Here is a 115,343-nt window from a genome sequence, read left to right on the forward strand (position 1 = left end):
ATGAGCAAGGACAATATTCAGGAAGACCTGAATACCGTGATCCGCCAGCATTCGGAATGGCTGGCAAACCAGTTGCACGCGCAGCGCGAGAATCTGTTTCCGCCTGACGCGCATAAGGAAATGCGCAAGTTCACCTCGGGCGAGGCGGCGCAACTGCTGAATATCAACGACAGCTATCTGCGCAAACTGCATCTGGACGGCAAGGGCCCCTCTCCCGAAATGACCTCTGGAAACCGCAGGCTGTATTCCGCGCAGAATATTCAGGATCTGCGACAACTTCTTGAAAAGACAGCACGAAAGCCGGGGGATTATCTGCCCGGACGGCGCGGGGACGATCACCTTCAGATCATCGGCGTGATGAATTTCAAGGGCGGGTCGGGCAAGACCACGACGGCCGCGCATCTGGCGCAACGGCTGGCGCTGAAGGGGCATCGGGTGCTGGCGATCGACCTTGACCCGCAGGCCTCGCTGACCTCGCTGCATGGGGTGCAGCCGGAATATGACCTGCGCGATGGCGGCACGCTGTATGATGCGATCCGCTATGACAACCCTGCCCCGATCAGCGCGGTGATCCGCAAAACCTATATCCCGAATCTCGACCTGATTCCCGGCAACCTGGAACTGATGGAGTTCGAACATGAGACCCCGCGCGCCCTGGCGCAGGGCAATGCCGGGCTGTTCTTTTTCCGCGTGCGTGAAGCCTTGTCGCAGGTCGATGACGATTACGACGTGGTGGTGATCGACTGCCCGCCGCAACTGGGCTTTCTGACCATGTCGGCGCTGTCGGCGGCGACGGGCGTGCTGGTGACCATCCACCCCGAAATGCTGGACGTCATGTCGATGAGCCAGTTCCTGCGCATGACTGCCGATCTGATGGATGTCATCGCCGAAAGCGGCGCCGATATGTCACATGACTGGATGCGCTATCTTCTGACCCGGTATGAACCGACTGACGCGCCGCAGAACCGAATCGTGGCTTTTTTGCGCACCATGTATGGCGACAAGGTGCTGAATGCGCCGATGCTGAAATCGACCGCGATTTCCGATGCGGGCCTGACCAAGCAGACGCTTTACGAGGTCGAACGATCGGCCTTCGTCCGCTCGACCTATGACCGCGCGGTCGAAAGTCTGAACGCGGTGAATGACGAAATCGCGGCGCTGATCCAGAAGACGTGGGGGCGTGAATGAGCGACAACAAGAAAAGACGCATGTCGATGCTGGACAGCCTGACGCAGGCCAGCGCCGCCTCGGCGCCGTCGATGATGACGACCAATCGCGCATTGCGTTCCGCCCGCGATGCCGTGGACAGCCACCGCATCTGGGAGCTGGACCCCGGCCAGATCTCGGACGATCGCACCGCCGACCGGCTGGACCCGAAGGATGTCGAGGATCTGCGCAGTTCAATCGAATCGGTCGGCCAGACCGTTCCGATCCTCGTGCGTCGCGACCCGCATGATCCGGAACGCTATCTGCTGGTTTATGGGCGCAGGCGGCTGGAGGCGGTGCGCGGCTCTGAACGCGTGACCAAAGTCCGCGCGATGATTGCCGCGATGGACGACAAGACCGCATTGCGGGCACAGGCGTCGGAAAACACCGCCCGGCGCGATCTCAGCTTCATCGAGCGGGCGCTTTTTGCACAGGAACTGACCGAAACCGGCTTTGGCACGCAGGCAGAGGTGGCCGAGGTGCTGAATGTCACGAAATCGGCCATCTCGATGGCGCTGTCCGTCGCCCGGGCTGTCGGACGCGATCTGGTACAGGCCATCGGGCCGGCGCATGGCGTCGGCCGCCCGCGTTGGGAGGCCATGGTCCGCGATCTGGAAACCAGCGGCATTGCGCCGCAGGAACTAATCGATATCGCCGTGCAGACGCATCAGACGACAAGCCCGGATGTTGCCGATCCCTCTGTTGCAGCGTTCGATGCGGTAACCCGGCATTTACGAAAGGCGGCCACCCTGCCCGCTCAGAAGCCCCGCCCGGAATCGCGCCCGTTGTTTCTTGACGGCAAGCCCGCCGGTCGGATTTCACGCACCAAGGACGGGCTGCGGCTGGAGATCCGCACCGAAGATGAAGAATTTGCGGAATGGCTGCAAGAACAGGCCGAATCCGCATTGGAGGAACTTCACGACCGCTGGAAAAGAGGCGGCTGAGGTCAGAGCAGCAATCAACAGGCAAGGAGGCACGGGCAAGCCAAAGAAAAAGGTCCCGCAAAGCATAAACCTCACGAGACCCCTTTGATCGTAGCACATCCAAGGTAGTCCTCGCGAAACCAGACTGCAAGTCCTCAGTGATTCGCAGAGCGGGATTTCTTTGTCTTCGTGACAAAAAATCATGGAATATACCCCGATCACGTCATTCCGGCGTGCGATGGATGCTGCGCAGATGCAGCATCTGGAACGTCACGCGCAGTCCCGGTCGCGTAAGGCCGTCAATAAATGGGCTGCATTGCGCGAACTATCTGCCGCCCGGGCCGAGTTTGACCTGTCAGACCGCGATCTGACGGTCCTTCAGGCGCTTCTCAGCTTTCATCCCGGAGATGAGCTTGCTGACCCGGCCCGACTGGTGGTCTTTCCGTCGAACGCCACGATTTGCGAACGCTTGCATGACATGCCCTGTTCGACCATGCGGCGGCATCTGGCAAATCTGGTTCGTGCGGGCATCATCCTGCGCCGCGACAGCCCCAACGGCAAACGCTATGTCCGGCGCGGACCGAACGGGCCACGTGCCTTCGGTTTTGATCTGTCGCCGCTGCTGCATGGCTTTGACGACATCAGCGCCGCCGCCGAACGCGCCCGCACCGAGGCCGCGCATTGTGCCGCGCTGCGCGAGTCGATCAGCTTGATGCGTCGCGATCTGATCGGCCTGATCGACTATGCCGCCAGTCTTGACGCGGATCACCCGCTGAATGCATTCCGCGACATGATCGCCCTTGTCAGTCGTGCCATGCGGCGCAAGAACGACCGTGACGACCTGGAACAGATTGCCCGACGACTTCGGGATGCGGTTGCTGCGCTGCATGCCATTCTGGACACCCAGTCCATCGCCGCCGAAACAGCGCAAATGAGCACCAATGACGCCGTAAATGAGCAGCACCATCAGAGATCAAATAAAGAATCCTTTGAATCTGATCTGACTGAGAAAAGTCCGGAAGCCGATCCGACCGACAAGGTTCCGCTTGATCTGGTACTGAAGGCTTGTCCCGATATCCTGATTTACAGCGAAGATCCGATCCGACATTGGAACGATTTCACCCGGCTTGCCCACAAGGTTCGCCCCATGCTTGGCATCTGCGCCTCTGTTTGGAACGAGGCGCTGGCGGCAATGGGCATCAATGAAGCCTCGGTCACCGTTGCTGCAATATTGCAGCGGTTCACGGAAATCAGGTCTCCGGCCGCCTATCTGCGCAGCCTGGCAGCCAAGGCATCCGCAAATCGCTTCTCATCCAGTCCGATGATCATGTCCCTCATGCGCCAGGCAGCATGAAGTTCACAGCTGTGAACTCGGCGGCAGTAGGGCAGGGGGCGTGTCCACAGGATCAATCAAGGCGCAGTTCAATTTCTCTACGAGCCCCATTGACTCATGAAATGTAATAACATATCATTTACGTTGAATACCTAAAGAAAACCACATGATCCGACGATTCATATCCCATAAATCGCCGATCATAGGCCTGTTGCTGATCGGCGGGGCAGGGGTCGCACTTGCTCAGGACGCCCAGACGCCGTTCCTTCTGGAGCCGATTGTCATCACCGCCACGCAAGGAGAGCGCAGCCAGCGCGACGCACCTGCCAGCATCACGGTCATTGACGGTCAGGAATTGCGCCAACGGCCAATGAATGATCTGAGCGACGCGTTGGCCGCCGTGCCGGGCGTTGCCCTCGATGGCATAGGTCTGGGCAATCGCGGCATCAGGATCCGCGGCATGGATACGGATCATACGCTGGTTCTGGTGGACGGGGCACGCATCAGCACTTCGGCGTCAGCAGTGGCTCATTCGGATTACGAACATGGCTGGATTCCCGCCGCCGCCATTGATCGGGTCGAGGTGGTGCGGGGGCCGATGTCATCGCTCTATGGGTCCGAGGCTCTGGGGGGTGTGGTCAACGTCATCACCCGCCGTCCGGGCGACAGCTGGGAAGGGGCCGTTTCCGCCAATGCCACGACCCCGGATGACGAAGGCCGTCCGCGCCTATCTGCTGTGGCAAGAAAGTAATGCGCTGATCGTCAAGGGCTTTCGCGCCCCGACTCTGAGGGAGCTTTCGCTCGAATACCGGGCTACGACGACCCGATCCTGCCGGTGGTCAATCTGATCGACCTGTTTCTGGTGGTGATCGGCATCCTGATAATCGTGATCCTGCAAAATCCGCTGAGCCCCTTTGCGGCCGGCAGCGTGACCGTGATCGAAAACCCCGACACCGATGACATGCGGGTCACCATCAAGCAGGGCGAAACGCTGCAAAGCTATGAGGCCGGCGACAGCATCGGCGAAGGGCAGGGGGTCCGGGCGGGTGTCACCTATCGGCTGGACGATGGCCGGATGATCTATATCCCGGAAGGCTGGCCGCCAGGCGCGGCCAGCCCGTCAGGGTCAGCGGCCCGTGGCCGGGGTCAAAGCTTGCCGAGGTTCCAGAACAGCGTTTCGCCCGAGCTGTCATCCACGCCGTCATTGTCGGTCACGACCCAAGCATTGCCATCGGCGTCGAAGGCCAGCCCCTCGACCTTGTCGACGACATAGCCATTGGTCAACGCCCGCAGTTCGGAGATCAGGTCGCGGACCTCTTCCTTGGCCACCACCGGCAGGTCGCCGCCAAGCGGGGCGGGTTCCAGTTCGCTCAGCGCTACGCGGAAGATCTTCTTCACCTTGGCCAGATCGCCGATCAGGTTGTCGCGCTCGATCAGCCAGGCATGATCGCCCTGTACGGTCAGTTCGGACAGGCCCATCCAGCCATCGCCTTTGGCCTCCAGCGGATAGCGGACCGCACCCCATTCCCCGGTGCTCAGATCATGGGCCAGCAGCTTGACCTGCCCCTCGAGATCGTCGCCCCATTCCCGCTGCATCGCGATCCACAGCCTGTCGCCGATTTTGGCGATGCCCTCGGCGCCAAAGCGGGTCTGATGCGCCAGCAATTCGGCGGGCAGCGAAATCTCTTTCCTGAACTCGCCGTTTGCGTCCACGTTCAGGATGGCATGGGGCACCAGCTTGGCCGCGTCGCCCTCATTGGCCAGCCAGAAACCGCCTTCTCCGTCCGAGGTGATCCCCTCGATATCCAGCTTCTGCGCCGCCTCGCCATTGCGGGTCACGACGATCTGGTCAACGATCCGGGCCGGGGTCGAGGTGATGTCGATCTCATAGATCGAGGGCATGGCCGAATAGACGCTGTCCGATGCCGCGAACAGCCGGCCCTCGCGGCCCTCGACCGAGGCCAGCGCACCAAGCGCGCCCCAGCCGATCAGCCTGTCCGCACCCGCCGAGGTCAGCATCGGATAGGCGGGCGCCGCCTCCTGCAATTCAAAGACCATCACATGCGCGCGGGCGGCGCCGTCGCCACCCAGATCGGCCTCGTTCGCGGTGACCAGCAGGTTGCGCGACGGGATCGCGACCGCGCCTTCGGGACTGATGCCCGAGGGCAGGATCTGAACCAGTTCCGGCGCAGTCATGTCAGTCAGATCATAGACCGCGACGACCGACGCCCGTTCCGAGACGACGAACAGATAGGGGGTCTCGCCGAAACGGGCGAATTCGACGCTTTCGATCTCGACCCCCTTCGCGCGCGAGCGTTTTTCGGGGTAATGGCCGATTTCGGCAATGGCATGTTCCAGCGAGGCGCCCGATTCAAAGATGACGGTGCCGTCCTTGTGGAAGATGGTAAAGCCGCGGCTGCCACCCTTCCAGTCGCCCTCGTTCGCGGTGGCGAAGTGATCGGCGTCGATCCATTTCACGCCATCGGGTTCGCGGGCGATCGGGTCGGTGCTCTGGGTGAAGGACAGCCGGCCGTCGGTTTTTGTGTCCACATTCTCCAGCGCCACGGAACCGGCGTCGAAATGCGATGCAACCGTGCCATCGGCGCCGATGACCACGATGTGGTTGTTCTCTTGCAGAGTGACGACGATTTCGCCGTTCTGATTGATATCGACGAATTCTGGCTCGGGGTCCTCGCCGCCGATCGCGGCCAGTCCGGTCAGATAGATCTTTTGCAGATCGGCGCAATCGACATCGCCATCCGTGATCGGCAGTTTCACCACAAAGCCCGCAGGCATCTGCGGCAGACCGCCATCACCGGCCTCTTCGTCCCGCTCATTCTCGATCGCGACGGCAAGGAAGCTGCCATCGGGGGCAATGGCGACCGAATCCGGCTGCCCGCCCAGATCGCAGGATCCGGTCTCGATAGCCTGATCCAGATCCACCACGGCAAGCCTGCCCGAGGGATTGCTGTAGCTTTCCGACGTATTGACGCCGACGAAAGCCTTGTTGCCGATGATATGGGCCGTGGTCGGCTCGCCATTCATGGCGATATTGCCAAGCGGCTTCGGCGCAGCGGCATCGGTGATGTCGATCAGCCCGACCACCCCAAGCGGGCTGTCGGTATAGATCAGCGTATTGCCGTCATGGGAAACCGAGATGATCTCGGCCGAGCTTTCGCGGCTGGTATCCTCTCCATCGGCCATGTTCGCGATGACAGGAAAGCTGGCAATCCGGTTGAAGCTGTCGGACAGGGCAGGGCTGGAAAGCAGCGCAAGGACAGAGGCTGCGGAAAGAAGGCGGGCGGTCATAGCGACTCCTGAAGTGATGAGTGCGCGGACCCTATGCGCGGCGCAAGACAGCCGCGTAACAGAGGGATATCGGTTTTATGTCGCCCGCGCGTCTGCGGGTCAGTCGCCACAGGGCCGCGATGCTGCAACTGCAAAAGGGATAAATTTATTCGCTGCGGCGCAACATCGGGGACAGTATTGCTGCTTGGGCGGGACTCTTTGGAATGGAAGCGTGAACGATCAACTGGCAATAATGATCCCGTAAAGAGTCGCCCGGATGCTGCTGCACAGCAGCATGAGCGATTGGCATCCTTTTCGGATGCCTCGCCCGGGTCGGTTTCGGCAAACACATCCCCTTTCATCGGCCCGGTCCTGCCCAATGGCACGCGGCTGCCCGATCAGACATGGATTGATATGACGAACCGCGACATCGGCATGACCGCCCGACAATTTTCGGGATTCATGCCCGGCCTGACATTTTCCGCTCGCCGGTTTCTGACCAGCCTCGGCCTGCGCGCGCAGACCAGACGACCGGCCCGGGCAGAGCCCCCACCCCCACGCATCACCATTGTCAGCTTCTATACAAAGGGCGGATATTACGAGGAAAAGGCCCGCGAATTGCGCGCCCGCTGCGATCAGCTGGGGATGCGCCACGACATTCAGCCGATCACCTTCCCCGATAACATCAGCTGGAGCGGGATCTGCCGCGCCAAGGTCCGCTTCTATCGCAAGATGCTGCTCAAGCACCGCAGCACGATCATGTGGCTGGACGTGGACACGACGCTTTTGCGCAATCTGGACGGGCTGTGCAGCAGATCCTATGACATCGGCGTTTTCATGCGCGGCTTCCGGTTTCTGCCGCAAGAGAATTTCTCGCTTTATGCCCGGCGGTTTCATCCGGGTTATCTTATCCTCAACCATACCCGCCAGACGCTGGAACTGCTGTATGAATGCAAGCGCGTCGAGGCCGAGACCACGGGCGATTTCACCGACGATTACATTCTGGAAGAGGCGTTCCGGCGCACCAGCGCGCGTCCGCGCCTGATGATCCTGTCGCCCAACGACATCGCCCGTCCGCAGGATCCCGAACAGCCGGGCGCCTATTTCCTGCATGGCGACAGCGGCAATGTGAAGGAATATCGCGGCAAGGTGTTGCAGCACAGCCCCGACATCATGCGCCCCGAAAGCCAGAAGGCGGTGCTGCTGAACCTGATCTCGGACGCGGCGCGGGCCGGCAAGCGCGAGTTGGTCTGCGAATATTATCACGCCATCCTGACGCGCGACCCCGAGGATCACGGCAGCTATCACAAGCTGCTGGAAATCGCCGCCCGGATCCCCGGTGGGGGCGAGTTGCAGCGGGCGTTGGACCGGTATCGCGACAATGCGCATCTGTTCCCCTATGGGCTGCGCTTCCGGCTGCTTTCGGCGCTGACCGACAGGGACTGGCAGCAGGCCGGCCAGCTGATGGCCGAGATCGAGGCCACCGGCCTTGATGCCGTCATCAGCTTTGCGCAAAGCCGGATGTTCCGCGCCTCGCTGGACCGAAGGGCCAAGGAAATGGGCATCAGTGATGCCGCCCGCACCCGCCTGTTCTGGTGGGAACAGCCCTATCCGGGCAATCTGGGCGATATCGTCAACCCCTATATCGTCGAAAAGCTGACCGGCATCCCGCCGCAATGGGCCGGGCGGGGGCAGGGGCTGTGCGCCATCGGTTCGGTCATCAAATACGCGAAGGATGGCACCGGCGTCTGGGGCAGCGGCACGCCCAATTCCGACGACCGGCTTGCGGCGGGGGCGCATTACCACGCCGTCCGCGGCCCGCTGACCCGCGATCTGGTGCTGCGCAGCGGCGGCTCTTGCCCCGAGGTTTACGGCGATCCGGCATGGCTGCTGCCGATCCTTCATCCCCGCCGCCACGCCGCCACGCGCAAGACCGGACTGATCCTGCATTTCACGCATGAGGAACTGGCCACCGAGGTCGCGCCCGAGATCCGGCGCATCAATATCCGCAGGCTGGGCTATGACCAGATCGAGGCCTTTCTGGATGAGATGCTGGATTGCGAACGGATCGTCTCATCCTCGCTTCACGGCGTCATCATCGCGCAGGCCTATGGCATCCCGGCCTGCCTGGCCACGGTGCGGGGCAGCGCCACGCAGATCCACGGCGACGGCATCAAGTTCGACGATTACTACCGCTCGATCGGCTATGACCGCGCGCCAGAGGCGGCCGATCTGTCGGCGCTTGCGCGGCTGGACGAGGACGCGGCGGACCGGCTGGCATTCCTGCCTGCACGGCGGCGCATCGATATCGTCGGGTTGCTGGACGCGGCGCCCTTCACGCTGGCGCCGGATATCCGGCGACGGGCGGTGGACTGGCTGGCCTCCGGAACGGAACCGGCGCGGCCCACAAGCTGGCTGCGGGCCGTCTGACCGATGACGGGTGACAACATGACGGCGCCGTCGGGCAAGCCTATGCCCCTGAAAGTGACCTATCTGCGCGAAAACTCGGCCAACTGGGATCGCAGCCGGTTCCGCAAGCATCTGGACGCCGCGCCCAACAGCCCGGCTCTGGCCGAGATCGCGCATCGTCGCAATGCCCTGCGGTCGCTGGCGCCGCATCCGCTGCATCAGTCCTATCAGGCGCCCAACCGTTCGCCCGCGCGGGTGACCCCGGACCTGCTGGCGATCTCGCCCGCCTATGGTGCGGTGCTGTTCAACCTTGCGCGCAGCATCGAGGCACGACTGATCCTTGAGGACGGGGCGGGTTTCGGCATTTCCTCGATGTATCTGGCCGCCGCCGCGCGGCAGGCCGGGGGCGGGATGCTGCTGTCCTTCGAGATTTCGGATTACGCCACCCATGCGCAGGCCTCGGTCAATCTGGTCGATCCGGGGTCGCAGGTCATCAGGGGCAGCTTCGCGGGCTTTGCGGCGCATCTGTCGGGCGCGGCGCAGGTCGATTTCGCCTTCATCGACAGCATGCATGACAAGGACAGCATGCTGCGCAGCTTCAGGTCGCTGATCGGCTGGATGGCGCCGCAATCGATCATCGTGGTGGACGACCTGTCCTATTCCGATTCCGCGCGCGAAGGCTTTCGCTGCATGATGCGGATGGGGCACCATGATTTCGTCGCCATCGTGAACAACCGCTTTGGCGTGCTGATCAGGGGTTAATGGTACTATGAGGCGATCCGGATAAGATCATGGCGGACTGCGAGGTGAAGTCTGACCACGGACGCGCGACCCGAAAGTTGGGATGATCGCGGGCAATCCGGACTCGTACCAATAGGACGGTCCGGCATGGTTCGCAGCAGCGGTCGGGTACAAATCCTTGATCGCGATGCCCGGATCTGCCACTTTCTGCTAACTTGCTGAACCCTCCCGTCCGGGCGAGGCTTGGGTTCATCTGGTCATCGGAGGAGAGGACCATGGCAAATACCGAGAGGGTGCTTATTCACCCTGCCGTCGATAATGGCATAAGAAAAGGCAATCCGGATTTTTCCGGTGGCGTTCTGAGTTGTCATTGCGCCAGCAACCCTGTGAAGCTTCGTGTTGGCGCGCAAACCGCGCATAACCACGTTTGCGGCTGCACCAAATGCTGGAAACCCGATGGTGCGATCTTCAGTCAGGTCGCCGTCGTATCGCGAGACGCGGTCGAGGTGCTGGAGAACGGCGACAAGCTGGATATCGTGAACGCTCAAGCGCCCATTCAGCGTTATCGCTGCCGGGATTGCGGTGTGCATATGTATGGGCGGATCGAAAATCGGGACCATCCGTTCTATGGGCTTGATTTCGTGCATACCGAGTTGTCCGCTGAAGAAGGCTGGTCCGCGCCGGAATTCGCAGCTTTCGTCAGCTCGGTTATCGAATCCGGTGTCGATCCGTCCCGAATGGATGGGATCCGTGGCCGCCTGCGAGAGCTGGGGCTTCATCCCTATGACACATTGTCGCCGCCATTGATGGATGCGATTGCGACCCATGTCGCAAAGCAACAGGCGACACCCGCACCCGCCGGGGCACGGCAAAGCGCACCTCCTCCACCGCAGCAGGAACCGGCTTCGACGCCACCCGTTCGGGAAAGCGAATCGATGCTCACCCGGTTGCTGAACAAGCTGTTCGGCGGAGGTCGGCAATAGGGGGCTTTGATGACCTCACCCCGGCCTCTTGATTTTGAGGAACGTGATTCACCATCCGCATGCCAACGACGGGGGTGGTGCTTCGCGGGGCGCGCAGGTCGCCGTTCAGCGATGTCGATCCGATAGACGCATCCCCGCACGCCCTCTCGACAAGATCCGACAGGTGGCATGCCTCGTCGGTTCGGAACGGCACACGGATCCTGCGGTTGCAGGACGCGATGCGCCGATCAAGCCCGGCCAGTCCCTCTTGCATTTATCGCACGAGTTTGCGGATCAAGTCGGGCGGCCGTCACCAGCACGGGGCCCCTCTGCAATCTGGCCCATTACGGAAGCCGCTAGATGCATCGATATGGCAAGTAATTCGTTCGTCATTGTTGAATATTCGATGCGGCTGACGTGGCGGTCGCTTTGCCAGTCGGCGTAGAGGATGAAGTCGGCCTCGGCTTCGCCGTCAGGCAGGCGTCCTGCCCTTTCCAGAATATCGGACCAGCCAGCACCGAAGCGCAGACCACCCGGTAAAGGGCCGGGCCAGATTGCTGAACCAAAGCGTTGATCGCCCAGAAGCAGCACCCGCGACAGAATGGTGATCTCCTCTGATGGTTCAAACTCGAAATAGGCGCCAAAATCGTCGCGCAGATCCATGATCGCCAGGTCTTCGCCGCGTCGCTGGTATCTGTGGCGGTGGCCGAGCGGACGAAGCACCTCTTTCAACCGCTCGTCGTGGATCGACGCGCCAAGAATACCCAGGATCTGATCCGGTGTGGGGCATATGGCGGCAAGGCCGGGGTCCAATGGCGGCTTCGGTGGCGCAAAAAGCAGCACGATGAATGACAGCTTGCCGTTGTCGAGATAGCCGGCCGTGACCATGAAGCCCTCGAAACTCCAGCTGTCCAGATCGCGGGAACGACGCTCTTTTGCCTGCGGATCCAGCTTGGCGCGCACCCCCGCGCGGTCGTCGCCGTGATCGAGACCAAAGGGCAGCGCGCCCTCATAGGTCGCTGCCTCGGGGTGATCCGCATAGAGGTAGATCTGTGTCAGCAGCATTGGGCCAAGGCCCCAGACATCCGGAGGCTCGCCTGTAAATGCCGCCTCATCCTCGAACCCGAACTCGATGCCCCGGGCAAGGTTCGACACCCAGTCCTGCGGCGATGAAATTTCGGCATCCGCAGGTTCCTCGAAGGCGTCGCGTTCGACCGTGGGCGTCCGTGTGATCGCAAACCGACGCAGCAACCCCACGATGCCGGGATCGTCATGGGGCAGACCAAGGCAGGCGATCATCGGATCGGGGGTGGCCACGTCATTCCTCCTCGGGCAGGAAAACGGTTAGAGTCATGATATCCGCGAAGTCGTCCGAATACATGGCGGTGACCTCAAGGCCATCAATGATCCATTCGTCCCAGCATTCGTCGTCGTCGGAATCGTCCGGCCTGCCAAGCTTCTTGCGAAGCGATTTTCGCGTGTCCCCGCGATCGACCGAGAAGGGCAACGGCCCGGCATAGCCCAGGTCGCCATAATCCCCGAGATGGATGGCGATGCCCGCCAGTATTCCCACACCCTGCCCGAGCCGACCTTTGTTCCCGAAAAGCGAGGGGTCCATGACGTTTACCGTCAGCGCACCGATGTCTTCACTTTCGTGGACATCGTCGCGGCGGATGACCGGAACCTTTGTCAAACCGGCTGCGCGGAATTCAGCGACAAGTCCGGGATCCAGCGTCGATTTGCCGAAATGGCGTGCCCAATCGGCATAGCTGGCATTACCGGGGGTTTTCATCGATGCGATCCTTCCATGTCTCTATGGGTGCTTCTTCTTGCAATCGGCAATGGCCTTTTTGATCATCTTGTCCGGGTCCTGTCTGCGGACCTTGCGCGCGGCCTTCCTGTAGGCGGCGGCGCAGGCCTTGTCTTTCTTGGTCCCTTTTTTTGCTTTTTTGTCGAGATGCTTCTGCACCGCCCCGAGATCGCGATTGATGGCCTTTTTCATGTTGGCAGAGCTTCGGCTGTCGCCGCTGATGCGGGCAGGTGAATTGCGTTGGCCGCATGTCGCGCTGTAGCCGCGATGGGCGGATATGGGAATGACGATGGCAAGTCCCCGATATTCGAGGGTCGCTTTTACGCATGCCTGCCCGTTCTTGGACATGGCCCGGAAACTCTTGGTCTTCGCAGCCCGCGCTTTCAGCTGCGCCTTGGCGGGCACATGGTCGCGCTCGAACTTGCCATCGGTCCGCTTCTGATTGCACAATGTCCCATAGCTGCCCACCTCACCGCATTCATGGACGTATTTCTTACCGGTCTGCGGATCGATCCCACCCGCCAGATTCGCCGCGTTCTGGTTATTGTGGAACATCTTGTCGGTGTGGCGGCAGGCATTCTTGCCGTCGAATTTCACGTCGAAGGAATAGGTGATCCAGTCCGTCGCCTTCATGTTGACGCCGGATTTCACCCCGCCTGCCGTCCCGGCCTCGTCGCCGTTCGAGGATGCGTATTGCGACCCCTTGACCGCGATCATCTGGCCCTTGGCCTTGACGGTCGTGGTGCCGCCCTTCAGCGTCGATTGCGTCGCGATGTTGGGATAGGGGATCGGGACCGGGCCGCCGGGCGAGGGGGTTTTGCAGACATCCGGGATCGTCGCGGTCGAGATGCCGATCGTGCCCTTGTAGGTCAGTCCCAGGCCGTTCACGATGATATGGGTTGTCATCTGCGGTCCTCCGGTTGGCGCAGGATCGCGGCGGCGCGCTGGCCTGCCGCGGAACTGGCCCAGATCAAGCTGAGCGGGCCTTTGGAATAGCCGCGCGCCACAGCTTCGGCGACCAGCGCGACACAAAGCGGACCCGAGGCGGCCCCGACATCGCCCCAGCAATCGGCGGGTGCGATGAAATCTGCGGCATCACGGAACAGGCCCGCGCTTTTCAGCACGGCAAAGCCGTATTCATTGCCGCGATAGCGTTCGCCGTTCATGTCGCACAGGATCTGATCGACAGGCCGGTCCGGGTCCAGCCCGGCGCGTGCGCCCCGAAACGCCTCTGCCAGCCCGTCGCCCAGCACGATATCTTCGGTCCGGATAAGGTTCGTCTCGATCCCCGAACCGATGCCGGCAACTTGCAGAAGTGGCGACAGGCCCAGACGCCGCGCGGTTTCGGGGGCGGCCATCAGCACGAAGCCCGCCGCCTCGCCGGGGCAGAAGCCATAGATGTTGTCGTCGGAATGCAGCTGCTCGGTCTCGTCCAGCCATTCCAGCGTATCGGCGGCAAGATAGCTGTCCACGCCCCCCGCCAGCACCAGCCCGGCCCGCCCCGAGGCTATCAGCCGGCCCGCCGCCTCCATCGCCATGATGCCGCCGGCATGCCCGCCCATCCAGTGCAGGATCCGGTTCGGATCAAGACTGGCGTCCAGCCGCGACCGGATCGCGTCGGCGACGGCGGCACCCGTTTGCGGCCCCTGACCCGGACGCTGTTCGCCAAGGCTGAGGGCGATGGTGATCGGCGGCAGCGACGGGACGCCCGCCAGCGGTGCCAGCGCCTCGGCAGCGGCGGCAAGGGTCAGCGCCGCCAGGCGTTCGGGACCGGCAAGCGCGACATCCAGCGCCGCATCGCGCGTCACCTTCATGGGCATGCCGAAACGGTCGATCATGGAAGGATGTTCGGCAATGGCCGAGATACCGCAGCGGACGGCGGCGGCGCTGGCTGCACGGTCGAAGCCCAGGGGGGTGCGTGCGCCGATGCCAAGGATCAGGGGGGGGCCGGTCGTCATTGTATCCATACCCCCGTTGCCTGCGTGGAAGCCGGTGTGCCGACGCGGCGGCGCAGGCGGATGAGGGTGCCGACAAGCTTTTCCTCGCGTCCCGGCGGCACTTCCAGTGCGGACAGAAAGACCATCTCGAAACGGCGATATTCGGGCATCAGCCACAGGGTATGGATCATCGGTTGCTGACGGATATCGCCACGCCCCCGGAAGCTTGTGATCACATCGAAAACGATCCGTGGCAGGGTGAATGCCCAGAACCCGTCGGGGGTCATGCCGCCCAGCCGGACCTGTTCATATCCGACCAGCGGTTTCTGCGTCTGCTGATCGGCGGGCGCGCAGCGAAAATAGCGTCGGTCGAAATCGGCGGGCAGCAGCGGATCGCGGGTCTTCTGCCACGTCTCGTCATACGTCCCGGCATAGCGCGCACGCGGCTGCCAGTGATGCGCCACGGGGCTCAGACCGGCAGGACGGCCCGAATCCGGCCCGCGATAGGGCGCATCGGGATATTCCACATTCGGCGCCTGCGTTTCATAAAGGTGATCGGGGCTGGTGGCGAACCCCACCCCGGCGGGATTTTCGGGCAGCCAGTCCTCGGTCCGGCCCTGCCTGTCCCAGCCGCCATAGCTGCGTCGCCACAGCAGCGGCATGGTCAGGAATGGTTCGGCCGCGGTCATGCCCAGACCCGCACCGCCTTTGAACAGCCGCCGCTCGCCATGCACGATCAGCGTCTTGTCGATATCGGCCAGCTTCAGGCGCACCCGCGCGCAGGACGTGGGCTGACCGCCCGGCGCATGCGCCCGCCCCTGGATCAGCACATCGGTGCCATCCTTGTGCAGCGCGAAATCGCTGTCGGTCAGCATGTCCGAGGTCAGCGGATCACCGGCAAAGACCGGCGCGCGCTGCACCTCGGTCTGCTTTTCCGCCGGGGTCTGGCGGTTGTCGGGATCTATGGTGAAGGCCGCCCGGATCGCCACCAGCCAGAACTCGGCGCCGCGTTCGTCGCGGGTCCAGGTCCGCTCGGCCGCAAAGGGCGTTTCATTCGTCAGCAGCCACACGGCCTGAACACTCCCCGGATGGATTGCGCGCGGCGATCACCGGCCACCAGCCCGCAGGCGGTGAGGATGACGTCAGGTGGACAACAGCAGACATGGCATCAGTTCAGGTCGATCGAGCCGCCGCGGATGCGGTTCGACCGGGAGGCGTGGCTGATCAGGTTCTGGCCGCGAATGGTGATCCGGCCATCCTTGTCCATGATGATCGCGGATTTGCCGACCCGCAATTCGATCCGCTGACCGGCCGTTATCTTCACGGTCTCGCCATCGCGCAGGACCTGCGGCGTTTCGGGCGCATCGCGGTGGGCCAGCTCGACGATCCGGCCGATGATCAGGGGGCGGGACAAATCGCCATCTTCGAATAACAGCGCAACCTCGGCGCCCGCATCCCCGAAGGACAGCGGGGTCAGGCTGCGCGCCGGAATTGCATGATCTTCGGCGTTCGAGGGAAATACCACCAGTGGCGCTCCGTCGCGAAACCCCAACAGAAGCCCGATCACAACGCCATTCAAACGATCCTTGACATCCATAAGCTGCCTCTCGGTCGGCGAGACGTGAATTGATAATATTTCACGGCAACGAAGATTCACCAAGCCTGTTGTCGATTATCTTGTGAAAGGAGCGCGGAAACATATTCGGGACCCGTTTGCGCGCCTTTCATATGAACGGATCGGCCAGTAGTCGCCTTTCTTGAAAGAGTTGCAAGAATCGCCTTCATCTGCAACACTTCATTCAAGGTATTCATTCCGCCGCTATTCATTATCCCCTGGGAAGGTTTCGTGGTATGGACACGGATGGCCTCCTTTTTCCGCTGGCAGGAGATCAACCCTCGGGTGTGGACCTCAGGAATGATGCACGTTTTCATGCAATCGAACGTCTGCTTGAACCTGCCGCGCGCCAGCATCGCATAAAGGGTGACGGCTCGGTCAATGAGGCCGCGCCTCCGGTGGACTGGACGGCGATCCTGTCCGAGGGTCAGGCGCTGGCGGCGGATGGCCGCGATCTGAGACTGCTGGTGGTTCTGGTCCGCGGCCTCTTTGCCACTCAGGGGTTCGAAGGGCTGTCGCAGGGTCTGCAACTGCTGGTGCGCAGCATCGGCGATTACTGGGACAGCATTCATCCGGTCCGGCGCGAGCGTGACGACCCGCAGATGGCGGCGATGGCGCGAACCAATGCGCTGCGACAACTGGAAAACGACGACAACGGCCTGTTGTGCGACCTGCGTTTCGGGATCGCTTTCGCCCCGCGCGGCATCGGGCCGGTTCCGTTCAACGATCTTGCCGCGATTTCCCTTTCGGATTTCGAGGTGTTGGCCCGCGCGGCTTCGGGGCTTAGCCAGACGGAAAAGGACGCGATCCTTGCAAGGCACAATGACCGGGCCGGGCGCGCCAAACTGGCCAGCCGGGCGATGGCGGCCGAGCAAGCGGACGAGATCGCGGCGATGGTCGCAGGAATCGGGGCCTGTCTGGCGGGGATCGAAACGCTCTGCGCCACCTATGGTGAGATGGCCGGTTTCGGCGCCACGCCGGGTCTGTCGCTGCCCGCATTGACCGAGGTTCTGACCAATTGCCGCAAGGCGCTGGAAAAGGCCATTTCCGAAAGCGGCTCTGACGTGATCGACCCGCCTGCTGAATCCGCCGGGATCAGCGGCGCGAACGGTGCGGCGATTCCCGCACTGGCCGAGGCCTCGACCGCCAGCGTCCGCCCCGGCGAAATCAATTCACGCAGCGATGTCGAGGCGGCTCTGGACCGGATCGTGGCCTTTTACGAACGCACCGAACCATCCAGCCCGATTCCGCATGTCACCCGCCGCCTGCGCCGCATGGTGGCAATGGATTTTCTGCAATTGATGGAAGAGGTCGCGCCGTCGGGATTAAAGGAGTTCCGCAATATAGCGGGGATCGAAGAGACCAGAAAACAATGACTAACGGCAAATGTCAGGTAAATAAATAGGAACGGCAATGAGCGAGAGTAAACAGAAGACAATCGAAAGAAACAGGGCGCCCCGCGTCCAGATCGCTTATGATGTCGAACATTATGGCAGCCCGACCACGATCGAGCTTCCTTTCGTTATGGGCGTCATGGCGGACCTTGCTGGCGTATCCGAAACCCGCGAGGCAAAAAAACCGGTCGGAGAGCGAAGTTTTGTCGAAACCGATGCGGGCCGATTCAACAAGTTCATGGAATCGCTGGCCCCCCGGGTGAAAACACGGGTTCCCAACACCCTTCCCGCCCCGGGCGAGGCAGAGGCCGATGAGGAATTGTTTGTCGATCTCAGCTTCAAGAGCATGAGCGATTTCGCCCCCGACAAGATCGCCGAACAGGTGCCCGCACTGAACGAGTTGCTGAAGATGCGCCGGCAGCTGGAGGAGCTGCTGAGTTATATGGACGGCAAGGTCGATGCCGAAAAACGCATCGCCCAGTTGCTGAACAATGAACCGCTGCTGCAACAGGCTGCCGAACAGGCGATGGCGGCGGCGAAAACGGGTGAGGAGGGCTGAGAATGGCCGAAGAAAAGCAGGAAGCTGCCGCAGGTGCTGCCGAAGCCGAAGCCATTGATCTGGCCGAATTCAGCGATCTGCTGGAAAAGGACTTCCGGGTTCGGGACAGTGGCGGCGAAAAGTTGCAGGCGCTGGTGTCCAATCTTGCCCTTGCCGCGAAAGAGCGTTCCGGAACGGCGACCATTTCGGGAAATGCGGTCAAGTCCATCAAGTCGCTGATCAGCGGGATCGACCAGATCCTGACCCGGCAGATGAACGAAATCCTGCATGACGAGCAGGTGCGGCAGATCGAGGGCACATGGCGCGGTCTGCATTATCTGGTCAACAACACCGAGACCGACGCGAAACTGAAGATCCGGGTCCTCAACATCAAGAAGGACGAACTGGCCGATATCCTGGAAGATTACGAAGGCCAGATGTGGGATCAGTCGCCGGTCTTCAAGAAGGTCTATACCGACGAATATTCGATGTTCGGGGGCGAGCCGCTTGGCGCCATTGTCGGGGCCTATGAGTTCTCGCACAAACCGAAGGATGTCGGGATGCTGCGGAACCTGTCGGGGATCTGCGCCTCGGCCCATGCGCCCTTCATTGCTGCCGCAGCACCGCAACTGTTCCGCATGGAAAGCTGGCAGGAACTGCCCAACCCGCAGGACCTTCAGCAGATCGCCTCGGGGCCGGAATATGCCAGCTGGCAGTCGCTGCGCGAAAGCGAGGATGCCCGCTATATCGGGCTGACCATGCCACGGGTGCTGGGGCGGCTGCCTTATGGCGCCGATACGGTCCCGGTGAAGGGCTTCGATTTCGAGGAAGAGATCGACGGCAAGCACGACCATTATGTCTGGATGAACGCGGCCTTCGCGATGGGCGTGAACATCAACCGCAGCCACAAGCTCTATGGCTGGGGCACCCAGATCCGCGGCGTGGAATCGGGCGGTACGGTGCTGAACCTGCCCGTGCACAGTTTCCCGACCGACGATGGCAGCATGTCGATGAAATGCCCCACCGAAATCGCCATCGACGACCGGCGCGAGGCCGAACTGGCCAAGCTGGGGATGATGCCGATCCTGCATCGCAAGAATACCGATGTCGCCGCCTTCATCGGCGCGCACAGCCTGCAGGATGACGAGACCCGGGCCGGGCGGCTGGTCGATCCCGATGCGCAGGCCAACGAGCGGTTGTCGGCCAACCTGCCCTATCTGTTCCCGGTGTCGCGTTTCGCGCATTACCTCAAGGCCATCGCGCGCGACAAGGTGGGCACGTTCAAGGAACGCTCGGATATGCAGAAATGGCTGTCCGAATGGATCAACCGCTATGTGCTGGCCAATCCGGCCATGGCCGATGATCGCGCCAAGGCGAAGCGCCCGCTGGCCGCCGCCGAGGTTCAGGTCGACAGCGTCGAGGGGCGGCCGGGATATTACAATGCCCGTTTCTTCCTGCGCCCGCATTATCAGCTGGAGGGTATCAACGCCAGCCTGCGTCTGGTGTCCGAACTGCCCTCGGTCAAAAGCTGACGGCCCATCGCGGCGCAGGCCGCCATGCAACCGGGACTGGCCGCAGATCGGCCCGCCCTTCGGCCCGCGGCCACCGGCCGTCGGGATGACCGGGGCCACGCGCCCCTGAACACATGATGAAAGGACAATCCCATGGCATCCAACGGCTATCTGAAGATCCCGGACATCAACGGCGAAAGCAAGCGATCCGATCATGAGGACGAAATCATCATCCATAGCTTCAGCTGGGGCGTAAACCGCAATACCTTCCGCAACACGGGCGGTCAGCGCGAACCCGGCCTGGCCCAGGTGCAGTCGGTGGCGATCAGCAAGGATTTCGACGCCTCATCGCCTTATCTGGCGCTGGCCTGTCTCAAGGCCAAGAATCTGGGCGATGTCGTTCTGGCCCTGCGCAAGGATCAGGGCGATGCGCATTCCGATTTTCTGATCATCACGATGACCAATACCATCGTCGAGGACTACAACACTTCTGCCAGTGGTGATCGTCCGATGGACTCCTTCAACCTCAGCTTCGACTCGCTCAAGATGAAGTATCTCGAAGATACCGACGATCTGACTGCGGGCAATGAGCACGAGGTCGAATATGACATCCTGGCGGCCACGTGAGACCCGGCTGCGGGCGGAACTGACAGGTGGCAGAACGGATCGATACGCCACAGGCCATCCGCGAGGCGGTCCAGCCCTCTTTGTGGGACCGCCTGAAGGATGACCTGCACGGGTTGGGCGCCGAAGCCGCTGCCCTGCGGCGAGAGCTGGGCAAGGCGCTGGGGTCTGACCGGGCGGTCGAGGAATTGCTTGCCAGCGGCGTTCGCGCGATTCAGGCGAATACCGCGCTGGACGATCAGACACGGCGCCGGGCGCACCGGCTGATACACATCGTGCAACGCCAGCATCAGCTGGAGGAAGGCGGCGTCATCGTGACATCCGATGTCCTGCGCGAGGCCGTGCGCCGGGATATCGAGATGCTGTTCAACATCGAACGGCTGGAGGCGGATTACCTGCTGACCGAACAGCAGATGATGACCAGCGAAAGCCCTGCCGAACTGCTGAGGAACTATCCCGAGGTCCGGCGTTCGGTGCTGAATTACGGCGTGCCCGCCTTTTCGGGGCGGCGCGGATCGGATTTCGACCACGAGGCGCTGGCGCGCGAATTGAAGGAGGTGCTGACGATCTTCGAGCCACGGCTGAAACGCGAATCGATCCGTGTCACCGTGGCGACCGGCGAAAAGACCGGGCTGCGGATCCTGATCGACGCGCTTCTGATGCTGTCGCCGGTGCCCGAGCGGCTGCGCCTGTCCACGATGGTCGATCTGGACAGCGGGCGCGCGGAAACCCGCATGGAGGAGCGGTGATGGATCGGGCCTTTCTCGATTATTACGAGCAGGAGTTGCAGCATATCCGCTCGCTGGCGACCGAATTCGCCGAGCTTCATCCCAATGTGGCGCGCAACCTGTCGCTGGATTCGGTGCCCTGTCCGGACCCCTATGTCGAACGGCTGCTGGAAGGCGTGGCCTATCTGGCCGCGCGCACGCGGCTGAAGGTCGATGCGGAATCCAGCCGTTATGTGCGGGACATGATCGACACGCTGTATCCCGATCTGGCTGGTCCTGCGCCGGCCATGGCCATGGCCGAATTCACGCCCGGCCCGCAGGTCGGCCGGATGGCGGATGGATATGCCGTGCGTCGCGGCACGCGGCTGATTTCGGCGTTGCGCGAGGGGTTGCGCACCCGCTGCACCTATACCACGGCGCAGACGGTGCATCTGTGGCCGGTGCAGCTGGCTTCGGTGGACTATTTGCAGGACAAGGGCGCATTGGCACAGGCCGGGCTGTCCGAACGCGCCACCCGTGACGCATTGGCGGGGCTTCGGCTGAAAATCCGCCGTGAGGGCGCCGGCGCCCTGTCCGAACTGATGCTGGATTCGCTGCCGGTGTTCTTCGGCGCGGGCCAGCGCGGCGGAGCGATCTTCGATTCGGTTTTCGGATTCGGCATCGGTGCATTCGCCCGACCTGCGGACGCGAAAACTTCCTTCGTGCCGATCACCCCACCGGCAATGGTCGGAATTGACGATGATGAGGCGTTATTGCCGCGCGTGCGCCAGTCCTTCGAGGGCTATCGGTTGCTGCGCGAATATTTCCTGATGCCCGAGCGGTTCCACTTCTTCCGGCTTGGCGGCCTTGCCCGCGCCATCGGTGCCTGCACCGAGGAACAGATGGCGGCCGAGATCGTGATCCTGCTGTCGGATCAGCGGGCCGAACTGTCGGGGGTGACGCTTGAGGACTTCCGGCTGTTTTCCACGCCGCTGGTCAATCTGTTCGAACATGAATGCAACATTGTCGAACTGCGCGAGGGGCGGTCGGCACATCCGGTCCATGCCGACCGGACCCGGCCCCGGGACTTCGAGATCTATCGCCTGCTGCGTGTCGATGATGCTGCGGTCGAGGGTCCGCAGGCCCGGATCGCGCCGCTGATCTCGGTCGGGGCACGGTCCGAAAGCGGCCACGTCTATACGACCGAGCGTCGTCCGCGCCGCCCCGACACCGAAGAGGTCCGGCGCGGGCAGACCCGGTCCAGCTATTCCGGCGATGACCTCTATATCTCGGTGGCTCGTCCCGCCGATGGTCGCAGGGGGGCACCGGTCAGGCAGCTGGATATCCGCGCGCTCTGCACCAATCGCGATCTGCCGATACTGGACGACCGGCCAACCCTGACGTTGGAGACCGGCGACCCGGTGCAGCAGGTCAGGCTGCTGGGTCCGATGCGGCGTCCGCGCGCCTCGTTGCGGGCCAGCCTGCCGTCCGGCGCAACGGGTGAGGCGCGGATGGACGATCTGACCTGGCGCTGGATCGCGCAGCTCAGCCTCGATCACCTGTCGCTGGCGGTCGAGGACAAGGACGCCGAGCCGCTGAGGGCCCTGATCCGGCTTTACGCCGACCGGGGCGATCCGGCACTGGCCCGGCATGGCGATGCCCTTGGCCGGGTGCGGTCGCGTCCGGTGATCGAGCGGCTTCAGATCGCCGGGCCGCTGTGTTTCGCGCATGGCACGGAAATCACGCTGGACGTCAACGAGCCCGTATTGTCGGGGGGCAGCCAGTTGCTGCTGTCTGCGCTGCTGGCCCGGCTTTTCGCGCGCTATGCGGCGATCAATTCCTTTGTCCGGACCCGAACCCGGCTGACCCAGTCGCAAACGGAGGTGATATGGCCGATGACGACCGGCACACGCGCCCTGATCTGATCCCGGCGCCGTTGCCCGACATTGCCCGCTCGGATTTCTTCGAGCTGCTGCGGCGGCTGGAAACGGCGACCATGCGCTTTGGCAGGGCTGGCGGTGCGGGGGCCGAACCGGCACGGCTGGGGCAATCGGCACGGCAATCCTTTGCAGTCAGCGACGTGGCCGAACTAACCCCCGGCAGACCCGACCGGAATGGCGGCAAACCGACGATCGCGGTGAACGTGCTGGGCCTGATCGGACCGGAAGGCGCGATGCCCCTGCATCTGACCCGCTGGATCATCGCCCGCCAGTCCAGCCGCTGGTTTTCAGGCAACGACAGCGGCGCGACGGCGGACACGTCCTTTCTGGACTTCATCAACATGCTGCAACACCGGATGCTGGCGCTGTACTGGCGCGCTTGGGCCGATGCGCGTGCCGGTATCCATATCGCCCATGACGATGGCGGTCGGGTCGTCGCCATGATGCGGGCGATGGCCGGGATGGGCCTGCCCGGCAGCCGCAGCGACGACAGCCGCCTCGACGGCGCGAAACTGCGGCACGCCACCTCTCTGGCGCAAGAGACCCGCAGCCTCGAACGGCTGACCACCTTTCTGGAAAGCGTGCTTGGGGTGCCGGTGACGCTGGTGGAATTCGTCGGCACCTGGATCGACATTCCCGAACATCTGCAAACCCGGCTGGGGGTCCGGCATCACGGGCTGGGCACCGGCGCGGTGATCGGGGCGCGGCGCTTTGACCGGCAGTCGCGGGCCGAGATCCGGCTGGGGCCACTGTCACGCCCGCAGTTCGACCACTTCACCAATGATCCGCAAAGCCGGGCCAGATTGCGCCATGCGCTGGTTTTCGTCCAGGGCAGCGATGTCGATTTCAACCTGCGGCTGATCCTTGCCGCGCCCGAGGTGCCGCCGGCCCGTCTGGGCAACTGCCGCATTGGCCGCACCACCTGGGTCGATCCCGAAACCGGCGCGGATGCGGGCGATCTGTGCTTTCGCGACATCATCCGGTCGGCTGCGGCGGGCAGCCGGGAAAGGAGCGCGGCATGAAGGTCAGGCTGGTCGTCGAAACCGCGCCGCTTGCTCAGGCGGTAACCGAATACATCTTTACGGGCGGGCGGGTGGTCATCGGTCGTGGCGACGATGCCGACTGGACGCTGAACGATCCCGACATGTTCGTATCGCGCCAGCATTGCATCCTGACCGAGAAGGATGGGCAGATGCTGGCCACCGATGCGTCCAGCGGCGGGCTGTTCATCGACAATGCCGCCAATCCGGTTGGAACCGGAAATGCGGTGGTCATCGAGCCGGGGATGCGGTTGCGCATGGGCGATGTCGTGCTGCGGGTCGAGGATGCCGCCGCGCCGGTTTCCGAACCAGCGCCGTCCGGGCAGACCGGCCGGATGGTCTTTGACTTCGGCAGCAAACCGGACGAGCCGCCATCCGAACCGATCGAACGCCCCGCGTCCTTGCCCGATCCGTTCGGGCTGTCGGGCGGCGGGCGCAACTATGAACGGCGCCGCGATCCGAAACCCTCGAAGCCGCTGGATCAGGATGACGACTTCGCGCTGGATCTGCGCAAGCAGACCTTGGCCGCCGAGACGCCGCCGCATCGCAGTGGCGGCTATTTCGACAGTTCGTCCCCCGCCGCGGCGACCCCTGCCGATCCCACGCCTGCGGCCACGCCCGATCTTTTTGCCGATTGGGTCGCTTCGTCCGCCGAACCGCCTGCCGAAGCCGAACCCCAGCCGGAATCCCGCCAGCCGCAGCCCGACGCCGCGCCGGTTTCTGCCGCGCCGCGTCCCGCTGATGGTGATCTGCGCGATGCCCTGCTGCGCAGCATGGGTCTTGATCCGGCACAGTTCGCGGGCGATCCGCAGCGGCAGGCCGAGCGGATCGGCCAGTCCATGCGCCTGCTGGTCGAAGGGGTCATGCAATTGCTGCGCACCCGTGCCCAGGCCAAGCAAAAGGCCCGTGTCGCACAGACCATCATCGCCAGCGCGGACGTGAACCCGCTGAAGTTTCTCGCGTCGCCCGAAGAGGTGATGGCAAGCTTCATAGAGCCGCGCGGGCGCGGTTATCTTGGCCCCGACGACGCCCTGCGAGAGGCATTCCGGGATCTGACCGATCACGAGCTGCGCACCTGGAGCGCCCTTCAGACCGCCTTGCGGCGGATGATCGACCGGTTCGACCCCGAAGGGATCGAGGCTGCCATGGAAAATGTCGGCGTTCTGGAAAATCTGATCGCGGGCGGGCGCAGCGCCAAGCTGTGGCGGCTTTATCAGGAACGTTATCGCGACATCGCCCGCTCGGCCGAGGATCAGTTTCTGGGCGAGGTCGGGGCGGATTTCCGCGACGCATATGAAAATGATGGGAGGAGGCGAGATGACTAGCGATCTTCACAGAAGAACCTTTCTGGCAACCGGCGCTGCCGGGGCGGTGATGCTGGCAGGCTGCGGGGCCGAGGCGCCGACGCCGCCAACCGTGCTGGCGGTGACGGCGCAGGGATCGGCGGGCATGAATCCCGGCCCCGATGGCGCTGACCGGCCGGTGACGGTCAGCATCCTGCAACTTTCGGGAACCGCGGCATTCGACGGCGCCGACTATTTCGCGTTGCAGGATCCGGCTGCCGCCCTTGGCAGCGAATTGGTCAGGGCGGAACAGATCGTGCTGGCGCCCGGCGGCTCGGGGGCCAGATCCATCGCCGTGCAGCCGGGGGTCACGGCCATCGGCGTGACGGCAGGGTTTCGCGACCCGACGGGGCGGACGGTGCGCCAGCGGATTGCGGTGCCCCCCGCCTCGACCGGGCTGAGCATTTCGGTCGGACGGGGTGGCCTGACGGTCAGCACGGGCTAGGATTTGGTGGCGGGGATCACATGACGGACAGAAACAAGGTCGTCTGGTCCGAGGGGCAGTATCTTCGGACCCAGCATCTTCAGCAGCAGGACCGCCATTTCGCATGGCTGGTGCGGCAGGCGCTGCGGGCGACGCCGTTGCAGGGCTTCGGCTTTACGGCATTGCAGCTGGATGGTGCGGGGCTGGAGGCCGGGCAGATGGCGTTGACATCCGCCAAAGGCGTGATGCCCGACGGTACGATCTTTTCCGTCCCCGACGGCAGCCTGCCGGTCGCCCCCGTGCAGGTCAGCGCCAAGGCCGATGCGGGTCTGGTTCATCTGGCGATCCCTTCCGAAACCGCCGGCGGGGCCGAAATCGACGCGGCCGATGCGGAATCCTCGGGGATGCGTTATCGCGGCGCATATATCACCGTGCGTGATGCGATCCATGGCGGCGCCGATCCCGCTGAAATCGAGATCGCGCGGCTGGCGCCCCAGCTGCTGTTGCCCGGCGAAGAGACGCGCGGCTATACCGTCCTGCCCGTCGCCCGGCTGACCGGGGTGACCTCGGATGGCGCTGTGGTGCTGGATCCGGGTTTTCTGGCGCCCTCGCTGAATATCGGGGCGGTGCCGTGGTATGGGCAGCTTCTGAGGGAACTGGTCACAGGGGTCGATCGTATCGCGGCGGCACATGCGTCGATCGTGCTGAGCGGGGCCGGGGCCTCGATGGAGAACCTTCTGATCCTCGAACTTGCCAACAATGCCCGGCCACGACTGGATCATCTGATGGCGCAGAATGATTGCCACCCTTCCGAGCTGTTTGGCGAACTGGCCGGTCTGGCGGGACGGATGGCGACCTATGGCGCATCGGCCCGGCGGATGACGGAACTGCCGCCCTATGACCACGGTGATCCGCAGGCGGCATGGACGGCGCTGGTCGATACGCTGCGGTCGCTGGTGCTGTCGCTGCGCCATGTCGAGCCGAAATCCCATGCGTTGCAGGTGTCGCGGCATTCCGAAAACATCTGGACGGTCAGGATCGACAATCCCGAGACCATCAAGTCCAGCCGGATCGTGCTGCGCATCGGGGGCGAGCTGTCCGAGACGATCCTGCGCAGGATTTTCGTCGATCAGGCGACGGTCGGTGCGGCCGACGACTTCGACAAGCTGTGGAAGTCGAAGCTGCCGGGTATCGCGCTGAAGCCGCTGAACTCTCAGCCGCGCGAGATCCCCTATGACGGCGACCGGCTGTGTCTGGAACTGGACCGCAATTCCGAACATTACGCGGCGCTGAGCAATGCGCCGGGCTTCGTGTTGGGTGTGGCAGGCAAGCTGGAGCGCGAGCCGGAAGTCGATTGCTATGCGGTGAACCGATAGGGCCGATATGACCAACGAGGATCCCTTTGGGCTGGAAGACGACAGCGGACGCACCCGGATCCGTTCACGGCGCCCCGGCAATGGGCGGCAGGCAACCCCCGTTGCCGGCAACAACGCGCCCCTGAAGGATACGCGGGCCAGTGACAATCCGCTGATCCGCGCCTTTGCCGCATTGCTGGGCATCGCCCCGGAACTGGAACGCGCCATCGCCCCCGACAACCCGGAAGTGTTGCGCACGCAATTGCAGGAAAACCTGATCCGGGCGCGTGATGCGGCGGTGACGGCGGGGGTGCCGCTGACCCGTGCGGATCAGGCGGCATGGTTCGTCGGCGCGCTGCTGGACGACGTGGCGATCAACACGCCGTGGGGCGGTTCCAGCGGCTGGCCGCGACAACCGCTGGTCGCCTCGATCTATGGTAATGTCGATGCCGGTGAACGCTTCTATGATCTGGCCGAGGAACTGCTGCGCAATCCGGCCCGCGATCCGCAATTGCTGGAGCTGGTGTTTTTCTGCCTGTCGCTGGGTTTCCGGGGCAAGCATCGCATCAGTCAGGCCGCGGGCGAGGCCGAGATCGCCCGCCTGCGCGCCCAGATGGCCCGCGTGCTGCATGATCGCGATGCGGCGGACGAACCGCTTGCCCCGCATTGGCAGGGTGTCGTTGCCGAAGACGGGGACCGCCGCTTTGCGGTGCCGGTCTGGTCGGTCGCCCTGATCGCCGTGGCGCTGATTACCGCGATCTATGTCGGCCTTGGCATCCGGCTGTCCAGCCGGGGCGAACACCTGTTCACGCTGGCCGGCGTCCTGCCCCCGCCGCGGCGTGCCGAAATCTTCCGCCCGGCGATCGAAACCGCTGACCTGCCGGAAATGACCGCCGCCCCGCTGCTGTTCGAGATCCTGCCGCTGTTTGCCGAGGCCGCGCCTGCGGACCGGGCGGACGCATTGTCGGGTCGCGAGGATGTCTCTGTCGCCGTTGTGGTCGTTCAGGCCACCGATCCCGAGGTCTTCCGTTCCGCCAGGGCCGAGGTGAATGGCGATTATGATGCGTTGATCCAATCCATCGCGGGCGTCATCGTGGAAAATGCCGATCTGATCGGATCGGTGCGTGTTGTGGGGCATTCGGACAGCGTTCCCGTCCAGACCTCGAATCCGTTCAGGTCGAATCAGGGACTAAGCGAGGCGCGCGCCAGAACCATCGCCGATCTGCTGATCGCTGCCGGCGTGCCCGCCGCTCTGGTCAGTTCCGAGGGCAAGGCCGCGACCGAGCCCATCGCCGACAACGCCACGACAGAAGGGCGGGCGCGCAATCGCCGCGTCGAGATCGTCCTGCAGAAGAAGGTCTGACCGATGCGCGTGCTCAAGAAGGTTTTCGGATTTCTGATCTCGCGCTTCCTGTGGACGCTGGTCGGGATCGCGGTGCTGTGCGCGCTGATCTGGTTCTATGGGCCGCTGGTGTCTGTCGGTGACTTTCAGCCCCTGGCGCCGGATCTGACGCGAATCGTCGTGATCGGGGCGATCATCATCCTGTGGCTGGTGCTGATCCTGCTGCGCCAGATGCGCGCCGCCAAAGCCAACCGGGTTTTCGTCTCGGAACTGGCCGCCACGCCGCAACCCGGCCCCGGAGAGGAAGGTCTGGCCGAGGTCCAGTCAAAGTTCCAGACGGTTCTGGAACAGATGAAGCGGTCCAAGCTGGGCGGGCGGAAATTCCTGCGCGACATGCCGTGGTATGTCATCATCGGCCCGCCCGGCACCGGCAAGACCACCGCCCTGCGCCAGTCGGGCCTGCATTTCCCCATCGATCTGTCCGACGACCTGAAGGGGATCGGCGGCACCCGCAACTGCGACTGGTTCTTTACCGAAGATGCCGTGCTGATCGACACCGCCGGTCGTTACGTCCAGCAGCAATCGGACCCCGATGCCGATGCCGTCGAATGGAAGGGGTTCACCGGACTGCTGGTCAAACATCGCGGACGACGGGCGCTGAACGGCGTGATTCTGGCGCTGTCGGTGCAGGAACTGGCGGGCGACGATACCTCGATCCGCGAACATGGCCGCGAGATCCGCAAGCGTCTGGCCGAATTGCGCGAACAGACCGGGCTGAAGCTGCCGGTCTATCTGATGATCACCAAGACCGATCTGGTGCCGGGTTTCGAGGAATTCTTCGGCGATCTCAATTCGCGCGAACGCGAACAGGTCTGGGGGGCGACACTGGGCACGGCCGACCGGGTCGATGGGCTGACCGTCGAGCGCGAGATGAAGGTGCTGCAAGAGGCGCTGGAAAAACGGCTGGGCGCCCGCATCGCCGAGGACCTGCCCCTGCCGCAGCGGGCGGCCGTGTTCCGCTTTCCGTCGCAGCTGAACCAACTGACGGGGCCGCTGAAGGTGCTGACCGAGGCGGTCTTCGGCGAAAGCCGCTATGAGGAAAGCCCGTGGCTTCGCGGGGTCTATTTCACCTCGGCCACGCAAGAGGGATCGCCCATCGACCGGATGGTGGTCGGCATCGCCAGATCGCTGGGATTGTCCGCGCCGCCCCCTGAACAACGCCGCCACGGTGAAAGGCGCAGCTTCTTTCTGCGCAATCTGCTGACCGAGCTGATCTTCCCCGAGGCCGGTCTGGGCCGTTTCGACCCCCGCGCCGAGGAACGCCGCCGCTGGATCTGGCGCGGCGCGCTGGCCATCGCCTCGGCTGCGGTGGTTCTGTCGGGCACGTTGTTTCTGTTCTCATATCTGCGCTGGAACGGGGTGCTTGGCGATCAGGAACGTCAGCTGGCCGATCTGAACGCGCGGCTGGCCAATGTCGCGGCCCGGCAGGCGCCGACCGATCCGCTGGACCTGAACCTTGCGCTGGATGCGGTGAACGAGACCGCGCAGGCCGCGACCCCGGCCCCCGATGGCCCGCTGGTCGTGGCAGGCCCCGGCGCCCGACCCGAACTGGAACAGGTCAACACCATCGCCTATGACCGGACGCTGCGAAACATCCTCGAACCCCGGATGGTGGCCATGCTGGAGGCGACGATGTGGCGGCACAGCCGCGACCCGGAGTTCCTGCTGGACGCGTTGAAGGCCTATCAGATGCTGACCGGACAGGCCCCCTATGACGCCGAATTCCTGGGGATATGGTGGCAGACCGAATTGCCCCAATATGCGCCCATCGACCCGTTCCCGACCGATGAAAGCGTCGATCATCAACTGGCGGCGCTGGCCCGGATGCGGTCCGAGGAAACCAAGATCGCCCCCGATCCGCAGCTTGTGTCGGTCGCACTGGAAAGCATCTGCACCATTCCGCTGGCGGTCCGCGCCTATCGCAACCTGCGCTCGGACGGGGCGGTGGCGGGACTGGCGGAATGGGTGCCCGCCGATGTTGCCGGGCCGAACGGCGCCCGCGTGCTGACGCGCCTGTCGGAAAAGACGCTGCGCATCGGTCTGCCCGGCGCCTTTACCTATGACGGTTTTCACGATGCGGTGCTGCCGCTGGTGCCCGAGGTCGCGGCGCAGGCGCTGCTGGACCGTGCCGTCTTTGCCGGTGGCTGCAACGAAAGCGCCACGGCCTCGGCAGAGCAGCTGGAGGCCGATATCCTCAAGCTCTATTACGACGATTTCACTGCCCTGTGGGATGGCTTTCTGCGCGACATCCGGCTGGCCCCGATCTCTGATCTGGCCGAGGCGCAACACAATCTGCGGGATCTGTCGTCGGCCGACAGCGCATTGAAACGGCTGCTGGAGGCCGTCGTGGCTGAGACCGACCTGACCCGCCCGGTCCCCGAAGAGCAGGGCGTCGATACCGCAGCCGCGACACAGGTCGGGATGCGGGCCACCCGGAAACTGGGGATGGTGGGCAAGCTGATCCGAACCGGCGTGAAGGTCGCGGGGCCGGGCGGCGGCGATGGCCCGAGCCAAGAGCCGGTTCTGCCCGGCAAGCAGGTCTCGGACCATTTCGTGGCGATCCGCGCCACCGTCCAAGAGGTCGATGGCCAGCCTCCGCTGTTGGGTGATGCGGTGACGGCGCTGGCCGCATTGTCGAACGAATTGCAGACCGTCGCCGCCAGTCCCGATCCGCAATCGGCGCTGTTGGCCCGGGGCGGGCTGCCGCAACTGACCGGCAGCATCGCCAACGAGGCCGCGCGCCTGCCCGATCCCGTTGACAAATGGGTGGCGGGCCTTGCCGGCGATACGATCAGCGTCACGCGCGAGGCGGTGATCGCGCAATTGAATGCCCGGTGGCGGGCCGATGTGCTGCCCTTCTGCCAATCGGCGACCGCAGGGCGCTATCCCTTCGATCAATCCTCGGGCATCGACGTGAACACGCAGGACTTCCAGCGCCTGTTCGGACGCGACGGGCTGATCGACAGCTTTACCACCGAGAACCTTCAGGCCTATATCGACACCACGGTCCGGCCCTGGCAATGGCGGGCCGATCTGGGGCTGGACGCCACGCTGCTGGCCCAGTTCGAGCGGGCGCGTTCGATGCGCGATGCGCTGTTTCCGGGCGGTTCCGGGCCGGTCATGGCCTTCACGCTGAACCCTATGGACCTGTCGGCCAATGCCAGCCGGGTGACGCTGAATGTCGATGGTCAGGTGCTGAGCTATTTCAACGCCGCCACCCGGCCCGAGCCGATGACATGGCCCGGACGGGACGGCACCAACATGATCACGCTCAGCTTCGCGCCGGTGGATGGCAGCGGAGAGGTCATCACCTCGGAAAGCGGCAGTTGGGCGTTTCTGCGGCTGATCCGGCGCGGCCAGCTGTCGCCGACGGGGCAGCCCGACGCCTTCGCGCTGCGACTGTCGGCGCAGGGGTTCTCGGCCAGTTTCGAGCTGCGCGCCAATTCGGTCGAAAACCCGTTCGATCTGGCGATGTTCTCGGGCTTCAGCTGCCCGCGCGGGTTCTAGGGCGGTGGCAACGGGTTTCTTTGGCAAGCTGCCGGTCAGCGGGGATTTCGTGGCGCGTGGCCTGCCTGCGGGCGTTCAGCCGGTGGTGGATCGCTGGCTGACACGGGTTCTGGCCCCCTGCATGAACAACCCCGGGCTGTGGCCGCCGGACGGGTTGCGCGCGCTGATCGCCCATGCCGATGCGCCGCTGGCGCTGCTGGTCCTGCCCAGTCGCGACGCTGCCGGACGGGCCTTTCCGCTGGCCGCTGTCGCCCGCGCCCCGGCGGTCGGACAAGGCGGAATCGATCTGTGGGCCGGGCAGGTTCTGACGGTTCTGCAAGCTGCCGGTCTGGGGGGGATGGATGCCGACCGGCTGGCTGCGGCGCTGGGGCAGGTGCCGGACCCTTCGGGCGGCAAGCCACTGGTGCCGCCGCTGCTGTGGGCGCCCGCGATGCCGGCGCAGGACCCCGCGGCTTTCGTCAGGGCCATGACCGGCATCTGACGTGCAGGTCAGTTCTGGCTGATCTTGCTGCCCTTGATGATCACGTCGCCCGAGGCATTGAGGTTGATCTTGCCCGAGGCCTTGCCCGACAGATCCTTGCCGTCGATCAGGATGGTACCGTCCTTCTTCATCTGCAATCGGGCGCTTCCACAGATCAGCGTGATGCTGTCGGCGGCCTCGATGACGATGGTTTTTCCGGCATTGATGGCCAGATCCTCGCCGATGCTCTGGCTGCTGGATTTGGCGACCGACAGGCTGCTGCTTTCCCCGATATCGGTCACGCGGTTCTTGCCGATGCTGACCTTCTGATCCGACCCGATGCTCCAGATGTCGTCGCGGCCCACAGCATGCACCTGTTCGGCCCCGACCGTCACCGACCGCCCGGCCCCGACGATGCGTGTTTCCGCCGCGCCGACCCGATCGGTTCGCGCCACCGAGACAAGGACGGTCTGGTTCGATCCCACAGACTGATGGTGGTTCGCGCCGATGCTTTCCGTAGAGTTCGAACCGATCGCAATCGTCTCATCCACGCCCACCGTCAGGGAACGGTTCTTGCCCACCGTTTCGTCGTCATTGCTGCCGATACTGACGGTGCGATCGACGCCGACCGTCACCGACTTGTTGTTATCGACCGTCTCGGTCCGGTCATGGCCGACCCATTGGGTCGCATCGCGGACCACCTCTTCGGACCAGTCATTGCCGATGTGGCGGGATTCGTTGTTCTTGACCAGTTCGTTGTGGTCCTTCTCGGCCTGGAAATAGACCTCTTCGCTGCCCTTCTTGTCCTCGAACCGCAACTCGTTCCAGCCGCCGCCGCCGGGGGTAGAGTTCGATTTCCAGCCCGATTGCGTGGCGCTGCCGGGCAGGCCATAGGGGGGCATCTGCGCGGCGTTATAGACGCGGCCGGTGATGATCGGCTGATCGGGGTCGCCTTCCAGAAAATCGACGATCACCTCTTGCCCGATGCGCGGGATCTGGATGAAGCCCCAGCCCGCCCCGGCCCACACGCTGCTGACCCGGACGAAGCAGGTGCTGTGCTCGTCCGATTTGCCCAGCCGGTCCCAGTGGAACTGAACCTTCACCCGGCTGTATTCGTCGGTATAGATCTCTTCGCCCGCGGGACCGACCACGACGGCGGTCTGCGGCCCGGCCATGACCGGCCTGCGCGTCACCCGCGGCGGGCAATAGCCCGTTTCCTGCGGCACGAGGGTATAAAGTGCGGAAAATCCCGTGCCTTCGGCCTCGGGCTCCATCCCCTCGTCCATGGGCAGCGCCCGGCCTGCAAAGGCGCGGGCGTCAGGCTGCCGGGCGCGATAGCGGTTGCCGCGGATGCGATAGACCGCCTGCTCGATGGCATAGCCGATATTGTCGCGATCCCGCGGAAAATCGGCCAGCTTGAAGACATTGCCCGACGCCGGGGCGGGTGCCGTCGAGCGCGCCGTGATCACATGGGCGTGGACCTGATCCTCGTGATTGCGCAGACCGGCCAGATCGGCGCCCCGGGCGTGTTCGGTATAGGTCCCCGGATAGCTGTATCGCGCGCCATCGGCCTGGCTGTGGGTTTTGCTGTTTTCGACCATGGCCGTCAGATCGGCCGAGGGTTTCGTGAAATCGTAATCGGTCAGGCTGTGGCTGCCCGATACGATGCTGTCCACCCGGCGGAACTGTGTGATCACGCCCGCGACGGTGTGACGATCCGCCATGCTTTCGCGATAGCGCAGCGACGAACAGTCATCGGCGGGGACCAGCGTCTCCAGACTGTCGCTGAGGATCAATGTGTGTTTGCCGTCCCCGAACCGGAAGAAATAGAAGATGCCTTCGTGTTCCAGCAGTCGTTGAATGAAATCCAGATCGCTTTCGCCATACTGGACGCAATAGTCGCGCGAGGGCGGATTGCGCCGCAGATCCCATTCATAGTCGGAACATCCGTGCTGATCCAGAACCGCGCTGACGATGTCCTTGACCGTCATTTCCTGAAAGATGCGGTTGTCGGTGGTCTTGCTCAGCAGCCAAAGCCGGGGCCGCACGATCAGGTGGTAAAGCCAGTGCCCCTCGTCGTCGAGACCGTCAAAGCGGAAGGCATCGACGATGCCGTGAAAGAACCGCTTGCGGTCGGGGTTGCCGGGATCGGCTGATATCTTCAGCCCGATTTCCTGACCCAGCAATTTGTCCGCGTCGATATCGGCAGAGCCGCTGATGGCCGCGATATCAAATTCGAAGCACCGGCTGAGCGAATCCCGTCCCTGCATCCCGTGGAAGGCCAGCCCCGAGAATTCCGCCATCGGCGTGGATTCCAGTGCGTCTTCCCCGGGCAGAGGCGATTGGAGTTCGGCGAAACGTTCGGTCGGCATGGGGCTGCTCCTTGAAACAGCGGGGCGCATCGGACCTGCGGCAATCCATATGACTATACAGGCAAATCGGGCTTGCGGGAATTGTGTTGATCTGCTGGCGTTCTTTTACAGATGCGGTTTTTACAGATTGGGGGGGCAGGTGAATCCCGCCATCGCGCTGCGCACCGAAACCGGATTCAGACTGTCGGCAAAGGCCATCTCCAGAAACACCCGGCCGAAATCGCTGCGCAGGTCCAGCAGAACCCGCGCCCCCTGGTCGCGCAGCCGCAGGCGCAACGTGTCAAGCATATGGAAAAGCCCCCATTCGCCGGGATAGATCAGCCGTTCCGCGTCGGTGCCTTCGCGAAAGCTGATCTCTATTCCGGCCGCAGGCGACGCGCCGGGCCAGCCCATCTGCACCGGCTCTCCGGTGGCCCGCACTGGCCGGGCGTCCCCGCCGATCACGAACAGGGTCTGGCCGCGTTCGGCCAGCGCGCTCAGCGTCAGCAGATGCTCGATGGTGCCGGTATCCGCAAATAGCCCTTCGGTAACCTGCGCCGCACGTTCGAAGAACAGCGCACTGTCCGGGTCGAGACCCTCGAAACGCGCATCGGGCTTCCAGCGCCACGGCGATTCCCCGGTTTCCATAAGCGGCAGCGCGTTGTTGCGCAGAAACAGGCTCAGCGCGCCCTGCGGGCCAAGCAATGCCGCGACCTGATCCACGTCGGCATCGGGACCTTCGGCAAAGGGATAGCGGCCCTGCACGACCTGCTGGCACATCGGAAAGACCTCCTGCTGCCATTGCCGGACCAACGGATTGCCGCCATCCGTCATGGCCGACTGCCGCGAGGCCGATTGCGCCAGCACGTCCTCGGCGATCTGCACCACGATTCGCGGCGCGCTTTGCAGCGCGGCGATCGAGCGCGCCCTGTCATGGATGCTCATCAGCCGGTCCATGCCGCGGCGCTGATCCAGATCGAGGGCGCCAAGCGCGACATTCAGCGAGGCGAACAGGGCTGCGATCTCGGACATGCGGCCCTGTTCGACATATTGGATCATCGGGCCGAATTCCCGCGCCAGCCGCAATTGCTGTTCATGGCCGCGCTGCCGGTCGGGACCGCCCACCTGCACCCAGACCTCGCGCAGCAATTGGGTCAGCGGATTGTCGGGCTGGGCCAGCAGCCCGGAAACGACGATTGCGGTATCGCGCTGCGTGAAGGGCTGCACCCTGAGATCGGCCAGCCAGTTTTCCCAGGTCTCGACGGTCCGGTCCAGCAGCCGGTCCATCAGCAGATCGGGCGTGCTGTTTTCCGGCGGCGGGGTCCTTCCGGTCACGACCGGCGCGATGGCACGGGCCTTGCGCACGGCCACGCCGACCCCATAGTCGCGGGCATGATCCCATCCGACCTGGGTGAAGATGCCCGGCAGGGGCGCGTCGAGCGGCAGGCCAGAGCGGCGAAACAGCACGCGGGAAAGGTCCGGCACCCTTGTATCGGGTCGCCAGCCGGGCAATGCGCGCGTCTGTTCTGCCCGCAGCAGCTCCAGCCAGGCGCGATCGGGTTCGGCGGTTTCCGCGGCAAAAGCCTGCGCCTGCGCCCGCAATTCGGCATCCTGCGCCACGATGTCGGGATAAGGGCCGCCCAGCCAGCCGACATGCCGGTGCAGTCCGGCCAGCCCGGCGCGGGGGCCGTTATCTTCCAGCCATCCGGCCAGATAGCCGGGGCTCGAATCATCCCCGCCGGTCAGGACCGCCCAGGCCCGCAGGGCGTCATAGAGAACCAGCCCGTCGCCCTCGGTCGCCAGAACCGTTTCGATCCCGGCCGCAATCGCCGCGGGAACGTGGCTGCGGACGGCCCGCGCATAGATTACCTCGGCACGGGTCTGGCTGTCATAGGCTGGCAGCCGCAAAAGCCGCTTGAACGGTGCCCGCGCCGCCGCATCGGCCACCCGGTCCACGGCGGCGCGCATGTCATCCAGCCGGCGGACCAGATCATCCCCCTGATGCGGCTGGTCCAGACCGATGGCCAGTGCCTCGGCTTCGAAACCGGCAGCGATGCGCTGATGATAGCGCAGCTCCAGAAAACCGGCATAGCCGGTCAGCCCCAGCGTCAATGCCAGCACGAAGCCCGCAACCTTCCGGCCCCATCCGCCGCCGTTGCCGCCGCGTCGATGCGCATGACGGCCTGCCTCGGTCCGCGCGATCAGACCGGACAGGAAATGTTCCAGATCGGCAAAACCGTCGCCCTGCGCGGCCGCCGCCTTGCGGAATTCGCGGATCCGCGCCAGTGACATGTCGCGCCCATCAAACAACTGCCGACCCGCCAGCACCGACCATTTGCCAAGCTCGATCTGCGGCAGCGTGCGCGCCCGGTGGTCCAGCAGAACCGCAAGCCCATAGCGGGCGGGTCTGATCGCAGCCCTGGGCGCACCGGCCTGCAATGCCTCGGCCTCGAACCGGTCCAGCAGCGCCCGCGCCTCATCGATCAGCCGCGCCTCTCCCCGCTCGGTCCGCAGGTCCAGATCGTCGATCATCATCAGCATGGGTTCTGCCGCGTGATCAAAAGGCGAAGGTTGCGCGGCCCCGGCGAGCATGGCTTATAACCTGCCTTCCGCCTGCCATTGCCGCAGCGTTTCGACCCCGACCTCGAAATGCATCGAATCCTCGCGGCTGTAGGTGGCGCCCCAGAACCAGCCTTCCTCGTTGAACAGTTCCGCCAGCAACAGCAGGCCGAACTGTGTGCCGCCATCGGCAAAGGCGTCCAGCTGGTCTTCCAGCTTCAGGTCGATGGCAGTGCCCCATGAATGGTTCGATACGGCGGTGCGTGATCCGCGGATCAGCCGTGCGCATAACGCGCCCGCCGTTCCCAGCGCGTCATGGATTTCCGGCTCGGTCTGTTGCAGTCTGGTCATGATCCGTTCCAGACTGTCCAGCGCGGGCTTGATCATCGTCACCCTGACCGGCCCGACCTGCCGCGTCTCCAGCAGCGATTGCAGCTTCGGTTGCGTCACCGGCTGGCAGTCGTCGGAATAGCTGTCGCGGGGCTGACCCAGAATTTCCAGCATGACCCGGTTGCCGGGCTGGCTGATGCCGGTATTGAAACGGGCGCTGGCAAGGCGCATCACCTCGGTCATCTGGGTGACGCCGCCATGATCCTGGGCCGAAAGGTCGGGCGCAAGGACCGTCACGTCGGGCGCGGCGACCGGCGCGGCGAAACGCGGCTGCGCGGCCTGCATCGCAAGTTCCTCGGACAGCCGGTCGATCTCGATCCGGGCATCGCGCAATTCGGCCCGCAACGCCTCGATGTCGCTGCGCTGCCGGGCCAGTTCGGCCTCGTTGCGGTTCAGCCGCAATTCGGCGCTGCCATCGGCGGTTTCCAGCAGCGCGCCGACCACCGCAAACGCGACCGCTGCGATCACCAGACCGATCGCCACGATGACCGGCCCGATCAGCGCCCCCTGCCGCATCAGCCATCCCCCGAGGCGAAGACCCCAATCACCGAGACATTGTCGGGGGCGCCCAGTTCCAGCGCCCGCATGACCAAGGCCCGGCACAACCCTTCGGGATCGGCGGCGTCGGATATGATCGCGGCGATTTCCTGATCCGGCAGACAGGTCGTCAATCCGTCCGAGCAGAGCAGCATCCGGTCGCCTGCAATCACCGGCACCGAGACGGTATCGACCCTGACCTGCGCGTCAATTCCGACAGCGCGGGTGACGACATGACGTTCGGGATGCAGTTCGCGTTCCTCATCGCGCAACAGCCCCTGATCCACCATTTCCTGCACGACGGAATGATCCCGCGTCAGCAACCGCAGGATGCCACGTCGCCACAGATAGGCCCGGCAATCGCCAACCCATGCAATGGTCGCGATAGAGTTCTTGATCATCGCCGCCACGACCGCCGCGCCCATCCGGTTCATGCCCGCGTCGGCGGCGCGGGCAAGGATCGCCCGGTTGGCTTCCTCGATCCGCATCCGCAGGCCGGGTGCGGCCAGCGCATCATCGGACAGACCCGCAATATGCTCGATGACGATATCGGCGGCCACGTCGCCATGCCCATAGCCGCCCATCCCGTCGGCCACCGCCCAAAGCACCCCTTCGGGGTCGGTCAGGATGGCATCCTCGTTACGCTCGCGCACCCGCCCGGCATGGGTCAGACCGGTTCCCCGAAATACGGGCGGCGCGGTAATCGGCGGTATCGGCGGCTGACGGGTGATCGACGCAGACATCAGAGGCACCTTTCAATCCGAAAGAGTATCGACATGGTCGTCAGCCTCAAAAAAACAGCTGAATTATTATCTGAATAATGATACCCTAGCCTCAGACGATCACAAAACATTTCCTAGAGCATTGCCATGCGTTTCATGCTGACCCTTCCGGTCTCTGCCCTTTGGGGCATCGTGGCCGTCGTGCCTGCTGTTGCGCAGGACAATCTTTCGGTCGATGATGTGCTGGACGTGTGGCAAAAGCAGAAAGCGGCCTTTCACGAACTGCAATCAAGCGGGCTGGGCAAGACCCGCGGGCTTGAGCTTGTTACGATCGACGATCCCGCAGAAACGATTGCCGCTGACAGCGTATCGGTAACGTCCGGTGACGCGCCGGCCGACCCGAACCGTCCCCTGACAGCGACCGGTGAACAGGTGCAGCCTGTGGTTTTCGGCCAGCTTGCCCCGGAATTGCAGGTCAATCTTCAGATCAGGTTCGCCTTTGACAGCGCGGCGCTGTCGGACGACCAGAAGCCCCGGCTGGACAAGATCTGTCAGGCGATGGAGCAAAGCGACGTCCATCTGTTCCGGATCATCGGCCATACCGATGCGGCAGGCTCTGAGGAATATAACCAGCGGCTTTCGGTTCTGCGGGCCAGAGAAGTCGCGAGCTATCTGATCGAGGATTGCGGAATTACGGCGTCGAGACTGGAAGCAATGGGAATGGGCATGCGTTTTCCGTTCAACACCCAGAATCCCCGCGCGGATGAAAATCGCCGCGTGGAATTTCAGGCGCTCAGCTGACCACGGAAAGGCCGGTCGACGCGAATCGGAACAATGCCGGGCCGGGCAGCTTCCCGGCCTGTTGATTTTGGAATTTTCAGCGCCTTGCCACCCGTCGCGGTTGGCATTGGCTGTGCGTTTGTGTTTTCCAATAAATATCTATCAGGAATGGATATTCGACCGTAAATCACGCGTAATATAAAAATCTGGACAGATGGATTCAAAGGATTAATCTGAAGGAAATTGCAATCCTCTTGGTTAATCATGCAGGGAGGGATCGACATGCCCAAGACCGGCGGCATTGGAACGGGCGATCCTGCATGCTGGCGAAGGGTCCTGATGACCTCGGCGGCGCTGCTTTGTCTGCTGCCTTCCGCCGCCCTGTCGCAGACTGCAAGCGCCGTCACCCCGGAATCCTTCCAGCCGCCGTTGCAGAACCTGTCGGGCTCGGTCGTGTTTACCGGGCAGACCGGCACCCAGGCCCCCCCGGGGTCAGAGCAGATCGGAATCACCCTTTCGGGCGTCGCGCTGGATGGGGGGTTCCCGCAGATGGCGCGGGCACATGCCGCCCTGGAGGCCCGCCTGACCCGTGGCCGCATTCCGGTTTCCGAACTGTTCACGGCGACGGCCGATCTGGAGGCCGCCTATGCCGAGGCGGGGTTCGTGCTGACCCGGGTGGTGCTGCCCGAACAGACGCTGCGCGATGGCGGCACGCTGAGGATTGCCGTCGTCGATGGCTTCGTCGAAACCGTCGATACCACCAATGCACCGCCGGAAATCCGCCGCCGGATCGAAGCCCTGACCGCGCCGCTGGTCGGGCGCCCCGGCCTGTCCATGACTGAACTCGAGCGTCAGTTGCTGCTGGCGGGCGATGTGTCGGGCGTGGCGCTGGGGTCGGCGCTTGCCACTGGCAGCCGTCCGGGCGGCACGGTGATTGCGCTGGACCCGCAATATCGCAAGGTGACGGGCTTCGTCGGTTTCGACAATTTCGCCCCGACGGAACTGGGCAGTATCGGGCCAGACGACCTGAACGGCGTCGTTCTGAATTCGGGGATCGAGCTGAACAGCCCGTTCCGTTATGGCGAGACGATCTATGGTCGCTTGTCGGGATCGCCCAAGGCGTTCCTGTCGGGCGATCCGCGTTACCGGGTCATGGCGCTTGGCGCGCTGGTTCCGATCGGGACCTCGGGCCTTGCCGTCAATGTCGAGCTGACGAAAAGCGATACCACGCCCGACAATGACGAGGCGCCGACCCGTTCGGATTTCGACCGGCAGTCGTTCCGGATCGTCTATCCCTGGATCCGGTCGCGCCAGACGAACCTGACCAGCCAGTTCATGATCGACCGGCAGAAGGATGAACAGCGGCTGCGCGGCTTCGACGAACCCCTGTTCAGCGACCGGATGACCATCCTGCGCGCCGGGCTGAGCCTGTCCCATACCCATGCCGACGGCAACCTGTCCGAGGTCGGGCTGATCCTGTCGCGCGGCATCGACGCATGGGGCGCCCGTGGGCTTGACGATACCGGCAACGGCATCCCGCTGTCGCGGCAGGGGGCAGAGCCGGAATTCACCAAGTTCGGCGGGTCAGTCACCCATCAACGCGCCTTGGGAGAGCGGTTTGCCCTTGGGGTGATGGGCCGTTTCCAGACCTCGTTCGGCGACCCGCTGCTGACCTCGGAACAATTCACGATTGCCGGCGTCAGCGAGTTGTCGGCCTTCGACACCGGCGAATTGCGTGGCGACAGCGGCTGGGTGGTGCGGGCCGAGGTCTCCAGCCCGCGCAGCATCGAACTGGGCGGCAGACCGCTGATGATCAGCCCCTATGTCTTCGCCGGGGTCGGTCAGGTCAGCATCGAGCAGCCCACCAGTCTGGAATCGTCGCGAGAGAACGCACATGCCTACGGGATCGGCGTCGATCTTGTTTCACATTCGGGATCGCGTTTCCGGTCCAGTTCCTTGAGGGTCGAGTATGGCAAGGGAGAGCGGGATGACGGCCCGGACAATACACGCTTCAATATCTCGGGAAATTTCCGGTTCTGAGCGCGGAAGGCGGCTGAAGGCCGCGCTGTTGTGCAGCACCCTGATCGTCGCCTTTCCGGCGGCGGGTCTGGCCGATATGTTGCCTTCGGGGGGAACGGTCACCAGCGGCAATGCCAGCATCATCACGCCCGGCCCGCGGAACATGGTGATCCATCAGGGCTCGGACCGGGCGGTGGTCAACTGGAACGGTTTCTCCATCGGGCGCGGCGCGGGGGTCGATATCCGCCAGCCATCGCAAGGCAGCGCCATCCTCAACCGCGTGACCGGGGACACGACCAGCCGCATCCACGGGTCGCTGACGGCAAACGGGCAGGTCCATGTCGTCAATCCCAACGGCATCCTGATCGGGCGCGAGGGCAGGATCATCACCGGCGGCGGTTTCGTCGCCTCGACGCTGGACATCACGGACGAGGATTTTCAAGCGGGCCGCCTGAGCTATCGCGGGCAAGGGGCCTCGGCCGGGGTGGTGAACAGGGGCGCGATCACGGTCGGTCGCGGCGGCTATGCCGCGCTGATCGGCGGGCGGATCGACAATTCCGGCACGATCACCGCGCCTCTGGGCAGGATCGGGTTGGGCGCTGGTGAACGGGTGACGCTGGACCTGTCCGGCGACGGCTTTATGCAAGTTGCCCTGCCGTCGCAGGATGACGGCAACGAGGACGCGCTGATCCGCAATTCCGGCACGGTATCAGCCGATGGCGGTCGGATCGAGATGACGGCGGCGACGGCCCGGAACGCGGCGCGCAATGCGATCAACCTGTCCGGCGTGGCCGAGGCGCGCACGGTGTCGGTGCATAACGGGGCCATCGTTCTGGGCGGCGGAAACGGCGGTGCCGTTCGGGTCAGTGGCACGGTTTCAACCCGAGCGGCGCGGGCGCCCGCGCGCCTGACGCTGAACGGATCGGACCGTCCGCCACGGCCCACGGGCGGCCAGATCGACATTGCCGGCGCACATATCGCACTGACCGGCGCCACGCTGGACGCCAGCGGCGACGGCGGCGGCAGGATACGCATCGGCGGCGACTTCGCCGGAGCGGGCAATCTGCAACGTGCCGCGACCACAACCGCCGACGCCGGAACCGTGATTCTGGCTGACGCGCTGTCACGCGGGGATGGCGGGCGCGTGGTGCAGTGGTCGGACCAGCGCACCGGCTTCGCGGGGAATATCTCGGCCCGTGGCGGCAACGCGGGCGGGGACGGCGGCTTTGTCGAGGTCTCCAGTGCCGGTCGTCTCACCTATGCGGGGCGGACTGACCTGCGGGCACCGGCGGGCGATTGGGGCAGGCTGCTGCTGGACCCGACCGACATTTCCGTGCCCGGCACGATCAGCGTGGAGGATGTTCAGGCTCAGCTGGCGCTTGGCAGCCTTACGCTGGACACATCTGTCGAGACAACAGATGGGGATGCCGGCGATATCCTGATCACGCAGCCTATTGCTTGGACGACCGGCTCGACCTTTGAGCTTTTGGCCGACAGGGACATTTCCATCATCGGCGCCATCAACGGCGAAAACGGCGTGTTCGCCTTGGACGCGGGGCGAGACGTCGTTCTGGGACCGGTCAACGTCAATACCTTCATATTGAGCAGCGGCAACCTGACGCAACAAGGCCCAGCACTGCCATCCTTCACTGTGGTGGATTTCCGGCTGAACGGCGCTGAAGCAAACTTCCTGCGCGTCGCGGGCGGCAGCGGCACGACCGCCGATCCCTATCTTTTGCAGGATGTCTATGGCCTTCAGGGAATGGATTCCTATGCCTATCTCGACGCGGATTTCGCACTGGAAACCGATATCGACGCGACCGGCACCGCGGGCTGGAACGATTTCGGCGAAGGGATTGGCGGCTTCAATCCCATCGGCGATATCGAGGACGCGTTTACCGGGACCCTTGACGGACGCGGCTTTGCGATTGACGGTTTGTATATCGGCGGCGGCACGGCATCCGAGGCCGGGCTGTTTCACCTGACTGACGGGGCCCAGATCCGGGATCTGGATCTGCTGAATCTCGACATCACCGGAGAGAGCAGCGCGGCCGGCGTGGTCGCAATGGCCAATGACACCGTGCTGGAAAACGTATCGGCCACGGGTTTGATCGCAACCGAAGGTTTCAGCTTTGCGTCGGGCGGGTCTCTGGGCGGGTTGGTCGGCTATATGTCCGGCGGCAGCATCGCCAATTCCAGCTTCGACGGCCTGATCGAGGAACGCAGCTTTGCATTCGGGGGCCGCAGCTATCCCGCAATCGGCGGCATCGTCGGGTATAGCGACGGCGCCACGCTGGATACGGTCAGCAGCGCGGGTCAGATCAACGCCCTTGGCACCAGCGGCGCCTTTGCCGGCGGCATTGCCGGTGTCAGCGGGTTCGAGACGACGATCACCGATGCGGTATCTTCGGTCGATATCCGCGGCGATATGGCCCGCGATGACTCGCTTCTGGGGGATACCTTCATCGCAGGCGGGCTGGTCGGAGAGAATTACGGGCTGGTCTCATTCTCTCACGCGACGGGCGCTGTCGAAAGTGTCGGGGCCGAGGGGGGGCCTGTCGATGACAGCTCTGTCATCGGCGGTCTGGTGGGAAGCAATTTCGGAGAGATCGCCGATTCCTCGGCCACCGGCGATGTGACCGTGGACACCAGATCGGACCTGTCTCTGGCCACCGTGCAGGCAGGGGGGCTGATCGGTGCGAACTGGGGCGCAGTTTCGCGATCCTTCGCAAGCGGCGATATGACGGTCACCAGCAGCGATAGCGCCGGGGTCGGAGGCTTCGTCGGTCAGAACAGTGGCGACATCACCGACGCCTTCAGCAGCGGCGCGGTCAGCCATACCCAGGCTGGCGAGCGTTACAGTGAGGGCGGCGAGGTCGCGGTCGGCGGCTTTGCCGGATTGAACGCTCTGAGTGAAGGAGAAGGGGCCGCCACACTGACACGCACGGCGGCACGGGGCGCGGTCGTCGTCGCTGTGGATGACCTTCCCGTGCGGGCTGGCGGTCATACCGGGGCCAACTATGGGGGTGAAATCATCGACAGCTATGCCAATGGTGCTGTCAGTTCGTCATCTGATTCCGCGCAACAGGTCGGCGGGTTGATCGGCTATACCATCGATGGTGCGGTGACGAACAGCTATGCCAGCGGCGCAGTCAGTACAACCGGCGACGACGCAACCCAGACCGGCGGCCTGATCGGGTTCAATCTATCTGATGCCGACGCTCCAACGACCGAGGTGACGGGTTCTTACTGGGACATCACCACGGCGGGGCAGGAACCCGAGGGGCTGGCGGGCTATGGCAGCCCGATCACCACCGCAGAGTTTCAGGACACGGCGGGCTTCATGGCGCTGGCGGGGTGGGATTTCGACGAGACCTGGACACCGGGCGATACAGGGGCCTATCCGGCTATCTACACCATCGACCGGGTGATTTTTGCCCGCCCCGAGCCTTTCGAGCTGCAATACGGCCAGACCGAGGATGCCGCAACCACGGGGACGATCTCGGGCGGGCCGTCCGTCTTTGTGTTCGCGCCCTATGACGATACTCTGGACACCAGCCCGGTCTTCCAGAACCTGATCTTCCCCGACATCAATGTCGGCAGCGGGCAGTTCACGCTGGCAACATCCGCATTGACCAGCGGGGCGGGCTTTACCTATCGGGTCGTCGATCTGCCGGCGGCATATCAGATCACTCCCGCGCCCCTGACGATCACCGCGCTTGACCAGCGCAAGACCTATGGCCAGCAGTTCACCTTCGACGGCAGCGAGTTCACCTCGGCGGGGCTGATGGCGTGGGACAGCATTGATGGCGTCGCCCTGACCAGCGCCGGGGCGGCTGCAACTGCCGCTGTCGCGGGCAGTCCCTATGCGATCACGGCGGGCGATGCTGCCGGAGAGGGGCTGGCGAATTACGACATCAGCTATGTCGCCGGGCAGATGGAGGTCGATCCGGCATCGCTGACGATCACCGCGTTGGACCAGCGCAAGACCTATGGCCAGCAGTTCCTTTTCGATGGCAGCGAGTTCATCTCGGCGGGGCTGATGGCGTGGGACAGCATTGATGGCGTCGCCCTGACCAGCGCCGGGGCGGCTGCAACTGCCGCTGTCGCGGGCAGTCCCTATGCGATCACGGCGGGCGATGCGGCCGGGGACGGGCTGGCGAATTATGACATCAGCTATGCCGCCGGGCAGATGGAGGTCGATCCGGCATCGCTGACGATCACCGCGCTTGACCAGCGCAAGACCTATGGCCAGCAGTTCCTTTTCGATGGCAGCGAGTTCACCTCGGCGGGACTGATGGCGTGGGACAGCATCGACGGCGTCGCTCTGGCCAGTGCCGGTGCCGATCCGACCGCCGCTGTCGCGGGCGGCCCCTATGCGATCACGGCGGGCGATGCGGCCGGAGAAGGGCTGGCCAACTATGACATCAGCTATGCCGCCGGGCAGATGGAGATCGACCCGGCATCGCTGACGATCACCGCGCTTGACCAGCGCAAGACCTATGGCCAGCAGTTCACCTTTGACGGCAGCGAGTTCATCTCGGCGGGGCTGGTGGCGTGGGACAGCATCGACGGCGTCGCTCTGGCCAGTGCCGGGGCCGATCAGGCCGCCGTTGTCGCGGGCAGTCCCTATGCGATCACGGCGGGCGATGCGGCCGGAGAAGGGCTGGCCAACTATGACATCAGCTATGCCGCCGGGCAGATGGAGGTCGATCCGGCATCGCTGACGATCACCGCGTTGGACCAGCGCAAGACCTATGGTCAGCAGTTCACCTTTGACGGCAGTGAGTTCATCTCGGCGGGGCTGATGGCGTGGGACAGCATTGATGGCGTGGCTCTGGCCAGTGCCGGGGCCGATCAGGCCGCCGTTGTCGCGGGCAGTCCCTATGCGATCACGGCGGGCGATGCGGCCGGAGAAGGGCTGGCGAATTACGACATCAGCTATGTCGCCGGGCAGATGGAGGTGGTGCCCGCCATCGTGGACGAGACCCCGACGGCCGACAATGTGCCGCGCCCGCCAGTCACCATGATCCCCGCGCTTCCGAACCCTGCGGACACGATCCTGATCACCCTCGGCGGGCAAGGGGCAACCGTTGTGACCGGCTCTGGCCCGGCATCGGCTGCGGCGCTTGCGGCCGAAAACATTCTGGCTCAGGTGGACCGGTTCGCGGCCGTGCTGGAAATCGCCGCGGAAAACTGCTCGCAAAGCGATGCCGATGTCGGTCGCTATCTTGCCTGTCTGTCGGATGCGCTGGATGCGTTTGCCGACCGGCTGGACGAGATATCTGTCGATTTGCCACCGGGAATGGAGAACGTCGCCGAAATCGTCCGCGACGCGCGCCGCAATATCGACAGCGCCCGCAGCCGCGCCGAACAGCGTCTGGCCACCGCCACCACCGATGCCGAACGCGCCGCGATCCGCGCTGATGCCATCGGCGAGGCGCGTCAGGCCATCGCCGGCGCTTCGACCGAGATCCGCAAGGCCATCGCCCTTGTCCGCGCCGAGGACCCGGAGCTGGCCCGCGTGCAGGCCGCGACGATCACCCGCGTTGTCGAAGCGGTTGACAGTGTGGGGATCGAGTTGTCGCGTGCCGTGGGACTATGAGGGTCGTCCGCCTAGTCTGCTTGGGCCTACTGGCGATCTGGCTGGCGGCACCGGCTGGCTGGGCCGGGGAGCGCGTCGCCCTTGTCATCGGCAATTCCGAATATGAGGCGGTCGGATCGCTGGACAATCCGCGAAACGATGCGCTGGATATTTCCGTCGCGCTGGAGGGGCTGGGTTTCGATGTCCTTCTGGGCCGCGACCTTACGCAGGCGGCCATGCAGCAGATCACGCGCGACTTTGCCGATGCCGCGCAGGATGCCGATGTCGCCCTGTTCTATTATGCCGGTCACGGGTTTCAGGTCGATGGCCAGAACTATCTGATCCCAACCGATGCCGCGATTGCCCGACCTTCGGATGTCAGCGCGCAGACCATTGCCATGACCGGGATATTGCAGGCGATGGAGCAGGCGCCGGGGCTGAAGCTGATCTTTCTGGATGCCTGTCGGGACAATCCCTTCGGCGCCACGTTCCAGGATGATCCGGGGCTGGCGCGTATCGGGACCGAGGCGGATTTCATGTTCGCCTATGCGACGCAGCCGGGCAATGTGGCCTATGACGGCACCGGGCGGAACAGCTTTTTCACCAAGGCGCTGCTGCATCACCTTTATACGCCGGGCCAGCAACTGGCCGAGCTGATGATCGCGGTGCGCCGCGACGTGATCTCTGCCACCGGCGGGCAACAGATTCCGTGGGAAAACTCTTCGCTGACCCGGCAGTTCGTTTTCGACACCAATCCGCCCGACACATCCGGAGAGACGCTTTTCTATCAGGTCGCGGCCAGCATGCAGGACGATGAGGTGATGCGGCTCTATCTGGACAGCTATCCCGAGGGGGCGCATAGAAACGAGGTCCTGGCCTATCTGGAGACCGGCACAAGGACCCGCTCGCTGGATGCGCCCGAATCCGGCGTGGAATCGGGGGCGCAGGCCGAAAAGCTGTGGACGCTGGCGCAGCGCAGCCGGTTGCGCCCGTTGCTGGACCTGTATGTCGAGCGATATCCCGACGGCGATCATGTGGATGAGGCAGAGCGCCTGCTGAGCCTGATCCCGGACATGCAGGATGCAAGCCCCGGCGCCCTGTGCGAACGGCTGGTCACGCATCCGCGCGACGCCATCGCCGGAACGCCGGGCGTGCCGTTCGAGAGGTTGCAACAGAACGCGATCGCGGCCATCCGCGCCTGTTCGGCGGCGGTGACGCAAACGCCGAACCTGCCGCATTACATTGCGCTGCTGGCGCGTGCGACGGCGGCATCCGGCGATCTGGCCCGCGCCATCGACCTTTACCAGACGGCGGCGGACCGGGGTGATCTGCGCGCGATGGTCAGCCTTGCGCAGCTGAAGGAAAACGGCACCGGGATGCCACGCGACATCCCCGCCGCGATGGAGCTTTATCAGCAGGCTGCCCGTGGCGGCAGTGCCGATGCGATGATAAACCTTGCCATCACGCTGTTCGAGGGTGTGGACCTGCCGCAGGATACCGACCGCGCGATTGCGTTGCTGAAACAAGCGTCCGAGGGCGGATCGGCCAAGGCGACATTCAATCTGGGGGTTCTGGCGCAGGATGGCGTGATCGGTGATCCTGCCGACGCGCTGGACTATTTCCGCCGCGCGGCGCGGAACGGGGAATATGAGGGCTATCGCGCGGCCGCCATTCTTCTGGACGAAGGTCGCGGAGTGACGCAGGACCCGACCGAGGCCGCCAACATGCTGCTGCGCGGCGCGGCCGAGGATCAGGGCGCGATCCTTGCCGAACTGACCGAGCAGGCGGAGCAATGGTCAAAAGCCACCCTTGCGCAGGTTCAGCTGCGCCTTGCCGCAGCGGGTGTCTATACCAGCGACGTGGATGGGTTGCCCGGCCCGAATTTCACCGCCGCCCTGAGACAGTGGCGCAATGGCGGCTTTGACGCCAATGTATTGGTGAACTGAACCGTCATGCCTTCCAGACCGGAAAAGGTTTGAACGTCCCATTATCTGCGGCTTCGGCAATTTCATTCCGCCATTGGCGGCAGCACAGTTTGACCGCCTGTGGTTGATTTATGTGGACAGAATCTGATCCGGCGCTCATCATCATGGCACCACGCATTCCACGTGAAGACGCGGGAGGATAATCATCATGATCGTGATTGTTAAAAGCGACGGCACCGAAACCCTGCCCATGCACCAACCCCAGGTCCAGCTGTATCTGCAGAATGTCCTGAAATCCGTATTGAAAGTATCCGGTGGCAGCAAGATTACCAATCTTAGTCAGGCGTTGAATGATATCTCGAAAGGTGAAGGTAAAGCCAGCGGCAACTATCGCTTCCGAAATCAACCGGTGCTGCATGCCTCTGCCGGGGTGCCCGGCGTGAGCAGCGTCACCCTGCTGTTCTATCGTCAGGGCGCGAATGATTATATCTTCGCGATGGGCAGTCACAAGGGTTCCAGCAGCTATGTGCTGGACGCCTATGGTCAGACGGGCGATGCGACTTACAAGCACAAGGCGGGAATTAGCCTCTGAATCTCCGGGGGGACGAAATGGCTTCGATCCGGCCCGTGATCAGCGTGGTCATCAGGGAGCATACTGAAAACGCCGCCTTCTTCTGGGCGCAGCGCGATACGTTGGCGGCGGAGGAGGTTCCGGACACCGAAGCGATCGCCTTCGTGGATGACCGGTTGGAGGCCAATCTGGATGCGCTGCGTATCGCCGGTCCTGCCACATGGCCCTTCATCATCGAAGCCTTCGAGGATTTTCCCGAAAAGGGCGAGTTGTTCGTCATGGCGCATCGCGCGCTGGAAACCGGCGATGTCCGACGTCTGGATCAGGCCGCGGCCTTTGCCCGCGCTGCCGTGGATGGGTCGCGCGGGCTGTGCGGCGCCTTCGAATGGTTGCCCCCGAGGGTCACGGCGGGGGTGGTCCGCGACTGGATCGATGCCGCGGACCCGATCAGGATCGAGGCGGCCATCGCCGCGCTGGCCGCCCATGGCGGCAGCCTCGGGGATCGCCTGCCGGGGTTGCTGGAGCATCGTGACGAACGTATCCGCGTGGCGGCAAAGCGATTTCGGCAACGGCACTGACGCGCCATTCCGCATCGGCGGATCACGGGCGGGCGTCGATAATGCGGGAAGCGACGCTGATGATCTGATCGTCGCGCGCGGCCAGCGTTTCGGCCAGTGCTTCGGCGACCGAACCGACGCTTTCGTCGCGGGGGCGGCGCAGATCGAAAAGCGGGGTGGCGGACAGGATCGCGATGATCTCGGACTTGCCGTAATTGCCGTCGGTGACCCGGAAGGCCAGACGCTTCGGGTCCTCTTGCATCTGATCCAGCGACCACAATACGCGCACCCGGCGCACGCCGCTGTCCACATGGCCCAGATCGTCAACCACCGACAGGGGCTGGTTGATATTGGGCAGAACGTGAAAGACCTTGCCGGTATTGTCCACCACCATCACCCACAGCGACGCACCGGCCACGGTTGCGGGGAACAGGATATCGACAACCGGATTCTCGCCCCGGTGAAAGACCCCGTTCAGCACCGCATCGCCGGTTTCGCCGTGCCCCAGCCAGACCGACATGGCCCCCGGCGGCGCCACAGGCAGGACCGCACGGATCGCGCAGAGATCCTCGTTCAGCAATGTGGTCTCGACCCTCAGGCTGCGGTCGCCGATCACCGGGATCAAAGCTGCGCGGATGGCCTCGGCATCGCCGGGGTGGGCGACGTCGCCGGTCACGGTGATGGTCGCGAACAGCGGCAGCTCTGCGGGCTGATCCGCAGGCGCAGCCAGCGGGCCGCAAGTCGCCAGCCGGTCCAGATGTGGCTGAAGCGTGGCCCAGTCCAGCATTTCGGGACCGGCGATCAGTTCGGTCCGCACCGCCATCGCCGTCCGGGGCTGCCATGCCTGCAATGTGTCCTGCAACGCATCGCGGGTGGGGCCGTCGGGGGCCAGTCCGGCAAAGCTTGCATTGCGGTCGACAACATCGATTTCCCAATGCGACAGCGGCAAGGTCATGGTCAGCAGCTCGGCCACGTCATCGGGCCAGCCTTCGCCGGGCATGCCACGGGCAAGGGTCAGCGCATCCTCGGGCGGGGCGCTGCCCGAGGCATCGCGGAACGCCGTGCGCAGGGCGGCGGCGGTCTGGGTATCGGGGGCATTGCCCGACAGCGTGGCGCCGGAATCCGGGTCCAGCCGGGCGGTCAACCGATAGGGGCTGGCCTCGGGCAAGGGGGGCGTAAAAACATCGGCGAACCACAACCCGGCACCGATTGCGGCCAGCAAGGCCAGCGCCAGCACGGAAAGCAGCGGGCGGCGCTTCTTTCCCCGGCGGGCCTTATGGCGATGCGTATCGGGTTTCAGCCAGCCATCCAGCCGATCCAGCGCCTCGGTCGCGGTTTGCGGACGTCTGGCGGGATCGGGATCGGTCAGCCAGTCGATCAGATCCTTCAGCGGCGGGTTGATCCCGGATGTGTCCAGCCGGTCGCGCTTGAACCGAACGACCTCTCCGGGGCTGGTGCCGACCTGGGGCACCTGCTGGCGCACGGCTGCAAGCAGCGAGGCGCCAAGCGCATAGAGATCGGCGCGGCAATCCGCCTGACCGTCCAGCTGTTCGGGCGCGGCATATTCGTATTTGCCGGCGAAATCGTTGCCGACAATCGTGCGGGCACCCGCCGCGGTGTCCTTGGCGATGCCGAAATCGATGATGGTGCTTTTTTCCGGGCGGCCATTGCGCAGGATGATGTTGTCGGGCGACAGGTCGCGGTGGACGATGCCCCGATCATGGGTGGCCACCAGTCCCTCCAGAACCCGGTGCGCGACGATCATCAGCGCCCGGTCGTCAAGCCGGCGTTCCAGCATGACCTGATTCAGCGACGGACCCTCGATATAATCCATCACCAGAAAGACCTGCCCGGTATCCGAGCGCGAGCATTCCGAATAGCGGACCACAGCGTCATGGATGATGTTGCGCATCTGCTCTTCGCGCTTCATCAGCTCGACATAATCCGATTTCCCCGAAAACCGGGCATTCAGCGCCTTGATCGCGACATCCCTCTCGACCACCTGATTGCGCGCCAGATAGACCTCGCCGGTGCCGCCCCGTCCCAGAACCCGGATGATTTCATAGGTATTGTTCAGAATCTGGCCAAGACTGAATATATCGGATTGCAGCGGATCTTTCATGAAACGGGCTCCGTCGGCAGATCGCTCAAAAATGTCGCCTTATGACAGGATTCAATCTACCATAACGGAACGTGTTGCTCTCGATAAATCCCTTGCCGTTGTCTGAAATCAACTGTCGTTTTCGGAGGATCTTGTCATGGCCACCCGCGGATCGCAGCAAACGATCAAAAGAAAAGAGCTTGTCGGCAAGCTGAATCCCACCTGTTTGAAGGCCTTTTCCGAAGCCGCGCAGGCGGCCAAACGACGCGGAAACCCCTATGTCGAGCTGGTGCATTTCATCACCGCACTGGCCGATACCCAGCGGACGGATGTGGCGATCCTGCTGGAGGCCGCGGGGGTGGACCGGCATCGTTTCGATGGCGACGTGCTGCGCGCCACCGATGCGCTGCCGCATGGTGCCGGATCGGTCGAGGAATTTTCCGACCATATCTTCCGGGCGATTCAGGAGGCCTGGAACTATGGCTCGCTTGAATTCGGCGACGATACGGTCCGGTCGGCCTATGTGTTGCTGGGGGCGTTGCAGGTCCCCGTGCTGGAGGGGCTGCTGTTCAAGATCAGCCTTGAATTTGACAAGATCGATCCGGCCGCGATGGCGGGACAGCTGGACGATCTGCTGGCCGGCTCGCTGGAGCGCACGAGCACGCCCGACGCGACCGGGGACAAGCCCGCCCGGCCCCGGCCCGGCGGCAAATCGGCGCTGGATCAGTTCGCGACCAACCTGACGGCACGGGCGCGCGACGGCAAGATGGATCCTGTCGTCGGTCGCGATGCCGAAATCCGCCAGATCGTGGACATCCTGCTGCGCCGCAAGCAGAACAACCCGATCCTGACCGGCGAGGCCGGTGTCGGCAAGACCGCCGTTGTCGAAGGCTTTGCACAGCGTCTGGCCAAGGGCGATGTTCCGCCGCAATTGCGCAATGTCGAACTGCACATGCTGGATATCGGGCTGATGCAGGCCGGGGCCAGCGTGAAGGGCGAATTCGAGAAACGCCTGAAGTCGGTGATCGAAGAGGTGCAGTCCTCGGACGTGCCGATCATTCTGTTCATCGACGAGGCCCATACGCTGATCGGGGCCGGAGGGGCCGCAGGCACGGGCGATGCCGCCAATCTGCTGAAACCTGCGCTGGCCCGAGGCGAGATGCGCACCATAGCCGCCACGACATGGGCCGAATACAAGCAGCATATCGAACCCGATCCGGCGTTGACGCGGCGGTTCCAGACCGTGAAGATCGAGGAACCCGACGAGATCAGGGCGGTGCTGATGTGCCGCGGCATTGCCGGGGTGCTGGAAAAGCATCATCAGGTCGAATTGCTGGACGAAAGCATTGAGGCGGCGGTGAAGCTGTCGCATCGCTATATCCCGTCGCGCCAACTGCCCGACAAGGCGATCAGCCTGCTGGATACCGCCTGCGCGCGGGTGGCGGTATCGCAGCACGCCACGCCCGCCGAGGTCGAGGATCTGGAGCGCAGGCTGTCGGCGCTGGAAATCGAACAGGGGATCATCGAACGCGAGGAAGCGATCGGCATCGAAGTCGAGGAACGCAGGACCGTGGTCGAGACCGCGATCACGGCCGCAAAGGCGGCACTGGACGCTGCGAATGAACGCTGGGATGCGGAAAAGGCCATTGTCGCAGAGATCCTCGACCTTCGGGCGCAGCTGCGCGGGATCGGCGCTGGACTGGATGGCACCGGCGATCTGGGCGATGTCGAGCAGGCGCCGACCGAAGATGCGGAGGAACAACCCCGACCCGAAACCCAGTCACGCGCAGACGACGCGGCGACCGAAGCCCCGGTTTTCGACCGGCAGCAGGCTCTGGCAACGCTGAAAGGGAAAATGGCCGATCTGACGACGGCTCAGGGTGAATCACCGCTGATCCTGCCATCGGTGGACCGGGTGGCGGTTGCCGCCGTTGTGCAGGACTGGACCGGAATCCCGACGGGCCGGATGCTGGCCAGCCAGACGGAAAAGGCGCTGACATTGGCCCGCAGCCTTGCCGGGCGCGTCGTCGGGCAGGATCACGCGATGGAGATGATCGCCAACCGCATCCAGACCTCGGCCGCCGGGCTGAAGGCGCCCGAAAAGCCGGTCGGGGTGTTCCTGCTGTGCGGTCCGTCCGGCGTGGGCAAGACCGAAACCGCGCTGGCGCTGGCCGAACTGATGTATGGCGGCGAGGACAACCTGATCTCGATCAACATGAGCGAATTTCAGGAGGCCCATACCGTCAGCACGCTGAAGGGCGCGCCTCCAGGCTATGTCGGCTATGGCAAGGGCGGCATCCTGACCGAGGCGGTGCGGCGCAGGCCCTATTCCGTCATCCTGCTGGACGAGGTGGAAAAGGCCCATCCCGACGTACACGAGATTTTCTTTCAGGTCTTCGACAAGGGGATGATGGATGACAGCGAGGGCCGGCGCATTGATTTCAAGAACACGCTGATCCTGCTGACCTCGAATGTCGGGTCCGAGGACATCATGGCGATGACTGCCGATGGAACCGCCAAAACCGACCCCGAGGAACTGAGCAGCGCACTGCGGACCCCGCTGCTGCGTGTATTTCCCGCCGCCCTGCTGGGTCGCGTGGTGACGATCCCCTATTATCCGCTGTCCGACCCGATGATAGAGGCGATCGCCGGACACAAATTGCGCGGCATCGCGAAACGGCTTGGCGAAGGCTATGGTGCCCAACTGGTGATCGGCGACGGCGCGATGCAGGTCATCAAGGATCGTTGCACCGAGATCGAAAGCGGCGGTCGGATGATCGATGCGATCCTGACCAACACGCTAATGCCCGAACTGAGCCGGCGCATCCTGACCTGGCGGCTGGAGGGCCGGGATCTGACCCGGGTGGAAGTGTCCGGGGGAAAGGCCGGTTTCGATTACCATTTCGAATAGTCGCATGCATGGCGGCAGGGGGTGATCCTGAATCGATGGGTTATCGTGGTTGATGGCAGGGATGTCGGCCCGTGTGTCGGGGAAGCGCTCAAACTCCGGGCGCCGTCGCATCTGCCGTCAATTGCTGCGAATGCAGCGAGACAGGTTTCCGCGGCGATGCGGACCATCTCGATGGCGGCAAGCTGCCAATTGATCCCCTCGCACAGGGCGGAGAACCATGCCAACGACCGCCGGATCATTCATTGGCTTCAGCCTCCGGGCCGCGTCGCAAGATAGATCTCTGTCGCACCTGCGTTTGGAGTATGAGAGTTGGTGACCCGCCGCGGGGGGCGAGTATTTCCCCGGCGCAGCCGGTGACAAAAGAGGAATCCTCTGACCACCCCGTCAGCTTTGGTGAAATCGCCTGCCGCGCTGCCGCCATCTTTTATGGCAACAAGGAGGTGCGCGATGCTGGACGATCTGCCCCGCAACCTGAAAGACCGGCTGACCGATCCCGGCCTGCTGCCCGGACAGGGCGATTTCGCGGGCGAAGGACGTCTGGCCGTGCGCGACCCGGCCACGGGTGATCTGGTCGCGCAGGTGGCCATCAGCGACGCGACCGGGGCCCGCGCGGCGGTCGATACCGCACAGGCCGCGTTTCCCGGCTGGGCGGGCATGCTGCCGCAGGACCGCGCCGCGACCCTGCATCGTTGGCACGCGCTGATCCTTGGCGCGAAAGAGGATCTGGCCCGGATCATGGTGGCCGAACAGGGCAAGCCCATAGGCGAGGCGCGGGGCGAGATCGATTATGCCGCCAGCTTCGTGCAATTCTATGCCGAAGAGGCCCTGCGCCCGAATATCGAGGGCGTCACCAGCCATCTGCCCGATGCCGAGATGGAGCTGTGGCGCGAACCCGTGGGCGTGGCCGCGCTGGTCACGCCGTGGAACTTCCCCTGCGCGATGATTACCCGCAAGGCCGCCGCGGCGCTGGGGGCGGGTTGCACCGTGGTCATCCACCCCTCGGCCGAGACGCCGCTGTCGGCGCTGGCGCTGGCGGAACTGGCGCGGCGGGCGGGCTTTCCGGCTGGTGTCGTGAATACGGTGATCGGCGATGCGGCCACCATCGTCGGCGAATGGACCGGCGATCCGCGCGTGCGGGCGCTGTCCTTCACCGGCTCGACCGAGGTGGGGCGGCTGCTTTACCGGCAATCAGCCGGGACGGTGAAGCGGCTCGTGATGGAATTGGGCGGGCATGCCCCGTTCATCGTCTTCGGGGGCGCGGATATGGATCGCGCCGTTGCCGAGGCGATCAAGGCGAAATTCGCCACCTCGGGGCAGGACTGTCTGGGCGCCAACCGCTTTTATATCCAGCGCCCGGTCTATGACGAATTCTGCGCCCGCTTTACCAAGGCCGTCGAAAAGCTGACGCTTGGCCCCGGCATGGAGGACCCCGATATCGGCCCGCTGATCCATGATCGCGCCATCACCAAGCAGATCGCCCATATCGACGACGCGGTGGCCAAAGGCGCGCGCGTGCTGACCGGGGGCAGCGTGGCCGAAGAACTGGGGCCGCTGTTCTTTCGCCCGACCGTGCTGGCCGACGTGCCGGATCAGGCCGCGATCATGGCCGAGGAAACCTTTGGCCCCGTCGCCGCGCTGACGCCTTTCGATGACGAGGGCGAGGTGATCGCGCGGGCCAATGCGACCGAATACGGGCTGGTGGCCTATGTCCACAGCCTTGATCCGCGCCGGATCTATCGCATGACGCGGGCGCTGCAATACGGCATGGTCGCCGTGAACCGCACCAAGGTCACCGGCGCGCCGATCCCTTTCGGGGGAATGAAACAGTCCGGCATCGGCCGCGAGGGCGCGCGGCAGGGCCTCGAGGCGTTCACCGAGATCAAATATGTCTGCCGCGACTGGGCCTGAAAGACCGGGCCGGAAGAATTGGGATGAAAGGAAAACGATATGCTGACGAATGACCAACTGGCGAAATGGGACCGCGAAAGCTTTTTTCATCCCTCGACCCATCTGGGCCAGTTCGCCCGTGGCGAGGCCGCGCAACGCATCGTGACCGGGGGCGAGGGCGTCTTTATCACCGACCGCGACGGCAATCGTCTGCTGGACGGGTTCGCCGGGCTTTACTGCGTGAATGTCGGCTATGGCCGCGCCGAGATCGCCGAGGCCATCGCTACGCAGGCGCGCGAGCTGTCTTATTACCATTCCTATGCGGGTCATGGATCGGAAGCCTCGATCACGCTGTCGAAAATGGTCATGGACCGCGCGCCCGAAGGAATGGCGCGGGTCTATTTCGGGCTTGGTGGGTCAGACGCGAACGAGACGAACATCAAGCTGGTCTGGTATTACAACAACATTCTTGGCCGGCCCGAGAAGAAGAAGATCATCTCTCGCTGGCGGGGCTATCACGGCAGCGGGCTGATGACCGGCAGCCTGACCGGGCTGGACCTGTTTCACCGCAAGTTCGACCTGCCGCTGTCGCAGGTGATCCATACCGAGGCGCCCTATCATTTCCGCCACCCCGATCCGACGATGAGCGAAGCCGATTTCACCGCCCATTGCGTGGCCAAGCTGGAGGAACTGATCGCGGCCGAGGGTGCCGATACCATCGCCGCCTTCATCGGAGAGCCGGTTCTGGGCACGGGCGGGATCGTGCCGCCGCCTGCGGGTTACTGGCCGGCGATCAAGGCGGTGCTGGACCGTCACGACATCCTGCTGATTCTGGATGAGGTCGTGACCGGCTTTGGCCGACTGGGGTCGATGTTCGGCGCCGGTCATTATGGCGTGCAGCCCGACCTGATCACCTGCGCCAAGGGACTGACCTCGGCCTATGCGCCGCTTTCGGCCTCGATCGTCGGGCAGCGGATGTGGGATGTGCTGATGCAGGGCACGGATGAGAACGGCGTGTTGGGTCATGGCTGGACCTATTCCGCCCATCCCATCGGCGCGGCGGCGGGGATCGCCAACCTCAAGCTGATCGACGATCTGGGGCTGGTCGAGAATGCCGGAACCGTCGGCAGATATCTGAACGAGACGATGCGCGCGGCGGTGGGCGATCATGTCCATGTCGGCGAGGTGCGCGGCGAGGGGATGCTGTGCGCGGTCGAACTGGTCGCCGACCGCGACAAGCGCAGCTTCTTCGACGCCGCCGAGGGCAAGGGCGCCAAGGTCGTCGCGGCGATGCTGAAACGCGGGGTGATCGCGCGGGCGATGCCGCAGGGCGATATTCTGGGATTTGCGCCGCCGCTGTGCCTGACGCAGGCCGAGGCCGACCAGATCGTCGCGGTCACGAAGGATTCGATCGCAGAGGTGCTTGGCTGATCCGGATGTGCCTGACGAAACGGCGCGGCGGGGCAGGGCGCTCAGCCCCCGCCATCGCCCAGCAGCGCCGAGGCGGGTGGCAGGTTCTTGACCGGCTTGGTCACAATATAGCTGAAATAGCGCCTGACCCCCGCGCGGCTTTCCAGCAGGCCGTCCATCAGCGACTGAAAGGCGGCGACGTCGCGCGTGACCACCTGCATCAGGTAATCGTATCCGCCGCCGATGGCCCAGCAGCCGGTGATCTGGTCCATCCGGGCGATTGTGCGCTCGAAGATCTGGAAGCTTTCGGCGCGGTGGCTTTCCAGCTCGACCGTGACGAAGACCTGCACATGCGGACCCAGCCCGACAAGGTCGATCTCGGCGCGATAGCCCCGGATCAGCCCGGCCTTTTCCAGCCGCTTCATCCGTTCCCAGCAGGGCGTCGGCGACAGGTTCACCCGCCCGGCCAGATCGGTCTTGGCGATGCGCCCTTCGCGCGACAGCACCGCAAGAATGGCGATGTCGCGGTCATCGAGGCGAAGTTCGGGGCGCAGCGGGCTCATGCCTCGCTTGTTTCCGCAGGGCCGTGGAATGTCAATCTGGACAAACCCGGCGGGCTTGGCTCAACTGTCGTCATGTCGCATCGCCCCCTGACCACGGCTGATACCTTCCGCCCCGCCTGCCGCCTGTTGGCGCAGGGGGTCACTTTGCGCCTTCCGGTGCAGGCATGGTGACGCTGGACGATATCCACGCCGCCCGCGACCGCATCGCCGGAATGGTGCGGGAAACGCCGGTGAAGCCCTCGCCCGGCCTGTCGCGGCTGGCGGGCGGGCCGGTCTGGCTGAAATGCGAACATCGTCAGGAAACCGGCGCCTTCAAGCTGCGCGGCGCGGCCAATGCGGTGGCGCGACTGGGCGATGTGGCGGGGGTGACGACGGCCTCGACTGGCAATCACGGGCGCGCACTGGCCCATGCGGCGCGGGCGCAGGGGCTGGCGGCGGTGATCTGCGTGTCGAATCTTGTGCCGCAGAACAAGCTGGATGCGATCACCGCGCTGGGGGCCGAGGCCCGCGTGATCGGCGCCAGTCAGGACGAGGCATTCAATGAGGCCCGCCGTTTGCAGCGCGAGGAAGGCTTTGCGCTGATCCCGCCCTTCGACCATGCGGATGTGATCGCCGGGCAGGGGACGCTGGGGCTGGAGATCATGCGCCAGATCCCCGACGCCGCCGCCATTGCCGTGCCGCTGTCCGGGGGCGGGTTGCTGGCCGGGGTGGCGCGGGCGGCGAAGTCGCTGAACCCCGCCATCCACATCATCGGCATCAGCATGGAGCGCGGCGCGGCCATGGCCGCCAGCCTTGACGCGGGCCACCCGGTCGAGGTCGCGGAACTGGAAACCCTGGCCGACAGTCTGGGCGGCGGGATCGGGATGCAGAACCGGCTGACCTATCCGATGGTGCGCGATCTGATGGACGAACTGATCCTGCTGACCGAGGATGAGATCGCGGCCGGCATCCGCCATCTGGCACTTGAGGACGATGAGACGGTCGAGGGCGCCGCCGCCGTCGGTGCGGGCGCGATCCTTGCGGGCAAGCTGCGCGCCGATGGCCCGCTGGTGCTGATCCTGTCCGGGGCGAATATCGACCCCGCCCGCCACGCCGCGATCCTTCGGAGAGAGATATGAGCGAGATCCTGATCCTGCACGAAGACCAGTTGCGCCAGCACCTGTCCCTGGACCGCGCCGCCGTCGACGTGATCGAGGACGCCTTCGCCCGGCTGGCCGAGGGCGGGGTCGAGATGCCGCCGGTCCTGTCCATGCACCTGCCGCAAGTGAATGCCGAGGTCGATGTGAAGACCGCCTATGTGCCGGGGCTGGCGGGTTTCGCGGTCAAGATTTCGCCCGGCTTCTTCGACAATCCGGCCAGAGGGTTGCCCTCGACCTCGGGGCTGATGGTGGTGCTGTCTTCGGACACGGGCCGGGTTCGGGCAGTGCTGCTGGATAACGGCTATCTGACCGACCTGCGCACCGCCGCCGCGGGCGCGGTTGCCGCCCGCCATCTGTCGCGCCTTGATGCGACCCGCGCCACGATCTTCGGCGCCGGGCTTCAGGCGCGGATGCAATTACATGCGCTGCGGCTGGTCCGGCCGATTGCCGAGGCCGTGATCTGGGCCCGCGACGGGGCCAAGGCGCAGGCGCTGGCCGATGAGCTGACAGGCGACGGGCTGACCGTCCGTGCCGAATCGGACCCGGCAGCTGCCGCAGGCTTTGGCGACATCATCGTGACCACAACCCCCGCCACCCGCCCGATCCTGCGGGCCGAATGGCTGCGTCCGGGCCAGCATGTCACCGCCATGGGCAGCGACCAGCCGGGCAAGAACGAATTGCACCCCGATTGCCTTGCCCGCGCCGATCTCTATGTCGCGGACCGGCTGTCGCAGACCCGCCTGATGGGAGAGCTGCGCGCCGCCCTTGCCGCCCGCGCCATCCCCGAAGGCGATCATCCCGAACTGGGCCAGATCCTCATCGGTCGCCACCCCGGCCGCATTGATCCGCGCCAGATCACCATTGCCGATCTGACCGGAACCGGCGTGCAGGACACCGCCATTGCCACCCACGCGCTTGCCGCGTTTTCACATGAGGCCTGAATGCCTGAGCTGCAACGAACGCCCGAGCGGTTCTCGACCGAGGAATATGAGGAGCGCCTGCGCAAGACGCGCGGCAGCATGGCCAAACTGGGACTGGATCTGCTGATCATCAGCGACCCGTCGAACATGGCATGGCTGACCGGCTATGACGGGTGGTCCTTCTATGTCCATCAATGTGTGATCGTGGGCCCGGACGGTCCGCCGATCTGGTTCGGACGCGGGCAGGATGCCAATGGCGCGCTGCGCACGGTCTGGATGACGGACGACAACATCATCGGCTATCCCGACTATTACGTGCAGTCGGTGGAACGTCACCCGATGGATTACCTGTGGGCGCAGCTGGCCGACCGGGGCTGGCATCGCGGCTTCATCGGCGTCGAGATGGACAATTACTGGTATTCCGCCAAGGCGCATGAGCGGCTGGTTTACGGCCTGCCCGAGGCGCAGATCCTTGACGCGACGGGCCTTGTGAACTGGCAGCGCGCGGTCAAGACGCCCAAGGAACTGCAATACATGCGCAAGGCCGCCCGCATCGTCGAGCGGATGCACCGCCGCATCGCCGACAAGGTCGAGGTGGGCATGCGCAAATGCGATCTGGTGGCCGAGATCTATGACGCGGGTCTGCGCTATGACGAATGGTCCAGCCATGGCGGCGACTATCCCGCCATCGTGCCGCTGCTGCCCTCGGGCCCCGATGCCGCCGCGCCGCACCTGACCTGGGACGACCAGCCGATGAAGCCGGACGAGGGCACGTTTTTCGAGATCGCGGGCTGCTATCAGCGTTACCATGTGCCGCTGTCGCGCACGATCTTTCTGGGCACGCCCCCGCCCGAGATGCTGGAGGCCGAGAAGGCCGTGCTGGAAGGGATGGAGGCCGGGCTGCATGCCGCCCGCGCCGGCAATACATGCGAGGATGTCGCGGCGGCCTTCTTTACCATTCTGGACCGTTACGGCATCGTCAAGGACAACCGCACCGGCTATCCGATCGGCCTCAGCTATCCGCCCGACTGGGGCGAGCGCACCATGTCCCTGCGCCGCGGCGACCGCACGGAACTGAAGCCCGGCATGACTTTCCATTTCATGACCGGTTTGTGGATGGACGACTGGGGGTATGAGACCACCGAATCCATCGTCATCACCGAACGAGAGCCGGAACTGTTTTGCAACATCCCCCGCCGCATGCTGGTGAAGGCATGACGATCAACCCGATCCGCCCGACCATTGCGCTGGACCAGCCCGGCAAGGCGCATGGCTTCCTGCGTCTGCCCCATTCGCGCAATGACAGCGCCTGGGGCAGCGTGATGATTCCGCTGACCGTGATCGCCAATGGCGACGGCCCCACCGCGCTGCTGACCGGCGGCAATCACGGCGACGAATACGAAGGGCCCATCGCGCTGCAACAACTGGCATGGGATATCGACCCGGCCGAGGTCAGCGGGCGCATCATCATCGTGCCCTATCTGAACTATCCTGCCTTCCGGGCCGGTGCGCGCGTCAGCCCGATCGATCAGATCAATATGAACCGCTGCTTTCCGGGCCGGGCGGATGGCAGTCCGACCCGCAAGATCGCCAATTATTTCAACGATGTGATGGTACCGATGGCGGACATCGTGCTGGATTACCACTCGGGCGGCAAGACGCTGGATTTCCTGCCCTATGCGGCGGCGCATTATCTGGAGAACAAGGATCAGCAGGCGGCTTGCGTGGCGGCGGTCAGGGCCTTTGCCGCGCCCTACAGCATGATGATGCGCGAAATCGACGCTGTCGGCATGTTTGACACGGCGGTGGAATCGCAGGGCAAGGTCTTTGTCACGACCGAGCTGGGCGGCGGCGGCACAGCGACCGCGCGTTCGGCCGCTATCGCCATCCGGGGCGCGCGGAACGTGCTGCGCCATGCCGGGATTCTGGCGGGCGAGATCGAGACCGAGGGCCCCGGAGTGATGCTGGACATGCCGGGCGAGGACTGTTTCCACTTTGCCACCCGCGACGGGCTGATCCATCCGCTGGCCGATCTGGGCGACCGGGTCCATGCGGGCCAGCCCATCGCGCGGATCTGGCCGCCCGACCGCACCGGCACCGCCCCGGTCGAGGTTCCGGCCAATCGCGACGGCGTGATCGCGGCGCGCCATTTCCCCGGCCTTGTCCAATGCGGCGATTGCCTTGCCGTGATCGCCGACATCCTGACGGACTGAAAACCACCGTCGTTCGTCCTCTGGCGGGGCGTCGGCGGAACCTGACGCATCCCGCCGAACCAGCTTGCCGGATTTCGCGTCGATGGCATACTGTACGACGGGATTATCGCCGACAGCCCGGATTTTTGACAGGTTTTTGCCATGCCAACCTATTTCCTTTCGGCCAATCGCGACAGCGTTCAGCAAGACCCCTATCTGCTGCAACTGGAAAACGGCAGCATTCTGGGCCTGTGGACCGACCTGAAACCGGATCCGGGGGTCAGGGGGTCCTTCGGTGTCTATGGCCGCTCGTGGCAGGGCGATCTGGGCGGCGCGGCCGCCAGCGACGTGCGCATCAACAATCTGACCGACGACATCCAGCGCAGCCCGGCAGCCACCAGCTTTGCGAATGGCAATTTCGCGGTGATCTTCGAAAGTCGCGGTCCCTCGGCGATCAACGGGCATGACGACGCCTATTTCGACAGCTATATCAAGTTCTTCAACGCCGATGGCAGCCCGCGGGGACAGGCCCGGCAACTGACGCCGAACACAACCGACGATCATTACGTCGTCGATATCGTGACGCTGAGCAATGGTCAGGCGGTGACGCTGGTCGCGCGATACGAATCCGGCGGGTTCTACGACCTGCTGGCCTATCGCCATCGCCCCAACGGGCAGCAGGTCGCCGACCCGGTCCGGCTGGTCGATGATGCCGAGGTCTATGTGAATTCCTGGACGGGTGCGGGCTATATCTCGCCCTCGATCGCGGCATCGGGCAATGGCCAATATGCGGTCAGCTGGCATCAGCGCACGGTTCAGGGCGACCTGATCGGATATGCCGTCTGGGTGCAGACCTATCGTGCCGATGGAACGCCGATCTCGGATGCGCGTGTCATCGCGCCGCTGATCGCCAGCGAGGCCGACCGCTTCGGGCTGGAGCAAAGCCACAGCGAGATCGCGGGCCGCACCGCCGGCGGCTATGGGCTGGCATGGATGCGAGAAGAGGCCACGACCTCGGATTCCGATGTCTTTTTCCGGCTGCTGAACCCCAATGGCAGCGCCGCGACCGCCGCCGTCAGGGTCAACTCGGATCGCCGCGAAGGCACGCAGGTGTTGCAGGATGTCGTCGATCTGGGGGCCGGGCGGACGCTGGTCACATATTTCGACGACGGCAACCTTTATGGCCGCGCCTTCGGTCCCGGCGGCAAGGCGTTGCAGGGCTCTTTCAGGATCACGCAAGAAGAGCCCTATGACCTGATGGGCGGCGGCAACAGCATCATCAGCCAGCAGGGCCAGATCGTGTCGAGCTTTCGGGCCGAGATCAGCTATGCCTATGACGACGATGTGCTGATCGCCTCGCGCAACCTGACCCTGCCAAAGGTCACGGCGGGTCCGGGTGACAATCGCGTTCAGGGCACCTTCGTGAACGATCAGCTTTACGGACAGAAGGGTAACGACACCCTGTTCGGAGACCGCGGCAATGACCGCCTGTTCGGCGGCCCGGGCCATGACACGCTGAGCGGTCAGGCAGGCCATGATACGCTGGATGGCGGATCCGGCAATGACGTCCTGCGCGGCGGCGCGGGTAACGATCTGCTGCGCGGTGGTGCGGGTCGGGACACGCTGCAAGGCGACGCGGGCCGCGACACCCTCGAAGGTGGGTCGGGCAATGACGTCCTGCGTGGCGGTGCAGGCAACGACGTGCTGCGCGGCGACGGGGGTGCCGACAGCCTGTTCGGCGGAGGCGGTCAGGACCGGCTTGTCGGTGGCGCGGGCGCGGACCGGATGACCGGCGGTGCGGGCGCGGATATGTTCGTCTTTCGCGAGGTCCGGGACAGCCCGGCCGGGGCGGGTCGCGACCGTATTCTGGACTTCCAGCCCGGCACCGACCATCTGGACCTGCGTCAGATCGACGGCAATATCCGGCAGGCAGGCAATCAGGCGCTGGAGTTCAACGGAACGCAGCCGGGCGCGAACGCGGTCTGGTATTCGCGCGAGGGCGGGTCGGTTTTCGTGCGCGGCGATGTGGACGGCGATACCCGCCCCGATTTCGCGATCCAGCTGATCGGCATCAGCGCCCTGACGGCGGATGATTTCCTGTTATAGGGTGATGTGTTCGAGGTTCACTGGACAGGACCGGCTGACCCTCGGCGTGCGGATCAGCCCTTTCCCGAACCATTTCGTGCAAAGCACCGCAGCGACCGCCAGCCAGATCCAGCCCGGCCCCTTGATCCTCGGCCAGTCTTGCGGGGCGGGAATGTCGCGGGCGCCCTTCGCCCCGGTCAGCGTTTTACGTCAACGACCGTCCGGCCCCGTATTTTGCCCGAAAAGATGCTGCGCGCGACATCGGGTGCCTCTTCCAGACCCACGGCTGTCACCATGTCGTCCAGCTTGCCAAGGTCGAAGTCGTAGGCCAGCCGCGCCCATGCCTCGACCCGCTTCGCTTTCGGGGCGTTGACGGTGGTGATGCCCGCAGACAGCTTGCTCAGCCAGTCGGGCGGCTGCCGCGCCTTTTGCGCAAAACCGCCATCATGCGTCTGGCTAAGCCCCCGGCCGTTCAGCACCACCGCATCGCCAACGGCGAATTCCGCATTGTCCGACGCCTCGACAATGCCGGCCAGATCGATGCCGGAGATCAGCGGGTAACGCTGGATGATGGGCGACGTATTGGTGATCCCGTCCCGCCGGACGCTGGCGTCACTGGAATGCTCCGACGGGGTCAGTCCCAGATAAGCCATCAGTTGCCGCGGATTGACGAAGCGCTGGAAGTCCCCGACCTCCGCCACTACCGTCACCGCGACGATGAACCCGACCCCGCGCATCGCTTGAACCGCCGCGAGGCTCTACTGCGGCAGCAGATCCGCAATCTGTCCGGTCACCCGCATCGCCACGGCCCGTGCCCGCATCAGATCGCGCATCGCCTCATGGGCTCCATCCGGCACCCAGACCGTGGTCAACTCACCCGCCCGGTGAAGCTTGGCCAGCATCAGCGCAGCGCGGCGGTCTTCACCCTGTCGCTCGGCCTTCACCGGGACCAGCGCGGGCGCGACCACGATGCAGTCGTGCCCCATCTCGACCAGATGGCGGTGGAGGCCATAGCCGCAGGGGCCAGCCTCATAGCAAAACCGCAGCTGCGCCCCGCTCGCGGCCAGCTTTTCCACCAGCTAGCGGATATGATCGGGCCGGTTCGGCACGGAGCCCCAATACCGAACCTCACCACCCCGCTCACCACCCGCAACGGCGACAAAGATCGACGCCTTATGGACGTCCAGCCCGATGAACATGTTATTTTGCATCTGGTCTCTCCCCTATTCCTGAGGCGCGGCGCCAGCCAATCTGGTGCAACCCTCGAACGGAGAATGCCGCGGGAGAGGCCACCGGCCCAGTCAACTCACCCAGCGATCATGCGGTCTAGGCGGCGTCAGCCAGAGGTGTTCAGGCTGGCTCTGGCCTGAGTGACCACGGCGCCGGGCGGGACGGGTTCGGTCAGCCAGACGCCGCCGCCGATGGTCGCGCCCTTGCCGATCTCGATCCGGCCAAGGATGGTCGCCCCGGCATAGATCACCACGTCGTCGCCCACCAGCGGATGGCGCGGCTGGCCCTTGACCAGCCCGCCTTCGCCGTCGCTCTCGAAGCGTTTCGCCCCCAGCGTAACCTGCTGATAGATGCGGACATTGCGCCCCAGCACGGCGGTTTCCCCGATCACGACGCCGGTGCCGTGATCGATAAAGCAGGCCGGGCCGATCCGGGCCCCCGGATGGATGTCGATGCCCGAAAGCGAATGCGAATGCCCGGCCATGATCCGCGCCAGCATCGGCGCCCCGAAACCATAGAGGCTGTGCGCCAGCCGGTGTCGCAGGATCGCGGCAATGCCGGGGAAACACAGGATGATCTCGTCCAGGCTTTTGGCCGAGGGGTCGCCCTGAAAGGCGGCGTTGATATCGGTGTCATGCAGATCGCGGATCTGCGGCAGCCCGGCCAGAAACCTTGCGGCGGTCGCCTGCGCGCGCTGGCGGCATTCGGCAGGATCGGCATCGGGTTGCAGCAGCCATTCCAGCTCCAGCTGATCGGCCAGACGCTGGCGGACGGATTGCAGGGTCTGGGTAATGAACAGCTCGGCCGCCTGCGCGTCCATGCCTTCGGGGCCGTAATGGCGGGGATAGAGCGCGCCGATGGTGTCCGCCAGCAGCCGGATCACCGCCGGACGCGAGGGCAGACGCGGCGTCGCCCGCCCCGGATAGCGCCGCTGCTGCGAGGTCAGGCGGATCAGCCGCAGTTTCTCGGTGACGGCGCCAAGCGGATCGTCCCCGGCGGGATCGGCGGGTTTGGGTGAAGAGGTCGGGCTGGCCGGAACCACGGTCAATCGTCTTGTCCTGTCATTCAGATGTTGCGGACGGCCCGCCGGGCCAAGCGCGGGGCTCCAGTCGATGCGCTGATCCGCAGGCAGGCCGATGGCCGCATCATGGGGCAGGTGGTGGTCAAGGAACCGCGCCTCGGCCGCCTTGCCCAGCACATCGGCCACACCGTTCAGTTGCAGGATGCGCGCGGTATTGGCGGTCACACGTTCCAGCCCCAGACAAAGATGTGCCTGACAGTGACGATCCAGCATCATCATGCGCCAGATCAGTGGGGCTGCGACCGCATCGCGCACGTCCAGCCGCGAGGCCGGGCTGCGCTGGCGGAAACATTGCTCGATCAGCAATACGCCGTCGCGCAGCAGATGGATGGCGATGTCCAGATCGCGGGGGTTGCGGGCCGCGATCACCTCGGCCAGCCGCTGATCGGCCAGCAGCGCCAGCCCGGTCAGCTTGTGCTGTCCGGCGCGCTCAACCGGGTTGGCCGAGAACAGCGTTCCGGGACAAAGCTCGTCCAGCAGCGTCAGGATCGCCAGAGGTTCCTGAATGACCAGTTCCTTGCGGAACGGGCTGGCCAGCCGCAACCCGGTTTGCGGCCCCGCAACGGGGCGCACCGGCCTGCCGCACAGCGCCAGCGCGATCGCCGCGCGCTCTGCCGTCACGCAATCGGGCGCAGCGATCAACTGCATGTCGTTCTGCGGGGCCAAGGCCGTGATCCGGCTGTTCCCGACGCCATAGGGTTCCGGCATCGTCATGCGTCATGCCCCTGTCTGGTGAACAGATGGCTGCTGACCTTGGCCACGGTGGCGATCAGGTCCAGCAATTCATCCGCATCGACCCCGTTCGAGGCCAGCCGCCTGCGCTCGAACCGGCCAAGCCGGGGCTGGTCGCTGGCCAGAATACCCGCCGCCGTGGCCAGAGCGCCCAGCCTGCCGGTCAGCGGGCTGGGCAGGCCCTCTTCCAGCAGCAGCGCCACCGCGAATGGATCGCGCAAGGCGCTGGCGGCCCGTTCGGCGTGCAGGCGCGCCAGATCCATACGGCCGGCCTCGCGGGTGACGACCAGCGCGATCAGGGCCCGCTCTCCCTCGTCCAGCCCGCGCGGGCGGTTGAAAAAGCCCGGCTTCGGCACCGCGCCCGACAGACCGCTGCGGAAATAGCTGTGGAACATCATTGCCCCGCTCCTTTTCTGGCCAGCGGGACGACATTCGGGCTGTCCTCGCAGAACTGCCGCAAACCTACGATCATGCGCGTGCGAAAGATCACCAGCGTCACGATCCGCGACACGATTTCCAGCGCATCCGTGTCCCAGCCAGTGGTCTGCGCCTGACCCTTGCGGTCGCCGGTCAGCAGCGCCTGAAGATGCCGGAAGATCACCGCCAGCCTGTCGCCGATCAGCGCCCGGCTGGCGGCGGCGGGCAGATGCGGCGCGGGATGCAGCGCCCCCGCGCGGCGTGCCTCGGCGGCGATCACCTGCGCGAAGGCAGGTCCGGCGCCCTCGCTGTCAGCCAGCAGCGCCAGATAGCGGTCCACCAGCCCCTGTTCGCGATGCAGCGCCGCGACATAGACGGCGATGGCGCGCCGCTCGGCCACGGAAACCGGGCCGGGCTGGTCGGGCATCAGCAGGTCACGTTCATTGCAATCGACATCGCAGAGAACCGAGCGCCGTCTTTCGACGGCCTCGCGCATTCCCCGGTCAAGGGGCAGGTTGATCAGATCGTCACCCAATGCGGCGGATATCCGTGGCATGGCCATATCCTCTGCGTTCGCGGCCCGCCCGATGCGGACCTTCACCGAACCATCATGCCAGCCGCGCGGATAAAAGACGATAAGATAGGTCATGTTTTTTTCGACCCTCTGGGAGAATATCATTCGCGCCCCAGCAGGTCCGGCGTGATCGCCGGGCCCCACTCTGTTCGCCCCAGAGGTCATCTTTCCGGCAAATGGGCGATGTCGAATCGGCACGGGGTGATCTGCAACTGCTGGGGCTGACCTTGGGCAGAGCAAACCGTTCCCTTGTGTCGCGTAGATTTGGAAGCGGGTTCTCTGCGGCATCGCCGATATGGAAGCGTCTTTCATATCGCTGCGGACCCGTTGACCGGCCCTTGCCCGGGCGGCGCATCTATGACGACAATGTTAGTAGAGATTTAGAGGAGCCGCATGATGAAACGGTACCTGCGCCCCTTTGCGGCCCTTGTGGCCAGCACTGGAATTGTCGCCATATCCAGCCTTGCGGCCCATGCCGAAGAAGGCAGGCTTCGCATCGCCGAACAGTTCGGGGTTGTCTATCTGCTGCTGAACGTGGCCAAGGAACAGCAGCTGATCGAAAAGCACGGGCAAGAGGCCGGGATCGACATCGATGTCGAGTTCCTGCAACTGTCCGGCGGTGCGGCGGTGAACGACGCGCTTCTGTCGGGCAGTATCGATGTGGCGGGCGCGGGTGTCGGGCCGATGTTCACCATCTGGGACCGGACCAAAGGCGGGCAGAACGTCAGGGCGGTGGCCTCGCTGGGGAACTTTCCGAACTATCTGGTCTCGAACCGGCCCGAGGTTCAGACCATCGCCGATCTGACCGATCAGGACCGTATCGCGCTGCCTGCGGTCGGGGTTTCGGTGCAGGCGCGGATCCTGCAAATGGCCGCCGCGAAGGAATGGGGGGACGGGGAATTCGCCCGGCTTGACGAAATCTCGGTCGCGCTGCCCCATCCCGAGGCGGCGGCGGCGATCATTTCGGGCGGAACCGAGATCACCGCGCATTTCGCGAACCCGCCCTTTCAGGAGCAGGAACTGGCGGACAACCCCGATGCCCATGTGATCCTGAACTCTTATGACGTGCTGGGCGGGCCATCCACCTCGACCCTGCTTTACGCGACCGAGGGTTTTTACGAGGACAGCCCCAAGACCTATCAGGCCTTGCTGGCGGCGCTGGAAGAGGCGGCGGAATTCGTGACCGCCAACCCCGAAGAGGCCGCCGACATCTATCTGAAGGTCAGCGGTGCGCGGACCGACCGCGATCTGCTGCTGGATGTGATTACCAGCGACGAGGTGTCCTTCAAGATCCAGCCCGAGAACACGCTTGGCCTTGGCCAGTTCCTGCACAAGGTCGGCGCGATCCGCACGGAACCGGCACAGCTGTCGGATTACTTCTTCGACGATCCCCGCATCGCGACCGGAAGCTGAGGCGTCTCATGGTGATCATGTCCGGCCTGAACGCATATGGCGCGACCGCCGCCTTGCCCGATCCGCTGTTGCAGATCGACGGTGTGACGCTGGAATATACGACGCGCGACCGGGTGGTGCGGGCCACGCATCGGATCGATCTGGACGTGTATCAGGGGGATCGCTTCGTGCTGCTGGGCCCCTCGGGCTGCGGCAAGTCCACGCTGCTGAAATCCATCGCCGGGTTCATCCGGCCCATCGAAGGGCAGATCCGGCTGAACGGGCAGGTGATCGACCGCCCCGGCGCCGACCGGATCGTGGTGTTTCAGGAATTCGACCAGTTGCCGCCGTGGAAAACGGTGCTGGGCAACGTGATGTTCCCGCTGATCGCCACCCGTCATCTGCCCAAGGCAGAGGCGCGAGAGCGGGCGCGGGACTGCATCGCCAAGGTCGGTCTGACGGGGTTCGAGGACAGCTTTCCCCATCAACTGTCGGGCGGCATGAAACAGCGGGTGGCCATCGCCCGCGCCTTGGCGATGAAGCCGCGCGTGCTGCTGATGGACGAACCCTTCGCGGCGCTGGACGCGCTGACCCGCCGCAAGATGCAAGAGGAACTGCTGCAATTGTGGGACGAGGTGCGATTTACGCTGATCTTCGTGACCCATTCCATCGAAGAGGCGCTGGTCGTCGGCAACCGGGTGGCGCTGCTGTCGCCCCGGCCCGGGCGGGTGCGGGCGGAAATCAACTGCCATGACTGGGATCTGCACAGCCTTGGCGGCAAGGATTTCCAGACGGCCGCCAACCGCATCCACGACATGCTGTTCGCCGATCCGCAAGAGGCCGCGACATGACCGCCCTGACCCCGCCGATCCGCCCCGAATATGAACGTCACCTGCCGCAATTCGCGGAAAGCCCGGTTGAACGCGACATCCCGCTGACCACCCGGCTGTGGGGGCAGGACTGGCTGCGCAAGCTGGTCATCATCGCCGCCATCGCCGCGATCTGGGAAGCCGCCGCCCGCTGGCAGGGCAACCCGCTGTTGCTGCCGACCTTCACCGCCACCGCCCGCGTGTTCATCGACGGTGTCGGCAGCGGTGTGCTGCTGGAACGCGCGGCGATCTCGATCTCGGTGCTGCTCAAGGGCTATCTGGCCGGGATCGTGCTGGCCTTTCTGCTGACGACGCTGGCCGTGTCCACGCGCATCGGGCGCGACCTACTGTCCACGCTGACCTCGATGTTCAACCCGCTGCCGGCCATCGCGCTGCTGCCATTGGCGTTGCTGTGGTTCGGGCTGGGGCAGGCCAGCCTGATCTTCGTGCTGATTCATTCGGTGCTGTGGCCGATGGCGCTGAACATCTTTTCGGGCTTTCAGGGCGTGCCGGAAACGCTGCGCATGGCGGGGCGCAACTATGGCCTGACCGGCTGGCGCTTCGTCGCCCAGATCCTTGTGCCCGCGGCGCTGCCCTCGATCGTGTCGGGGCTGAAGATCGGCTGGGCCTTTGCCTGGCGCACGCTGATCGCGGCGGAACTGGTGTTCGGTGCGTCCTCGGGGCGCGGCGGGCTGGGCTGGTACATCTTTCAAAGCCGGAACGAGCTTTATACCGATCAGGTCTTTGCCGGTCTGGCCATGGTCATCATCATCGGCCTGCTGGTGGAAAACGTCGTCTTTGCCACGCTGGAGCGCGCGACGATCCACCGCTGGGGCCAGCAACGTTAACCCCGGATGAGTAAGGACCCCATGACGCAGAACCCCGAATTCCTGTGGTATATCCCCAATCAGGCCGTCGCGGGCCATCGCGGCGACGATGCGGTCGCCGATCACAACAGCCTTGCCACCCTGACCGCGCAGGCCCGCGCGATCGAGGCGAATGGCTGGGCCGGTGCGCTGATCGGCACCGGCTGGGGGCGCCCCGACACCTTCACGCTGGCCACGGCGCTGACCGCCGGGACGACCGGTTTCAATCCGCTGATCGCCATCCGTCCCGGCTATTGGCAGCCCGCCCAGTTCGCCAGTGCGGCGGCCACGCTGGATCATCTGTCCGGCGGGCGGGTGCGGATCAATATCGTCTCGGGCAAGGATGACTTCGAGGCCTATGGCGACCGCGAAGGCGATCAGGCGCAGCGTTACGGCCGCACCAAAGAGTTCATGCGCCTTGTCCGCCGCCTGTGGACCGAAACCGGGGTGAGCTTTGCGGGCGAACATTACCGCGTCAGCAACTCCACCGCTGAACCGCGTTTGACCCCCAATGACGACCGCCTGCATCCGCCGCTCTATTTCGGCGGGGCCTCGCCCGCAGCCGAGGCTGTCGCTGCGACCGAGGCCGATGTGCAGTTGTTCTGGGGAGAGCCGCGCGCCGACATTGCCGAACGCATTGCCCGGCTGAGGGCGTTGTCGCGCGATCTGGACCGCGATCTGCCGCCGCTGGAATTTGGGCTGCGCATCACGACGCTGATCCGCGATACTTCGGAACAGGCATGGCGTGACGCCGAGGCCAAGGTGGCGCAGATGGCCCGGATCGAGGGCGCGGGCTGGCACGACCACCGCCGGATCGTGGCGCAGGGCCAGCAGCGCCTGCTGGATTTGCAGGACCGGGGCGAGGTTCTGGACGAGAACCTTTACACCACGCCCGGCAAGTTCGGTGCGGGCGGCGCCGCGACCACCTGGCTGGTCGGATCGGCCGAAGAGGTCGCGGGCTCGCTGCGGAAATACGCGGATCTGGGCATCAGCAGGTTCATCCTGTCCGATACCCCCTATCTGCAAGAGATCGAACGTCAGGGCCGCAGCCTGCTGCCCTTGCTACGCAGGCAGGCGGTTCCTGCGTGACCGCCGCCACGCCGCGCCCGGGTGGGGTCGCGGCGTAACGCAAGGGCGTCATTTCAGGTGATGCGGCGGCTCAAGGCCCCAGACGGGGGTGTCGATGCCCGCATGCCGCGCCTTCAGTTGCAGCGCGAGATAGCGCGAGTAATGCCGCGACTGGTGCAGGTTGCCGCCGTGGAACCACAGCCCCGGCTGCATCGTGGGTTTCCACATATTGCGCTGCTCGCCTTCCCACGGGCCGGGATCCTTGGTGGTGTCCGAACCAAGCCCCCAGCATTTCCCGACCTTGTCCGCGACCTCTTGCGAGATCAGATCCGCCGCCCAGCCATTCATCGAGCCATACCCCGTGGCATAGACCACCAGATCGGCAGGCAGTTCGGTCCCGTCGTCCAGCACCACGGCAGTCTCGCTCAGATGACTGATGCCCTTGCCCGATTGCAGCTTGATCGAGCCGTCGATGACCAGATCGCAGGCACCCACATCGATGTAGTAACCCGAGCCGCGCCGCAGGTATTTCATGAACAGCCCGGATTCGTCATCGCCGAAATCCAGCATGAAGCCCGCCTTTTCCAGCGCGGCATAGAAATCGGCATCGCGGCGCTTGATCTCGTCATATTGCGGGACGTGGAAATCGGCCATGATCCGGTAAGGGACCGAGGCGAAGATCATGTCGGCCTTGTCATGGGTGATGCCGTTGGCCACCGCCTGTTCGGAATAAAGCCCGCCCAGACAGACCTCCATCAGGCTGTCGGACTTGACGATATGGGTCGAGGACCGCTGCACCATGGTGACATCCGCGCCATGTTCCCAAAGCGCCGCACAGATGTCATGGGCCGAGTTGTTGGCGCCGATCACCACGACCTTCTTGCCGCCATAGGCATCGGGGCCAGGATGCTGGCTGGAATGCTGCTGTTCGCCCCTGAACAGGTCCTGACCGGGGATCACCGGCACATTCGCCTTGCCCGACATGCCGGTGGCCAGCACAAGCTGTTTCGGGCGCAGCGTGACCTGCTGGCCGTTGCGATCGACGACGACAGTCCATTCGCCCCTGGCCTCGTCATATTGCGCGGATTTCGCGGTGGTCGAGGACCAGTAGTTCAGCTCCATCACCTTTGTATACATTTCCAGCCAGTCGCCGACCTTGTCCTTGGGCGCAAAGACCGGCCAGTTGTCGGGAAAGGGGATATAGGGCAGGTGGTCGTACCAGACCGGATCATGCAGGCACAGCGACTTGTAGCGTTTGCGCCACTGGTCGCCGGGGCGCTCGTGCCGGTCCACGATGATCGTCGGCACGCCCAGTTGCCGCAGCCGGGCGCCAAGGGCGATGCCGCCCTGACCGCCGCCGATCACCAGCACATAGGGCTGATCCTCATAGCCAAGGCGGCGGGCTTCGTCCTCGCGCTTTTCCTTCCACGTCTTGCGGTTCGGATCGTGGCCGTGTTCGGCACCCATGGGCCGGCGCAGCTTGCGGGGCTCTTCATGGCCCCTGAGTTCATGCAAGGTGGTCAGCAGCGTCCAGATCCTGCCATCCTTCATGCGGATATAGCCGACGCCGCGTCCGGTCGCGGTTTCCAGCGTCAGCCAGCCATCGGTCACGCCATCGGCTTCGGTGACGGCCTCGGCGGGGTCCAGCGCCAGCGCCGTGGGGGCGATCTGCGGCAGTTGCGCGGCGGCCATGGCGCGGATCTGGTCCTTGCCCTCGCAGGTTTTCAGGTTCCAGGTAAAGGCCGCCAGATCGCGCCAGAAGCCGTTTTCCACGAACAGCGCGGCGACGGCATCGGCGTCCTGCGCGACCAGCGCGCGTTCCAGATCGGCGACCAGCGCGGTCAGTTGCGGATGGGTCGTGTCAAGCATGGTATCCTCCCGTTGCTTGGAAAAGGGCCGCCCCTCCCAAGGCGGCGCATGTGGTCAGGTCAGATCGATCAGGATCTTCAGATGCGTTCCGGCCGGATCCAGCAGGGCGTCGAAACCCTTGGTCACGGCCTCGTCCAGCCGGATCCTTGCGGTCACGACCTTGCTGGCCGGAATGGCGCCCGAGGCGATCAGGTCGACCACCCGCGGCCACAGATGGGTCGGATAGGCCCATGATCCGCGCAGATCGACATCCTTGAACGTCACGTTGAACCAGTCCAATCCGCTGTTGCCCGGATGCAGCCCGACCTGCACGATGACGCCCTGCTTGCGCACCGCGTCGAGACAGCTTGCCAGCGCCTTTTCATTGCCGACGCATTCCAGCGCCACATCGCAGCCGACGCCGCCTTCGGTCGCCGCGCGGATGCGGGCACCAATATCGTCGCGTTCCGGGTTCAGGATGACGACTCCGGGCAGAATCTGCCGCGCGATCTCCAGCCGGGTATCGTTCAGGTCCGACACGAACAGCGTCGTCGCGCCAAAGGCCCTTGCCGCCAGCAGGGTCAGTATGCCGATGGGCCCCGCGCCGGTGACCAGCACGCTGTTGCCCGCCGCAACCCCGCCCCGGTCGCAGGCATAGACGGCGACGGCGGTCGGCTCGACCAGCGCGGCCTCTTCATCGCTCAGCGCGTCGGGGATCCTGACCACGTTGTAATCGTTCAGAAGCGCGGCCTCGGCCATGCCGCCGGACAGCCAGCTTAACCCCGCAAGCGCCAGATCGGGGCTGAGATGGAACAGCCCGCGATCTGCAAAGTAATCACCCGAACGCGGCATGATCAGCGGCTGGACCGACACCCGGTCGCCGGGCGCGACATGAGCCACGCCATCGCCCACCGCGGTCACGACGCCGCCGAATTCATGGCCCAGCACCTGCGGGCCGTGGGCGCCGGTAAAAGGATGCGGCACTTTTGGAATGAAGATCGGGCCATAGGAATATTCGTGCAGATCGGTGCCGCAAATGCCTACGAAACGGTTGCGAATCGCGACCTGCCCCGGACCCGGCGCGGGCAGGGCTTCGATGTCCTCGATGCGCAGATCCTTGGCCGCGTGAAAGCGAAGCGCCTTCATGTGTTCTCCTCCCCGGTTGATCTGTCTTACGCTAGGACCGGAGCATCCATCGCCAAACGGAATTTTCCCGGTTCAATCTTTTCAACGGGTTGGATGGTCGGACTGTGGCACGACCTGTTGCACCTGTGGCATTGTGGCGCCACAGGTGGCGCGACCAAAGCGCCATTCCCAGCGACCCCGCCCTGCTGCTAGGCTTGGCTCAGCCGCCGTGTCTGCGAGGGGAGGGGACGATGGACACCGACCTGCACCACATCCGCGAGATCGAGGCCGTCTCGCAAGGGGCGCCCGCCACCCGCGATCCGGTTGTGGTGCAAAGCTGGCTGCGCTGTCTGGAAAAGCACCGGCTGGATCCGGCGGCGCGGGCCGAGGCCTATATCCTGCCCGATTCCGAACTGCGCCTGCATCGCCAGCGCAGCGAAGAGCTGATCTCGATCGCGCGTTCGGGGATCGAAAACCTGTATGCGCTGGTGGCCGGTCAGAACTATGTCCTGCTGCTGGCCGACCGCAGCGGGGTCACGGTCGAATATCTGGGCGACGATGCGCAGAAATCGGCGCTGCGGCGTTCGGGGCTGTATATGGGCGCGGAATGGTCCGAGGCGCGGGCAGGGACCTGCGCACTTGGCGCCTGCATCGAGTCGGGAGAGCCGCTGATCATCCATCAGGACGACCATTTCGACGCGACCCATGGCGGGCTGTCCTGCACCGCCGCGCCGATCTATGATTCCGGCGGGCGGCTGTCGGCGGTTCTGGATATCTCGCTGCTGTCCTCGCCCCGGCCCAAGGCCAGCCAAAGCCTTGCGCTGAACCTTGTCCGCCAGTCCGCGCGGCGCATCGAGATGGCGAACCTGATGGCCGAGGCCCGCCGCGAATGGGTGCTGCGCCTGTCGGGCAGCCCCGATTTTCTGGACGTGGACCCCGAGGCCGCGATCTCGCTGGATGGCGCGGGGCGGGTGATCGGCATGACCCATGCCGCCGCGCGGCTGATGGCGCGGGCGGGCGGCGTGGACTGGCGCGCGCCGGACCAGCTGATCGGGCGGATGGTGTCGGATTTTCTGGATGTGCGGCTGGACCGGCTGGACGAGCTGACCCGGCTGCGCCCCGCCGCCGACCGCTTTATCGAGACGCGGGACGGCCACCGCCTGTTCGCCCATGCCATAGAGCCGCGCCGCATTTCCACCCGCAGGGCGCCGTTCCCGGCCCCCGCGACGGTCGAGGTTCCCGCGGTCTTGCGCGAACTGGCGGGCGACGATCCGGCGATGGCGCAGATCCTGCGCCGCGCCGCCGCCCTTGCAACCCGCCCCCTGCCGCTGCTGATCGAGGGCGAGACCGGCGCGGGCAAGCTGACCCTTGCGCGCGCCATTCATGGGGTGGCAGGGGGCGGCGCTGTTACCGTGCTGCGCTGTGCCGGACTGTCGGATGCCGACGAGGCGCTGGTCTTTGGCCGCATCGACGGGCGGCGTCACGAACCCGGCCTGCTGGATCAGGCCGGGCGCGGCACGCTGGTGCTGGACAAGGTGGGAGAGTTGCCGCTGCGTCTTCAGGCCCGGCTTTTGCAACTGGCATCCGAAGGCAGCTATCTGCCCGTGGGCGGGCTGCGGCCGCTGTCACCCGGCTTGCGGCTGATCGCCACCGCGCAGGGCGATCTGGCCCGGGCGGTCGAGGAAGGGCGCTTTCGCCGCGATCTTTACCACAACCTTGCCGGGGCGGTGCTGCCTCTGCCGCCTTTGCGCGAACGGCGCGATCTGTTCTGGTTGCTGGACCGGCTGCTGGCGCGTGCCTTCGGTCAGCCGGTCCTGATGGCGCCCGAGGTTCCCGCGCGGCTGGCCGCCCATCACTGGCCGGGAAATCTGCGCGAACTGGCGCGGCTGGCCGAGACGCTGGCCGCGATCCTGCCGCATCCGCGGCTGGAGTTGTCGGACCTGCCCGAGCAGATGGCCCGGCTGCCCGATACCGCCAGCGGCGGCGCATCGCTGCTGGCGCAGGTCCTGCGCGAGACCGGCGGCAATGTCTCGGAATGCGCGCGCCGTTTGGGCGTTGACCGTTCGACCATCCATCGGCGGATGCGGCGGTTGGGCATCGCCCGGCGGCATTGACGCCGCCGCTTGCCCACCCGGATCAGTCCGGCGCGCCGACCCGGATCAGGCTTTTCATCGCCTGCCCCGAGGCGGAATCGTCCAGCGCGGCGAAGGCGCGGCCGACATCCTCCAGCGGCTGGATATCTGTGATCATCGTGCGGGCATCGATCCCGCCACTGGCGATCAGCGCGATGGCCTGATCGAAATCCTGCGGCTCATAGACGCGGGCGCCGATCAGCTCCAGCTCTCGCCAGAAGAAGCGGAACAGATCGACGGGCGGTCTGGTGGTATGGATCGCGACCATGACGATGCGCCCGCGCGCCGCCGCCGCGTCGGTCATCAGCGCGGTGCCGGCGGCGGTGCCCGAGACCTCGAAGACCACATCGGCGCCCTTGGTCCCGGTCGCCTGCATCACCGCCGCCGCCACATCGGTTTCGCGCGGATCCAGCGTGGCAAAGCCCAGCCCGCGCGCGATGGCGATCCGGGCAGGATTGACCTCGGACAGGGTGACATTCGCCCCCGCCGCGCGGGCGACCATCGCGATCAGCAGCCCGATCGGGCCGCCGCCGATGATCAGCACGTCCTCGTCCGGCTGGACCCGGCCCCGGCGCACGTCATGGCAGGCCACGGCGACGGGCTCGGTCAGGGCGGCATGTTCCAGAGAAACGCCGTCGGGCAAAGTGTGGACGGCATGGGCGGGCACCGACCAGTATTCCTGCAACGCGCCATCGGTATCCAGCCCCAGAAAGCTGAGATTGTGACAGATATGGGACAGCCCGCGCGTGCAGGCAGGGCAGGCCCCGCAGGAGTTCAATGGCCGGATCACCACCGGCTGACCCTCTGCCAGCCCGGTGACATTCGCGCCCAGCCGCGCGATCCGGCCCGACATTTCATGGCCCAGGATGCGGCTCACCCCGATCCGGCCATCCATCGCGCCGTGATAGGCGTGCAGGTCGGTGCCGCAGATGCCGTTGAAGGCCACCCTGACCTCGACCTCATCCGCCGCCGGATCGGGGCGGGCGATGTCGCGCAGCTGAAAGGTTCGTTGTCCGGTATAGAAGGCGGCCTTCATCGCGGGCTCCTGAAAGATCGGTGGGACAGGGGTGCCGCACCCCGGCTGCCGATGGCCGGGGCGGCGGCGAGGGTCAGCGAGAGGTCAGATCGTCCGGCAGATCGCGGTCATGGAATTCGGTAAAGACTTCGCGCAGGCGGCCATTGTCGAAATTCGTCCTGACCCAGTCATTGGTCCATTCCAGCAGCTCGGGATTGCCCTTGGCGATGCCGATGCCCAGATTGGTTTCCTTCTGCACGAACTTCGTTTCCAGCGGATTGCCCGAGCGTTTGTCGTTGACGCCGCCCAGAACCGCCGACTGGCTGGAGATGATGTCAAGCTGCCCAGACACCGCCGCCGTGATCAGGGTCGCGTCATCCTCGAATCGCAGGATCTCGGCGCCAGAGGTGTTGGCGGTGATGTCCTGATCGTTGGTGGTGGCGCGGGTCACGCCGATCCGCTTGCCGGTCAGGTCCTCATAGCCGGCGATATCCTCGGATTCGGGGGCCGCGACGATGATCGCAAGCGTCGCATAGGGCACCGAAAAGTCGATGGCCTGCTTGCGTTCATCGGTGATCCCCAGCGCCGAGACGACCAGATCGGCCTTGCCGGTCTGGACCGTGGGCACGCGCGCGGCATTGGTGATTTCGACCAGCTCCAGCCGCACGCCCAGGTCCTCGGCCAGAAGCTTCGCGGTCTCGACATCCGATCCGGTCGGCTGCATCTGCCCGTCGATATAGGAATATTGCGGGATGCCCATGGCGACGGCGATACGGATGCGCCCGGCATCCTTGATCTGTTGCAGATCGGCCAGCGCGGGTGCCGCGGCGGCGCAAAGCGCCAGTGCAGCCGTGGCACAAAGGCGCGACAGGGAACGGGTGATGGTCATGGTTTTCTCCTCCTGTTGAATGACCGGCCTTTTTCGTGGCCGGTTTGGGCACGGGCTTCACAGATCGTGTTCAAGGAAGTCCCGCAGTTCCGGCGTCGCCGGATCGCTGAGGATCGAGGCATCGCCGCTTTCGTGGACATTGCCCTGATGCATGAAGATGACGCGGTTGGCGGCACGGCGGGCAAAGGCCATCTCGTGGGTGACGACGACCATGGTCATGCCACCGCGCGCCAGATCCTCCATGACGCGCAGAACCTCTCCGGTCAGTTTCGGGTCCAGCGCCGAGGTCACCTCGTCGAACAGCATCACGCGCGGCTGCATCGCCAGCGATCGCGCGATGGCGACGCGCTGCTGCTGGCCGCCCGACAGTTGCTCGGGATAGCTGTCGTATTTCTCGCCCAGCCCGACCTGGGTCAGCACGCGGCGGGCGATTTCGGCGGCCTCGGGGCGGGCGATCTTCTTGACGCGGCGCAGCGCCAGCATGACGTTCTGGCCGACGGTCATATGCGGAAACAAGTTGTAGGATTGGAAGACCATGCCGACTTCCTGCCGCAGCGCGCGCAGGTCGATGGCCTCGTCGCTGACCTCGCGCCCGCAGACCTCGATCCGGCCCTGCTGGATCCGTTCAAGCCGGTTGATGCAGCGCAGCGCCGTGGATTTGCCCGACCCCGAGGCACCGATCAGCGCCACGACCTCGCCGGGCTGGATGTCGAAGCTGACGCCCTTCAGCACCTCCAGCGCGCCATAACGCTTGACGACATTTTCAAGTTTAACGGCGGCCGGCATTGAGTTTCCTTTCCAGTGAGCGGCTCCAGACCGACAGCGGATAGCAGACGGCGAAATACAGGCAGGCGGCGATCCCGAAGACGAGGAAGGGCTGGAACAGCGAATTGTTGATGACCTGCGCGGCGCGGGTCAGTTCCAGAAAACCCACGACCGAGGCCAGCGAGGTGTTCTTGATCAGCTGGACCAGAAAGCCCACGGTGGGCGGCGTGGCGATGCGCGCGGCCTGCGGCAAGATCACGTCCAGCAGCGATTGCCAGCGGGTCATGCCCATCGCCTCGGCGGCCTCGAACTGGGTGCGGGCGATGGAATTGACGCAGCCGCGCCAGATCTCGCCCAGAAAGGCCGAGGAATACAGCATCATCGCCAGCGCGGCGGCGACCAGCGCGGGGACCTCGACCCCGATCACGCCCAGCCCGAAATAGATCAGGAACATCTGGATCAGCAGCGGCGTGCCCTGCACCAGCTGCACATAGGCCAGCGCGCAGTTGCGCAGCCAGCGCCGCCCCGAGATGCGCCCCAGCATGATCGCAAAGCCGCCGATGGCCCCAAGGACCAGCGCACAGAGCGACAGCACGATGGTCCAGCCCAGCCCGTTCAGCAGATACTGGAAATGCGCGAAGGTGAAACCGTCCATCCTAGGCCATCCCCAGCTTGCGACGGCGCGGGAAGGCCCACAGGCCGATGGCCCAGAAGGTTCCGCGCATCAGGAAGGTGACGACCAGATACAGCAGGCCGATGACGATATAGGTCTCGAACGAGCGGAATGTGTTCGACTGGATGTTGTTGGCCACGCCGGTCAGTTCCTCGGCCGAGATCTGCGAGGCGATCGAGGTGGTCAGCATCATCAGGATGAACTGGCTGGTCAGGGCCGGATAGACCTTCTCGATCGCGGGCATCAGGATGATGTCGCGATAGATCTGGAACCGCGACAGCCCCAGCGCCTGCGCCGCCTCGATCTGCCCTTCGGGAATGGCCTCCATGCCGGCGCGCACGATCTCGGCCGTATAGGCGCCGACATTGATGACCAGCGCGAAGATCGCCGCGATCAGGATCGGCATCCGCATGCCCACCGAGGACAGGCCGAAGAAGATGAAGAAGATCTGCACGATGAAGGGCGTGTTGCGGACCGTCTCGACATAGGCGCCCGCGACTGTCCGCAGCGGCACGGATTGCGACCGCCGCGCCACGGCGCAAAGCACGCCGATGATAAGCCCGAAGACGACCGATGCGACCGTCAGCTGGATCGTGACCCACGCACCGGACAGGAAGTCCTCCCAATAGGGCGCAAGGGCGATGAAGTTGAATTCGTATCTCACCTGTCCGGGCCTCCCCTCCCGCCGGTGGCGCGATCAGCGCGCCAGCCAGCCCCCATCGACGGTAAGCACCGTCCCGTGGACATAATCCGAGGCGCGCGAGGCCAGAAATGTCGCCGCCCCGCCGATATCCGAGGGCTCGCCCCAGCGTCCGGCGGGGATGCGGCCCAGGATCTCGGCGCTGCGGCCGGGGTCTTCACGCAGGGCGGTGGTGTTGTTGGTGACGAAATATCCCGGCGCGATGGCGTTCACGTTGACGCCCTTTCCCGCCCATTCGCAGGCCAGAAGCCGCGTCAGCCCCGCGACCCCGCTTTTCGAGGCGGTATAGGACGGGATGCGGATGCCGCCCTGAAACGACAGCAGCGAGGCGATGTTGATGATCTTGCCATTGCCTTCTGCGATCATGTGCCGCCCCGCCGCCTGAGACAGAAAGAACAGCGATTTCAGGTTGGTATCTATCACCGCGTCCCAGTCGGCTTCGGTGAAATCGACAGAGTCGCCCCGGCGGATGATGCCCGCGTTGTTCACCAGAATGTCGAGCCGCCCGAAGGTATCGCGTGCCTCTTCGATGATCCCGGCCACCGGCGCGATGGTGGACAGATCGGCGCGGATCGCGTGGCAGCGCCGCCCGGTCGGCGCGATCTGCGCCGCAGTGTCGTCCATCGCCGAACGGCCGACAGCCACGATATCCGCGCCCGCCTGCGCCAGCGCGACGGCGATGCCTTGTCCGATGCCGGTATTGGCGCCGGTGACGATTGCGACCCTGCCGGTCAGGTCGAAGGGATTTGGGGGAAGGGTCATTACCTCAGTTCCTCGATGCGAAGATGGTCCATGTCGGTGAAATCGGTGTTGTCGCCCGCCATGCCCCAGATGAAGGAATAGGCCGAGGTGCCCGCGCCGGAATGGATCGACCAGCCGGGCGACAGCACCGCCTGCCGGTTGGCGACGACGATATGCCGGGTCTGGTCCGGCTCTCCCATCAGGTGAAACACCCGCTGATCCTGCGGCAGATCGAAATAGAGATAGGCCTCGCAGCGCCGGTCGTGGGTGTGGGTGGGCATGGTGTTCCAGACGCTGCCCGGATGCAGGCGGGTGACGCCCATCGTCAGCTGGCAGGTCTCGATCACGTCGGGATGCAGGAATTGCAGGATGGTGCGCCGGTTCGAGGTGGCGGCATCGCCCAGCTCCAGCCGGTTGGCCCGGTCCGCGCCGATCAACTGGCTGGGCAGGGCCGAATGGGCCGGGGCCGACAGCAGATAGAACAGCGCCGGATCGGCGGGATCGAGGCTTTCGAACCGCGCCGAGGCGGTCGTGGCCCCGATATACAGTGCGGCCTGACCATGCAGGTCATGGTCCGTTCCATCCAGCCGGACCCGGCCCGGCCCGCCGATATTGATGACGCCGCCCTCGCGCCGGGCAAAGAAGGTGGGTTGGCCCACGGCTTTGGGCGCCTGAAGTTCCAGCGCGGTTCCTTCGGGCGCGATACCGCCGATGATCAGGCGGTCGGCATGGCTGTAGGTCAACCGGATCTCGCCCCCGGCAAACAGCCGCTCCATCAGGAAATGCTGGCGCAGCCCGTCGCTGTCCAGACCGCAGGCCATCTGGGGATGAACGGCCTGGCGGATTTCGGTTGTCATGGTCATGGCTGTGTCCTGTCGCTGTCGCGGTCGTCGTAGAAATAATCGCGGTCCAGATTTTCCAGCGCCTCGACCTCGTCCAGCATCTGGCCCAGATGGTGGCTCATGGCGGCGCAGGCGGCGGCGGGGTCGCCGGCGGCGATGCCGTCGCGCACGGCCCGGTGTTCGTCCAGCACACGATCCAGTCGGCCCTTCTGCGGCAGGGTCAGGACCCGGTAACGGTCGATCTGTGTGCGGCTGTGTTCTGTCGTGGCCACGACCGTGGGATAGTCGGCGATGCCGCCGATCAATGCGTGGAATTCATTGTCGTTGCGGTGGAATTCCTCCAGCCCGCTGGTGGAACTGAGGCGTTCCATTTGCAGCAGGTTCCGGTCCAGCGCGGCGATGTCGGACTTGCCGCGCTTTTCGCAGGCGGCTTCGACCAGCACCAGTTCCAGTGCCCGGCGGATCATGATCGATTCACGCAGCAGCCGGACCGGGATGCGGGCGACGAAGGTGCCGACCTGCGGAAAGATCACCAGAAGCCCCTCATCCGCCAACCGCAGGATCGCCTCGCGCAGCGGCGTTCTGGAGACGCTGAACCGCTCCAGCAGGTCCTTTTCCGAGATCCGGTCATTGGGCCGCAGCCGCATGGTGACGATGTCGTCCAGCAGATCCTTGTAGATCAGATTGGCCGTGCGCGGGATCGAGGCCCGCCTGCGCGACATATCCGACACCCCCTGAACCGAACGCGGCCTGCGCCCCCCGGCGGCACCTTCGCCCGCCGGTTCGCGGATCAGTTCGAATTTGGAATGATTCGCCATCGGCCTCCTCCTCGTATTACTTCAATACTAGTATTAAAGTAACTGCACAAGAGACCGCGACAAATCCGGATCACAGGGATGGGAAAATGTGTACCACCCGGTTGAGCGCGCCGACCTGAGGTTGTAGAGCGAAGCGGCGCGGCGGTTGGCCGGTAAGTAGTCCGGTCTGAATAACCCTTACGGCATTGATTTTGCATGATTAAGCTTCGGTTTTGTTCGCTTTGGATTGCAGGGTTTCGTATGCTTTGGCCAGAAACCTTGCAATTTCAGGTCACCGATGAAGCCCCATTCTCCCACCCCTGAACAGGATGATCTTCTGCGCCCCCGACTGGTCGATATGATCGATGCGCGCCACGAGTTGGTGAAGCTTGCGGCACTGATCGACTGGGAGTTCTTCGAACGGGAATGGGCCGGGTTCTTTCCCTCGGCGACGGGCCGTCCGGCGACTTCGCCGCGCCTGATCGCCGGGCTGATGTATCTGCAGCATACCTTCCATCTGTCGGACGAGGCGGTGGTCGCCCGTTGGGTCGAAAACCCGTATTATCAACATTTCACCGGTGAGACGTTCTTTCAGCATCGCCCGCCGATCGATCCCTCCTCGCTGGTGCGCTGGCGCAAGCGGATCGGCGAGGAAGGCGTGGAATGGCTGCTGAGCAAGACCATCGAGGCAGGCCGGGCATCAGGCATGGTCAGCGACAAGAGCCTGAAATGCGTGGCGGTCGACACGACCGTCATGGAAAAGAACATTGTCCATCCGACGGACGCGCGCCTCTACGAGCGCGCCCGAGCGCTGCTGGTGGGCCTGGCGAAAGAAGCCGGGATCGAGTTGCGCCAGAGTTACGCCCGCCTTGCGCCAAGGCTGACCGCCCAAGTGGGGCGCTATGCCCATGCCCGGCAATTCAAACGCATGCGCAAGGCCCTGCGCCAGCTCAAGGGCTATGCCGGCAGGATCCGCCGGGACCTGCGCCGGCATTTGCAGGACATTCCCGAGGGAGCCCTGCGCGACAGGATCTTGGAGGCGCTCTGGCTGGTCGGTCGCCTGCTCGAGCAGACCCCGAAGAGCAAGGGCAAGATCTATTCCTTGCACGAGCCCGAGGTCGACTGCATCTCCAAGGGCAAGGCCCGGGTGCGATACGAATTCGGCACCAAGGTCAGCCTCGCCACCACCATCGATGGCGGTTTCGTTGTCGGCGCCCGCAGCTTTCCCGGCAATCCCTATGACGGCCACACCCTGGGACCTGCACTGGAGCAGGTCGCCATCCTGACCGACCATCTGCCGGACCTCGCCGTCGTCGACCGCGGCTATCGCGGCCACGGCGTGAGCAGCACAAAGGTCCTGATCAGCGGCATGCGACGCGGCCTCACGCCATTACTGGCCAAGCTCCTGAAACGGCGCAGCGCCATCGAGCCCGAAATCGGTCACATGAAGATGGACGGGCGCCTGGCCTGATGCCCGCTGAAAGGCCGGATCGGCGACGCAGTTTTTGCCGTCCTCTGCGCCTGCGGTCACAACATCCGCAAGATCCTCGCCCATCTCAGAGCACTTTTGTCTCTGTTCCTTCAGATGCTCGCTGCGATCCTGGGACAGGAAAAGCCCCGCATCCCCGCCACAATCGCCGCCTGAAAGGTTGTTCAGACCGGACTAAGTAAGCACGACCTGTTTCCGATCAGAAGGATTTACGATGAAACCATCCCAGGCGCGTATCGCTGTCATCGGTCTTGGCTATGTCGGCCTGCCGTTGGCCGTGGAGTTCGGCAAGCATTACGACACGGTGGGTTTCGACATCTCGGCGCAGCGGGTGGCGGAATTGCGCGCGGGCACCGACCGCACTGGCGAGGTTGACGACCTTGGCGTGTCGCCCCGGCTCAGCTATTCCTCGGATCTGGACGATATCCGGTCCTGCAATGTCTATATCGTCGCCGTGCCGACGCCCATCGACGACAATCACAAGCCGGACCTGACGCCGCTGATTTCGGCCTCGCGGACGGTGGGGCAGGTCATTTCGGCGGGCGATGTCGCCATCTATGAATCGACCGTCTATCCCGGCGCGACCGAGGATGACTGCATCCCGGTCATCGAGTCGGTCTCGGGCCTGCGCTTCAATCAGGACTTCTTCGCGGGCTACAGCCCCGAGAGAATCAATCCCGGCGACAAGGCGCGTCCCATCACCAAGATCATCAAGGTCACATCCGGCTCGACCCCCGAAATCGCCGATTTCGTGGACGGGCTTTATGCCTCGATCATTCCGGCGGGCACGTTCAAGGCCAGCTCGATCCGCGTGGCAGAGGCCGCGAAGGTGATCGAGAACACCCAGCGCGACGTGAACATCGCGCTGATCAACGAGCTGTCGATGGTCTTCTCGCGGCTGGGGATCGACACTTCGGACGTGATCGAGGCGGCCTCGACCAAGTGGAACTTCATGCGGCTGAAGCCGGGTCTGGTTGGCGGGCACTGTATCGGGGTCGATCCCTATTACCTGCTGCACCGCTCGGAAAAGGCTGGGCATATCCCCGACATCATCCGCATGTCGCGAGAGATCAATGACGGCATGCCGCGCGAGGTCTCGCGTCGTCTGGTGCGGGCGATGATCGACAAGGATCTGCCGGTGCGTGTAGGCGGGCACAAAGCCTCGCGCATTATTTCTTTTTCAGATGCTGACATTTCATTTCAACAGCAGCTTGGAATATATGGGCAGGTTAAGGGCTTTGCTCCAGTCGCAGTAAGAAGTAATAATTCTTACAGCCTAACAAAAAATACTCATCTTGCTTACGTTGGCAGGATAGATTTCCACGCGAAAGACTGTGGGCGACTTATAGACATTGCTGGCGAGCTGAAAAAGAAAAATCATCCACCCATTCTCATATTTACAACTGACGGAGAAAATTCTCCGGGGTTGAAAAAATTCACAGAACTGTCGGTGAGTCGAGGAGTTGTTGATCAATTCGATTTTATCTATAATTGCGAAGATAAAGACAAGATATACTCTGAAATTAAAATTCTCATTATGCCGTCAAAGAAGGAATCCTTTGGGAACGCAGTTTTGGAAGCGTTTTCATATGGTGTTCCCGTTCTGGCTGCAAGCTATGCCCCCGGACCAGCGGAATTGATTGGCTCCGGAAACTGCGGCTTGTTGCTGGACGATATGTCCGGTCCCAGTGTAATGGCCGCTTTGAACAGGTTGACGGATCAGGATTATCTGCAAATGTCATCCCGTGCCTTCGATCATCACAAGAACTTCTCGATCGAGGCGCATCTTGACTTTCTCGAAGGGGTGGCCCGTGATGTCATCAGGGATTTCGATGGTGAAAATCGCCTGCCTGTGCTGCCAAATCTGAAGCTTATCGAGGCAATGAAGAAATCATGAATGTGCCTTTGCAAGAACTTCTTTCTGACAATGTTGATGATCGGTTGATCGAATTCGAGCAGGATGGCTATCCCATTCATGTCAAATTTATGCGCTCACCCATTAAGACGAACCGACTCATTTTTACCTTTCACGGTGCAATAGCAAGAAACACGGATCGGTCGATATTTAGTCGCACGAGAAACATAAAGTCAGTTTCCCGATTTGCGCACCAGATCTCCATCTTTGATCCGACAATTGTTCGAAACGAAAAGCTTGCGATGGGTTGGTATTTGGGAGATCATGAGTGTGCAGCTCAACCGATTTTGCAGTCGTTTATTGAACGCGTCATAAATATTTTGCAAGCCGAGCGGGTTATTTTTATGGGAAGCTCCGGCGGTGGTTTTGCGTCTCTTTATTTTGGGTTTCATCAGCCGGGCAGTATAGTTCTGCCTATCGTCCCGCAAACTAGGGTTCCATTCTATTATCGCGGTGGTGGGAGCAGGGCCTTCCCGCGCTATTGCTCAATCTGCTGGCCCGATTTGAGCGAGGATGAGGTGGCTGAACAAGTTTGTGTCGATGTGACCAAGCTTTATGCGTCACAACCGTTCCGTAACGCGGTCATCTATCTGATGAGCCCCGGCGATACACGTCAATTCGCCCACCACGCCGCACCCTTCCTGTCTGCGGTCTATGGCGCGCTGGACCTCAAGGACATCAATCTCAGCATGGCCAGTGATTACTGGGGTGTGCCGGATCACAGTGGTGCGGTTCCCAGTGCCGGTTTCCTGCCGTGGCTCAGGGCGGCGCTGACTGCGCCCTCGATTGCGCAACAGGACATTCTGGACAGCTATCACACCATCAAAGGCCAGCAGGCCAGCGCCGCCGCCAGGAAACCGGCACCCACAGCCAAGGCGTTGACAGCGGGTTATGCCCCGCAGGACCTTGAACTTGCGCAGACGCTGCAACGCTATCACCTTGGCGCCACCGCCGGAGGACATTGACATGACCGCCCCCGCCAATCCCTACAAGACCCAGCCGGAACGTGCTTTCTGGCGGGCCTCGGTCGGGGCCCGGCATTACGCCGATCTGGCCGATCTGTGGCAGCCGATGCCGCTGAAGAAATCCGATCGCGTCGCCACCGCAGGCAGCTGTTTCGCGCAGCATATCGGCAATAATCTTGCCATCCGCGGCGCGGCCTTCATGGATATGGAGCCCGCGCCCCCTGTCTTTTCCTCGGAAGCCGAGGCGCGCCGTTGGGGCTATGGCGTGTTTTCCTGCCGCTATGGGAATAGCTATACCTCGCGTCAGCTGATCCAGCTGTTCGATGAAGCTCATGGGCAACGTAGCCCGCAGGAACTGGTCTGGGAAAAGCAGGGACGGTTCTTCGACGCATTGCGTCCCGGGCTCGATCCGGTCGGGCAGGACAGCGCCGAGGCGGTGCTGGCGTTGCGGCAGCAGCATCTGGAGGCGGTCCGGCGCATGTTCGCCGAGATGGATGTTTTCGTTTTCACCATGGGCCTTACCGAGGGCTGGGAATCGGTTGCCGACGGCACGATGTTTCCGACCGCGCCGGGCACGATCGCCGGAACCTATCGGCCCGAAGCCTATCGGCTGCACAATCTGCGGGCGCATGAGATCCGCGCCGATATGGAGGAATTCTGGGACAGGTTGCGGCAGGTCAATCCCGGCGCCCGGATGTTGCTGACCGTCTCGCCCGTCCCGCTGGCGGCGACGGCAACCGACAATCATGTGCTTGTTGCGACGACGTGGTCGAAATCGGTCCTTCGCTCGGTCGCGGGGGAGCTGGCCGAGGATCATCCCGACATCCACTATTTCCCCTCTTATGAGATCATTTCCTCGCATCCCGCCCGTGGCATGTTCTTTGAACCCGACCTGCGCAATGTGAACGGTTTCGGCGTGGATCTGGTGATGCAGCATTTCTTCTCGGGTGATCTGGCTGTTGAATTTGCGGGAAAAGTGGCCGAGCCCGAGGACGAAATCGAATTGATTTGTGACGAAGGCCGGATCGACGGCTGACTTGTTTTGTTGAAGACCAGAGTATCTAGTTTCCATCCTGTTCAGGAGCCTTTCATGAGCCCCCCGCGCCGGGTCATTTTCCATATCGGACAGACCAAGGCCGGCAGCACCTCGATCCAGAACTATCTGGAGGCGGAACGGGATGCGATGCTGGCGCAGGGGGTTCTTTTCCCTCTATCCACCATGAAGCGAAGCAACCCCTTCGATCACAGCCGCACAGCCGGGCATCTGCTGCTGCTGCATGGTCTGAAGGGCGACGAGATCATGCAGGCGTTCGAGCAGGAACTGGCGTCCCACCCGCATCACACGCTGGTCCTCAGCGTCGAGAACATGTTTTCGGACCAGCCTGATTCCGTATTGGAGGCAATGGGACGCTATTTCAGCGCCGATGCGCTGGAGGTCTGGGCGGTGCTGCGGCCGCAATTCGACTGGCTGCGCTCGCGGCACATCGAAAACACGCTGAGCGGATTCAGCAGCCGCACCGACACTTTCGCCCGTTTCGTGCAGAACGCGGCGCAGGAGGGCATCCTCGATTACCCCGCGCGGCTGCGGCATGTGGCGGGGCTGCTGGGGGCGGGGCAGATCCGGGCCATCCCTTTCACCTCGGATGAGGGGCCGCTGGTGACGCGGTTCCTGCAAGCCGCGGGGCTGCCCGTGACCGATCCCGATGCGGCGGCCTCGCAGCATTCCAATATCCGCGAGAAATCCGGAACGCTGGTCGAGGGAAAGCGCCGTCTGAACGCCGTCTGCGCCGGTATTCCGGTCCCGCTGCGGCTGGAGATCGAGCATGCCTTCCGCCGTCTGCACGCACGGTCCTTCGCGGATTCGCAGGAACCCGAATTCTGCCCCGAAATTCCTCTGACCGCGGCGCAAATCGAGGATCTGCATCGCGCCAACCAGTCGCTGGCAGATGAAGGGATCATGGTTCAGCCGCTGGAATTGGGGCAGGCGGGGCGGGCAGGGGCGGCCGATCCCACGATCGTCAGTCAGTTGCTGCGGCAAGGGCTGCGGGCGGCTGCCCTCATCTGCGACTGTCATCCCGAGCGCAAGGCCTTGCAGGGCTCGCTTTTGCGCTACGATCCCGAGGAATGCGACGCGCTGGCCGAAGCCCTGGAGGGTGCGTCTGCCTCGACTCATCTTCAGGCGCCCGAGACCGCGCTTCTGGCGGCCTGTTTCGACCGTCGGCTGGTCCGGTTGCATCTGACGCCGGATCGTGGCGTCTGGCGGCAGATGGCACGGCTGGACGCGCTGATGTCGCCTTCACCGCTGGTCGCCCTCGCTGCGGACAAGATCGGCGAAACCGGCGATCCGTTGCCGGACGTGGTCGTGATCGGTGAGGGGGTCGAGGCTGCCCGCGTTCTGCCCCTGCTGGATCAACCGGGCCTGCGGCAACTCATCCTGCTGGAGGGCGCCCGGACGCTGCTGCCTGATTTGCCATTGGGACCCCATCAGCGTCGCGATGTCGGGCGCTGCCTTTTCCTGACCATGCCAGTCCAAGTGCCGCATGGGCCGGCGCGGCTCTGATCCAATATGCAGGCTTTGCTGCGTCGCCGGAACAACGCAGCGGCCTTTTTTCCGCTCAGGTTTTTGTTTTCACGTGTCTGCCCGGAAGCCGAGTTTTCTTCCGATTTTGCTGGCGAAGAATTCGCCGACGAGGCCCCGGCGGAACAGCAGGACGCAGACCATGAAGACGACGCCGGTGATGATGGTGACGGGAAAATCCGATGTGGCTAGGTAGTCTGTTCTGAACAAGCTGGAACGGTTTGATATTGTGGGATGATCTGTTGGTTTTGTTGGTGTTTTCTTGCAGGATTTTGTAATCTTGACGCAGAAACCCTGCAATTTGTGATCGCCAATGAAGCCCCATTCCCGCGCGCCCGAACAGGATGATCTTCTGCGCCCCAGGCTGGTGGATATGATCGATCTGCGCCACGAGTTGGTGAAGCTTGCGGGCTTGATCGACTGGGAGTTCTTCGAGCGGGAATGGGCCGGGTTCTTCCCCTCGGCGACGGGGCGCCCGGCGACTTCTCCGCGTCTGATCGCCGGGCTGATGTATCTGCAGCATGCGTTCAAGCTGTCGGACGAGGCGGTGGTCGCCCGTTGGGTCGAGAACCCCTACTACCAGCATTTCACCGGCGAGACCTTCTTTCAGCATCGCCCGCCTATTGATCCGTCATCGCTGGTGCGCTGGCGCAAGAGGATCGGTGAGTGAGGCGTGAGCCGCCACTGGTTCAAGGCCACGCCGAACGCGTGGAATGGCTGTTGACCAAGACGATCGAGGCTGGCCGCAGTTCCGGGACGATCACCGACAAGGTCCTGAAACGGGTGGTGGTCGATACGACGGTCATGGAAAAGAACATCGCCCATCCGACGGACGCCCGGCTCTACGAGCGGGCCCGCGCCCTGCTGGTTGGTCTGGCGAAGAGGGCCGGGATCGAACTGCGCCAGAGCTATGCCCGTCTTGCACCGCGGCTGGCGATCCAGGTCGGGCGCTACGCCCATGCCCGCCAGTTCAAACGCATGCGCAAGGCGCTGCGCCAACTCAAGGGCCATGTCGGCCGGGTGCGTCGCGATCTGCGCCGGCACCTGCAGGACATCCCGCAAAGCCCCCTGCGCGAGAGGGTTGTGGACGCCCTCTGGCTGGTCGGCCGCCTGCTGGAACAGGGACCAAAGAGCCGCGACAAGGTCTATTCCCTGCACGAGCCCGAGGTCGATTGCATCTCCAAAGGCAAGGCACGGGTGCGATACGAGTTTGGCACCAAGGTCAGCCTCGCCACGACCCTTGTTGGCGGCCTCATAGTTGGCGCCCGCAGCTTTCCCGGCAATCCCTATGACGGCCACACCCTGGCACCGGCCCTCGAACAGGTCGAAATCCTGACCGATACGAGGCCCACACTCGCCCTGGTCGACCGCGGCTATCGCGGGCATGGCATCGAGACCACCCGCGTCCTGATCAGCGGCCAGCGGCGCGGTATCACCCCGGCGCTGGCGAAGCTCCTCAAACGGCGCAGCGCCATCGAGCCCGAGATCGGCCACATGAAATCAGACGGCAGATTGACCAGATGCCCCCTGAAGGGCAGGATCGGCGATGCGATCTTCGCCGTGCTCTGCGCCTGCGGCCACAACATCCGCAAGATCCTCGCCCATCTCAGGGCCTTTTGGGCCTTCGTCATCCGCTTCATCCTCGGCATCATCGTGGTCGTTAACAGACCACTTCAGATGCAGGGCGCGGCATAACCGCGTTGTTCAGAACTGACTCGGTAGTTCTGCAAGGTCACCACCAGACCGGCGCCGAAGACCGGGCCCGTCAGCGTGCCGATGCCGCCCAGAAGCGTCATCAAGATCACCTCGCCCGACATCTGCCATTGCACGTCGGTCAGCGTCGCGAACTGGAAGACCAGCGCCTTGACGCCCCCCGCCAGCCCGGTCAGCGCCGCCGACATCACGAAGGCCCCCAGCTTGTAGCGGCTGACCGAATAACCAAGCGAGATCGCGCGTTGCTCGTTCTCGCGGATCGATTTCAGGATCATCCCGAAGGGCGAATTGATGAAGCGCCAGATGATCAGCAGCCCGATGATGAACACCGCCAGCACGAAGAAATACATGTTCATCGTGTCGTTCAGGTTGATGATCCCGAACAGCCGCCCGCGCGGCACCGACTGGATGCCGTCCTCGCCATGGGTAAAGCCGGCCTGCAGGCAGAAGAAGAAGAACATCTGCGACAAGGCCAGCGTGATCATCGCGAAATAGATCCCCTGACGGCGGATCGCGATGGCCCCCATCACCAGCCCCAGAAGGGCGGCGCCGACCACCCCCAGCAGGATGCCCGCCTCGGGCGACCAGCCCCAGACCTTGACCGCATGGGCGGTGAAATAGGCCGCCCCGCCGAAGAAGGTCGCATGGCCGAAGGACAGCAGGCCGGTATAGCCCAGCAGCAGGTTGAAGGCCGCCGCGAACAGGCCGAAGCACAACAGCTTCATCAGGAAGATCGGATAGAGAAACTGCGGCGCCAGCACCAGCGCAATCAGCGCGACGGCCAGAAAGGCGATCCTGATCTGCCCGGAGCGCGCATGGACGGCGCCGGTGGTGACAGCCTGGGAATTGCCTGCCATGTCACACATCCTTTCCGAAAAGGCCCGCGGGGCGCAGGATCAGCACGATCGCCATGATGACGAAGATCACGATATTCGAGGCCTCGGGATAGAAGACCTTGGTCAGCCCCTCGACCACGCCCAGCATATAGCCGGTGACGATGGCACCCAGGATCGAGCCCATGCCGCCGACCACCACCACCGCGAAGACGATGATGATCAGGTTCGACCCCATCAGCGGGCTGACCTGATAGACCGGCGCCGCCAGCACCCCCGCGAAACCCGCCAGCCCGGCGCCAAGCGCATAGGTCAGCGTCAGCAGCAAGGGCACGTTGATGCCGAAGCTCTGGACCAGCACCGGGTTCTCGGTCGCGGCGCGCAAATAGGCGCCCAGCCGGGTCTTCTCGATCATGAACCAGACCGCGAAACAGACCACCATCGAGGCCACCACCACCCAGCCGCGATAGATCGGCAGGAACATGAAGCCCAGATTGACCGCCCCGGTCAGCGCCCCCGGCGCCGCATAGGGCTTGCCCGAGGCGCCATAGAAATAGCGGAACGTCCCCTCGATCGCCAAAGCCAGCCCGAAGGTGAACAGCAGCCCGTAAAGGTGATCCAGCTTATAGAGCCGCGACAGCATGGTGCGTTCCACGATGGCCCCGAACAGGCCCACCAGCAGCGGCGCCAGGATCAGCGCGAACCAGTAGTTCACGCCCCCCACCGTCAGCAGCAGCAGCGCGGTAAAGGCGCCCAGCATGTATTGCGCGCCATGGGCGAAATTGATCACCCGAAGCAGGCCGAAGATGACCGCAAGGCCAAGGCTCAGCAGCGCATAGAAGGACCCGTTGATCAGCCCGACCAGCAGCTGTCCCATCAGGGCCTGAACCGGAATGCCGAAGATCATCGTCATGTCACACCCCCAGTTCCCGATGCAGCATGTCCATCTGCGCCGGCAGGTCCGAGACCGGAAACTCGGCCGCCATCCGCCCGTGATCCATCAGATAGAAGCGGTCCGCGACCTTGGCCGCGAAACGGAAGTTCTGTTCCACCAGCACCACGGTCATGCCGCGTCCCTTCAGCTTGCGCAGCACGTCGCCGATGGCGTTGATGATGACCGGGGCCAGACCCTCGGTCGGCTCGTCCAGCAGCAGGCAGCGCGCGCCGGTGCGCAGGATCCGCGCCATCGCCAGCATCTGCTGTTCGCCCCCCGACAGCTTGGTGCCCTGCGAATTGCGCCGTTCCGACAGGTTCGGAAACAGCTCATAGATCTCGGCCACAGACATCCCGCCCTCGGCCACCTTCGGTGGCAGCAGCAGGTTTTCCTCGACCGAGAGCGTGGCTTTATCACCTGCTTGCGATATGATCGGGCCCGTTCGGCACGGAGCCCCGTGCCGAACCTCACCGCCGCGTTCGCCTTGCGCAGCCGCAACCGATATCGTCGCCTTATGGACATCCAACCCGATGGACGTGCTATTCTGCATCTGGTCTCTCCCATTCCTGCGGCTCGGGCCCCGCCACTCGGGTGCAACCTTCGAACGCGGAATGCCGCGGAAGAGGCCACCAACCCGGTCAGCTCACAGCGCGATCATGCGGTCTAAAATGGGCGGGAGCCTTTATTTGCTTCGAGCATCTCTGCTGAATACGATCACGCTGCTTTGGCGTCTTGTAACACCAGTCGCGACATGGCGCCCTTGACATGAATGCTCAACGCAGAGAGGGCGCCGTGGAAATAGAAATGCCCGCCCGGCAGCATCCCCAGCCCCACGGGATCGGTGAAATGCCGCGACCATGCGGACAGATCCTCGCCGGGGATGTCGGGATCCTCGGTGCCGCCCAGACAGAGTGCGGGGATGGGCAGCGGCGGTTCCTCGGTCAGGCGATAGGTTTCGCAGGCGGCAAAGTCGCGGCGCAGCAAGGGGCGGAACAGGTCCATCATCTCGGCATCCCGCAACACCTCGTCCGGGGTGCCGGAATAATCCGCAAGCCTTGCATCGAAATCGGTATCCGGCAGCCTGTGCAGCGGCGGATGGATGGGCGGCAGATGCGGGGCGCGATGGGCCGACAGGATCAGCAGATCGGGCAGCGCCGCCCCCATGCGGCGCAGGCGGCGGGCGGTCTCGAAGGCGACGAGGGCGCCCATCGAGTGACCGAAAATGGCGAAAGGGCCGCGATGCCGTGCCAGCCGTGCCGCCTGTCGCTCGGCCATCTGGCGGATCGTCAGGGCCTCGGGCGGATCGCGGAAGGGGTGATGGCCCGAGGGCGTGTCGTAGGGAATGGCATCGCAGCAGCCTGAGAGGGCCTCGGGCCAGCTGCGAAAGGAACGCGACGAGCCACCGGCATAGGGGAACAGGAAAAGTTGCATGTCATACCTTGGGTTTGCGACGGTGCGGGAATGGCGGCGGCTATCCCGGCACCGCATTGATGAAGGTTGAAGGAGAGGCGCATCCTGGCGGGCGGCGCGCGTTGAGCGATCCAGAGGATCGCCGCCGGGCATGTGGCGACGATCCTCTGGCGCTGACCCGCATGTTGCGGGCCGGATTGCCCGCGCGGGGATCAGGCAGCCTTCTCGGTTTCCATCGCGACAAGGCTGGCCGGGCGCATGTCGGTCCAGCTGGTCTCGACATAGTCGATGCAGGCCGGACGCTTGTCCGGGCCGAAGACGCTGCGCCAGCCTTCGGGGACGGCGGCGAATTCGGGCCAGAGCGAATGCTGGTTCTCGTCGTTCACCAGCACGAGGAAGATACCGTCCTGATCGTCAAAGGGGTTGCTCATGGTCTTGTCCTTTTCGGTTGAGATATGCCCTGACCGTTGCGGCAAGGCGCAGGTTGCGACCCGTTGGCCGGATCGCGGTGCGGGATGTGGCGTTTCGGCTCACAGCCCGTACTCGGTGGACAGCAGCCGGCCGATCGTGGCCAGATGCTGCGGATGTCCCATTTCGTCATGGCGACAGGCGACCGGATGGCGGCTCAGGCCCGAAGCATGGCGGGCGAGCAGTTCCGATCCGCTGCCATCGGGTTCCTGCCGGTCGCCGACGGCGTCGAAATAGATCAGCCTGCCATCGAAATGGCCTGCCGGGCGGTAGTGACCCAGACGCGCGACATCGGCGCGGCTGGCCTGTACGAAACGCTCCAGCATCGCCGGGTCCAGCCCGCCAAGGATCGTGCCATGCAGCGCCTCGGCGGCGCGCTGGAAGTCGGGCGCGTCGGTGTCGAAGTCGGATGACAGGCGGCCCGTCACGGCCAGCAGGTCGGCCAGCACCTGTTCCGCGCTCTTGTCGTTGGCAGAGGGGTCGAAGCCGGGCAGGTCCGCCAGCAGGAAGGCATCCATCAGCGCCAGCGTCGCGATGTTCCGGCCCCGGGCCTGCGCCTGCAACGCGATCTCGAAGGCCAGCGCGCCGCCATAGGACCAACCCAGCAGATGCAGCGGGCCGGTGGGACAGATGGTCTCGATCCGGCGCAGGTATTCGGCGGCGGCCTCTTCCATGGTGGCGGGGTTGCCGGTGTCGCAGAATTCCGGCCCCTGCAAGGCGTGAACGGTGCGGCCACGGCCCAGTTGCGCCGGAAGGCTGCGATACCACCAGCCGATGCCGCCTGCGGGATGCAGGCAGAACAGCGGTTCGGGCGCGGGCCCGGCATAGGGACCGACGGGCGGGAAGGTCAGCACCGGCGCATCGCTGAAGCGTTCCTCATCCTGGCTCAGCCGCAGCTCCAGTTGCTGGACGGTGGGCGCCTCGAAGATCGCGCGGACGCTGACCGCCCTTCCGGTCAGCAAGCGCAGTCGCGCGGCCAGCCGTGCCGCCAGCAGCGAATGCCCGCCCAGTTCGAAGAAATCGTCGTCGATGCCGATTTCGGGAAGGGACAGCACCTCGGCCATGGCCGCGCATAGCCGCGCCTGCAGGTCGGTCCGGGCCGGTCGCGAGGGCCGGACTTCGGGCCGTGGCAATGCCGTGCGATCAACCTTGCCGTTGGGCAGCAGCGGCAGCCTGTCCACGACCATCACCGCCGAGGGCACCATGTTGCGCGGAAGATGCGTCGCCAGCACCTGCCGCAATCCGCGCGGATCCGGCGTGTCGCCATCGGTCGCGACGACATAGGCGATCAGGTCGGCACCGCCGCGCGGCGAAGGGACGGCTGCGGCAATGGCCTGCCGGATGCCGGGCTGTTTCATCAGCAGCGCGGCGATCTCGTCCACTTCGATGCGGAAGCCGCGGATCTTGATCTGCTGATCGGCGCGTCCCAGATAATCCAGTCCGCCATCGGCCCGCCTGCGTACCAGATCGCCGGTCCGATACATCCGCTGCCCGTTGCCGCCGGGGCTGGCGATTAAGCGCGCGGCGGTCAGGTCGGGCCGGTTCAGATAACCTTGCGCGAGCCCGTGACCCGAGACGTAAAGTTCGCCCACGACACCCGTCGCGACGGGCCGCAGGAAACGGTCCAGAATGGTCGCGCCGACACCGTCCAGCGCCTGACCGATCGGCACCGCGCAAGAGGCTTCCTGATCGCGCCCGGCCTCGGCGGCGCTGGCGTCCCACATCTCGGAGGTGCCATAGATGTTCAGCAGCCGCGCATGTGGCAGCAGATTGCGGAACCTGACCGCCAGTTCTCCGGGCAGCGCCTCGCCGCTGGAGATACACAGATGCAGGCTTTTCAGCCGCTTGTCGGCATCGGGCAGTTCCAGCAGCGCGCGCAGCAGCGAGGGAACCAGCACGATGCGGCTGACGTTGCGCGACTCGATCACGCGGGCGATTCCCTCCACATCGCCCGGATCGTCATGCGGCGCGATCTCGACCCGGTCGCCATGCAGCAGCGGCAGGAACAGCTCGTGGATCGCGTCGATGAAATTCAGCGTGGTCTTGTGGATATAGACCCGCGCGCCCGTGTCACCGGCCGTGGGCAGCGGCAGGCTCAGCCGTTCGGCCACAGTGCCGTGGGTGCCGATCACGCCCTTGGGCGCGCCGGTGGAACCCGAGGTATACAGCACGAAGGCCGGACTGTCGGCGATCAGCCTGCGCCGGGGCCAAAGGGCCTGCGCGTCCGCGCCTTCCAGATGCGGTTCCTGCACCATGACCGCCGACCAGTCGCCCGCAGGCAGCATCTGCCGGGTGGCGGGATCGGTGACGATCAGCCGGGGGCGTGCATCGCCCAGCATGTGCTGCAACCGGCTGGCGGGATAGGCGGGATCCAGCGGCAGATAGGCCGCGCCCGCCTTCCACAGGCCCAGAACGGCGATGGCGACTTCCGGTCCGCGCGGCAGCGAGATGCCGACGATATCGCCCATCCGCACGCCCAGCCGGATCAGGCGATCCGCCAGCCGGTCGCTGTCACGGTCAAGCCGGGCATAGCTCATCTGCCCGCCGTCCGAGCCAAGCGCGGTCGCATCGGGGCTGCGCGCCACCTGCGCGGCAAACAGATCGGTGATCATGCGTGGATCGCGGCGGGGGCGGCCTTGCGGCGCATGTGGCGCGTCCTCCAGTCCGATCCCTGCAACGGGCAGGTCGGGCGCATCGGCCAGCAGCATCAGCGCATGGGCGAACAGTGTCTGCACCCGTTCGGCATATTCCGCGCCGAACAGATCGGCCCGATAGCTGAGCGTCAGTTTCGCCGCCTCGCCCGGTTGCGGGGGAACGATCATCATGCCCAATGGGTAATGGGTCACCGCCGCGCCGTGGCTGCCTGCGGCACTGACCCGCAGCGCCTCCTGCGGCGCGTCCTCTTGCGCGATGGCGGCACTGACCGGATAGTTCTCATAGACCAGCAGGGTGTCGAACAGCTCTCCCATCCGCATCTCCTGCGTCAGGCGGGGCAGGGCGACGTAGTGGTGACCGGTCAATGCGGTCTGCTCGCGCTGCAACCGCTGCGCCAGTGCGGATTGCGTTTCCTGCGGGCACAGCCGGATACGCGTCGGGACGGTGTTGATGAACAGGCCGACCATTTCCTCGATCCCGGCGACTTCGGGCGGGCGGCCGGAAACGATGGTGCCGAAAGTGACATCGGTCTGCCCGGTCAGGTGCGACAGCACCATCGCCCATGCCTGCTGCGCCAATGTGTTCGGCGTTACCCCCGCCGCCTGCGCGGCTGCGGCAAGGCGCTGCCAGTCCCCGGCAGCGATGATCCGGTGGCACAATTCCGGCTGCGGGATACTGTCGGATTCCGGTGCGATCCGCGTGGGTGCGTCGAGACCAGCCAAATGGTCGCACCATGCGGCGATGCTGGTTGCCTCGCCGGCCTCCATGATCTTCGCCAGATAGTCGCGGTATTGCGGCGCGGGCTTTCCGTCGAAGACCTGCGGATCGTCATAAAGCGCCATCAGTTCCTGCAACATGATCGGATTGGACCACCCATCGATAGCGATATGGTGTGTTGTTATTGCGATTTTGTGTTTGTTTTTGTTTTCGCGGATGAGGGTTACGCGGATTGGCGGTTCGTTTTTGAGGTCGAAGCGGGTGTTTCTGTCGGCGGTCAGGATGGCGTCGCGTTCGGCCTCGCGCTCGGGGTCGGGGCCTGTCAGGCTGTGGGTCAGCCATGGCAGGTCGGGGCGGCGGGGGATCAGCTGGACCATGCGCTCGCCGATCAGCTCGAAGCGGGCGGCAAGGTTGGGGTGACGCGCCAGCAGGGCGCGCATGGCGGCGCGCAGGCGGCCGGGGTCCAGCGGGCCGTCCAGCTGAAAGACCATCTGCACGATATAGGCGGCGCTCTCGTCGTCATAGCTGTCATGGAACAGGAAGCCCTGCTGCAGCGGCGACAGCGGCAGGATATCGGCCAGCGGCATCCGGGCGGCCAGCGCGTCGATGGCGGGTTGCTCCAGCCCCGACAGGGCCACATCCGAGGTGGTCAGCACCCGTTCCGGCCGGGCCTCGGTCAGCGCGGCGATGCGGGTCAGCGCGTCGAACCAGCGCCCGGCCAGATCGGCGATGGCGGCCTGATCCAGATGCCGGGCGGCCCATGACCAGTCGGCGACCAGCACCGGACCATCGGCGCGATCCTCGGTCACGGCATTGAGGTCGATCAGCCGGGCCAGCGGCCGGGGGCGCGGCGGCCGGGGCGCGGCGATGGCGCCTTCGGCCGGGCGCCAGAAGCCGGCATCGGCGGCGGCATCACCGGCATCGAACCGGCCCAGATAGTTGAACCCGGCCCATGCGGCGGGTTGTTCGGCCAGTGCGGCGGCGCCTTCGGGGTCCAGATGGCGCAGCAACCCGTAACCCACGCCATTGCCGGGCAGGCGGGCCAGCTGGTCCTTGACCGATTTCAGCAGCCGGTCCAGCGCGTCGTCATCGGTCGGAACCGCGGCATCGGGCAGCGACAGGCGCAGCGGGAACTGGCTGGTGAACCAGCCGATGCTTCGGCTGAGATCGGCACCCTCCAGCAGCGGCTCGCGGCCATGGCCTTCCAGTTCGAAGGCGGCGGTGGCGGGGTCCAGCCCGCGTTCGGCCTGCCAGCCGGCCAGCGCGATGGCGAAACCGGCCAGCAGCACGTCACCCACGCCGCCGCCGATGCGCTGGGGGGCGCGGGTCAGCAGGCAGCGGGTGATGTCGGCGGGCAGTTCGCGCATCAGGCTGCCCTGGCTGTCAGAGCTGTCCTGATCGGGGTCCAGCGGGCCTGCGGGCCAGGCGGCATCGGGGGTCATCTGCTGCCAGAAGGGCAGCTCGTGGCGCCGCGCGGCGGCGGCCCCGGGCAGGGCGATGGCCCAGTCGCGCCACGAGACCGGCACCGGATCGAGATCCGGTTTGCGCCCTTCCGCACGGGCCCCGGCCGCCTCGGCCAGATCGGGCAGCAGGATGCGCCAGGAGACGCCGTCGATGGCCAGATGGTGGATGGCCAGCCACAGCAGGCGGGCATCGGGGCGCGCGGGATCGGGGTTGGGATCGGGGGCCAGCACGGCGCGCAGCATCTGGCCCTTGCGCGGCGACAGTTCGGCCAGCGCCCGTTCGGCGGCGGCGGTCGGGTCCTCGTCCGGGGCCAGCACCGTCAGGCAGTCGCGGGCGCGGATGCTGCGTGGCGGCGCGATGGTCATGGTGCCGCCCGCGGTGGACAGGCGCAGCGCGTGATGCAGTTCCAGCATGTCGCCCAAGGCCTGCTCGAAGACCTGCGGATCATGGGCGGGCACGCGCCAGAAAGGAGGGCATCACCCTGACCGCAAGGCAGATCTTCCAGCACCCCACCATCGCCGCCAAGCGCGAAGAAGCTGTCGTCGATGCCGATCTCGGTGGTGCCCAGCACCTCGGCGAAAAGGGCGGCCAGCGTGGCCTCGGTCCGGTTGCGCGGCGCGCGGCGGGGTCCGGTGCTGGCTTCGGGTTCGGGCAGGGCGCGGCGGTCCAGCTTGCCGTTGGGGGTCAGCGGCAAGGCCTCCATCGCCACGAAGGCGGCGGGCACCATATAGTCGGGCAGTTCAGCGGCCAGCGTTCCGCGCAGCGCGTCGCGATCCAGATCGCGGGCGATGACATAGGCCACCAGCTGCTTCTGCCCGGGGCGGTCCTCACGCGCGATGACGGCGGATTGCGGATGGCCTGCGCGGGCGATGGCGGCCTCGATCTCGCCGGGCTCGATGCGGAAGCCGCGGATCTTGAGCTGCTGGTCGGCGCGGCCGATGAACTCGACCTGCCCATCCTCGCGCCACCGCGCCAGATCGCCCGAGCGATACATCCGCTGGCCGGGGCCGAAGGGATTGGCGACGAAGCGTTCGGCGGTCAGGTCGGGCCGATTCAGATAACCCTGCGCCAGACCAGAGCCCGCGATATACAACTCGCCCACAACACCAACGGGAACAGGCTGAAGGGAAGCGTCGAGGATCAGGAACTGCATGTTGCTGATCGGTTTGCCGATGATGTTCTGGGCTTTGCCGTCGGCGGTCACCTGCGCCGAGGCACACCAGATCGCCCCCTCGGTCGGACCGTATTCGTTCCACAGATCCGCGGTCGCCGATTGCCGATGCGTCGCGATCAGCGACGCGGGGATGGCCTCGCCGCCCAGCACCACCGTATGCAGGCTGCTCAGGTCGGCCGCGCCTTCGGCAAGCACGGCACGCCACAATCCGGGACCGCTGATCCATTCGCGGATCGCGTGACGCCCGATCAGCCGGACCAGTTCCGCGGGCTGTTTTTCCGCCCCCGGTTCGGGCAGGACCAGCGTCGAGCCGGTTGCCAGCGCCCCGAAAATCACCGCCAGCGAGGCATCGAAGGCCAGCGACGGCAACAGCACCGAAACCTCGGGCCGCGGGTAACGCTCGGCCCGCGACAGGATCGCATTGACTGCGGCGGCATGGGTCAGCACCACGCCCTTGGGCCGCCCGGTCGAGCCGGACGTATAGATCACATAGGCCGGATCGGAGGCCTCGGGATGCGGGACCGGGGCGGACAGGGGGAAGGGCGTGTCGTCATCCGTCAGCAGGTGGCGATGGCCCGAAGCCAGCGCGACGCCTTGACGATCGGTCAGGACCAGCGCCGGGGCGGCGTCATCCAGCACCGAAGCGATCCGGTCGCGCGGATAATCGGGGTCCAGCGGCAGATAGACCGCCCCGGCGCGCATGATCGCCAGCAGGCCGGTGATCGCGGCGATGCCACGCGGCAGCAGCATGGCGACGATCTGCCCGCGCCTGACCCCCGCCCCGGCCAGTCGCCGGGCCAGCACGGCACTGGCGCGTTCCAGCCCGGCATAATCCAGCCGCCCCTCGGCAGAGATCAAGGCGGTCGCATGCGGCGCATGACGCGCCGCCTCGCAGACCAGATCGGGCAGGCTCTGGCGCTTGCGCGGGTGCTCGGCGCCTCGCAGCACCGTCAGCGCCCTGTCGGTGGCCGCGTCGTTCAGCAGGCCGATTTCGCCCAGTTTCGGATCGGACGGATCGGCAAGACCGCGCAGGATGGTTTCCACGCTGTCCAGCACCTGACCGGCCTCTTCGACGTTGAACAGATCCCCGCGATAGCTGAGTGTCAGCCTGAGGGCCTCGCCCGGAACGGCGGCAAGACCCATCGGATAGTGGGTGGCATCGCCGCCATGCTGGCTGTGCCTTTCGACGCTCAGCGCCGCATCGGCGGCGTCACCATCCGCAGGGCCGGAAGGATAGTTCTCGAACACGGTCAGCGTGTCGAACAGCTGCTCATGTCCGGCGATCCGTTGCAGCCTGCTCAACGGGACATGCTGATGTTCAAGGGTCGCGGACAGCCGGTCGTGGGTCTGGCGCAGAAACTCCGAGACAGGCTGCGCCGGTTTGGGCCGCAGGCGCAGCGGCAGGGTGTTGATGAACAGGCCCACCATGCGCTCGACCCCCGGCAGGTCGGCGGGGCGACCCGAAACGGTGGTGCCGAAGATCACGTCGCGCTGGCCGCTGCGGCGTGACAGGTAAAGCCCCCAGGCCGACTGGATCAGCGCGTTCAGCGTGATCCCCAGATCGCGGGCGCGGCTTTCCAGTTGCCCGGTCGCCGTCGCGTCCAGTTTTCGCGACAGGGTCACCCCGGCGGATTGACCGCCGGCATCGGGCGCGATCAGCGTGGGGCCTTCCAGATCGGCCAGTTGATCGCGCCAGAAGTCATCCGCCTCGGTGTCGGGGCGCAAGGCGGTCCAGCGGATGTAATCGGCATAGGGCGTCATCTGCGACAGCTCGGCATCCGGCGCGTCATAGAGGGCGAACAGCTCATCCAGAAAGACCGGCAGCGACCACCCATCGATAGCGATATGGTGTGTTGTTATTGCGATTTTGTGTTTGTTTTTGTTTTCGCGGATGAGGGTTACGCGGATTGGCGGTTCGTTTTTGAGGTCGAAGCGGGTGTTTCTGTCGGCGGTCAGGATGGCGTCGCGTTCGGCCTCGCGCTCGGGGTCGGGGCCTGTCAGGCTGTGGGTCAGCCATGGCAGGTCGGGGCGGCGGGGGATCAGCTGGACCATGCGCTCGCCGATCAGCTCGAAGCGGGCGGCAAGGTTGGGGTGACGCGCCAGCAGGGCGCGCATGGCGGCGCGCAGGCGGCCGGGGTCCAGCGGGCCGTCCAGCTGAAAGACCATCTGCACGATATAGGCGGCGCTCTCGTCGTCATAGCTGTCATGGAACAGGAAGCCCTGCTGCAGCGGCGACAGCGGCAGGATATCGGCCAGCGGCATCCGGGCGGCCAGCGCGTCGATGGCGGGTTGCTCCAGCCCCGACAGGGCCACATCCGAGGTGGTCAGCACCCGTTCCGGCCGGGCCTCGGTCAGCGCGGCGATGCGGGTCAGCGCGTCGAACCAGCGCCCGGCCAGATCGGCGATGGCGGCCTGATCCAGATGCCGGGCGGCCCATGACCAGTCGGCGACCAGCACCGGACCATCGGCGCGATCCTCGGTCACGGCATTGAGGTCGATCAGCCGGGCCAGCGGCCGGGGGCGCGGCGGCCGGGGCGCGGCGATGGCGCCTTCGGCCGGGCGCCAGAAGCCGGCATCGGCGGCGGCATCACCGGCATCGAACCGGCCCAGATAGTTGAACCCGGCCCATGCGGCGGGTTGTTCGGCCAGTGCGGCGGCGCCTTCGGGGTCCAGATGGCGCAGCAACCCGTAACCCACGCCATTGCCGGGCAGGCGGGCCAGCTGGTCCTTGACCGATTTCAGCAGCCGGTCCAGCGCGTCGTCATCGGTCGGAACCGCGGCATCGGGCAGCGACAGGCGCAGCGGGAACTGGCTGGTGAACCAGCCGATGCTTCGGCTGAGATCGGCACCCTCCAGCAGCGGCTCGCGGCCATGGCCTTCCAGTTCGAAGGCGGCGGTGGCGGGGTCCAGCCCGCGTTCGGCCTGCCAGCCGGCCAGCGCGATGGCGAAACCGGCCAGCAGCACGTCACCCACGCCGCCGCCGATGCGCTGGGGGGCGCGGGTCAGCAGGCAGCGGGTGATGTCGGCGGGCAGTTCGCGCATCAGGCTGCCCTGGCTGTCAGAGCTGTCCTGATCGGGGTCCAGCGGGCCTGCGGGCCAGGCGGCATCGGGGGTCATCTGCTGCCAGAAGGGCAGCTCGTGGCGCCGCGCGGCGGCGGCCCCGGGCAGGGCGATGGCCCAGTCGCGCCACGAGACCGGCACCGGATCGAGATCCGGTTTGCGCCCTTCCGCACGGGCCCCGGCCGCCTCGGCCAGATCGGGCAGCAGGATGCGCCAGGAGACGCCGTCGATGGCCAGATGGTGGATGGCCAGCCACAGCAGGCGGGCATCGGGGCGCGCGGGATCGGGGTTGGGATCGGGGGCCAGCACGGCGCGCAGCATCTGGCCCTTGCGCGGCGACAGTTCGGCCAGCGCCCGTTCGGCGGCGGCGGTCGGGTCCTCGTCCGGGGCCAGCACCGTCAGGCAGTCGCGGGCGCGGATGCTGCGTGGCGGCGCGATGGTCATGGTGCCGCCCGCGGTGGACAGGCGCAGCGCGTGATGCAGTTCCAGCATGTCGCCCAAGGCCTGCTCGAAGACCTGCGGATCATGGGCGGGCACGCGCCAGAAAGGAGGGCATCACCCTGACCGCAAGGCAGATCTTCCAGCACCCCACCATCGCCGCCAAGCGCGAAGAAGCTGTCGTCGATGCCGATCTCGGTGGTGCCCAGCACCTCGGCGGGCGGGGCGGCCGGGGTCCCGGCCAGCGGGGCCAGGGCGGCGATGGTGGGGTGCTGGAAGATCTGCCTTGCGGTCAGGGTGATGCCCTCCTTTCTGGCGCGTGCGACCAGCTGGATCGACGAGATGGAATCGCCGCCAAGCGCGAAGAAGCTGTCGTCGATGCCGATCTCGGTGGTGCCCAGCACCTCGGCGAAAAGGGCGGCCAGCGTGGCCTCGGTCCGGTTGCGCGGCGCGCGGCGGGGTCCGGTGCTGGCTTCGGGTTCGGGCAGGGCGCGGCGGTCCAGCTTGCCGTTGGGGGTCAGCGGCAAGGCCTCCATCGCCACGAAGGCGGCGGGCACCATATAGTCGGGCAGTTCAGCGGCCAGCGTTCCGCGCAGCGCGTCGCGATCCAGATCGCGGGCGATGACATAGGCCACCAGCTGCTTCTGCCCGGGGCGGTCCTCACGCGCGATGACGGCGGATTGCGGATGGCCTGCGCGGGCGATGGCGGCCTCGATCTCGCCGGGCTCGATGCGGAAGCCGCGGATCTTGAGCTGCTGGTCGGCGCGGCCGATGAACTCGACCTGCCCATCCTCGCGCCACCGCGCCAGATCGCCCGAGCGATACATCCGCTGGCCGGGGCCGAAGGGATTGGCGACGAAGCGTTCGGCGGTCAGGTCGGGCCGATTCAGATAACCCTGCGCCAGACCAGAGCCCGCGATATACAACTCGCCCACAACACCAACGGGAACAGGCTGAAGGGAAGCGTCGAGGATGTGAATATCGGTGCCCGTGATCGGGCGACCGATCGGCGCGGACAGCCCCCCAAAGGGCTGGATGGACATGGTGGCGCAGACGGTGTTTTCGGTCGGGCCATAAGCGTTGACCAGATGGCGGCCTTCGCCCCAGATCGCGGCCAGATGCGGGGGCAGGGCCTCGCCTGCGGTGATCAGATGGGTCAGGCCGGGCATGTCGGCAGGCTGCATCGCGGCCAGCACCACCGGCGGCAGGGTCGCATGGGTGACCCTGCGCCGCCGGACCAGATCGGCCAGAGGGGCACCGGGCGCCATGTCCCCGCTATCGGCCAGCACCAGTGTCGCGCCGGATGCCAGTGTCACGATGATCTCGGCGATCGCCGCGTCGAAGCTGGGCGAGGCGAATTGCAGCACCCGCGCATCGGGGGTGATGCCGAAGGCCTCTCGCTGACCCCCGACCAGTCCGGCAAGACCGGCATGGGTCAGCACCACGCCCTTGGGCCGCCCGGTCGAGCCGGACGTATAGATCACATAGGCCGGATCGCTCAGCCGCGGCAGGGGCGGCAGGGCACAGCTGGCTGCGGGCAGATCGCTCAGCACGGGCACGTCGCCTGCCGGCAGGCGGCCGCTTGTGGCGGGTTCGGCCAAGATCAGGACGGGCCGGGCATCCGACACGATCCAGTCCAGCCGGTCCTGCGGATAGTTCGGGTCCAGCGGCAGATAGACCCCGCCTGCGCGGATGATGCCCAGCATCGCCACGATCGCATCGGCCGAGCGGTGACGCATGACGCCAACCCGGCTGCCGGGCCTGACGCCGTGTTCCAGCAGGCCCGAGGCGCAGTCCTCGACGCGCCGGATCAGATCGGTAAAGGTGACCACCTGCTGGCCATCATCCAGCGCCGGGGCTGTGGGGTTTCGCCCGGCGGCGGTCTGGATCAGGCTGAAGAAATCCTGCCCTGCCAGATCCCCGGCCACCGGCGCGCCCTTGCCGAAATCGCGCAGCAGCGCGGTTTCGTCCTGATCCGCCATCGGGATGTCGCGCAGCGGCTGGTCGCTGAGCCGGGCCAGCGCATGCAGGATGCACCGGAACCGGGCGGCGAAGCGGCGGGCGGTGTCGGGCTCGTACAGGTCGGCGTCATATTGCAGCACGCCCTCGATACCCGCAGCACGGCCCGCCTGATCGCGGCTTTCGGCCAGATCGAGGGTCAGGTCGAACTTGGCGGCATCCAGCCCGCTGTCGATCAGCTCGACCGACAGGCCGGGCAGGGACAGGGCGGCGGGTGCCGCGTTCTGCAACACCAGAAAGACCTGGAACAGCGGGTTGACCGCCAGCGAGCGATCCGGGACCAGCCGGTCCACGATCTGGTCGAAGGGCAGGTCCTGATTGTCGAAGGCGGACAGGTCGGCATCGCGGACGCCGTCCAGCAGGTCGGCCATTGACCGGTCGGCGTCGATCCGGCTGCGCAATGCCAGCGTGTTCACGAAAAAGCCGACCATGTCCTGCAACAGATCGTCCTGCCGTCCGGCAAGGGCGGTGCCGATGACGATGTCGTCACCACAGCCCGACCGCTGCATCGTCATGGCAAGGGCCGCGTGCAGAACCATGAACATGGTCGCACCGTGTCGGCTGGCCAGCGCATCCAGCGCCTGATGGGCCGCCGCATCGATGCCGAGCGGGATCCGCGCGCCGCGATGGGCCGCGACGGCGGGGCGGGGGTGGTCGGGCAGCAAGGTCACCTGTTGCGGTGCACCTGTCAGCGTCTCGGCCCAGAAACCGGCCTGACGCGCCGCCAGACTGTCGGGATCGGCGGCATCGCCCAGCAGATCGCGCTGCCACAGCGCGTAATCGGCATATTGCACCGTCGGCGGCGGCAGGATGGCGGCAATGCCGTTCAGATGGGCGCGATAGGCCTCGGCCAGATCCGCAGCCAGTGGCGCCAGCGATGCGCCATCGCCCGCGATGTGATGCAGAACCAGCAGCAGAACATGCTCGTCCCCGGACAACCGGAACAGCACGCTGTGCAGCGGCAGATCCTGCGAAAGGTCGAAGACATGGGCGGATTCGGCCTCCAACGCGGGGGCCAGCGCCTCGGGGGTGATCTCGCGCAGGGTGAAGTCGGGGCTGGCCGCCGGATCCGAGGCGGGCAGGACCTGCTGCACCGGGGTGTCGTCGTTCGGGAATATCGTGCGCAGAACCTCGTGCCGGGTGGTGATATCGGCAAGGGCGGCGCGCAGGGCGGCTGCCTCCAGCGGTCCGCTGAGGCGCAGGGCCATCGGCATGTTGTAGGTGGCCGAGGGGCCTTCCAGTTGCGTGACCGTCCACAGCCGGGCCTGCGCGAAGGATTGCGGCAGATGCCGGGGGCGCGGCATGGGGCGCAGGGCGGGGCGTGGGGTGACGCCGCCCGCCTTGTCCAGCACGCGGGCCAGCGCCTCGACGGTCGGGTTCTCGAACAGGCTGCGGATCGAGATCTCCAGCCCCATCTCGCTGCGCAGGCGCGAGATCAGCCGGATCGCCAGCAGCGAATGGCCGCCAAGCGTGAAGAAGCTGTCAGCCACGGACAAGGCGGCAGCGGCCTCGGCGGGCAGGGCCAGCACCTCGGCAAACAGCGCGGCGACGGCGTGTTCACGGGCGTTGCGGGGCGCGGCGGCACCTGCCAGCGCTGTATCGGGGGCAGGCAGGGCGCTGCGGTCCAGCTTGCCATTGGGCAGGCTGGGCAGGGCGTCCAGCGTAACGAAGGCGGCGGGCACCATATGGTCGGGCAGGCGGCGGGCCAGTTCCTCGCGCAGCCGCTGATGATCGGGGGCCTTGCCCTCGCGCCGCACGACATAGGCGACGATGCGGCGCTGGCCGGGCTGATCCTCGCGCAGGATCACGGCGTTTTGCGACCAGCCCGCAGCGGACATCGCGGCACTAATTTCGCCCAGTTCGATGCGCAGCCCGCGGATCTTGACCTGCTGGTCGGCGCGACCGCGGATGACCAGCTTGCCATCCTCGCGCCACATCGCCAGATCGCCCGAGCGATACATGCGTTCACCGGGGGCGAAGGGATTGGCGACAAAGCGGTCCGCCGTCAGGCCCGGCTGGTTCAGATAGCCGCGCGCAAGGCTGCTGCCGGCGATGTAAAGCTCGCCCGTGACGCCGGGGGGAACGCAGCGCAATTCGCGGTCGAGGACATGAAAGCGGGTATTGGCGACCGGCCCGCCGACGGGGACGGGGCCCGACTGATCGGCGCTGTCGCACAGATGGGCGGCCACCCCGATCGAGGTCTCGGTCGGGCCATAGGAATGGTTGATCTCGCAGTCCAGCCGTTCACGCGCCCGTGCCAGCAGATCGGGGCCCAGGGCCTCGCCGCCACAGATGACCCGGCGCAGGGGCAGGTCGCGGGTGCCGGGTTCGTCGATGAACGGTTCCAGCATCGAGGCCACGAAATGCACCATCGTCACCCGGCGGTCGCGGATCAGCCCGGCCAGATAGGCGGGATCGCGGTGGCCGTCGGGTCGCGCGACGACCAGCCGGGCGCCGCTGACCAGCGGGAACAGCAGCTCCCACACCGACACGTCAAAGCCGAAGGCGGTCTTGTGCAGAATGGCGTCATCGGGTTGCAGCGGATATTCTCGCTGCATCCAGCGCAGCCGGTTGACGATGCCGCGATGTGGGATCACCACCCCCTTGGGCGTGCCGGTCGATCCCGAGGTATAGATCACATAGGCCGCGTCATCGGGCCGCAACGGCCGGTGGCGCATCGCATCGGTCGGCGCATGGGCGGGCCTGCGCGCGATCTGCGCCATCCGGCTGCGGTCCAGACACAGGACCGGCGTGCCTTCGGCGGCGGACTGGCAGGGGACATTCGGCGTGGTCAGCACCAGCGCGGGGGCGGCGTCGCCGATCATATGGGTCAGCCGCCCGGCCGGATAATCGGGGTCCAGCGGCAGATAGGCCGCGCCGGCCTTCAGCACCGCCATCACCGCCACCACCATCCGCGCGGAACGCGGCATCATCACCCCCACCAGATCGCCGGGGCCGATGCCGCGCGCGATCAGTTCATGCGCCAGCCGGTTGGCGCGGGCATGAAGGGCCGTGCGGTCCAGCCTTTCGCCATCGACATCCAACGCAGGCCCGTCGCCCGACGAAAAACCCTCCAGCATGTCGGCCAGCGTTTCATGGCGCAGCGGGTGGGCGGTGTCGTTCCATGGCGCGGTCAGCGCGGCCAGTTCCTGGGGCGGGGTCAGGGCGATGCGGGCCACCGGCCTGTCGGCAGGATCGGCCAGCGCGTCCAGCGCCCGCAGACAGGCCTGCACCAGCCATTCCGCCATGGCATCGGAAATCAGATCGCCGCGCCATGCCAGTTTCACCTGATAGGTTTCACCCGGCAGGATCGCGATGCTGGCGGCATAATGCGAGGTATCGCCGCCGTGGTTCGAGTGGCGCTCGATCCGCAGCCCGCCGATGCCATCGTCATCTTCCTTGCCGGGGCTGCCGATGGGGAAATTCTCGAACACCACGAGACTGTCGAACAGATCGCCCTGCCCGACGCTGCGCTGGATTTCCGACAGGCCCAGATGCTGATGATCCAGCAGCCGCGCCTGTTCGTCCTGCAATCCGCGCAGCACTTCCGACGCAGGCATGTCCGGTCGCCACCGCATCCTGACCGGGATGCTGTTGATGAACAGGCCGATCATATGTTCGACCCCCGGCAGATCGGCAGGGCGGCCCGATACGATGCTGCCGAAGGCCACGTCATGGCGGTGGGTCACATGGCCCAGAACCAGCCCCCAGGCGGCCTGAGCCAGCGTGTTCATGGTCACACCCAACTCGCGCGCCCGGTCCTGCATCCGGTCGATCAGCGCGTCGGGGATCGGGTGGTGCATGACCTGAGGCACGGCCCCTTCGCTGGCGGCAGGCGCGATGCGCGCGGGTTCCTCGAACCCGGCGAAGGCGTCCTGCCACGCCGCGCGGGCCGCTGCATCGTCACGCCCCGCCAGCCATTTGACATAGTCGCGCCAGGGCGTGACATGCGGCAGGCCCGAGGTCTCGGCATCGCGGTCATAGAGTGTGAACAGCTCGTTCAGCAGGATCGGGGTGGACCAGCCATCCATGAGGATGTGGTGGCTGGTGAAGATCAGCATATGGCGTTCGGGCGCCATGCGGATCAGGGTGAACCGCAGCAGCGGCGCGCGGGCCAGATCGAAACGCTGTTCATAGTCGCGGGCGATTTCCGCCTTCAGCGCGGCCTCGGGATCGGGCGCGGCGGACAGGTCCAGGTCCTGCCATGGCAGCTGAGGCGCGCGCTGGATCACCTGCACCGGGGCCTTGACCTTGTGGTGAACGAAGGCCGCGCGCAGGCTGGCATGGCGGCGCAACAGCGCGCGTGTCGCAGCCTGCAACCGGGCCGGATCCAGCGCCCCGTCGAGCGAAAAGACCATCTGCGTCACATAGCTGTCCTGCACCCCGTCGTCATAGAGCGCGTGAAACAGGAAGCCATGCTGAAGGGGGGTCAGCGGCAGGATGTTCTCGATATTCGCTTCACGCATAGAGTGTCTCCAGAAATTCGATGTCGGACTGGTCGATATCGGCCAGCACATCCGAGGGGGTCAGCAAAGAGGCGCGGTCGCCGGTTTCGGCGGCAGCGGCGATGTGGCGCAGCGCCTCGAACCAGCCATCGGCCAGTGCGCGCATCCGGTCGGTGCCGATCAGACGGCCGGCACAGGACCAGTTGGTGATCAGCCGTGGCCCGGTCGGGCCGTCCAGCGTCATCGCGTTCAACTCGATGATATTGGTCAGCGCGCGGCGCGGATCCTGACCGCCCGACAGGGCCGAAGCCTCGGGGGCGGGCTGGAAGGCGGGCGGGCGATCGCGGGGCGTATCCTCGCCGCCATGTCCGGGTGCGCCGAAACGACCCAGATAGTTGAAGGCGATGCCGGGACGCGCCATCCGCGCCAGAGCCGGGGCGGTTTCCGGGTTCATATGGCGCAGGAGGCCGTAACCCACGCCATTGTCGGGAATGCGGCGCAGCTGTTCCTTGACGGATTTCAGCACCCGATCCAGCGCCGCGCCATCCGAACCTGCCAGCACCGCAGCCGGGTCCATGCCGTCCAGATGCAGGCGCAGCGGGAACAGGCTGGTGAACCAGCCGACGGTCTGGCCGATCTCGGCCCCGTCAAGGATCGGCTCGCGGCCGTGGCCCTCCAGCAGGAAGGTGGCGGCCTGCGTGTCGGTGTGGCCCTCATCGTGCCGCCAGCGGATCACCGCCAGCGCGAAGGCGGCCAGCAGCACATCGTTGGCGCCGCCGTTGATCCGCTCGACCGCGCGGGTCAGCAGGGTCTGCGTGACCTGCGGCTCCAGCTCGGTGACAAGGTTCTGCTGCGTGGCGACGGTATCCAGCGCCGGATCCAGTGCCCGCGCGGCAAGGGGGGCGTCGCCTGCGTCCATTTCCTGCCACAAGGGCAGTTCATCCCGGCGACGCGCGGCAAGGGCAGGCAGAGCCGTGGCCCAGTCGCGCAACGAGGTCGGCGCGGGCGTCAGCGCGGGCTCGCGCCCTTCGGCGATGGCCGCCCATGCCTGCGCCAGATCGGGCAGCAAGATGCGCCATGACACGCCGTCCACTGCAAGGTGGTGGATGGTCAGCATCAGCCGTTGGGCTTGCGGGAACCAGACCGCCTGCACCAGCCGCCCCTTGCGCGGGGCCAGCCGGGACGCGGCCTGATCCATCGCAGCCGACAGATCGGGATGCGGGCTGTCGGACAGATGCAGGCAGTCCTCGGCCCGCAGGCTGCCGAGTTCGGGGATGACAAGGCCGCCATCCGCGCCCACCGTCAGCCGCAAGGCGTGATGATGGTCGAGGATCGCTTGCAGGGCGCGGGTCAGCCCATCGCGGTCGATCCCGTCGGGCAGGGTCAGCAACATGCTTTGCTGGAAGGCGTCGCCATGTTCGGGGTCCGAGAGGAACTCGGCCATGATCGGTGTTGCGGGCAGTGGTCCGCAGGGATTGCCGGTGGTGGGCCGGGCCTCGTCACCCGACAGCGGCAGCGCGATCCGGGCCAGCGCGGCGGGGGTCTGGTGCTGGAACACATCCCGTGCGGTGATCCGCCAGCCCGCGTGGCGGGCATGGCCGACCAGCTGGATCGACGAAATCGAATCGCCCCCCAGCG

80 protein-coding genes and 7 pseudogenes (1 of these 87 running past the window's edge) are annotated in these 115,343 nt (G+C 64.9%); 47 read left to right on the plus strand and 40 right to left on the minus strand.

Features of this window, described 5'->3' with window-relative positions:
* From repA to JHW40_RS22320, 5 genes and pseudogenes are all read left to right on the plus strand, one after another.
* The gene (gene repA / locus JHW40_RS22300; RefSeq protein WP_090618080.1) at positions 1–1,188 is read left to right on the plus strand and encodes a plasmid partitioning protein RepA; all 1,188 of its coding nucleotides are present in this window, start codon (positions 1–3) and stop codon (positions 1,186–1,188) included.
* Positions 1,185–2,150, plus strand: coding sequence for a plasmid partitioning protein RepB (repB, locus tag JHW40_RS22305; RefSeq protein ID WP_090618082.1), 966 nt, complete (start codon positions 1,185–1,187; stop codon positions 2,148–2,150). The genes repA and repB overlap by 4 nt, the downstream gene beginning before the upstream one ends.
* A 181-nt stretch (positions 2,151–2,331) precedes the next feature.
* Positions 2,332–3,483, plus strand: a complete 1,152-nt coding sequence (gene repC, locus JHW40_RS22310; RefSeq protein ID WP_090618084.1) for a plasmid replication protein RepC — start codon at positions 2,332–2,334, stop codon at positions 3,481–3,483.
* Between the two features lie 145 nt (positions 3,484–3,628).
* Positions 3,629–4,213, plus strand: coding sequence for a TonB-dependent receptor plug domain-containing protein (locus JHW40_RS22315; protein WP_419182491.1), 585 nt, complete (start codon positions 3,629–3,631; stop codon positions 4,211–4,213).
* Between the two features lie 54 nt (positions 4,214–4,267).
* Positions 4,268–4,555: pseudogene (locus JHW40_RS22320) on the plus strand (DUF2149 domain-containing protein); the annotation flags it as partial.
* A gap of 53 nt (positions 4,556–4,608) precedes the next feature.
* Here JHW40_RS22320 and JHW40_RS22325 read toward each other — a convergent pair.
* Positions 4,609–6,771, minus strand: coding sequence for an esterase-like activity of phytase family protein (locus JHW40_RS22325; protein ID WP_090610302.1), 2,163 nt, complete (start codon positions 6,769–6,771; stop codon positions 4,609–4,611).
* 393 nt (positions 6,772–7,164) lie between these two features.
* On the opposite strand from JHW40_RS22325, the gene JHW40_RS22330 reads away from it, so the two are divergent.
* The 3 genes and pseudogenes from JHW40_RS22330 to gfa all read left to right on the plus strand — a co-directional run.
* Positions 7,165–9,180, plus strand: a complete 2,016-nt coding sequence (locus JHW40_RS22330) for a polysaccharide pyruvyl transferase family protein (RefSeq protein WP_170851706.1) — start codon at positions 7,165–7,167, stop codon at positions 9,178–9,180.
* 18 nt (positions 9,181–9,198) lie between these two features.
* Positions 9,199–9,921 (plus strand): class I SAM-dependent methyltransferase, encoded by a 723-nt coding sequence (locus JHW40_RS22335; RefSeq protein WP_170851705.1) that lies wholly within the window; start codon positions 9,199–9,201, stop codon positions 9,919–9,921.
* 254 nt (positions 9,922–10,175) lie between these two features.
* A pseudogene (gene gfa / locus JHW40_RS22340) lies at positions 10,176–10,742 on the plus strand (S-(hydroxymethyl)glutathione synthase); the annotation flags it as partial.
* Between the two features lie 414 nt (positions 10,743–11,156).
* Here the strand turns inward: gfa and JHW40_RS22345 are convergent.
* The 6 genes from JHW40_RS22345 to JHW40_RS22370 form a co-directional block, all read right to left on the minus strand.
* Entirely contained in the window at positions 11,157–12,179 is a 1,023-nt protein-coding gene (locus JHW40_RS22345) for a hypothetical protein (protein WP_090610298.1), read from the minus strand.
* Between the two features lies 1 nt (position 12,180).
* Positions 12,181–12,654, minus strand: a complete 474-nt coding sequence (locus JHW40_RS22350; RefSeq protein ID WP_090610297.1) for a hypothetical protein — start codon at positions 12,652–12,654, stop codon at positions 12,181–12,183.
* A 21-nt stretch (positions 12,655–12,675) separates the two neighbouring features.
* Positions 12,676–13,578 carry a DUF4150 domain-containing protein gene (locus tag JHW40_RS22355; RefSeq protein ID WP_090610296.1) on the minus strand — a complete coding sequence of 301 codons (903 nt, stop codon included), beginning with the start codon at positions 13,576–13,578 and terminating at the stop codon, positions 12,676–12,678.
* The gene (locus JHW40_RS22360; protein WP_090610295.1) at positions 13,575–14,630 is read right to left on the minus strand and encodes a beta-ketoacyl synthase N-terminal-like domain-containing protein; all 1,056 of its coding nucleotides are present in this window, start codon (positions 14,628–14,630) and stop codon (positions 13,575–13,577) included. Before JHW40_RS22360 ends, JHW40_RS22355 begins: the two co-directional genes overlap by 4 nt.
* A complete protein-coding gene (locus tag JHW40_RS22365) occupies positions 14,627–15,679 on the minus strand; it encodes a DUF2169 family type VI secretion system accessory protein (RefSeq protein WP_170851703.1) in 1,053 nt (350 codons plus the stop codon). The genes JHW40_RS22360 and JHW40_RS22365 overlap by 4 nt, the downstream gene beginning before the upstream one ends.
* Before the next feature lie 98 nt (positions 15,680–15,777).
* A complete protein-coding gene (locus tag JHW40_RS22370) occupies positions 15,778–16,206 on the minus strand; it encodes a DUF6484 domain-containing protein (RefSeq protein ID WP_090610293.1) in 429 nt (142 codons plus the stop codon).
* A 254-nt stretch (positions 16,207–16,460) separates the two neighbouring features.
* Between JHW40_RS22370 and tssA the strand changes: the two genes are divergently transcribed.
* The 13 genes from tssA to tagF all read left to right on the plus strand — a co-directional run bounded on the left by tssA (position 16,461) and on the right by tagF (position 32,490).
* Positions 16,461–17,600: a type VI secretion system protein TssA gene (gene tssA / locus JHW40_RS22375; protein ID WP_090610292.1), complete on the plus strand. Its 1,140-nt coding sequence runs from the start codon at positions 16,461–16,463 to the stop codon at positions 17,598–17,600.
* Positions 17,601–17,637: 37 nt separating this feature from the next.
* Complete coding sequence (gene tssB, locus JHW40_RS22380; RefSeq protein ID WP_090610291.1) at positions 17,638–18,177, plus strand: type VI secretion system contractile sheath small subunit; 540 nt, start codon at positions 17,638–17,640, stop codon at positions 18,175–18,177.
* Between the two features lie 2 nt (positions 18,178–18,179).
* A complete protein-coding gene (gene tssC / locus JHW40_RS22385; protein WP_170851702.1) occupies positions 18,180–19,688 on the plus strand; it encodes a type VI secretion system contractile sheath large subunit in 1,509 nt (502 codons plus the stop codon).
* A 132-nt stretch (positions 19,689–19,820) separates the two neighbouring features.
* The gene (locus JHW40_RS22390) at positions 19,821–20,294 is read left to right on the plus strand and encodes an Hcp family type VI secretion system effector (protein ID WP_090610289.1); all 474 of its coding nucleotides are present in this window, start codon (positions 19,821–19,823) and stop codon (positions 20,292–20,294) included.
* Positions 20,295–20,320: 26 nt separating this feature from the next.
* Positions 20,321–21,040: a type VI secretion system baseplate subunit TssE gene (gene tssE / locus JHW40_RS22395; RefSeq protein ID WP_244519087.1), complete on the plus strand. Its 720-nt coding sequence runs from the start codon at positions 20,321–20,323 to the stop codon at positions 21,038–21,040.
* On the plus strand, positions 21,040–22,923 hold the full coding sequence (gene tssF / locus JHW40_RS22400) for a type VI secretion system baseplate subunit TssF (protein WP_090610288.1): 1,884 nt from the start codon (positions 21,040–21,042) through the stop codon (positions 22,921–22,923). Before tssE ends, tssF begins: the two co-directional genes overlap by 1 nt.
* Positions 22,887–23,960, plus strand: coding sequence for a type VI secretion system baseplate subunit TssG (gene tssG / locus JHW40_RS22405; protein ID WP_090610287.1), 1,074 nt, complete (start codon positions 22,887–22,889; stop codon positions 23,958–23,960). Before tssF ends, tssG begins: the two co-directional genes overlap by 37 nt.
* Positions 23,957–25,303, plus strand: coding sequence for a type VI secretion system-associated FHA domain protein TagH (gene tagH / locus JHW40_RS22410; protein WP_090610286.1), 1,347 nt, complete (start codon positions 23,957–23,959; stop codon positions 25,301–25,303). The genes tssG and tagH overlap by 4 nt, the downstream gene beginning before the upstream one ends.
* Positions 25,296–25,766, plus strand: coding sequence for a type VI secretion system lipoprotein TssJ (tssJ, locus tag JHW40_RS22415; protein ID WP_090610285.1), 471 nt, complete (start codon positions 25,296–25,298; stop codon positions 25,764–25,766). Before tagH ends, tssJ begins: the two co-directional genes overlap by 8 nt.
* A gap of 20 nt (positions 25,767–25,786) precedes the next feature.
* Positions 25,787–27,121 carry a type VI secretion system baseplate subunit TssK gene (gene tssK, locus JHW40_RS22420; protein WP_090610284.1) on the plus strand — a complete coding sequence of 445 codons (1,335 nt, stop codon included), beginning with the start codon at positions 25,787–25,789 and terminating at the stop codon, positions 27,119–27,121.
* A gap of 7 nt (positions 27,122–27,128) precedes the next feature.
* Positions 27,129–28,463 (plus strand): type IVB secretion system protein IcmH/DotU, encoded by a 1,335-nt coding sequence (gene icmH, locus JHW40_RS22425; protein WP_090610283.1) that lies wholly within the window; start codon positions 27,129–27,131, stop codon positions 28,461–28,463.
* 3 nt (positions 28,464–28,466) lie between these two features.
* Complete coding sequence (gene tssM / locus JHW40_RS22430; RefSeq protein WP_090610282.1) at positions 28,467–32,009, plus strand: type VI secretion system membrane subunit TssM; 3,543 nt, start codon at positions 28,467–28,469, stop codon at positions 32,007–32,009.
* Between the two features lie 4 nt (positions 32,010–32,013).
* The gene (gene tagF, locus JHW40_RS22435) at positions 32,014–32,490 is read left to right on the plus strand and encodes a type VI secretion system-associated protein TagF (protein WP_170851701.1); all 477 of its coding nucleotides are present in this window, start codon (positions 32,014–32,016) and stop codon (positions 32,488–32,490) included.
* A gap of 8 nt (positions 32,491–32,498) precedes the next feature.
* Here the strand turns inward: tagF and JHW40_RS22440 are convergent, their stop codons facing one another.
* From JHW40_RS22440 to JHW40_RS22455, 4 genes are all read right to left on the minus strand, one after another.
* Positions 32,499–34,841 (minus strand): type VI secretion system Vgr family protein, encoded by a 2,343-nt coding sequence (locus tag JHW40_RS22440; RefSeq protein ID WP_090610280.1) that lies wholly within the window; start codon positions 34,839–34,841, stop codon positions 32,499–32,501.
* Between the two features lie 120 nt (positions 34,842–34,961).
* Entirely contained in the window at positions 34,962–37,361 is a 2,400-nt protein-coding gene (locus JHW40_RS22445) for an ImcF-related family protein (protein ID WP_170851700.1), read from the minus strand.
* A 54-nt stretch (positions 37,362–37,415) separates the two neighbouring features.
* Complete coding sequence (locus JHW40_RS22450; RefSeq protein ID WP_090610278.1) at positions 37,416–38,285, minus strand: M15 family metallopeptidase; 870 nt, start codon at positions 38,283–38,285, stop codon at positions 37,416–37,418.
* On the minus strand, positions 38,285–39,049 hold the full coding sequence (locus JHW40_RS22455) for a PP2C family protein-serine/threonine phosphatase (protein ID WP_090610277.1): 765 nt from the start codon (positions 39,047–39,049) through the stop codon (positions 38,285–38,287). The genes JHW40_RS22450 and JHW40_RS22455 overlap by 1 nt, the downstream gene beginning before the upstream one ends.
* A gap of 126 nt (positions 39,050–39,175) precedes the next feature.
* Between JHW40_RS22455 and JHW40_RS22460 the strand changes: the two genes are divergently transcribed.
* Positions 39,176–39,829 (plus strand): OmpA family protein, encoded by a 654-nt coding sequence (locus JHW40_RS22460; RefSeq protein WP_244519086.1) that lies wholly within the window; start codon positions 39,176–39,178, stop codon positions 39,827–39,829.
* Here JHW40_RS22460 and JHW40_RS22465 read toward each other — a convergent pair.
* Positions 39,814–40,092, minus strand: coding sequence for a hypothetical protein (locus tag JHW40_RS22465; RefSeq protein WP_139208091.1), 279 nt, complete (start codon positions 40,090–40,092; stop codon positions 39,814–39,816). The genes JHW40_RS22460 and JHW40_RS22465 overlap by 16 nt on opposite strands.
* On the opposite strand from JHW40_RS22465, the gene JHW40_RS22470 reads away from it, so the two are divergent.
* From JHW40_RS22470 to JHW40_RS22490, 5 genes are all read left to right on the plus strand, one after another.
* On the plus strand, positions 40,091–41,848 hold the full coding sequence (locus tag JHW40_RS22470) for a ShlB/FhaC/HecB family hemolysin secretion/activation protein (RefSeq protein ID WP_090610403.1): 1,758 nt from the start codon (positions 40,091–40,093) through the stop codon (positions 41,846–41,848). The two genes, JHW40_RS22465 and JHW40_RS22470, sit on opposite strands and share 2 nt — an antisense overlap.
* Positions 41,849–41,876: 28 nt before the next feature.
* Entirely contained in the window at positions 41,877–47,432 is a 5,556-nt protein-coding gene (locus tag JHW40_RS22475) for an MBG domain-containing protein (RefSeq protein ID WP_170851699.1), read from the plus strand.
* 20 nt (positions 47,433–47,452) lie between these two features.
* On the plus strand, positions 47,453–49,357 hold the full coding sequence (locus tag JHW40_RS22480) for a caspase family protein (RefSeq protein WP_244519085.1): 1,905 nt from the start codon (positions 47,453–47,455) through the stop codon (positions 49,355–49,357).
* Between the two features lie 187 nt (positions 49,358–49,544).
* Complete coding sequence (locus JHW40_RS22485; RefSeq protein ID WP_090610274.1) at positions 49,545–49,928, plus strand: hypothetical protein; 384 nt, start codon at positions 49,545–49,547, stop codon at positions 49,926–49,928.
* 17 nt (positions 49,929–49,945) lie between these two features.
* Positions 49,946–50,485, plus strand: a complete 540-nt coding sequence (locus tag JHW40_RS22490) for a hypothetical protein (RefSeq protein ID WP_090610273.1) — start codon at positions 49,946–49,948, stop codon at positions 50,483–50,485.
* A gap of 22 nt (positions 50,486–50,507) precedes the next feature.
* Here the strand turns inward: JHW40_RS22490 and JHW40_RS22495 are convergent, their stop codons facing one another.
* Positions 50,508–52,586, minus strand: a complete 2,079-nt coding sequence (locus JHW40_RS22495) for a serine/threonine-protein kinase (protein WP_090610272.1) — start codon at positions 52,584–52,586, stop codon at positions 50,508–50,510.
* Positions 52,587–52,722: 136 nt separating this feature from the next.
* Here JHW40_RS22495 and tssH point away from each other — a divergent pair, with 136 nt between their 5' ends.
* The 3 genes from tssH to JHW40_RS22510 all read left to right on the plus strand — a co-directional run bounded on the left by tssH (position 52,723) and on the right by JHW40_RS22510 (position 58,794).
* Positions 52,723–55,476 (plus strand): type VI secretion system ATPase TssH, encoded by a 2,754-nt coding sequence (gene tssH / locus JHW40_RS22500; RefSeq protein WP_090610271.1) that lies wholly within the window; start codon positions 52,723–52,725, stop codon positions 55,474–55,476.
* 447 nt (positions 55,477–55,923) lie between these two features.
* On the plus strand, positions 55,924–57,384 hold the full coding sequence (locus JHW40_RS22505) for an NAD-dependent succinate-semialdehyde dehydrogenase (protein ID WP_090610270.1): 1,461 nt from the start codon (positions 55,924–55,926) through the stop codon (positions 57,382–57,384).
* A 39-nt stretch (positions 57,385–57,423) separates the two neighbouring features.
* Entirely contained in the window at positions 57,424–58,794 is a 1,371-nt protein-coding gene (locus JHW40_RS22510) for an aspartate aminotransferase family protein (protein WP_090610269.1), read from the plus strand.
* Between the two features lie 41 nt (positions 58,795–58,835).
* On the opposite strand, the gene JHW40_RS22515 is transcribed toward JHW40_RS22510, so the two are convergent.
* Positions 58,836–59,336: an Lrp/AsnC family transcriptional regulator gene (locus JHW40_RS22515; RefSeq protein WP_090610268.1), complete on the minus strand. Its 501-nt coding sequence runs from the start codon at positions 59,334–59,336 to the stop codon at positions 58,836–58,838.
* Between the two features lie 164 nt (positions 59,337–59,500).
* Between JHW40_RS22515 and eutB the strand changes: the two genes are divergently transcribed.
* From eutB to JHW40_RS22540, 5 genes are all read left to right on the plus strand, one after another.
* On the plus strand, positions 59,501–60,454 hold the full coding sequence (gene eutB / locus JHW40_RS22520; protein WP_090610267.1) for a hydroxyectoine utilization dehydratase EutB: 954 nt from the start codon (positions 59,501–59,503) through the stop codon (positions 60,452–60,454).
* Positions 60,451–61,416: a cyclodeaminase gene (locus JHW40_RS22525; protein WP_090610266.1), complete on the plus strand. Its 966-nt coding sequence runs from the start codon at positions 60,451–60,453 to the stop codon at positions 61,414–61,416. The genes eutB and JHW40_RS22525 overlap by 4 nt, the downstream gene beginning before the upstream one ends.
* Positions 61,417–62,613, plus strand: coding sequence for an ectoine hydrolase DoeA (gene doeA / locus JHW40_RS22530; RefSeq protein ID WP_090610265.1), 1,197 nt, complete (start codon positions 61,417–61,419; stop codon positions 62,611–62,613).
* Positions 62,610–63,608 carry a N(2)-acetyl-L-2,4-diaminobutanoate deacetylase DoeB gene (gene doeB, locus JHW40_RS22535; protein WP_090610264.1) on the plus strand — a complete coding sequence of 333 codons (999 nt, stop codon included), beginning with the start codon at positions 62,610–62,612 and terminating at the stop codon, positions 63,606–63,608. The genes doeA and doeB overlap by 4 nt, the downstream gene beginning before the upstream one ends.
* 141 nt (positions 63,609–63,749) lie before the next feature.
* Complete coding sequence (locus JHW40_RS22540) at positions 63,750–65,693, plus strand: calcium-binding protein (RefSeq protein ID WP_170851698.1); 1,944 nt, start codon at positions 63,750–63,752, stop codon at positions 65,691–65,693.
* A 176-nt stretch (positions 65,694–65,869) separates the two neighbouring features.
* Here JHW40_RS22540 and JHW40_RS22545 read toward each other — a convergent pair whose 3' ends face one another.
* From JHW40_RS22545 to JHW40_RS22570, 6 genes are all read right to left on the minus strand, one after another.
* Positions 65,870–66,409 carry a transposase gene (locus JHW40_RS22545; protein WP_211657187.1) on the minus strand — a complete coding sequence of 180 codons (540 nt, stop codon included), beginning with the start codon at positions 66,407–66,409 and terminating at the stop codon, positions 65,870–65,872.
* Between the two features lie 21 nt (positions 66,410–66,430).
* Positions 66,431–66,748, minus strand: coding sequence for a transposase (locus JHW40_RS22550; protein ID WP_211657185.1), 318 nt, complete (start codon positions 66,746–66,748; stop codon positions 66,431–66,433).
* A gap of 3 nt (positions 66,749–66,751) precedes the next feature.
* A complete protein-coding gene (locus JHW40_RS22555; RefSeq protein ID WP_272849150.1) occupies positions 66,752–66,883 on the minus strand; it encodes a hypothetical protein in 132 nt (43 codons plus the stop codon).
* 125 nt (positions 66,884–67,008) lie between these two features.
* A complete protein-coding gene (locus JHW40_RS22560) occupies positions 67,009–68,697 on the minus strand; it encodes an LbetaH domain-containing protein (protein ID WP_244519084.1) in 1,689 nt (562 codons plus the stop codon).
* Positions 68,694–69,113, minus strand: a complete 420-nt coding sequence (locus tag JHW40_RS22565) for a carboxymuconolactone decarboxylase family protein (RefSeq protein WP_090610263.1) — start codon at positions 69,111–69,113, stop codon at positions 68,694–68,696. The genes JHW40_RS22560 and JHW40_RS22565 overlap by 4 nt, the downstream gene beginning before the upstream one ends.
* Entirely contained in the window at positions 69,110–69,781 is a 672-nt protein-coding gene (locus JHW40_RS22570; RefSeq protein WP_090610262.1) for a carboxymuconolactone decarboxylase family protein, read from the minus strand. Before JHW40_RS22570 ends, JHW40_RS22565 begins: the two co-directional genes overlap by 4 nt.
* Before the next feature lie 321 nt (positions 69,782–70,102).
* Between JHW40_RS22570 and JHW40_RS22575 the strand changes: the two genes are divergently transcribed.
* Genes JHW40_RS22575 through JHW40_RS22590 form a run of 4 tightly spaced genes read left to right on the plus strand, consistent with a single transcriptional unit; the run spans position 70,103 to position 73,922 of the window.
* Positions 70,103–71,119: an ABC transporter substrate-binding protein gene (locus JHW40_RS22575; RefSeq protein ID WP_211657184.1), complete on the plus strand. Its 1,017-nt coding sequence runs from the start codon at positions 70,103–70,105 to the stop codon at positions 71,117–71,119.
* A gap of 8 nt (positions 71,120–71,127) precedes the next feature.
* Positions 71,128–71,949: an ABC transporter ATP-binding protein gene (locus JHW40_RS22580; protein ID WP_090610260.1), complete on the plus strand. Its 822-nt coding sequence runs from the start codon at positions 71,128–71,130 to the stop codon at positions 71,947–71,949.
* Complete coding sequence (locus JHW40_RS22585; RefSeq protein ID WP_090610259.1) at positions 71,946–72,815, plus strand: ABC transporter permease; 870 nt, start codon at positions 71,946–71,948, stop codon at positions 72,813–72,815. The genes JHW40_RS22580 and JHW40_RS22585 overlap by 4 nt, the downstream gene beginning before the upstream one ends.
* Positions 72,816–72,836: 21 nt before the next feature.
* Positions 72,837–73,922 (plus strand): LLM class flavin-dependent oxidoreductase, encoded by a 1,086-nt coding sequence (locus JHW40_RS22590; RefSeq protein ID WP_090610258.1) that lies wholly within the window; start codon positions 72,837–72,839, stop codon positions 73,920–73,922.
* A gap of 48 nt (positions 73,923–73,970) precedes the next feature.
* Here the strand turns inward: JHW40_RS22590 and JHW40_RS22595 are convergent, their stop codons facing one another.
* Both JHW40_RS22595 and JHW40_RS22600 read right to left on the minus strand, forming a co-directional pair.
* Positions 73,971–75,770: a flavin-containing monooxygenase gene (locus tag JHW40_RS22595; RefSeq protein WP_090610257.1), complete on the minus strand. Its 1,800-nt coding sequence runs from the start codon at positions 75,768–75,770 to the stop codon at positions 73,971–73,973.
* Positions 75,771–75,824: 54 nt separating this feature from the next.
* Entirely contained in the window at positions 75,825–76,895 is a 1,071-nt protein-coding gene (locus JHW40_RS22600; protein ID WP_090610256.1) for a 2,3-butanediol dehydrogenase, read from the minus strand.
* Between the two features lie 230 nt (positions 76,896–77,125).
* Here JHW40_RS22600 and JHW40_RS22605 point away from each other — a divergent pair, with 230 nt between their 5' ends.
* Positions 77,126–78,988 (plus strand): sigma-54-dependent Fis family transcriptional regulator, encoded by a 1,863-nt coding sequence (locus JHW40_RS22605; protein WP_090610255.1) that lies wholly within the window; start codon positions 77,126–77,128, stop codon positions 78,986–78,988.
* Positions 78,989–79,010: 22 nt separating this feature from the next.
* On the opposite strand, the gene JHW40_RS22610 is transcribed toward JHW40_RS22605, so the two are convergent.
* The 8 genes from JHW40_RS22610 to JHW40_RS22645 all read right to left on the minus strand — a co-directional run bounded on the left by JHW40_RS22610 (position 79,011) and on the right by JHW40_RS22645 (position 85,449).
* Positions 79,011–80,042 (minus strand): zinc-dependent alcohol dehydrogenase, encoded by a 1,032-nt coding sequence (locus JHW40_RS22610; protein WP_090610254.1) that lies wholly within the window; start codon positions 80,040–80,042, stop codon positions 79,011–79,013.
* A gap of 73 nt (positions 80,043–80,115) precedes the next feature.
* Positions 80,116–80,910 (minus strand): transporter substrate-binding domain-containing protein, encoded by a 795-nt coding sequence (locus JHW40_RS22615; protein ID WP_090610253.1) that lies wholly within the window; start codon positions 80,908–80,910, stop codon positions 80,116–80,118.
* A gap of 57 nt (positions 80,911–80,967) precedes the next feature.
* Positions 80,968–81,696 carry an amino acid ABC transporter ATP-binding protein gene (locus tag JHW40_RS22620; RefSeq protein ID WP_090610252.1) on the minus strand — a complete coding sequence of 243 codons (729 nt, stop codon included), beginning with the start codon at positions 81,694–81,696 and terminating at the stop codon, positions 80,968–80,970.
* Positions 81,680–82,330: an amino acid ABC transporter permease gene (locus JHW40_RS22625; protein ID WP_090610251.1), complete on the minus strand. Its 651-nt coding sequence runs from the start codon at positions 82,328–82,330 to the stop codon at positions 81,680–81,682. Before JHW40_RS22625 ends, JHW40_RS22620 begins: the two co-directional genes overlap by 17 nt.
* A 1-nt stretch (position 82,331) precedes the next feature.
* Positions 82,332–83,012 carry an amino acid ABC transporter permease gene (locus JHW40_RS22630; protein ID WP_090610250.1) on the minus strand — a complete coding sequence of 227 codons (681 nt, stop codon included), beginning with the start codon at positions 83,010–83,012 and terminating at the stop codon, positions 82,332–82,334.
* A gap of 33 nt (positions 83,013–83,045) precedes the next feature.
* Entirely contained in the window at positions 83,046–83,810 is a 765-nt protein-coding gene (kduD, locus tag JHW40_RS22635) for a 2-dehydro-3-deoxy-D-gluconate 5-dehydrogenase KduD (protein WP_090610249.1), read from the minus strand.
* A complete protein-coding gene (gene kduI, locus JHW40_RS22640) occupies positions 83,810–84,646 on the minus strand; it encodes a 5-dehydro-4-deoxy-D-glucuronate isomerase (RefSeq protein ID WP_090610400.1) in 837 nt (278 codons plus the stop codon). The genes kduD and kduI overlap by 1 nt, the downstream gene beginning before the upstream one ends.
* 2 nt (positions 84,647–84,648) lie before the next feature.
* The gene (locus JHW40_RS22645; protein WP_090610248.1) at positions 84,649–85,449 is read right to left on the minus strand and encodes a GntR family transcriptional regulator; all 801 of its coding nucleotides are present in this window, start codon (positions 85,447–85,449) and stop codon (positions 84,649–84,651) included.
* Positions 85,450–85,726: 277 nt separating this feature from the next.
* On the opposite strand from JHW40_RS22645, the pseudogene JHW40_RS22650 reads away from it, so the two are divergent.
* The 6 genes and pseudogenes from JHW40_RS22650 (at position 85,727) to JHW40_RS22675 (ending at position 92,357) form a co-directional block, all read left to right on the plus strand.
* Positions 85,727–87,073: pseudogene (locus JHW40_RS22650) on the plus strand (IS5 family transposase).
* 58 nt (positions 87,074–87,131) lie between these two features.
* Positions 87,132–88,052, plus strand: a pseudogene (locus JHW40_RS22655) (nucleotide sugar dehydrogenase); the annotation flags it as partial.
* Positions 88,035–88,814: a glycosyltransferase gene (locus JHW40_RS22660; RefSeq protein WP_244519095.1), complete on the plus strand. Its 780-nt coding sequence runs from the start codon at positions 88,035–88,037 to the stop codon at positions 88,812–88,814. The pseudogene JHW40_RS22655 and the gene JHW40_RS22660, both read left to right, overlap by 18 nt.
* Positions 88,811–89,797 carry a hypothetical protein gene (locus tag JHW40_RS22665; RefSeq protein ID WP_090610246.1) on the plus strand — a complete coding sequence of 329 codons (987 nt, stop codon included), beginning with the start codon at positions 88,811–88,813 and terminating at the stop codon, positions 89,795–89,797. Before JHW40_RS22660 ends, JHW40_RS22665 begins: the two co-directional genes overlap by 4 nt.
* A gap of 1 nt (position 89,798) precedes the next feature.
* Complete coding sequence (locus JHW40_RS22670) at positions 89,799–90,833, plus strand: GSCFA domain-containing protein (protein ID WP_170851697.1); 1,035 nt, start codon at positions 89,799–89,801, stop codon at positions 90,831–90,833.
* Between the two features lie 54 nt (positions 90,834–90,887).
* Positions 90,888–92,357 (plus strand): hypothetical protein, encoded by a 1,470-nt coding sequence (locus tag JHW40_RS22675; RefSeq protein WP_090610244.1) that lies wholly within the window; start codon positions 90,888–90,890, stop codon positions 92,355–92,357.
* A gap of 69 nt (positions 92,358–92,426) precedes the next feature.
* Here the strand turns inward: JHW40_RS22675 and JHW40_RS22680 are convergent.
* Positions 92,427–92,573: pseudogene (locus tag JHW40_RS22680) on the minus strand (branched-chain amino acid ABC transporter permease); the annotation flags it as partial.
* A gap of 115 nt (positions 92,574–92,688) precedes the next feature.
* Here JHW40_RS22680 and JHW40_RS22685 point away from each other — a divergent pair.
* Positions 92,689–94,070: pseudogene (locus JHW40_RS22685) on the plus strand (IS5 family transposase).
* Positions 94,071–94,078: 8 nt separating this feature from the next.
* On the opposite strand, the pseudogene JHW40_RS22690 reads toward JHW40_RS22685, so the two are convergent.
* The 9 genes and pseudogenes from JHW40_RS22690 to JHW40_RS22730 all read right to left on the minus strand — a co-directional run.
* A pseudogene (locus JHW40_RS22690) lies at positions 94,079–94,945 on the minus strand (branched-chain amino acid ABC transporter permease); the annotation flags it as partial.
* A gap of 1 nt (position 94,946) precedes the next feature.
* The gene (locus tag JHW40_RS22695; protein WP_272849074.1) at positions 94,947–95,834 is read right to left on the minus strand and encodes a branched-chain amino acid ABC transporter permease; all 888 of its coding nucleotides are present in this window, start codon (positions 95,832–95,834) and stop codon (positions 94,947–94,949) included.
* A gap of 1 nt (position 95,835) precedes the next feature.
* Positions 95,836–96,468 (minus strand): ABC transporter ATP-binding protein, encoded by a 633-nt coding sequence (locus JHW40_RS22700; RefSeq protein ID WP_272849156.1) that lies wholly within the window; start codon positions 96,466–96,468, stop codon positions 95,836–95,838.
* A gap of 101 nt (positions 96,469–96,569) precedes the next feature.
* Positions 96,570–97,286: a thioesterase II family protein gene (locus JHW40_RS22705; RefSeq protein WP_170851723.1), complete on the minus strand. Its 717-nt coding sequence runs from the start codon at positions 97,284–97,286 to the stop codon at positions 96,570–96,572.
* A 191-nt stretch (positions 97,287–97,477) separates the two neighbouring features.
* Positions 97,478–97,696 carry an MbtH family protein gene (locus tag JHW40_RS22710; RefSeq protein WP_090610398.1) on the minus strand — a complete coding sequence of 73 codons (219 nt, stop codon included), beginning with the start codon at positions 97,694–97,696 and terminating at the stop codon, positions 97,478–97,480.
* A 99-nt stretch (positions 97,697–97,795) separates the two neighbouring features.
* Complete coding sequence (locus JHW40_RS22715) at positions 97,796–103,027, minus strand: non-ribosomal peptide synthetase (RefSeq protein WP_272849152.1); 5,232 nt, start codon at positions 103,025–103,027, stop codon at positions 97,796–97,798.
* Positions 102,931–107,295: an amino acid adenylation domain-containing protein gene (locus JHW40_RS22720; RefSeq protein WP_272849153.1), complete on the minus strand. Its 4,365-nt coding sequence runs from the start codon at positions 107,293–107,295 to the stop codon at positions 102,931–102,933. The genes JHW40_RS22715 and JHW40_RS22720 overlap by 97 nt, the downstream gene beginning before the upstream one ends.
* Positions 107,244–113,726, minus strand: a complete 6,483-nt coding sequence (locus tag JHW40_RS22725; RefSeq protein ID WP_272849154.1) for a non-ribosomal peptide synthetase — start codon at positions 113,724–113,726, stop codon at positions 107,244–107,246. Before JHW40_RS22725 ends, JHW40_RS22720 begins: the two co-directional genes overlap by 52 nt.
* A protein-coding gene (locus JHW40_RS22730; RefSeq protein ID WP_272849155.1) for a non-ribosomal peptide synthase/polyketide synthase crosses the window boundary here: on the minus strand, positions 113,719–115,343 show its final stretch. Its footprint extends 23,239 nt past the window's final position; only the last 1,625 of its 24,864 coding nucleotides appear in the window; its start codon lies beyond the right edge, outside the window; its stop codon occupies positions 113,719–113,721. The genes JHW40_RS22725 and JHW40_RS22730 overlap by 8 nt, the downstream gene beginning before the upstream one ends.

It is taken from the genome of Paracoccus alcaliphilus, from assembly GCF_028553725.1.
Classification (GTDB): Bacteria; Pseudomonadota; Alphaproteobacteria; order Rhodobacterales; family Rhodobacteraceae; genus Paracoccus; species Paracoccus alcaliphilus.

What these genes read in the sequence shown, in the direction of transcription:
- repA (WP_090618080.1), top strand. Translation starts at nt 1, where the DNA reads ATGAGCAAGGACAATATTCAGGAAGACCTGAATACCGTGATCCGCCAG.
- repB (WP_090618082.1), top strand. Translation starts at nt 1,185, where the DNA reads ATGAGCGACAACAAGAAAAGACGCATGTCGATGCTGGACAGCCTGACG.
- repC (WP_090618084.1), top strand. Translation starts at nt 2,332, where the DNA reads ATGGAATATACCCCGATCACGTCATTCCGGCGTGCGATGGATGCTGCG.
- JHW40_RS22315 (WP_419182491.1), top strand. Translation starts at nt 3,629, where the DNA reads ATGATCCGACGATTCATATCCCATAAATCGCCGATCATAGGCCTGTTG.
- JHW40_RS22325 (WP_090610302.1), bottom strand. Translation starts at nt 6,771, where the DNA reads ATGACCGCCCGCCTTCTTTCCGCAGCCTCTGTCCTTGCGCTGCTTTCC.
- JHW40_RS22330 (WP_170851706.1), top strand. Translation starts at nt 7,165, where the DNA reads ATGACGAACCGCGACATCGGCATGACCGCCCGACAATTTTCGGGATTC.
- JHW40_RS22335 (WP_170851705.1), top strand. Translation starts at nt 9,199, where the DNA reads ATGACGGCGCCGTCGGGCAAGCCTATGCCCCTGAAAGTGACCTATCTG.
- JHW40_RS22350 (WP_090610297.1), bottom strand. Translation starts at nt 12,654, where the DNA reads ATGAAAACCCCCGGTAATGCCAGCTATGCCGATTGGGCACGCCATTTC.
- JHW40_RS22355 (WP_090610296.1), bottom strand. Translation starts at nt 13,578, where the DNA reads ATGACAACCCATATCATCGTGAACGGCCTGGGACTGACCTACAAGGGC.
- JHW40_RS22360 (WP_090610295.1), bottom strand. Translation starts at nt 14,630, where the DNA reads ATGACGACCGGCCCCCCCCTGATCCTTGGCATCGGCGCACGCACCCCC.
- JHW40_RS22370 (WP_090610293.1), bottom strand. Translation starts at nt 16,206, where the DNA reads ATGGATGTCAAGGATCGTTTGAATGGCGTTGTGATCGGGCTTCTGTTG.
- tssA (WP_090610292.1), top strand. Translation starts at nt 16,461, where the DNA reads ATGGACACGGATGGCCTCCTTTTTCCGCTGGCAGGAGATCAACCCTCG.
- tssB (WP_090610291.1), top strand. Translation starts at nt 17,638, where the DNA reads ATGAGCGAGAGTAAACAGAAGACAATCGAAAGAAACAGGGCGCCCCGC.
- tssC (WP_170851702.1), top strand. Translation starts at nt 18,180, where the DNA reads ATGGCCGAAGAAAAGCAGGAAGCTGCCGCAGGTGCTGCCGAAGCCGAA.
- JHW40_RS22390 (WP_090610289.1), top strand. Translation starts at nt 19,821, where the DNA reads ATGGCATCCAACGGCTATCTGAAGATCCCGGACATCAACGGCGAAAGC.
- tssF (WP_090610288.1), top strand. Translation starts at nt 21,040, where the DNA reads ATGGATCGGGCCTTTCTCGATTATTACGAGCAGGAGTTGCAGCATATC.
- tssG (WP_090610287.1), top strand. Translation starts at nt 22,887, where the DNA reads ATGGCCGATGACGACCGGCACACGCGCCCTGATCTGATCCCGGCGCCG.
- tagH (WP_090610286.1), top strand. Translation starts at nt 23,957, where the DNA reads ATGAAGGTCAGGCTGGTCGTCGAAACCGCGCCGCTTGCTCAGGCGGTA.
- tssJ (WP_090610285.1), top strand. Translation starts at nt 25,296, where the DNA reads ATGACTAGCGATCTTCACAGAAGAACCTTTCTGGCAACCGGCGCTGCC.
- tssK (WP_090610284.1), top strand. Translation starts at nt 25,787, where the DNA reads ATGACGGACAGAAACAAGGTCGTCTGGTCCGAGGGGCAGTATCTTCGG.
- icmH (WP_090610283.1), top strand. Translation starts at nt 27,129, where the DNA reads ATGACCAACGAGGATCCCTTTGGGCTGGAAGACGACAGCGGACGCACC.
- tssM (WP_090610282.1), top strand. Translation starts at nt 28,467, where the DNA reads ATGCGCGTGCTCAAGAAGGTTTTCGGATTTCTGATCTCGCGCTTCCTG.
- JHW40_RS22440 (WP_090610280.1), bottom strand. Translation starts at nt 34,841, where the DNA reads ATGCCGACCGAACGTTTCGCCGAACTCCAATCGCCTCTGCCCGGGGAA.
- JHW40_RS22445 (WP_170851700.1), bottom strand. Translation starts at nt 37,361, where the DNA reads ATGCTGATGATGATCGACGATCTGGACCTGCGGACCGAGCGGGGAGAG.
- JHW40_RS22450 (WP_090610278.1), bottom strand. Translation starts at nt 38,285, where the DNA reads ATGCGGCAGGGGGCGCTGATCGGGCCGGTCATCGTGGCGATCGGTCTG.
- JHW40_RS22455 (WP_090610277.1), bottom strand. Translation starts at nt 39,049, where the DNA reads ATGTCTGCGTCGATCACCCGTCAGCCGCCGATACCGCCGATTACCGCG.
- JHW40_RS22460 (WP_244519086.1), top strand. Translation starts at nt 39,176, where the DNA reads ATGCGTTTCATGCTGACCCTTCCGGTCTCTGCCCTTTGGGGCATCGTG.
- JHW40_RS22470 (WP_090610403.1), top strand. Translation starts at nt 40,091, where the DNA reads ATGCCCAAGACCGGCGGCATTGGAACGGGCGATCCTGCATGCTGGCGA.
- JHW40_RS22465 (WP_139208091.1), bottom strand. Translation starts at nt 40,092, where the DNA reads ATGTCGATCCCTCCCTGCATGATTAACCAAGAGGATTGCAATTTCCTT.
- JHW40_RS22485 (WP_090610274.1), top strand. Translation starts at nt 49,545, where the DNA reads ATGATCGTGATTGTTAAAAGCGACGGCACCGAAACCCTGCCCATGCAC.
- JHW40_RS22490 (WP_090610273.1), top strand. Translation starts at nt 49,946, where the DNA reads ATGGCTTCGATCCGGCCCGTGATCAGCGTGGTCATCAGGGAGCATACT.
- JHW40_RS22495 (WP_090610272.1), bottom strand. Translation starts at nt 52,586, where the DNA reads ATGAAAGATCCGCTGCAATCCGATATATTCAGTCTTGGCCAGATTCTG.
- tssH (WP_090610271.1), top strand. Translation starts at nt 52,723, where the DNA reads ATGGCCACCCGCGGATCGCAGCAAACGATCAAAAGAAAAGAGCTTGTC.
- JHW40_RS22505 (WP_090610270.1), top strand. Translation starts at nt 55,924, where the DNA reads ATGCTGGACGATCTGCCCCGCAACCTGAAAGACCGGCTGACCGATCCC.
- JHW40_RS22510 (WP_090610269.1), top strand. Translation starts at nt 57,424, where the DNA reads ATGCTGACGAATGACCAACTGGCGAAATGGGACCGCGAAAGCTTTTTT.
- JHW40_RS22515 (WP_090610268.1), bottom strand. Translation starts at nt 59,336, where the DNA reads ATGAGCCCGCTGCGCCCCGAACTTCGCCTCGATGACCGCGACATCGCC.
- eutB (WP_090610267.1), top strand. Translation starts at nt 59,501, where the DNA reads ATGGTGACGCTGGACGATATCCACGCCGCCCGCGACCGCATCGCCGGA.
- JHW40_RS22525 (WP_090610266.1), top strand. Translation starts at nt 60,451, where the DNA reads ATGAGCGAGATCCTGATCCTGCACGAAGACCAGTTGCGCCAGCACCTG.
- doeA (WP_090610265.1), top strand. Translation starts at nt 61,417, where the DNA reads ATGCCTGAGCTGCAACGAACGCCCGAGCGGTTCTCGACCGAGGAATAT.
- doeB (WP_090610264.1), top strand. Translation starts at nt 62,610, where the DNA reads ATGACGATCAACCCGATCCGCCCGACCATTGCGCTGGACCAGCCCGGC.
- JHW40_RS22540 (WP_170851698.1), top strand. Translation starts at nt 63,750, where the DNA reads ATGCCAACCTATTTCCTTTCGGCCAATCGCGACAGCGTTCAGCAAGAC.
- JHW40_RS22545 (WP_211657187.1), bottom strand. Translation starts at nt 66,409, where the DNA reads ATGCGCGGGGTCGGGTTCATCGTCGCGGTGACGGTAGTGGCGGAGGTC.
- JHW40_RS22555 (WP_272849150.1), bottom strand. Translation starts at nt 66,883, where the DNA reads ATGCAAAATAACATGTTCATCGGGCTGGACGTCCATAAGGCGTCGATC.
- JHW40_RS22560 (WP_244519084.1), bottom strand. Translation starts at nt 68,697, where the DNA reads ATGACGATGCCGGAACCCTATGGCGTCGGGAACAGCCGGATCACGGCC.
- JHW40_RS22565 (WP_090610263.1), bottom strand. Translation starts at nt 69,113, where the DNA reads ATGATGTTCCACAGCTATTTCCGCAGCGGTCTGTCGGGCGCGGTGCCG.
- JHW40_RS22570 (WP_090610262.1), bottom strand. Translation starts at nt 69,781, where the DNA reads ATGACCTATCTTATCGTCTTTTATCCGCGCGGCTGGCATGATGGTTCG.
- JHW40_RS22575 (WP_211657184.1), top strand. Translation starts at nt 70,103, where the DNA reads ATGAAACGGTACCTGCGCCCCTTTGCGGCCCTTGTGGCCAGCACTGGA.
- JHW40_RS22580 (WP_090610260.1), top strand. Translation starts at nt 71,128, where the DNA reads ATGGTGATCATGTCCGGCCTGAACGCATATGGCGCGACCGCCGCCTTG.
- JHW40_RS22585 (WP_090610259.1), top strand. Translation starts at nt 71,946, where the DNA reads ATGACCGCCCTGACCCCGCCGATCCGCCCCGAATATGAACGTCACCTG.
- JHW40_RS22590 (WP_090610258.1), top strand. Translation starts at nt 72,837, where the DNA reads ATGACGCAGAACCCCGAATTCCTGTGGTATATCCCCAATCAGGCCGTC.
- JHW40_RS22595 (WP_090610257.1), bottom strand. Translation starts at nt 75,770, where the DNA reads ATGCTTGACACGACCCATCCGCAACTGACCGCGCTGGTCGCCGATCTG.
- JHW40_RS22600 (WP_090610256.1), bottom strand. Translation starts at nt 76,895, where the DNA reads ATGAAGGCGCTTCGCTTTCACGCGGCCAAGGATCTGCGCATCGAGGAC.
- JHW40_RS22605 (WP_090610255.1), top strand. Translation starts at nt 77,126, where the DNA reads ATGGACACCGACCTGCACCACATCCGCGAGATCGAGGCCGTCTCGCAA.
- JHW40_RS22610 (WP_090610254.1), bottom strand. Translation starts at nt 80,042, where the DNA reads ATGAAGGCCGCCTTCTATACCGGACAACGAACCTTTCAGCTGCGCGAC.
- JHW40_RS22615 (WP_090610253.1), bottom strand. Translation starts at nt 80,910, where the DNA reads ATGACCATCACCCGTTCCCTGTCGCGCCTTTGTGCCACGGCTGCACTG.
- JHW40_RS22620 (WP_090610252.1), bottom strand. Translation starts at nt 81,696, where the DNA reads ATGCCGGCCGCCGTTAAACTTGAAAATGTCGTCAAGCGTTATGGCGCG.
- JHW40_RS22625 (WP_090610251.1), bottom strand. Translation starts at nt 82,330, where the DNA reads ATGGACGGTTTCACCTTCGCGCATTTCCAGTATCTGCTGAACGGGCTG.
- kduD (WP_090610249.1), bottom strand. Translation starts at nt 83,810, where the DNA reads ATGACCCTTCCCCCAAATCCCTTCGACCTGACCGGCAGGGTCGCAATC.
- kduI (WP_090610400.1), bottom strand. Translation starts at nt 84,646, where the DNA reads ATGACAACCGAAATCCGCCAGGCCGTTCATCCCCAGATGGCCTGCGGT.
- JHW40_RS22645 (WP_090610248.1), bottom strand. Translation starts at nt 85,449, where the DNA reads ATGGCGAATCATTCCAAATTCGAACTGATCCGCGAACCGGCGGGCGAA.
- JHW40_RS22660 (WP_244519095.1), top strand. Translation starts at nt 88,035, where the DNA reads ATGATCGACAAGGATCTGCCGGTGCGTGTAGGCGGGCACAAAGCCTCG.
- JHW40_RS22665 (WP_090610246.1), top strand. Translation starts at nt 88,811, where the DNA reads ATGAATGTGCCTTTGCAAGAACTTCTTTCTGACAATGTTGATGATCGG.
- JHW40_RS22670 (WP_170851697.1), top strand. Translation starts at nt 89,799, where the DNA reads ATGACCGCCCCCGCCAATCCCTACAAGACCCAGCCGGAACGTGCTTTC.
- JHW40_RS22675 (WP_090610244.1), top strand. Translation starts at nt 90,888, where the DNA reads ATGAGCCCCCCGCGCCGGGTCATTTTCCATATCGGACAGACCAAGGCC.
- JHW40_RS22695 (WP_272849074.1), bottom strand. Translation starts at nt 95,834, where the DNA reads ATGACGATGATCTTCGGCATTCCGGTTCAGGCCCTGATGGGACAGCTG.
- JHW40_RS22705 (WP_170851723.1), bottom strand. Translation starts at nt 97,286, where the DNA reads ATGCAACTTTTCCTGTTCCCCTATGCCGGTGGCTCGTCGCGTTCCTTT.
- JHW40_RS22710 (WP_090610398.1), bottom strand. Translation starts at nt 97,696, where the DNA reads ATGAGCAACCCCTTTGACGATCAGGACGGTATCTTCCTCGTGCTGGTG.
- JHW40_RS22720 (WP_272849153.1), bottom strand. Translation starts at nt 107,295, where the DNA reads ATGCTGGAACTGCATCACGCGCTGCGCCTGTCCACCGCGGGCGGCACC.
- JHW40_RS22725 (WP_272849154.1), bottom strand. Translation starts at nt 113,726, where the DNA reads ATGCGTGAAGCGAATATCGAGAACATCCTGCCGCTGACCCCCCTTCAG.